109 protein-coding genes and 3 tRNA genes (1 of these 112 only partly in view) are annotated in these 109,410 nt (G+C 67.5%); 64 read left to right on the forward strand and 48 right to left on the reverse strand.

The window, feature by feature from the left end:
- Positions 1-1,113 precede the first annotated feature (1,113 nt).
- Complete coding sequence (locus ACQE3M_RS09070) at positions 1,114-1,677, forward strand: TATA-box-binding protein (protein ID WP_430505281.1); 564 nt, start codon at positions 1,114-1,116, stop codon at positions 1,675-1,677.
- A gap of 105 nt (positions 1,678-1,782) precedes the next feature.
- On the opposite strand, the gene ACQE3M_RS09075 is transcribed toward ACQE3M_RS09070, so the two are convergent.
- On the reverse strand, positions 1,783-2,985 hold the full coding sequence (locus ACQE3M_RS09075) for a Cdc6/Cdc18 family protein (protein WP_430505282.1): 1,203 nt from the start codon (positions 2,983-2,985) through the stop codon (positions 1,783-1,785).
- Positions 2,986-4,380: 1,395 nt separating this feature from the next.
- Between ACQE3M_RS09075 and ACQE3M_RS09080 the strand changes: the two genes are divergently transcribed.
- Both ACQE3M_RS09080 and ACQE3M_RS09085 read left to right on the forward strand, forming a co-directional pair.
- Entirely contained in the window at positions 4,381-5,022 is a 642-nt protein-coding gene (locus ACQE3M_RS09080) for a hypothetical protein (protein WP_430505283.1), read from the forward strand.
- Positions 5,023-5,141: 119 nt separating this feature from the next.
- The gene (locus ACQE3M_RS09085) at positions 5,142-7,169 is read left to right on the forward strand and encodes a DEAD/DEAH box helicase (RefSeq protein ID WP_430505284.1); all 2,028 of its coding nucleotides are present in this window, start codon (positions 5,142-5,144) and stop codon (positions 7,167-7,169) included.
- Positions 7,170-7,189: 20 nt separating this feature from the next.
- Here ACQE3M_RS09085 and ACQE3M_RS09090 read toward each other — a convergent pair whose 3' ends face one another.
- Positions 7,190-8,173 (reverse strand): hypothetical protein, encoded by a 984-nt coding sequence (locus ACQE3M_RS09090; RefSeq protein WP_430505285.1) that lies wholly within the window; start codon positions 8,171-8,173, stop codon positions 7,190-7,192.
- A gap of 166 nt (positions 8,174-8,339) precedes the next feature.
- Here ACQE3M_RS09090 and ACQE3M_RS09095 point away from each other — a divergent pair.
- Positions 8,340-8,413: transfer RNA gene (locus tag ACQE3M_RS09095), tRNA-Tyr, on the forward strand.
- A gap of 162 nt (positions 8,414-8,575) precedes the next feature.
- Here the strand turns inward: ACQE3M_RS09095 and ACQE3M_RS09100 are convergent.
- Together ACQE3M_RS09100 and ACQE3M_RS09105 are read right to left on the reverse strand one after the other, a co-directional pair.
- On the reverse strand, positions 8,576-9,070 hold the full coding sequence (locus ACQE3M_RS09100) for a hypothetical protein (RefSeq protein WP_430505286.1): 495 nt from the start codon (positions 9,068-9,070) through the stop codon (positions 8,576-8,578).
- 164 nt (positions 9,071-9,234) lie between these two features.
- The gene (locus ACQE3M_RS09105) at positions 9,235-9,570 is read right to left on the reverse strand and encodes a hypothetical protein (protein WP_430505287.1); all 336 of its coding nucleotides are present in this window, start codon (positions 9,568-9,570) and stop codon (positions 9,235-9,237) included.
- Positions 9,571-9,995: 425 nt separating this feature from the next.
- Between ACQE3M_RS09105 and ACQE3M_RS09110 the strand changes: the two genes are divergently transcribed.
- The 3 genes from ACQE3M_RS09110 to ACQE3M_RS09120 all read left to right on the forward strand — a co-directional run bounded on the left by ACQE3M_RS09110 (position 9,996) and on the right by ACQE3M_RS09120 (position 11,758).
- The gene (locus ACQE3M_RS09110; protein WP_430505288.1) at positions 9,996-10,835 is read left to right on the forward strand and encodes a hypothetical protein; all 840 of its coding nucleotides are present in this window, start codon (positions 9,996-9,998) and stop codon (positions 10,833-10,835) included.
- Entirely contained in the window at positions 10,832-11,344 is a 513-nt protein-coding gene (locus tag ACQE3M_RS09115) for a hypothetical protein (RefSeq protein WP_430505289.1), read from the forward strand. Before ACQE3M_RS09110 ends, ACQE3M_RS09115 begins: the two co-directional genes overlap by 4 nt.
- A gap of 228 nt (positions 11,345-11,572) precedes the next feature.
- A complete protein-coding gene (locus ACQE3M_RS09120; protein WP_430505290.1) occupies positions 11,573-11,758 on the forward strand; it encodes a hypothetical protein in 186 nt (61 codons plus the stop codon).
- A gap of 25 nt (positions 11,759-11,783) precedes the next feature.
- Here the strand turns inward: ACQE3M_RS09120 and ACQE3M_RS09125 are convergent, their stop codons facing one another.
- Both ACQE3M_RS09125 and ACQE3M_RS09130 read right to left on the reverse strand, forming a co-directional pair.
- Positions 11,784-12,062, reverse strand: a complete 279-nt coding sequence (locus ACQE3M_RS09125) for a hypothetical protein (RefSeq protein ID WP_430505291.1) — start codon at positions 12,060-12,062, stop codon at positions 11,784-11,786.
- Between the two features lie 44 nt (positions 12,063-12,106).
- Positions 12,107-12,841, reverse strand: a complete 735-nt coding sequence (locus ACQE3M_RS09130) for a hypothetical protein (RefSeq protein ID WP_430505292.1) — start codon at positions 12,839-12,841, stop codon at positions 12,107-12,109.
- A 302-nt stretch (positions 12,842-13,143) separates the two neighbouring features.
- On the opposite strand from ACQE3M_RS09130, the gene ACQE3M_RS09135 reads away from it, so the two are divergent.
- From ACQE3M_RS09135 to ACQE3M_RS09155, 5 genes are all read left to right on the forward strand, one after another.
- Positions 13,144-13,380 (forward strand): hypothetical protein, encoded by a 237-nt coding sequence (locus ACQE3M_RS09135; protein ID WP_430505293.1) that lies wholly within the window; start codon positions 13,144-13,146, stop codon positions 13,378-13,380.
- Between the two features lie 529 nt (positions 13,381-13,909).
- On the forward strand, positions 13,910-14,437 hold the full coding sequence (locus tag ACQE3M_RS09140; protein WP_430505294.1) for a 6-pyruvoyl trahydropterin synthase family protein: 528 nt from the start codon (positions 13,910-13,912) through the stop codon (positions 14,435-14,437).
- On the forward strand, positions 14,437-15,375 hold the full coding sequence (locus tag ACQE3M_RS09145) for a 7-carboxy-7-deazaguanine synthase QueE (protein WP_430505295.1): 939 nt from the start codon (positions 14,437-14,439) through the stop codon (positions 15,373-15,375). Before ACQE3M_RS09140 ends, ACQE3M_RS09145 begins: the two co-directional genes overlap by 1 nt.
- 4 nt (positions 15,376-15,379) lie before the next feature.
- Entirely contained in the window at positions 15,380-16,114 is a 735-nt protein-coding gene (queC, locus tag ACQE3M_RS09150; protein ID WP_430505296.1) for a 7-cyano-7-deazaguanine synthase QueC, read from the forward strand.
- Between the two features lie 104 nt (positions 16,115-16,218).
- Positions 16,219-17,421, forward strand: a complete 1,203-nt coding sequence (locus ACQE3M_RS09155) for a redox-regulated ATPase YchF (protein WP_430505297.1) — start codon at positions 16,219-16,221, stop codon at positions 17,419-17,421.
- A gap of 45 nt (positions 17,422-17,466) precedes the next feature.
- Here ACQE3M_RS09155 and ACQE3M_RS09160 read toward each other — a convergent pair whose 3' ends face one another.
- The 5 genes from ACQE3M_RS09160 to ACQE3M_RS09180 form a co-directional block, all read right to left on the reverse strand.
- Positions 17,467-18,678 carry an FtsZ/tubulin family protein gene (locus tag ACQE3M_RS09160; protein ID WP_430505298.1) on the reverse strand — a complete coding sequence of 404 codons (1,212 nt, stop codon included), beginning with the start codon at positions 18,676-18,678 and terminating at the stop codon, positions 17,467-17,469.
- Between the two features lie 156 nt (positions 18,679-18,834).
- The gene (locus ACQE3M_RS09165) at positions 18,835-20,538 is read right to left on the reverse strand and encodes an aldehyde ferredoxin oxidoreductase C-terminal domain-containing protein (RefSeq protein WP_430505299.1); all 1,704 of its coding nucleotides are present in this window, start codon (positions 20,536-20,538) and stop codon (positions 18,835-18,837) included.
- A gap of 74 nt (positions 20,539-20,612) precedes the next feature.
- Positions 20,613-22,217 (reverse strand): flippase, encoded by a 1,605-nt coding sequence (locus tag ACQE3M_RS09170; protein ID WP_430505300.1) that lies wholly within the window; start codon positions 22,215-22,217, stop codon positions 20,613-20,615.
- A 51-nt stretch (positions 22,218-22,268) separates the two neighbouring features.
- Positions 22,269-22,805, reverse strand: a complete 537-nt coding sequence (locus ACQE3M_RS09175) for a cupin domain-containing protein (RefSeq protein WP_430505301.1) — start codon at positions 22,803-22,805, stop codon at positions 22,269-22,271.
- 72 nt (positions 22,806-22,877) lie between these two features.
- Entirely contained in the window at positions 22,878-24,269 is a 1,392-nt protein-coding gene (locus tag ACQE3M_RS09180; protein ID WP_430505302.1) for a cobyrinic acid a,c-diamide synthase, read from the reverse strand.
- A gap of 289 nt (positions 24,270-24,558) precedes the next feature.
- Here ACQE3M_RS09180 and ACQE3M_RS09185 point away from each other — a divergent pair, with 289 nt between their 5' ends.
- Positions 24,559-25,335 (forward strand): CbiX/SirB N-terminal domain-containing protein, encoded by a 777-nt coding sequence (locus ACQE3M_RS09185; protein ID WP_430505303.1) that lies wholly within the window; start codon positions 24,559-24,561, stop codon positions 25,333-25,335.
- Positions 25,336-25,435: 100 nt separating this feature from the next.
- Here ACQE3M_RS09185 and ACQE3M_RS09190 read toward each other — a convergent pair whose 3' ends face one another.
- The 3 genes from ACQE3M_RS09190 to cobN are packed head-to-tail and all read right to left on the reverse strand — an operon-like array spanning position 25,436 to position 30,955.
- A complete protein-coding gene (locus tag ACQE3M_RS09190; RefSeq protein WP_430505304.1) occupies positions 25,436-26,260 on the reverse strand; it encodes a cobalt-precorrin-7 (C(5))-methyltransferase in 825 nt (274 codons plus the stop codon).
- On the reverse strand, positions 26,257-26,994 hold the full coding sequence (locus tag ACQE3M_RS09195; protein WP_430505305.1) for a precorrin-8X methylmutase: 738 nt from the start codon (positions 26,992-26,994) through the stop codon (positions 26,257-26,259). The genes ACQE3M_RS09190 and ACQE3M_RS09195 overlap by 4 nt, the downstream gene beginning before the upstream one ends.
- Positions 26,984-30,955, reverse strand: coding sequence for a cobaltochelatase subunit CobN (cobN, locus tag ACQE3M_RS09200; protein ID WP_430505306.1), 3,972 nt, complete (start codon positions 30,953-30,955; stop codon positions 26,984-26,986). Before cobN ends, ACQE3M_RS09195 begins: the two co-directional genes overlap by 11 nt.
- A 34-nt stretch (positions 30,956-30,989) precedes the next feature.
- Between cobN and ACQE3M_RS09205 the strand changes: the two genes are divergently transcribed.
- The 4 genes from ACQE3M_RS09205 to ACQE3M_RS09220 are packed head-to-tail and all read left to right on the forward strand — an operon-like array spanning position 30,990 to position 34,537.
- Positions 30,990-33,227 (forward strand): VWA domain-containing protein, encoded by a 2,238-nt coding sequence (locus ACQE3M_RS09205; protein WP_430505307.1) that lies wholly within the window; start codon positions 30,990-30,992, stop codon positions 33,225-33,227.
- Positions 33,228-33,285: 58 nt separating this feature from the next.
- The gene (locus tag ACQE3M_RS09210; protein WP_430505308.1) at positions 33,286-33,468 is read left to right on the forward strand and encodes a CbtB domain-containing protein; all 183 of its coding nucleotides are present in this window, start codon (positions 33,286-33,288) and stop codon (positions 33,466-33,468) included.
- Positions 33,468-34,187, forward strand: a complete 720-nt coding sequence (locus ACQE3M_RS09215) for a CbtA family protein (RefSeq protein ID WP_430505309.1) — start codon at positions 33,468-33,470, stop codon at positions 34,185-34,187. The genes ACQE3M_RS09210 and ACQE3M_RS09215 overlap by 1 nt, the downstream gene beginning before the upstream one ends.
- On the forward strand, positions 34,187-34,537 hold the full coding sequence (locus ACQE3M_RS09220; protein ID WP_430505310.1) for a (2Fe-2S) ferredoxin domain-containing protein: 351 nt from the start codon (positions 34,187-34,189) through the stop codon (positions 34,535-34,537). Before ACQE3M_RS09215 ends, ACQE3M_RS09220 begins: the two co-directional genes overlap by 1 nt.
- Positions 34,538-34,823: 286 nt before the next feature.
- Here ACQE3M_RS09220 and ACQE3M_RS09225 read toward each other — a convergent pair whose 3' ends face one another.
- From ACQE3M_RS09225 to ACQE3M_RS09275, 11 genes are all read right to left on the reverse strand, one after another.
- Positions 34,824-36,167: an outer membrane protein assembly factor BamB family protein gene (locus ACQE3M_RS09225; RefSeq protein ID WP_430505311.1), complete on the reverse strand. Its 1,344-nt coding sequence runs from the start codon at positions 36,165-36,167 to the stop codon at positions 34,824-34,826.
- Positions 36,160-36,537, reverse strand: a complete 378-nt coding sequence (locus ACQE3M_RS09230) for a DUF3209 family protein (protein ID WP_430505312.1) — start codon at positions 36,535-36,537, stop codon at positions 36,160-36,162. Before ACQE3M_RS09230 ends, ACQE3M_RS09225 begins: the two co-directional genes overlap by 8 nt.
- A 22-nt stretch (positions 36,538-36,559) precedes the next feature.
- Entirely contained in the window at positions 36,560-37,777 is a 1,218-nt protein-coding gene (locus ACQE3M_RS09235; RefSeq protein WP_430505313.1) for a CbiX/SirB N-terminal domain-containing protein, read from the reverse strand.
- Complete coding sequence (locus ACQE3M_RS09240) at positions 37,777-38,478, reverse strand: cobalamin biosynthesis protein (RefSeq protein WP_430505760.1); 702 nt, start codon at positions 38,476-38,478, stop codon at positions 37,777-37,779. Before ACQE3M_RS09240 ends, ACQE3M_RS09235 begins: the two co-directional genes overlap by 1 nt.
- A gap of 77 nt (positions 38,479-38,555) precedes the next feature.
- Complete coding sequence (locus tag ACQE3M_RS09245) at positions 38,556-38,888, reverse strand: ferredoxin (RefSeq protein WP_430505314.1); 333 nt, start codon at positions 38,886-38,888, stop codon at positions 38,556-38,558.
- A complete protein-coding gene (gene cobJ, locus ACQE3M_RS09250; RefSeq protein ID WP_430505315.1) occupies positions 38,888-39,979 on the reverse strand; it encodes a precorrin-3B C(17)-methyltransferase in 1,092 nt (363 codons plus the stop codon). The genes ACQE3M_RS09245 and cobJ overlap by 1 nt, the downstream gene beginning before the upstream one ends.
- Before the next feature lie 4 nt (positions 39,980-39,983).
- On the reverse strand, positions 39,984-40,940 hold the full coding sequence (locus ACQE3M_RS09255; protein ID WP_430505316.1) for a precorrin-3B C(17)-methyltransferase: 957 nt from the start codon (positions 40,938-40,940) through the stop codon (positions 39,984-39,986).
- Positions 40,937-41,959 carry a cobalt-precorrin 5A hydrolase gene (cbiG, locus tag ACQE3M_RS09260; protein WP_430505317.1) on the reverse strand — a complete coding sequence of 341 codons (1,023 nt, stop codon included), beginning with the start codon at positions 41,957-41,959 and terminating at the stop codon, positions 40,937-40,939. The genes ACQE3M_RS09255 and cbiG overlap by 4 nt, the downstream gene beginning before the upstream one ends.
- Entirely contained in the window at positions 41,959-42,894 is a 936-nt protein-coding gene (locus ACQE3M_RS09265) for a cobalt-precorrin-4/precorrin-4 C(11)-methyltransferase (RefSeq protein WP_430505318.1), read from the reverse strand. Before ACQE3M_RS09265 ends, cbiG begins: the two co-directional genes overlap by 1 nt.
- Positions 42,891-43,706, reverse strand: a complete 816-nt coding sequence (locus ACQE3M_RS09270) for a cobalt-factor II C(20)-methyltransferase (RefSeq protein WP_430505319.1) — start codon at positions 43,704-43,706, stop codon at positions 42,891-42,893. Before ACQE3M_RS09270 ends, ACQE3M_RS09265 begins: the two co-directional genes overlap by 4 nt.
- On the reverse strand, positions 43,703-44,344 hold the full coding sequence (locus ACQE3M_RS09275; protein ID WP_430505320.1) for an ATP-binding protein: 642 nt from the start codon (positions 44,342-44,344) through the stop codon (positions 43,703-43,705). The genes ACQE3M_RS09270 and ACQE3M_RS09275 overlap by 4 nt, the downstream gene beginning before the upstream one ends.
- A gap of 150 nt (positions 44,345-44,494) precedes the next feature.
- Here ACQE3M_RS09275 and ACQE3M_RS09280 point away from each other — a divergent pair, with 150 nt between their 5' ends.
- From ACQE3M_RS09280 to ACQE3M_RS09305, 6 genes are all read left to right on the forward strand, one after another.
- Positions 44,495-45,301 (forward strand): DUF7839 domain-containing protein, encoded by an 807-nt coding sequence (locus ACQE3M_RS09280; RefSeq protein ID WP_430505321.1) that lies wholly within the window; start codon positions 44,495-44,497, stop codon positions 45,299-45,301.
- A 388-nt stretch (positions 45,302-45,689) separates the two neighbouring features.
- On the forward strand, positions 45,690-45,932 hold the full coding sequence (locus ACQE3M_RS09285) for a DUF8028 family protein (RefSeq protein ID WP_430505322.1): 243 nt from the start codon (positions 45,690-45,692) through the stop codon (positions 45,930-45,932).
- A 19-nt stretch (positions 45,933-45,951) separates the two neighbouring features.
- Positions 45,952-46,203, forward strand: a complete 252-nt coding sequence (locus ACQE3M_RS09290) for a DUF7123 family protein (RefSeq protein ID WP_430505323.1) — start codon at positions 45,952-45,954, stop codon at positions 46,201-46,203.
- 220 nt (positions 46,204-46,423) lie between these two features.
- A complete protein-coding gene (locus ACQE3M_RS09295) occupies positions 46,424-47,158 on the forward strand; it encodes a TetR/AcrR family transcriptional regulator (RefSeq protein WP_430505324.1) in 735 nt (244 codons plus the stop codon).
- Complete coding sequence (locus ACQE3M_RS09300) at positions 47,155-48,642, forward strand: MATE family efflux transporter (RefSeq protein WP_430505325.1); 1,488 nt, start codon at positions 47,155-47,157, stop codon at positions 48,640-48,642. Before ACQE3M_RS09295 ends, ACQE3M_RS09300 begins: the two co-directional genes overlap by 4 nt.
- A gap of 2 nt (positions 48,643-48,644) precedes the next feature.
- A complete protein-coding gene (locus ACQE3M_RS09305) occupies positions 48,645-49,907 on the forward strand; it encodes an MFS transporter (protein WP_430505326.1) in 1,263 nt (420 codons plus the stop codon).
- Between the two features lie 74 nt (positions 49,908-49,981).
- On the opposite strand, the gene ACQE3M_RS09310 is transcribed toward ACQE3M_RS09305, so the two are convergent.
- Together ACQE3M_RS09310 and ACQE3M_RS09315 are read right to left on the reverse strand one after the other, a co-directional pair.
- Positions 49,982-50,254, reverse strand: a complete 273-nt coding sequence (locus ACQE3M_RS09310) for a DUF7521 family protein (protein WP_430505327.1) — start codon at positions 50,252-50,254, stop codon at positions 49,982-49,984.
- Positions 50,255-50,256: 2 nt separating this feature from the next.
- Entirely contained in the window at positions 50,257-50,634 is a 378-nt protein-coding gene (locus ACQE3M_RS09315) for a helix-turn-helix domain-containing protein (protein WP_430505328.1), read from the reverse strand.
- 185 nt (positions 50,635-50,819) lie between these two features.
- Between ACQE3M_RS09315 and ACQE3M_RS09320 the strand changes: the two genes are divergently transcribed.
- Positions 50,820-51,353, forward strand: coding sequence for a halocyanin domain-containing protein (locus tag ACQE3M_RS09320; protein WP_430505329.1), 534 nt, complete (start codon positions 50,820-50,822; stop codon positions 51,351-51,353).
- 75 nt (positions 51,354-51,428) lie between these two features.
- Here the strand turns inward: ACQE3M_RS09320 and ACQE3M_RS09325 are convergent, their stop codons facing one another.
- Positions 51,429-52,496 carry an AIR synthase-related protein gene (locus ACQE3M_RS09325; RefSeq protein WP_430505330.1) on the reverse strand — a complete coding sequence of 356 codons (1,068 nt, stop codon included), beginning with the start codon at positions 52,494-52,496 and terminating at the stop codon, positions 51,429-51,431.
- 189 nt (positions 52,497-52,685) lie between these two features.
- On the opposite strand from ACQE3M_RS09325, the gene ACQE3M_RS09330 reads away from it, so the two are divergent.
- Together ACQE3M_RS09330 and ACQE3M_RS09335 are read left to right on the forward strand one after the other, a co-directional pair.
- Positions 52,686-53,966, forward strand: a complete 1,281-nt coding sequence (locus ACQE3M_RS09330; RefSeq protein WP_430505331.1) for a DUF4013 domain-containing protein — start codon at positions 52,686-52,688, stop codon at positions 53,964-53,966.
- Positions 53,967-54,031: 65 nt separating this feature from the next.
- The gene (locus ACQE3M_RS09335; RefSeq protein ID WP_430505332.1) at positions 54,032-55,099 is read left to right on the forward strand and encodes an mRNA surveillance protein pelota; all 1,068 of its coding nucleotides are present in this window, start codon (positions 54,032-54,034) and stop codon (positions 55,097-55,099) included.
- 26 nt (positions 55,100-55,125) lie between these two features.
- On the opposite strand, the gene ACQE3M_RS09340 is transcribed toward ACQE3M_RS09335, so the two are convergent.
- The gene (locus ACQE3M_RS09340) at positions 55,126-56,124 is read right to left on the reverse strand and encodes an ornithine cyclodeaminase family protein (protein WP_430505333.1); all 999 of its coding nucleotides are present in this window, start codon (positions 56,122-56,124) and stop codon (positions 55,126-55,128) included.
- Positions 56,125-56,460: 336 nt separating this feature from the next.
- Between ACQE3M_RS09340 and ACQE3M_RS09345 the strand changes: the two genes are divergently transcribed.
- Both ACQE3M_RS09345 and ACQE3M_RS09350 read left to right on the forward strand, forming a co-directional pair.
- On the forward strand, positions 56,461-57,741 hold the full coding sequence (locus ACQE3M_RS09345; protein ID WP_430505761.1) for an MFS transporter: 1,281 nt from the start codon (positions 56,461-56,463) through the stop codon (positions 57,739-57,741).
- Between the two features lie 50 nt (positions 57,742-57,791).
- Positions 57,792-58,355 carry a response regulator gene (locus ACQE3M_RS09350; protein ID WP_430505334.1) on the forward strand — a complete coding sequence of 188 codons (564 nt, stop codon included), beginning with the start codon at positions 57,792-57,794 and terminating at the stop codon, positions 58,353-58,355.
- A gap of 74 nt (positions 58,356-58,429) precedes the next feature.
- Here ACQE3M_RS09350 and sugE read toward each other — a convergent pair whose 3' ends face one another.
- The 3 genes from sugE to ACQE3M_RS09365 form a co-directional block, all read right to left on the reverse strand.
- Positions 58,430-58,753, reverse strand: coding sequence for a quaternary ammonium compound efflux SMR transporter SugE (gene sugE / locus ACQE3M_RS09355; protein ID WP_430505335.1), 324 nt, complete (start codon positions 58,751-58,753; stop codon positions 58,430-58,432).
- A gap of 98 nt (positions 58,754-58,851) precedes the next feature.
- Positions 58,852-59,268: a DUF3054 domain-containing protein gene (locus tag ACQE3M_RS09360; protein ID WP_430505336.1), complete on the reverse strand. Its 417-nt coding sequence runs from the start codon at positions 59,266-59,268 to the stop codon at positions 58,852-58,854.
- 79 nt (positions 59,269-59,347) lie between these two features.
- A complete protein-coding gene (locus ACQE3M_RS09365) occupies positions 59,348-59,929 on the reverse strand; it encodes a class I SAM-dependent methyltransferase (protein ID WP_430505337.1) in 582 nt (193 codons plus the stop codon).
- Positions 59,930-60,466: 537 nt separating this feature from the next.
- On the opposite strand from ACQE3M_RS09365, the gene ACQE3M_RS09370 reads away from it, so the two are divergent.
- The 4 genes from ACQE3M_RS09370 (at position 60,467) to ACQE3M_RS09385 (ending at position 65,126) form a co-directional block, all read left to right on the forward strand.
- Complete coding sequence (locus ACQE3M_RS09370) at positions 60,467-61,066, forward strand: GNAT family N-acetyltransferase (RefSeq protein ID WP_430505338.1); 600 nt, start codon at positions 60,467-60,469, stop codon at positions 61,064-61,066.
- 25 nt (positions 61,067-61,091) lie between these two features.
- Positions 61,092-62,072 carry a flap endonuclease-1 gene (gene fen, locus ACQE3M_RS09375; RefSeq protein WP_430505339.1) on the forward strand — a complete coding sequence of 327 codons (981 nt, stop codon included), beginning with the start codon at positions 61,092-61,094 and terminating at the stop codon, positions 62,070-62,072.
- Positions 62,073-62,148: 76 nt separating this feature from the next.
- On the forward strand, positions 62,149-62,739 hold the full coding sequence (locus ACQE3M_RS09380; RefSeq protein ID WP_430505340.1) for a YIP1 family protein: 591 nt from the start codon (positions 62,149-62,151) through the stop codon (positions 62,737-62,739).
- A 125-nt stretch (positions 62,740-62,864) separates the two neighbouring features.
- Positions 62,865-65,126, forward strand: a complete 2,262-nt coding sequence (locus ACQE3M_RS09385; protein ID WP_430505341.1) for a DHH family phosphoesterase — start codon at positions 62,865-62,867, stop codon at positions 65,124-65,126.
- 38 nt (positions 65,127-65,164) lie between these two features.
- Here the strand turns inward: ACQE3M_RS09385 and ACQE3M_RS09390 are convergent, their stop codons facing one another.
- Positions 65,165-66,532, reverse strand: a complete 1,368-nt coding sequence (locus ACQE3M_RS09390) for an ATPase domain-containing protein (protein WP_430505342.1) — start codon at positions 66,530-66,532, stop codon at positions 65,165-65,167.
- A 134-nt stretch (positions 66,533-66,666) separates the two neighbouring features.
- Between ACQE3M_RS09390 and ACQE3M_RS09395 the strand changes: the two genes are divergently transcribed.
- From ACQE3M_RS09395 to rqcH, 5 genes are all read left to right on the forward strand, one after another.
- Positions 66,667-68,382: a tRNA uridine(34) 5-carboxymethylaminomethyl modification radical SAM/GNAT enzyme Elp3 gene (locus ACQE3M_RS09395; protein ID WP_430505343.1), complete on the forward strand. Its 1,716-nt coding sequence runs from the start codon at positions 66,667-66,669 to the stop codon at positions 68,380-68,382.
- A gap of 209 nt (positions 68,383-68,591) precedes the next feature.
- Complete coding sequence (locus ACQE3M_RS09400) at positions 68,592-69,821, forward strand: mechanosensitive ion channel family protein (protein ID WP_430505344.1); 1,230 nt, start codon at positions 68,592-68,594, stop codon at positions 69,819-69,821.
- Positions 69,822-69,899: 78 nt separating this feature from the next.
- Complete coding sequence (locus ACQE3M_RS09405) at positions 69,900-71,237, forward strand: S8 family serine peptidase (RefSeq protein ID WP_430505345.1); 1,338 nt, start codon at positions 69,900-69,902, stop codon at positions 71,235-71,237.
- A 139-nt stretch (positions 71,238-71,376) separates the two neighbouring features.
- Positions 71,377-71,853, forward strand: coding sequence for an SHOCT domain-containing protein (locus ACQE3M_RS09410; protein ID WP_430505346.1), 477 nt, complete (start codon positions 71,377-71,379; stop codon positions 71,851-71,853).
- A gap of 50 nt (positions 71,854-71,903) precedes the next feature.
- Entirely contained in the window at positions 71,904-74,006 is a 2,103-nt protein-coding gene (gene rqcH / locus ACQE3M_RS09415; protein WP_430505347.1) for a ribosome rescue protein RqcH, read from the forward strand.
- A 15-nt stretch (positions 74,007-74,021) separates the two neighbouring features.
- Here the strand turns inward: rqcH and ACQE3M_RS09420 are convergent, their stop codons facing one another.
- Together ACQE3M_RS09420 and ACQE3M_RS09425 are read right to left on the reverse strand one after the other, a co-directional pair.
- A complete protein-coding gene (locus ACQE3M_RS09420; RefSeq protein WP_430505348.1) occupies positions 74,022-74,477 on the reverse strand; it encodes a MaoC family dehydratase in 456 nt (151 codons plus the stop codon).
- Positions 74,478-74,531: 54 nt separating this feature from the next.
- Entirely contained in the window at positions 74,532-75,890 is a 1,359-nt protein-coding gene (locus tag ACQE3M_RS09425) for a serpin family protein (RefSeq protein ID WP_430505350.1), read from the reverse strand.
- A 135-nt stretch (positions 75,891-76,025) separates the two neighbouring features.
- On the opposite strand from ACQE3M_RS09425, the gene ACQE3M_RS09430 reads away from it, so the two are divergent.
- Together ACQE3M_RS09430 and ACQE3M_RS09435 are read left to right on the forward strand one after the other, a co-directional pair.
- Positions 76,026-77,192, forward strand: coding sequence for a cystathionine gamma-synthase (locus tag ACQE3M_RS09430; RefSeq protein WP_430505351.1), 1,167 nt, complete (start codon positions 76,026-76,028; stop codon positions 77,190-77,192).
- Between the two features lie 1,009 nt (positions 77,193-78,201).
- Positions 78,202-79,155: a D-2-hydroxyacid dehydrogenase gene (locus ACQE3M_RS09435; protein WP_430505352.1), complete on the forward strand. Its 954-nt coding sequence runs from the start codon at positions 78,202-78,204 to the stop codon at positions 79,153-79,155.
- 115 nt (positions 79,156-79,270) lie between these two features.
- Here the strand turns inward: ACQE3M_RS09435 and ACQE3M_RS09440 are convergent, their stop codons facing one another.
- The 3 genes from ACQE3M_RS09440 to aceB form a co-directional block, all read right to left on the reverse strand.
- A complete protein-coding gene (locus ACQE3M_RS09440) occupies positions 79,271-79,438 on the reverse strand; it encodes a hypothetical protein (RefSeq protein ID WP_430505353.1) in 168 nt (55 codons plus the stop codon).
- Between the two features lie 173 nt (positions 79,439-79,611).
- The gene (locus ACQE3M_RS09445) at positions 79,612-80,337 is read right to left on the reverse strand and encodes a fumarylacetoacetate hydrolase family protein (protein WP_430505354.1); all 726 of its coding nucleotides are present in this window, start codon (positions 80,335-80,337) and stop codon (positions 79,612-79,614) included.
- A 99-nt stretch (positions 80,338-80,436) separates the two neighbouring features.
- Positions 80,437-81,744, reverse strand: a complete 1,308-nt coding sequence (gene aceB, locus ACQE3M_RS09450; RefSeq protein WP_430505355.1) for a malate synthase AceB — start codon at positions 81,742-81,744, stop codon at positions 80,437-80,439.
- A 422-nt stretch (positions 81,745-82,166) separates the two neighbouring features.
- Here aceB and ACQE3M_RS09455 point away from each other — a divergent pair, with 422 nt between their 5' ends.
- Positions 82,167-82,595 (forward strand): universal stress protein, encoded by a 429-nt coding sequence (locus tag ACQE3M_RS09455; protein WP_430505356.1) that lies wholly within the window; start codon positions 82,167-82,169, stop codon positions 82,593-82,595.
- Positions 82,596-82,629: 34 nt separating this feature from the next.
- On the opposite strand, the gene ACQE3M_RS09460 is transcribed toward ACQE3M_RS09455, so the two are convergent.
- Entirely contained in the window at positions 82,630-82,998 is a 369-nt protein-coding gene (locus tag ACQE3M_RS09460; protein WP_430505357.1) for a VOC family protein, read from the reverse strand.
- A 166-nt stretch (positions 82,999-83,164) separates the two neighbouring features.
- On the opposite strand from ACQE3M_RS09460, the gene ACQE3M_RS09465 reads away from it, so the two are divergent.
- Positions 83,165-86,248, forward strand: a complete 3,084-nt coding sequence (locus ACQE3M_RS09465; RefSeq protein ID WP_430505358.1) for an FAD-binding and (Fe-S)-binding domain-containing protein — start codon at positions 83,165-83,167, stop codon at positions 86,246-86,248.
- 68 nt (positions 86,249-86,316) lie between these two features.
- Here the strand turns inward: ACQE3M_RS09465 and ACQE3M_RS09470 are convergent, their stop codons facing one another.
- Positions 86,317-86,784 (reverse strand): hypothetical protein, encoded by a 468-nt coding sequence (locus tag ACQE3M_RS09470; RefSeq protein WP_430505359.1) that lies wholly within the window; start codon positions 86,782-86,784, stop codon positions 86,317-86,319.
- Positions 86,785-86,969: 185 nt separating this feature from the next.
- Complete coding sequence (gene asd / locus ACQE3M_RS09475) at positions 86,970-88,010, reverse strand: aspartate-semialdehyde dehydrogenase (protein ID WP_430505360.1); 1,041 nt, start codon at positions 88,008-88,010, stop codon at positions 86,970-86,972.
- A gap of 238 nt (positions 88,011-88,248) precedes the next feature.
- Here asd and ACQE3M_RS09480 point away from each other — a divergent pair, with 238 nt between their 5' ends.
- Positions 88,249-89,967 carry a Na+/H+ antiporter NhaC family protein gene (locus ACQE3M_RS09480; RefSeq protein WP_430505361.1) on the forward strand — a complete coding sequence of 573 codons (1,719 nt, stop codon included), beginning with the start codon at positions 88,249-88,251 and terminating at the stop codon, positions 89,965-89,967.
- Positions 89,968-90,299: 332 nt separating this feature from the next.
- On the opposite strand, the gene ACQE3M_RS09485 is transcribed toward ACQE3M_RS09480, so the two are convergent.
- Genes ACQE3M_RS09485 through ACQE3M_RS09495 form a run of 3 tightly spaced genes read right to left on the reverse strand, consistent with a single transcriptional unit; the run spans position 90,300 to position 91,727 of the window.
- Positions 90,300-91,043, reverse strand: a complete 744-nt coding sequence (locus ACQE3M_RS09485) for a hypothetical protein (RefSeq protein ID WP_430505362.1) — start codon at positions 91,041-91,043, stop codon at positions 90,300-90,302.
- Positions 91,044-91,086: 43 nt separating this feature from the next.
- Entirely contained in the window at positions 91,087-91,455 is a 369-nt protein-coding gene (locus ACQE3M_RS09490; RefSeq protein ID WP_430505363.1) for a DUF5615 family PIN-like protein, read from the reverse strand.
- Positions 91,452-91,727 (reverse strand): DUF433 domain-containing protein, encoded by a 276-nt coding sequence (locus tag ACQE3M_RS09495; RefSeq protein ID WP_430505364.1) that lies wholly within the window; start codon positions 91,725-91,727, stop codon positions 91,452-91,454. The genes ACQE3M_RS09490 and ACQE3M_RS09495 overlap by 4 nt, the downstream gene beginning before the upstream one ends.
- Before the next feature lie 103 nt (positions 91,728-91,830).
- Here ACQE3M_RS09495 and ACQE3M_RS09500 point away from each other — a divergent pair, with 103 nt between their 5' ends.
- The 15 genes from ACQE3M_RS09500 to rpsB all read left to right on the forward strand — a co-directional run bounded on the left by ACQE3M_RS09500 (position 91,831) and on the right by rpsB (position 100,319).
- Positions 91,831-92,598: an MBL fold metallo-hydrolase gene (locus tag ACQE3M_RS09500; protein ID WP_430505365.1), complete on the forward strand. Its 768-nt coding sequence runs from the start codon at positions 91,831-91,833 to the stop codon at positions 92,596-92,598.
- Between the two features lie 265 nt (positions 92,599-92,863).
- Entirely contained in the window at positions 92,864-93,844 is a 981-nt protein-coding gene (gene moaA, locus ACQE3M_RS09505; protein WP_430505366.1) for a GTP 3',8-cyclase MoaA, read from the forward strand.
- A gap of 265 nt (positions 93,845-94,109) precedes the next feature.
- Positions 94,110-94,195 (forward strand) — tRNA-Ser (locus ACQE3M_RS09510).
- 43 nt (positions 94,196-94,238) lie between these two features.
- Positions 94,239-94,763: a 30S ribosomal protein S13 gene (locus tag ACQE3M_RS09515; protein WP_430505367.1), complete on the forward strand. Its 525-nt coding sequence runs from the start codon at positions 94,239-94,241 to the stop codon at positions 94,761-94,763.
- Positions 94,760-95,287, forward strand: a complete 528-nt coding sequence (locus ACQE3M_RS09520) for a 30S ribosomal protein S4 (RefSeq protein ID WP_430505368.1) — start codon at positions 94,760-94,762, stop codon at positions 95,285-95,287. The genes ACQE3M_RS09515 and ACQE3M_RS09520 overlap by 4 nt, the downstream gene beginning before the upstream one ends.
- A gap of 6 nt (positions 95,288-95,293) precedes the next feature.
- On the forward strand, positions 95,294-95,683 hold the full coding sequence (locus tag ACQE3M_RS09525) for a 30S ribosomal protein S11 (RefSeq protein WP_430505369.1): 390 nt from the start codon (positions 95,294-95,296) through the stop codon (positions 95,681-95,683).
- Between the two features lies 1 nt (position 95,684).
- Complete coding sequence (locus ACQE3M_RS09530; RefSeq protein ID WP_430505370.1) at positions 95,685-96,437, forward strand: DNA-directed RNA polymerase subunit D; 753 nt, start codon at positions 95,685-95,687, stop codon at positions 96,435-96,437.
- 218 nt (positions 96,438-96,655) lie between these two features.
- A tRNA-Leu gene (locus ACQE3M_RS09535) sits at positions 96,656-96,740 on the forward strand.
- A 39-nt stretch (positions 96,741-96,779) separates the two neighbouring features.
- Positions 96,780-97,136: a 50S ribosomal protein L18e gene (locus ACQE3M_RS09540; RefSeq protein ID WP_430505371.1), complete on the forward strand. Its 357-nt coding sequence runs from the start codon at positions 96,780-96,782 to the stop codon at positions 97,134-97,136.
- Entirely contained in the window at positions 97,133-97,582 is a 450-nt protein-coding gene (locus ACQE3M_RS09545) for a 50S ribosomal protein L13 (protein WP_430505372.1), read from the forward strand. The genes ACQE3M_RS09540 and ACQE3M_RS09545 overlap by 4 nt, the downstream gene beginning before the upstream one ends.
- The gene (locus ACQE3M_RS09550; RefSeq protein ID WP_430505373.1) at positions 97,576-97,974 is read left to right on the forward strand and encodes a 30S ribosomal protein S9; all 399 of its coding nucleotides are present in this window, start codon (positions 97,576-97,578) and stop codon (positions 97,972-97,974) included. The genes ACQE3M_RS09545 and ACQE3M_RS09550 overlap by 7 nt, the downstream gene beginning before the upstream one ends.
- A gap of 11 nt (positions 97,975-97,985) precedes the next feature.
- Complete coding sequence (locus ACQE3M_RS09555) at positions 97,986-98,180, forward strand: DNA-directed RNA polymerase subunit N (RefSeq protein WP_430505374.1); 195 nt, start codon at positions 97,986-97,988, stop codon at positions 98,178-98,180.
- Positions 98,181-98,182: 2 nt separating this feature from the next.
- A complete protein-coding gene (locus ACQE3M_RS09560) occupies positions 98,183-98,362 on the forward strand; it encodes a DNA-directed RNA polymerase subunit K (protein WP_430505375.1) in 180 nt (59 codons plus the stop codon).
- Positions 98,362-99,564 (forward strand): phosphopyruvate hydratase, encoded by a 1,203-nt coding sequence (gene eno, locus ACQE3M_RS09565; RefSeq protein WP_430505376.1) that lies wholly within the window; start codon positions 98,362-98,364, stop codon positions 99,562-99,564. Before ACQE3M_RS09560 ends, eno begins: the two co-directional genes overlap by 1 nt.
- Positions 99,561-100,319, forward strand: a complete 759-nt coding sequence (gene rpsB / locus ACQE3M_RS09570; protein ID WP_430505377.1) for a 30S ribosomal protein S2 — start codon at positions 99,561-99,563, stop codon at positions 100,317-100,319. The genes eno and rpsB overlap by 4 nt, the downstream gene beginning before the upstream one ends.
- 107 nt (positions 100,320-100,426) lie before the next feature.
- Here the strand turns inward: rpsB and ACQE3M_RS09575 are convergent, their stop codons facing one another.
- The gene (locus ACQE3M_RS09575) at positions 100,427-100,903 is read right to left on the reverse strand and encodes a hypothetical protein (protein WP_430505378.1); all 477 of its coding nucleotides are present in this window, start codon (positions 100,901-100,903) and stop codon (positions 100,427-100,429) included.
- 415 nt (positions 100,904-101,318) lie between these two features.
- On the opposite strand from ACQE3M_RS09575, the gene mvk reads away from it, so the two are divergent.
- The 5 genes from mvk (at position 101,319) to ACQE3M_RS09600 (ending at position 104,997) form a co-directional block, all read left to right on the forward strand.
- Positions 101,319-102,335: a mevalonate kinase gene (mvk, locus tag ACQE3M_RS09580; protein ID WP_430505379.1), complete on the forward strand. Its 1,017-nt coding sequence runs from the start codon at positions 101,319-101,321 to the stop codon at positions 102,333-102,335.
- The gene (locus ACQE3M_RS09585) at positions 102,335-103,117 is read left to right on the forward strand and encodes an isopentenyl phosphate kinase (protein ID WP_430505380.1); all 783 of its coding nucleotides are present in this window, start codon (positions 102,335-102,337) and stop codon (positions 103,115-103,117) included. The genes mvk and ACQE3M_RS09585 overlap by 1 nt, the downstream gene beginning before the upstream one ends.
- 84 nt (positions 103,118-103,201) lie before the next feature.
- The gene (locus tag ACQE3M_RS09590) at positions 103,202-104,242 is read left to right on the forward strand and encodes an Mrp/NBP35 family ATP-binding protein (protein ID WP_430505381.1); all 1,041 of its coding nucleotides are present in this window, start codon (positions 103,202-103,204) and stop codon (positions 104,240-104,242) included.
- A gap of 3 nt (positions 104,243-104,245) precedes the next feature.
- Positions 104,246-104,563, forward strand: a complete 318-nt coding sequence (locus ACQE3M_RS09595) for a hypothetical protein (RefSeq protein WP_430505382.1) — start codon at positions 104,246-104,248, stop codon at positions 104,561-104,563.
- A 116-nt stretch (positions 104,564-104,679) separates the two neighbouring features.
- Positions 104,680-104,997, forward strand: coding sequence for a DUF5785 family protein (locus ACQE3M_RS09600; protein WP_430505383.1), 318 nt, complete (start codon positions 104,680-104,682; stop codon positions 104,995-104,997).
- Between the two features lie 120 nt (positions 104,998-105,117).
- Here ACQE3M_RS09600 and ACQE3M_RS09605 read toward each other — a convergent pair whose 3' ends face one another.
- Positions 105,118-105,243, reverse strand: a complete 126-nt coding sequence (locus ACQE3M_RS09605) for a hypothetical protein (RefSeq protein ID WP_430505384.1) — start codon at positions 105,241-105,243, stop codon at positions 105,118-105,120.
- A 367-nt stretch (positions 105,244-105,610) separates the two neighbouring features.
- Here ACQE3M_RS09605 and ACQE3M_RS09610 point away from each other — a divergent pair, with 367 nt between their 5' ends.
- Complete coding sequence (locus ACQE3M_RS09610; RefSeq protein ID WP_430505385.1) at positions 105,611-108,184, forward strand: hypothetical protein; 2,574 nt, start codon at positions 105,611-105,613, stop codon at positions 108,182-108,184.
- Between the two features lie 21 nt (positions 108,185-108,205).
- Here the strand turns inward: ACQE3M_RS09610 and ACQE3M_RS09615 are convergent, their stop codons facing one another.
- Positions 108,206-108,580, reverse strand: coding sequence for a hypothetical protein (locus tag ACQE3M_RS09615; protein WP_430505386.1), 375 nt, complete (start codon positions 108,578-108,580; stop codon positions 108,206-108,208).
- 125 nt (positions 108,581-108,705) lie between these two features.
- On the opposite strand from ACQE3M_RS09615, the gene cmk reads away from it, so the two are divergent.
- Positions 108,706-109,320 carry a (d)CMP kinase gene (gene cmk / locus ACQE3M_RS09620; RefSeq protein ID WP_430505387.1) on the forward strand — a complete coding sequence of 205 codons (615 nt, stop codon included), beginning with the start codon at positions 108,706-108,708 and terminating at the stop codon, positions 109,318-109,320.
- 53 nt (positions 109,321-109,373) lie between these two features.
- Here the strand turns inward: cmk and ACQE3M_RS09625 are convergent, their stop codons facing one another.
- Positions 109,374-109,410: the 3' portion of an AAA family ATPase gene (locus tag ACQE3M_RS09625; protein WP_430505388.1), read on the reverse strand. It continues 440 nt past the right edge of the window; 37 of the gene's 477 nt are visible here — the last part of the coding sequence; its start codon lies beyond the right edge, outside the window — the gene reads right to left on this strand; it ends in the stop codon at positions 109,374-109,376.

The following is a 109,410-nucleotide window of genomic DNA, read 5'->3' on the forward strand; positions in this document are numbered from 1 at the left end:
CCGGCACGGAGGGGGTTTGGCGGAGATTCGATTGACGTAACGTCAATGAATCACCATTGCATGGTCCAAGTGTCCGGTGCACCCAGAACGACCGGGTGACACCGGACCATCATGGCTCACATCAGATCCCGTCTGTACGCCGGAGCGCAGGGGCGGAATCCTCATCTTCTCCGGACCCGTTAATTGGCCTCGATGGGCTATAAACCCTTCGAAGGCTGGCGAGTCCGAGCGAAGCCGGACCGAGTTGAACGGTCCGAGTTCGCGTTGCGTTCTTCGCAATACGTTCAACGACTGGCCCATGTATAAGGCCGTCGGAACGCGTATCGTGAGGCCCCGAAGGGCGTCACGTCCCCGAGTTAGCTCGGGTCTTCGCATTCATGACGAACGCCCTGTCATACTTAAGGGCGTCGTCATGGATCGGCCGTCCGCCGAAGCGGACGACCATCATCCCCTCGCGGGGACCTTCGCATTCATACGAATGGCAGGTAATTACTTAACCTCGTCGTTCTATCCGCTCCCCGTCACGCGGTTTCATAGGTGATTACACTCATGAGAAACCGTAAAAGACCGAGCAGTAATCGATCCAGAGACACAGATGTAACGCGAGCTTCGGACGCAGTGGTGCCCGCCAGGCAACAGCGACTACAAAGGCGATCGAGACCCCCGGTGTGGGAAAGACCGCGGACGCAGCGAGGATCACGAACAGCTCTATCCGCCCACGCGGAGTGACGGGAGGGACGGCCAGTCCAGGTAGTCGACACTGGCAACAGTGGGTGAACAACGGTACGAGGACAACGAGTGAGTGAACCGGTGATGGCGGTTCATATGGGAGGATGCATCGAGGGACTGAATAGTACCTCGCGTACACGCGCATGCGCTCGATTTAGTTTTTTCCGGACTCCAGGCGGCGTCGAATGGGTTTACCCGGCGAACAGCGTTGCGGGGGCTCGCTGGTCGTTTCCGACCTCTGAGGGGCCTTTGTCACCGGCGGCCACCCGCACTCCACGAGCACGAGTCGGACGATCGGAAGTATATAAGCACGAATCGAGCCGGCGAACGTTCGTTTATAACACGGGCGTTTATAAGGGAGGGGGACACATATAAAAGCGAACGATGACAGAAGACCCCGCAGAATCGATCGAGATCCAGAACGTGGTGGCATCAACGGGGATCGGTCAGGAGCTTGACCTGGAGGCGCTGGCGGAGGACCTGCCAGGCGCTGATTTCAACCCCGACAACTTCCCCGGTCTCGTGTACCGCACGCAGGAACCGAAGGCTGCAGCACTTATCTTCCGGTCCGGGAAGATCGTCTGTACTGGTGCCAAGAGCATCGACGACGTCCACGAAGCACTCGGAATCATCTTCGAGAAGCTGCGGGGCCTGAGCATTCCCGTCGAGGAGGACCCGGACATCACGGTCCAGAACATCGTCTCCAGCGCGGACCTGGGCCACAACCTGAACCTGAACGCGCTCGCTATCGGGCTCGGACTCGAGGACGTCGAGTACGAGCCGGAGCAGTTCCCCGGGCTCGTTTACCGGATGGACGACCCCGAGGTCGTCATCCTGCTGTTCGGGAGCGGAAAGATCGTCATCACTGGCGGCAAGGAAACGGACGATGCGGAGGAAGCGGTCGAGGAGATCGTCGACCGGATCGAGAGCCTCGGCCTCCTCGGCTAACGGGGCGGACCAGTCACCTCGCAGGAGCGCGGGCGATACGGTCACGTCGACGCCGGCGGATTCCGTGCGGGGCAGGTCGTCGACGTCGGGTTCGCGTCGGCGACGTCAGCTATCGCGATTTTCGGTCAGTACCTCTTTGACGACTTCGGGATCCTCGAGCAGCTGGTGTTTCGTGTAGCTTCCCTCGGCGCTCCCGCCGCTGTGCTTGGACTGCTCGATGATGTCGAGGAACGCGTGCTCCTTCAGCAGGTCGCGCACGCGACGGAGCGAGAGGCTGTCGGACCCCTCCTGTCGACAGATGTTCTCGTAGATGTCGTAGACGCGGCTGGTTCGGAAGCCGTCCTGGCGCCCGTTCGATAGCGACAGGAGCGCGAGAGCCTGCAGGACGTACCGCGAGTGTGGCGTCGACCCGCGGATGAGCTCGCGGAAGCGGTCCGTCTCCGCGCGCTCGCGGGCCTGCGTGACGAAGTCCTCCTTGACTGTCCGCTCGCCGTTCGCCTGGGCGATCTCGCCGGCGTATCGGAGGATGTCGATGGCCTTGCGGGCGTCCCCGTGCTCGCGCGCGGCGAGCGCGGCGGCCCGCGGGATCGTCGACGGTTCGAGGACACCGTCGTGGAACGCGTCCGAGCGCGCCTCCATGATGTCGCCCAGCTGCTCGGCGTCGTACGGAGGGAAGACGAACTCGCGCTCACAGAGGCTCGACTTGACGCGCTCGTCCATGCGGTCCTTGTACTGGATCTTGTTACTGATGCCGACGACGCCGAGCTTGCAGTCGGTGATCTTGCCGGCCTCGCCCGCGCGGGACAGCTGCATCAGGATGGCGTCGTCGTCGAGTTTGTCGATCTCGTCGAGGATGATGAGGACGACGTCGTAGCGCTCGTCGAGAATGCGCCAGAGTCGCTTGTAGTACGTCGACGTCGACAGGCCCTTGTCGGGGACGTTGATCCCGGTGTCCTCGGCGTCGTTGACGCTGGCCGCGATCGTCTGGACGGCCTGGGTCTCGGTCGTGTCCTGCGCGCAGTCGACGTACGCGAAGGTCGCATTGACTCCCTCGTCGCTGGCGGTGTTGACGAGTCGCTGGGAGACGTACTTCGCACAGAGCGATTTACCGGTGCCTGTCTTGCCGTAAATGAGTACGTTGCTCGGACTCTGCCCGAAGATGGCGGGGTTGACCGCGGTCGCGAGGTCGGAGATCTCGTCGTCGCGACCGACGATCCGTCCTTCTCCAGGCAGGTGACTGATCTCGAGGAGCTCCTTGTTCGCGAAGATGGGGTCCTCGCGAGTGAAGAGGTCGTCCGCTGCGTCCATACACGGGACACCACGTTTCCGGTGAAATACATTGCGTTTCGATCGGATTGAGACACACACCGTGTTTCCGGTGGAGGTGGGGGTTGGGTGGGTGTAGGGGGTTGGAAACGGGGGTTTCGTTTCACCGGAAACGTGGTGTGTAACCAGAAACGGAGCGTGCGCTGAGCGGAAGGGAAACAGCCGAAAACGACACGGACAACAGGTTGCTCCTATCGTACTCACCGTGAGATCTCACGTATTTGATACCAAGGCCCAGAAGCAAGAGACGGCAAACGGGAATCCAGAAGCAAGAGATGGTAAACAGGGATCCAGAAGAAACGGAACGTAGTCGCAGAAGGTGCGGAGGAGGTGGAGACGCAGAAGAAGCATAGACCCAGAAGAGCTGAGCGATTCGGAGAGGGATATCACCGAGGTTCGGATGATCTCGATAACTGTTGTGGCGGTAGTCGGACGTTGGAAGGCACGGAATACCGATCTCTGTCATCAGTAGCCGCAGAGCGCTTTGACGAGCAACTCGTTCCTCGCCAAGCTACCACCAAACCCCGTCGCTGAGCCGGTATCGATAAAGTCGGATTTCGACTGGAGCCAGATTGTTGCCCGGTATAGTGGATTTACTGTTGCCACTTAGTGAACTTTTACAGCGTTTATTATTTAAAATGTGGTGATATCGCTCGAAGTCCAGCGGACAGCGATGATGGCAATCCCCCAAACCATCCAACCCCAATACCCCGTTTCACCGGAAACGAGGTGTGACCGCCCATCTATTCACACCAGACAAGCGGGTGTCGGGACGCCAGGGACGTTGCGGCGCTGCCTGAACAGACCACCCCTGGGTGATCAGACCACTAGGTGATCGGACACTTCGTGACTCTCGATGAGACCTCGTAGTAAGAACTCCGAGAGAGTCCTTCGGAGGTACCTCCAGGAGATCCTCTGTCTGGGCATGGGCTTCCGCCTCGGCGAGGAAAACGTTCAGTCTGGACTACCAGCCTACGGATTGGTGGACAACTAGCCCGCTGATCGGGGGCAGACGGACACCCGTTCACCGGAAACACGGTGTCCGTCCCATCTGCGACCAGCTTTCCCTGTTGCAAGCCCGCTCCTCCTCCCTCACGGTTCAAACCCTCACAGCGTCGGCGTTTCACCGGAAACCCGGTCTCCGACACCCTGCCGATCACCCACCTGGCCGAACCGGTAACTGGCTCCCGAGATCTTTCACCGGAAACGTGGTCTGTCCATCGCTACCGAGGCAGGTCTCTCGCCCGCTACCGAGGCGGATCTCTCGCCCGCAACAGATCGTCATCCCGTAACTTCCTCCACAAACACCTCGACTGTTGGCGGAAACCCGGCCGAAGCGGCACAATACACATAATGGGGTAGTTCGTATAGACACGTGTGGCATCCCGACAGAACGGTCCGGGAGCCGGCAACACTCCTGGTCTCGGTTCGCAGGGTACTATCGACCGACCTGGTGGGAGCCCCCGCACGCCTCCCGAACCAGTCGACGACACCTCTCCCGCGAAACGGCGGAAGCCATCCGACCCGCCGGTTCGGGACCCCAGTCTGTATGCCCTCACAGACCACTTCAAAGACCGACTGGGCCAGCCCGGGCGGTACGTAACACTCCGGAGCGTCAGCGACGCCATTCGTGAGGGGCAGCTCCGCTGGAACACGTCCGACGGCTGGCGGTTCGCCCAGACGGTCGAGGGCGTCCGCGTGATCGTCGTCGTCAGCGACACGGACACGCAATCGCCCGTCGTCGTCACTTCGTGGACGGAGGTCGCGGACTGGGACACGGTGGTCTCGTCGACGCGCTGGGACGAGACGGACGCTCACACGATCCGCCTCCGGGAGGCCCTCAGCGAGGACGCGGACAGGCAGGTCCCGGACCGCATCCGCCCACGCGACGTCGACAGGCCGTTCGTCGTCGGCGACCACCGCATCCGGACCGCCCCCGGAAACGGGTACGTCGTCTGCGAGGAGTGCGGCGGGCGCTTCCGCTCGAAAACCGAGCTCTCGACGCGGTACTGCCAGTAGTTCCCCCGGTTCAGCAGCCCCAACGCCCGGAATCCGACAGGTCCGACGCCCCGGAATCCGACGGGCCCGACGCCCCGTAACCCGGCAGCCCTTTGCCGCCGAGCCTCTTCTTCCCAATAATGGACGACTCGGACGAGAACCCATCGACGGACAGGACGACGGTTGGCAACCAAGACGAGCCAGCCGAAACTCCCGAAGCCGGTGTGGACACCGTCGATGACGAGGCAATCGTCGATGGCGAGGCCGCCGGTTCAGGGGACCAAGCAGACAACGCGAAAGACGCGAGCGACGCAGGCGACGCAGACGACGCGGACGACGCAGTCCACGCGGACGACGCAGTCGAACCGATCACGCTCGAACGATTCTACGAGGCCGTCGAAGCCGAAGGCCAGTCGGTCCTTACGGCCCAGCAGGTCGCGCGTCGACTCGACACCGACCAGTCGACCGCACGCGATGGGCTGGACGAGCTCGCAGCCACCGAGGACCTCGGACGGCTCGACGTGGAAGCCGATCCCGTCGTGTTCTACCCGGGCGAAATGAACGACCTCGCCACGCAGGAGCGCGTGGTCGTGTTCCCCTCGCGCCGCGAGATCGTCGTCGACCAGCCGACGCAGTACACGCGCGCCCAGCTCGCACAGTTCGCGCACCTGGTGGACACCACGGGCTCCGACCCCGGAACCCGCGGATACCTCTACCGGATCCGGCAGGAGGACGTCTGGGTCGCGCCGTTCGAGGACCTCGAGGAGCTACTCGGGAGCATCCGCTCGGTGCTCCCGCGCCGGTACGCCCACCTCGAGGAGTGGGTGACCGACCAGTGGAAGCGTGCCCACCGGTTCCGCCTGTACACCCACGAGGACGACTACGTGGTGCTCGAAGCCGCCAACGAGAGCCTGATGGGCAACGTCGCGGACAACCACCTCGAGGACGAGTGGCTCCGCGCGCCCATCTCGGACACGGAGGCGTGGGTCGTCGAAAGTGAGATCGCCGCGATCAAGCGGGCGCTGTACGAGGCGGGCTACCCCGTCGAGGACGACCGCGACCTCGAATCCGGCGAGGAGCTCGACGTCGAGGCTACCACGGAGCTCAGGGACTATCAGCAGGAGTGGGTCGAGACGTTCCTCGAGAACCGGTCCGGCGTCTACGTCGGGCCACCGGGCTCCGGGAAGACCGTCGCCGCGGTGGGCACGATCGCGGCCGTCGGCGGCGAGACGCTTATCCTCGTCCCGTCGCGCGAACTCGCCGACCAGTGGACGGCCGAACTCCTCGCACACTCCACTCTCGACGAGGACGACGTCGGCCAGTACCACGGCGGCCAGAAGGAGATCGCCCCGGTCACCATCGCCACGTATCAGACCGCGGGGATGGACCGCCACCGGAGCCTCTTCGACTCCCGCGAGTGGGGGCTCATCGTCTACGACGAGGCCCACCACATCCCCGCGCCGGTCTTCTCGCGCTCGGCCGACCTCCAGGCCAAGCACCGGCTCGGCCTCTCCGCGACGCCGGTCCGCGAGACCGGCAGCGAGGAGGAGATCTACACTCTCATCGGCCCGCCCATCGGCGCAGACTGGGACAAGCTGTTCGCGGCCGGCTTCGTCCAGGAGCCCGAGGTCGAGATCCGCTACGTCCCCTGGCGCGACGACGCCGCCCGCGACGTTTACGTGAGCGCCACGGGACGCGAGCGTCGCCGCCTCGCCGCCGAGAACCCGGCCAAGATCGAGGAGGCCCGGTACCTGCTCTCGAAGCATCCGGACAAGAAGGCCCTCGTCTTCGTCGAGTACCTCGACCAGGGCGAGGAGCTCGCCGACGCACTCGACGCGCCGTTCATCAGCGGCGAGACGCGTCACCGCGAACGCAACCGGCGCTTCGAGCAGTTCCGCCAGGGCGAAATCGACACGCTGGTCGTCTCCCGCGTCGGCGACGAGGGGATCGACCTGCCTGACGCGGAACTCGCCATCGTCGCCTCCGGCCTCGGCGGCTCCCGCCGACAGGGGGCCCAGCGAGCCGGACGGACCATGCGCCCCGCCGGCAGCGCGGAGGTCGCCGTCCTCGCGACACGTGGCACCAGCGAGGAGGAGTTCGCCCAGCGCCAGATGCGCCACCTGGCCCAGAAGGGCGTTCGCGTCCGCGAAACCAACGTCGGCGAGTAGCGAGCGCGAGGAGAGTCGACCTACGAGAAGTCCTCCAGGGTGCCGTCCGGATCGCTACCCCCTTCGCCGTCCCCCGAAGCGTCGCCGGCGCGTCCGTCGTTGTCGTCACCGGCGCGTCCGTCGTCGCGGTCGCCGGCGCGTCCGTCGTCGCGGTCGCCGGCGCGTCCGTCGTCGCGGTCGCCGTCGCTGTCGCCGTCTGTATCTGCGTCGCCGTCGCTGTCGACGGAATCGTCACCACCGACCTCGTCGGGTTCGGTCCACGGGTCCTCCGGATCGACCGGCTCGACGGCCTGCATGAGCTCCTCCTCGGTGTACTCGCGGTCCTCGTCGAGCAGCATCGCGAGCTTCTGCCACCGGGCGCTGAGTTCGGACTCGCCCTCGGGCCCGACGCGCGCGCCGCGGGTCTTGAAGAAGCGCGTGCCGCGACCCATCCGCGATCCCTCGCCCGTGTGCTGGTCGAAGATGACGTCGTACTCGTCGCCCGGTTCGAGGTCGCCTACCGGGAAGTCGTGGGCTGGCTCCTCGCCGGCCTCGCGCGCTTCCGCGCGCAGCTCCGCGACGCGGCCGAAGTACTCGTCGGCGTTCGGGGCCTCGCGCGACGACTCCGCGCGCGCGGCCGTCAGCGCGGCGTGGATCGCGCAGATCCGGCCCTTCCACTCGGCCGGCTCCCATCGCTCCGTCGCGAGCTCCTCGTAGCGCTCGATGAGGAGCGCGGCCTCGTCGCCGGCCCTGAGGTCCTCGACGACGTAGAGGTTCAGCCGGTCCCAGAGGTTCCACGCGTAGCCCGAGCGCGCCAGCTCCCACGCGGCCCAGGCCGCGATCTCCTCGTCGGAGCGCCGCACGGCCTTCTGGAGCAGGCTCGATACGTCGAACCGGTTGTACCCGCCGTCCGTCTCGTCGGCGCCGGACTCCTCGCCGAAGTCGTTCGTCCCCGTCGCCTCCGGCGGGGTGTCCGTCTCCAGGCTCCCGTCCGTGCCGAACGTCGCCTGGCGCTCGTCGCTCATACTCCCGGACAGCGCCCGCGGCATCTTAAAAAGGACGCACCAACCGGGCAGGCTGGCGGCGAGATCGAGATGGCGAGGTCGGCGCGCGGAACCATGAGAGTCCGCGACGATGGCGGGTCCAAAAGAGAATTCTTAAGTCGGAACCAGCGATTACGTAGTAATGCGACCGGCCTTAGCTCAGCCTGGTAGAGCAGCCGACTGTAGATCGGCATGTCCCCCGTTCAATTCGGGGAGGCCGGACTGACTTTTCAGCCGAATTGTACTCGATACCGGAGAGGCCTCCCTCGCTGTCCGAAAACTACTGATTGAACCCCTCGTGAGTCTCGTAAGGGCCGCCTTCGAAGCACACGTGAGGAATTCGTATCGAACGGGCTGGTCGGTGACGGATCCCCTTCGATGCGGTTACACAACCTCGTAGTATCCGGTTAATTCGTCCGTTCGTCCGGGATCACGAATCGTTTTCCCGGCATCTTCGAACCCGTCGGGATACTCGAACTTCGTGGTAAACGTGTGGACCCCTTCGCTCTTCGGGGGCGTGGAGTATTCCCACCAGACGATCCAGTTACCGTCGTCGTTTATTTCGGGGTCGTTCCAGAATCGGTCGGGATCTTCTATCGGTTCGCCGTCGATCGAGGCGGAAAACTCGACGGCATCTAACCATCTCTCGATGTCTGTTCTTCTCGATTCACCATTGACGTCGACCCAGCCGACGTAATGAGTCACCCAGTTTCCGGCTGGGACCTCAGCGGCGTCCTCTTTCGAGGGGAATGGATTGACTCGGGTTTCCCGGACTCTCCCATTCGGAAGTTCCCCTTCGCCGCGTGCCGACGCCGTCGAGGACAGTCCCAGGGTTGCGATACCAGTACCGACAGCTTTCACGTACCGTCGACGTCGCATAGCGAGGAGATAGGTCGGACTTTTAATAAATATTGGTTAATTATTCGATCGATCTTCACCAGTAATATTTCTGGAGAAACGTTGCCAGCGGGTTCGAGGTCCACGCCGACGAGTCGGCTGGCACGAAGTCGATGAACACCCGTTCCTGACGCGGCCGCGACGCTTTAAAAGCGCGGATGCACCCACACCAGCCCGTCCCCATACGCCGCAACCCACGCGCCAGGGTCGTCCAGCTCCCGCTGCAGTAGCTCCTGCTGCCCGCGGTACACGCCGTGCTTGTCGAACTGGACGGCCACGAGCGAGCGCGACGCCAGCTCGTAGTAGATCGCGCGGGTCGCGTCGGGGCCGACGCCGACGAGGTCGCGGCCGTCCTCGAACCGGAGCAGGTTCTTCGCCATCTTGTCGCCGTGGACGCCCGAGCGATGCGCCTGGAGCTCGGCCGCGAGTTCCTGGAACACTTCGAGCCTCGTCGGGTCGGCCGCGGAGTCGGAAGTCGCCATATGAGACGGGACGGGTTTCACCGGAAAAGAGGTGAGCCAAGGGGGTGGCGTGAAAGTGAAACTGATCCGGCGGAGTGTGCCGGGAGCGCGCTCGTCGTCGGGGTGTCAGCGTTGCAGCGGCGCAGTGGGTCTCGCGTAGCGAGCGATGGGTGCAGTCAGTCGGACGCGACGTGCTGGGCGCGTGGGGCCTCGATTCGCTCACCGAGGAGCTGGGTGGCTAGCTTATATGGACTCCAAAAGGAACCAAATTCCCAGAAATCGCTTAACAGATTGTTTGAAGTGAGCTACTAGATCCGATTGATACTGATGGCTCCATGTTAGGAGGTTTGGTCGTTCCCAATATTGGTATTAGGTCTGTTCGCTCTTTATTTGACATTCCATGTAAGTGAGAACATTTATTATTAGTAGTGCTAGTTAATTTGTCAATGAAGTTCTTAGTCTATACTGTGGATATTTCGGATGACAACGCTACCCTAGGCAGTTTCGAGCCGGGCGCAGACAAAGACCTGACCCGAGTAATCAACTGGATTGAAGATATGGATCTCGAAAGGGTCCTTAATAATGATACAGTCAAGCTCTTAGTCGATAATATTGACTATGATAAGAACGCGGGCCTAGTGACAGCTGATGTGTACAAAGAACAAAGTCACAGCAAGGCGCTCCATCAGTTGGCAGAGGATGGGGATGGAATGACTATCCAAGAGATTATCTCAGAACATGAAGACGCCTTCGTGAACGGTGTATTTGGGATGACAAAGGTCGACGATGAAGTGCATATAATCCTTGAAAATAGATTTGGTTCTTATTTCGTCTCAGCGTGTAAAGATATGGATCCTGTCCCGCAGTATTCTTCCGATACAATTCATTCAATTCAGGACTCGGAAACGATTGGAAGGACGACACTAGATTTCGCAGACGACTTTGATCTGACAGCATCCTTGTTAAAGACGCCCAAGGATGAAGATGTTCGCGAGAATGAGGGGTTCGGGAAAACAGATATTACCAACACTCTCCTGTCTGCATTCTCTATCTCCCGAGCACATAGAGTGTCTCTCGACATCGAGCGAGATGAGTGGTTAAACAACGTCGAAGTTTTCGACGAGCTGGTGGAGTCGGGGATCGTGACAGCCGTTAGGATTGAAGACACAAAAAACGGTGTTGTGAGACTCGGTGAAGGGGGAGAGCGGGCAATTAGACACAGCATCGAAACAACGAGATCTGATAAGAGAGCTGTCAAAGAAGCATTCCAAAATCTCCAACAATGATTCTAAACCTTCTCCGAACCATCTCGGAACTGGGTGATTATTTAGATAAAATCCACTATCCGTGGGTTAGAATGATCGTCTATTTTGGTGTAAGTATCGTCACAGGAGTGTTATTATCTAATAGTCCAAATGCAGAAAAATTGCCAATACTAACTCTAACTGCTATATTATTTGGGTTTACGATCAACGCAGTAGTTATGTTGGGAAATTCTTCGGAACATTATCTTTCAGAAACGGGAGACCACAGAGACCAACTCAAACACTACTACAAGAAAGCTCTACATATCTCCATTCACACGCTTGGGATCGGAATAATCACGATAGTAGCCTTTGGATTGTTTCAATTGTTCCCAGGACTTAATGTTACTCTCACACAGATGACACTACTTGGGTACACGGTGGAGGTTGGGGCGGTGAGTTCAGTTGCTTACTCTCTTACCGTCTATTATCTGATGATGTTCTCGACTGTCGTTGCTTCAACAGCTGAGTTAGTCAAAATACGGATATAGCAAATCCTGAAGGACTCACTAACGCAACAGGGATAGCATCTCAGGTCTTACTTTCACTTTCGTTCTTCATGACTCAAAAATAATAGCCACCCACCGCTTCCGGAGTTTGTGGGAAAGACAAATCCGACGTACTGCGATGTGACAGCGTCGAAAGAAGACTAGTGGAGCAACTTCAACTGCATACTCCGGGCACACAAACGAGACACTTTCGAACAAGTCTTCCTGAAGATGCGGAAGAACTCCGACGCAGCCGACTATCTGAACTCGACGAACCCGCGAGTCGGGATGGATCTCTCCCTCTACGTCGAGGCGGAGCTGGAGCGGCAGGAGTTGCGTGCGAAGGTCGCCGATCTCGAGAAGGAGTTAGACCAGATGGAATCGTATTTGGCTGAACGAGAAGTATACGAAGAGTGAATCGAATGAGACTGGGCAAGCAGACTTAGTTAGAATTTATTTCTTCAGATTCTGATTTGTCAATAATACTTTCAACTTTTCCCATCGCGGCTTTCAAATCCATTTCAACATCCTCGGCAAGTGCTTCATTTTCAACAGATCTCACGTTAATGAACTCTTTTTCGTCATCAGTTTGCCTGATCACGTCGGCATCGTCAATCCCCTCATACCACGATTCGGCCTCACAGGCAGCATACGCGTCCTGATTCTTCCGCTCCTCGACGAATGCTCGAAGATCGGTCTTGAACGCCTCAAATAAATTCATATATTTATCAACTTAATCGGGACCTTGTTAGTGTAACTATTAACTCAGAAGTGATCTTGGACGTGTTCAACTAGGAAAGGAGCTCCAAATGCGGGAACAAATTCGTCGGTGAGCCAACGACGTATGTCGGTGTTCTCAACGGTTCTCCCGCCTTCGATTACGTTCTCTTTCCGAGCAATGACTTCGACAACATCCGACAGGTCCACCATCGTAATTTCTTCGAGCGTCTCGCCAGTTCTCACCTGCTTAGCCCAGAGCGTCCAACGTAACCCATCAGTTCCGATAGCAATGAGATAGCGTTTTTCTCTACTTTCGATGTACTTGGCGAACGTGTTCACCTCTATGTATTTGCGGATATCTTCCGTCGCTCTCTTTTTTGAGTGATCGAATTGCTCTTCGTTCGCAGCTTTTGCTTCCAAGATACAGACGCTCTCGGGGTCATCCGTCTCCAGTTTATAATCCGGCTGCTTGTTCTCTACTTTGTCGAAGGTCGTTGGACGCCGAACGAAGTGAGAGCCTTCCCCCTCATATTGCTCGGATATCGGGTTGATATACCTCAGGGCGTGTAGAACCGGCTCGATGAGATACTGCTCGGTGAAATCTTCCGGTGCCTGATGAACTTTTGGCCCTTTAAGTGTCTTATGTGTCTTTAATACGCTTCGGAGCTCCCCTCCCTCCCCAAGCTCTTTGAATTTGAGCGGGAACACAGTTAGCTGCTTTCGCACCCGACCGGCTATTGCTTCTTCTTTGTATGTATCCAGAGGCCGCTCCTGTGTCATTCGATTAAACTCTCGAATCACCCCCTGTTAATTGGGGTGATCACGTGCGGACGATCCCCTGAACCCGTTCCTACCTATCATTGGGGAAGTGAGGGTCGCTCCTAGAACAGTCCAGGATGCGATCACGACCGCGCCACGACGAATTCGATCCAGAAAAGTCGCCAATCCCCGGTTCCCACGCGTGACGCCTGCTAAAGCGGTTTTAACCCACCGTCAATCGCGTTAAACGGGATTAAACCACCCCGAAATCGGGTTCAGCGCTTATCCCCCTTTTACCACTCCACCCGCTACGTCGATTTGCAATGTTCGAAGCAGACCCGCTCACGATGGTAACGCTCGCACAGGACGCAGCCAACGTGGTCGCGCAGGCCGGCCCGCCGTCCGGACTGCCGGACCCGGTCCCGGACTTCGTGAGCCAGATCCTCGACACGGTCGGCTCCTCGGCCGGCGACGCGAAGGACGGCCTCGGCGAGGCCATCCGCTCGATCACTCCCGGTGGCAGTGACGCCGCCGAGGGCGCGAGCAACGCCGGGCAGTAAGCTGCAGTGATCGACCCCACCGAACCACTCGCTCGAACCGCCGACTGACCCCTTTTCTACCCCGCGTCATCCGCGTCCGTCCGCGTAGGTCCGCGTAGGTCCGCGTCCGTCCGCGTCCGCCCGACGTCCTCTCAAACCGGCCGCAGCTCCAGGACCAGCAGCAAGGTCGCGCGCCGAGGACCGCGAGGACGGGATCGATCGGATCGAAGACCGGTGTCTACCCGGACGTTGGGAGCGACTGCAACGGCACGACGATTTATAAATCGTATTTATGCTATCAAATAGTACGGTGGCGGCTCATCGCGAACGCTTCTTCGATTCCGCGCTCGTCCGGGCCGCGGGCAACGGGCTCCTGCTCGGAAAGTTCGTGGACACCACCTCGCCAGCGGCGTGAAGTACGCCGCGGGCCTGACGGGCGTGGCCCCGTGGCGTTCCTCGTGTTCGTCCGAGTCCACCCGGAGTTCCGGATCGCGTCGGACCGCCGCGCGTCATTCCTCATTTTTAAGTAGCCGAAAGATAATCCTGCAGTATGACTGAAGGAATAGGAAACGAGTCCTCAGGGCCTACCGGCCGGGCGGTGGACGAACGCGACCCCGACGCCGCCGGGTCGGCCGCCAGCGCGTCGGCGGACAGCATCGTCGACCGCGCCGGCGAGCGCGTCCTCCACATCGGCGAGGACCGCCCGATCCGCATCTCGACCGGACATCGACTCCAGCATCACGACGGCAAGTGCAGCCGCCCACACGGGCACAACTACGAGATCACGGTCACCGTCCGCGGCGAGCTCACGGCCGAGGGCTGGGTCGTCGACAAGGGCGTCGTCACCGACGTCATCGACGACTGGGACCACGTGTTCCTCCTCGAAGCGGGCGACCCCCTCGTCGACGCGTTCGCCGAGGCCGGCGACGCCGACGGCACCGTCGTCCTCGACGCGCCGCCGACGGCCGAGGTGATGGCCGCGGTGCTGGAGGAGAAGCTCGCGGACCGACTCCCGGAGACCGTCTCCGAGATCGGCGTCTCGGTCCGTGAAACGGGCGAGCTCTGCACCGCACCCTGATGCCGGTCACCAGCAACGTCGACGACGACCACGTCGCTCGCGAGGAACAGGGAGTCGCCCCCGACGAGGACGCCGACCACCCTGACGGTCCAGCACTACCGATCAACGAGCTGTTCGCCTCGCTCCAGGGCGAGGGCACCCTCGCCGGCCAGCCCTCGACGTTCGTCCGCACGTCCGGCTGTAACCTCCGCTGCTGGTTCTGTGACTCCTATCACACCTCCTGGGAGCCCACCGGCGCGTGGATGGCGCTCGACGACGTCCTCGGCTCTGTCGAGGACCGCGACCCGGACCACGTCGTCCTCACGGGCGGGGAACCCCTCGTCCACGACGAGGCCGTCGACCTCCTCCACGAACTGGACGAACGCGGCTACCATCTCACCGTCGAGACTAACGGGACCATCGTCCCGCCGGCGGACACCCCCATCGACCTCGCGAGCGTGAGCCCGAAGCTCGCCTCGTCGACGCCGTCTCCGGAGCGGCCACCCGCGGGCGTCGAACTGGCCGAGGACGCCGAGGACTCCGATACCGAATCCCCGGACGCGGACGGCGTCGACGACGCCGAGATCGAAGGCTGGGCCGAGAAGCATGAAGATGACCGTCTCGACCTCGACGCGCTGGCGACGCTCGTCGCCCGCTACGAGACCCAGCTGAAGTTCGTCGTCACCGGGCCGGACGACGTCCCCGAGATCAACGACCTCGTCGACGACGTGCGCAACCGACTCGACGAGACCGACTTCGCCGACGACCCGACCGTCGACGCGCCGGTCACGGCCACGGATCGCCTGCCCGACGACCAGGTCCTCCTGATGCCCGAGGGCCAGACGCGCGAGCGACTCGAGGAGACCCGCCGCGTCGTCGCCGACATCGCGCTCGAACAGGGCTACCGATACACCCCGCGGCTCCACGTCGACCTGTGGAACGACGCACCCGAAACCTGATACGATGACCACGAACGCAACCTCCGACAACGAAGCTACCGACTCAGCAACCAAACGCGCCGTCGTCCTCGTCTCCGGCGGCATGGACAGCGCGACGACCGCCTACGAGGCCGCCGAACGCGGCTACGAGCTCTACTTCCTGCACACCTCCTACGGCCAGAACACGGAGACGAAGGAGTACGAATGCGCCCGCGCACTCGCGGAGCGCGACGAGCTCCCCGTCCGCGACTTCTTCCACGTCGAGACCGACCACCTCCAGCAGATCGGCGCGTCGTCGCTCACGGACGACGAGTTGGCCGTCGAGGACGCCGACACCGACAGCGACGAGATCCCCTCCTCGTACGTCCCCTTCCGCAACGCGAACCTGCTCGCGATGGCGGTCTCGTACGCCGAGGCCAACGACTGCGACGCCGTCTTCGTCGGCGCGCACTCCGAGGACTACTCCGGTTACCCCGACTGCCGCCCCGAATTCTTCGAGGCGTTCGAGACCATGGTCGACGTCGGCACGAAGCCCGAGACCGACATCGCCGTCGAGGTCCCCTTCGTCCACGACGCGAAGACGGACATCGTCGAGCGCGGCCTCGAACTCGACGTTCCCCACGAGATCACATGGTCGTGCTACCGCGACGAGGAGCCGGCCTGCGGCACCTGCGACGCGTGCGCGTTCCGCTTGGAGGCGTTCGAGAACCTCGGGGAACGCGACCCGATCCCGTACGCCGAGCGTCAGGTGACGAACTGACCCGGCGAGCGCGCCGTCGCTCGGCGCGGCCGGTCCACGCCACCGTGACCCACACCACCGGCTCTCTCGCACGCCTTTTGAACGCCGGTCTCGCATACCAGGTAATGAGTTATCGTATCGGCCTCGTCGGCAAGCCCTCCGTGGGCAAGTCGACGTTTTTCAACGCCGCCACGATGAACGACGTGCCCGAGGGCGCGTACCCGTTCACGACGATCGACCCGAGCGTCGGCGAGGCGTACGTCCGCGTGGAGTGTGCCGCCCCCGAGTTCGACGAGACCTGCACGCCGAGCGTCGGCGTCTGCCGCGAGGGCACCCGGTTCGTCCCGGTCCAGCTCGTCGACGTCGCCGGGCTCGTCCCGGGCGCCCACGAGGGCCGCGGGCTGGGCAACCAGTTCCTCACCGACCTCAACGAGACGGACGTCCTCGTCCACGTCGTCGACTTCTCCGGGAAGACCGACATCGAGGGCGAGGCGACCGAGGGCCACGACCCCCGCGAGGACATCGACTTCCTCGAAGAGGAGCTCGACCAGTGGTATCTCGACGTGCTCGAGAAGGGCATCGAGAAGTTCGAGACGAAGTACCACGGCGCCGAGGCCGCCATCGAGGAGGAGCTGGCCGAGCAGATGTCCGCGTTCGGCATCGGGAAGGACCGCATGAAGCAGGTCATCCTCGCCGAGGAGATCGGTCTCGAGCCCGAGGCGTGGGACGACGACGACCGCGAGGAGCTCGCCCGCGAGATCCGCAAGCGCACGAAGCCGATGGTCGTCGCCGCCAACAAGATGGACACCGAACCGGCCCAGGAGAACTGGGAGGAGATCACGAACGATCCCGACTACGACCACCTCTCGTTCGTCCCGGCCAGCGCGCACGCCGAAAAGGCCCTTAAAAATGCCGACGAGGCGGGCGTCGTCGACTACGTCGCCGGCGACGACGAGTTCGACATCGTCGGCGACGTCTCCGGCGACCAGGAGGCCGGCCTCCGGCAGATCGAGACGTTCGTCGAGGAGTACGGCGGCACCGGCGTCCAGCAGTCCATCGAGGAGGCCGTCTTCGACGTGCTCGGCTCCATCGCCGTCTTCCCGGGCTCCGCGAACGGCTTCGACGACGAGAAGGGCGTCTTCCGCGACTGCTTCCTCCTGCCCGAGGGCGCGACGACGGAGGACTTCGCCTTCCACATCCACTCGGACATCGGCGAGGGGCTCCTCCACGGCACCGACTGCCGGACGGACCGGCAGGTGTCGAAGGGCCACGAGCTCTCCCACCGCGACGTCATCGAGCTGATCTCGACGAAGCAGGCGGCGCCCTAAAAGCCCGCACCCGGAGAGCCCGCAGTTCCTTTTAAATAACCCCGACTACACCTGTTCGCGCAGCTCCTCGATCCGCTCCACGTCCCGCACCCCCGCGAGCAGCGCGACCGCGAAGACGGCGTCGGCGTCGGCGTCCGGCACGTCGCCGCCGCGGACCGTCCGAGCCTGGGTCTCCCCCTCCAGCCACGACCGCCCGTCGGCTATCGCTCGTCGGTTGAGCCAGGCCGGCGGCCCGCCGACCGCCAGCAGCGCCCCCGTCGCCGACGAGCGGTCGCACTCCGCGGTAAGCTTGCCCCGAACTGCCTTCCGGACGACGGTCTCGACCGCGCTGACCGCCTCGCTCGTGTCGACGTCGGGCTCGTCGTCGCCGCCGATCAGCCCGAGCCCGAGCAGCGAACCGTCGTCGTCCGCCGTATCGACCTGTTGTTCCGCGTAGCCCAGGGCGGCCAGCACGGTCTCGTCGCCGAACGTGCGGTCGACGTCGCTGGCGTCGATCGTCTGCTCCGCGCTCACCTCCCCGCCCTCCGCCCGGTCGCCGAGCGAGAAGAACGTCGCCAGTCGGTAGATTAGCTCGTCGTTGACCCGTCCGCGGCCCGTGGCCAGCCCCTCGTCCGTGCGCAGGTACGCCTCGTTGTCGAACGGGACGATCGCGTCGGCGACGCCGTTCAGCCGGTCGATCGTCCGGAGCGCGTTCCGCCCCGCGAGCGGCCGGTCGAGCGTGTCCTCGCCGCTGTCCGGGCCCTGGGGAGCGGCTGGTCCATCCGCGCCCCCGCTCCGAGCGTCCTCGGACCGCTCGATCTCCCCGTTCGTCGGCAGCGTGCCGACGACGTACACCGGCGTCCCGTACAGCTCGCGGACGTCGGCCGCCAGCGCCGGGGCCGTGCCGCCGCCGGTCGCGCCGCCCAGGCCGACGACGAGGAGGAACGCTTCCGCCTTCGAGGGGCTGCCCTGGTCGATGACCCGACTCAGCTCGTCGACGTGGGCCTCGCCGACGTCGAGGCCGGCGCGGAGGTCGCCGTCGAGGCCGTCGGACGCGGTGCCGTAGCGGTGTCGGTGCGCCTCCGGGACCGCGGCGAGCTCCGCGAGCGCGTCCGGGTCGGTGTCGAACGCGAAGGTGTCGACGATAAAGGAGCCGTCCAGCCGCTGGTCGTCGGTCGTCGCCCGCCGTCCGTCCGCCTGCCCGGTGCCCGTTCGCTCGGCGAGCCGGTCGACGATCCGACAGCCGGCGCCGCCGACGCCGATGACCTCCAGATGCATACTCGGTGGTGGTCGCTCGGGGTGTTAGGTTTTGCTGCTATCGGCAGGAGACGCGGTCGGCGGTCGGCGGGGCTGCGGTCGATCGGCCGGGATCCGGCAGTCGATCGGCCGAGCTCCGGCAGTCGATCGGGCGGGCGCCGACCGGCGACGTTGCTGTCAGTCGTCCGCCGGTGCGGCGTCGCTTCCGGCGCGGTCCTCGAGATCGGTTGCGACGGTCGCGACCCGGTCGTCCGGGATCGTGCCGTCCTCACGGAGGCCGCGTTCCTCGTAGTACTCCTGGACCGCGTCCTCGAGGTCCGGGATGTCGTACGGGAGGTCGTCGTCCGTGACGTCTTTCCCGCGCTGGTTGTTGAAGTGGCGCTCGCGCTCGATCGTGCGGGCACCGATCTCCAGCAGCTCCTCGTAGGGGTGGTCGAGGAGCTGCTCGAGGCGGTCGTCCGTGACGTAGTCGCCGGCGAACGCGCAGACGACGCCGGAGTCGCGGATGACGTTGCGGTTCTCCTTCTTGACGAGTAGCTCCGACTTGCCGAGGGTGCCCTCGGGGTCGATCTCGCCCGAATATTCCGGCCCGAGCATCCCGGCGTACATGTGGTCGCCGCCGCGGTTCGCGACCGCGTAGGAGAGCCCCTGGCCGTGGAGTACGCGCCCGTCGTGGGCCGCGAACTCCATGCCCTTGACCGTGTAGTCGTCGACGCCAAGGTCGTCGTGCGCGCGGTGGACGCCCTCCGCGAGCGTGTCGCCGACGCCCTCGCGGTGGGCGATCTTCTCCGTGACCTCCTGGGCGAGCTCCGCGTTGCCGAACTCGTCCTCGCTCGCGAGGTACGCGGCGACGGTGACGCCGGCGGAGATGGTGTCCATCCCGAGAATGTCACACAGCTCGTTCGCCTTCATCACGTCGACGATGTCGCCGACGCCCTGGTTCGAGCCGAACGCGTAAACGGTCTCGAACTCGGGGCCCTCGGTCTCGACGCCCGTCTCCTCGTCCCGCGTCGGGAGCTTGCAGGCGTACGCGCAGGCCGAACAGGCACCCTTCTTGTACTTCTTCTCCTCGACGGCGTCGCCGCCGATCTGGTCGGCGTCCTCGAAGTGGTACCCCTCGAAGTAGCGCGTCGGCAGCGAGAAGTTCTCGTTGATGAACTCCGTGCCGCCGGTGGTCCCCTGCCGGCGCATCTGGTCGTCCGAGGTCGCCGCCTCGCGGTGGACGTCCATCGCCGGCGGGTCCGGGATCTCGATCTCGGGCGAGGAGTCGCCCTCGAAGGTGACCGCTTTCAGGTTCTTCGAGCCGAGGACGGCCCCGAGCCCGCCGCGCCCGAACGCGCGCGAGTCGAACGTCATCACCGACGCGAACCGGACGAGGTTCTCGCCCGCGGGGCCGATGGCGATGCAGTTCTCCGGGCCGAGCCCGCGCGTCTCCTCGACGTAGTCGGAGACCTCGGGGACCTCGGCCTGCTCCAGCTGCGGCACTTCCTCGAACTCGACGCCCTCGTCCGTCACGTGCGCGATGAGCAGCTCGTCGCTCTCACCGACGACCTCGAGGATGGAGATGCCCGCCCCGGAGAACTCCCGCGAGAGGTAGCCGCCGGCGTTCGTCGAGACCAGCCCGTCCGTGAGCGGGGAAAGGCCCGTCATCGACATCCGGCCCGTGAAGGACATGTTCGATTGCTGGAGCGGCCCCGTCGAGAGGTACGCGCGGTTCTCCGGGCCGAACGGGTCGGCGTCGAACGGAATTCGGTCGTGGGCCAGCGCCGTCGCCAGCGCTCGCCCGCCGATGAACTGCTCGAGGAGGTCGTCGATGTCGGTCCGCGTGGCCGAGCGCTCGGAGAGGTCGAGCGTCAGCAGCGGCCCTTCGGCGTGAAGCATACCCGCGAGTTGGCCCCGGGGGCAAATAGGGTTACCCCTGGACCCGGCGGTTGCCGGTTCCTGGCTCCCGAGCGTCAGTCACCGGCCATCGGCCGCCAGGAGCGGACCTTCCTCACCAGTTCCCGGTCCGCGGGCTCGACGTAGCCGAGGCCGACCATCGACCCGAAGTAGATCGCGAACAGGCCGACGAGGAACGGAAGCACGCGGACCGCGGAGTCGATCCAGTCGCCGGCGCCGACGAAGAACGCGAGCGCGGCGCCGAACGTGATCCCCATCGGCACGAGCATCGGCGCCTCGAAGGAGTGTGCCCCCGAGAACCGGTAGACGAGCCAGACGCGGATCACGTTCCGGGTGACCAGCGCCGCGGCCGTCGCGAACGCGGCGCCGACGATGCCGAACGGCGGGATGAGCCAGAGGTTGAGCCCGACGTTGCCGACGGCGGCGACGAAGTTCGCCCACATCACGGCCCGCGTCTGCCCGAGCGCGGTCAGCGTCGCCCCGTTCGGTCCCATTACGTTGCCGAGGAAGTACGCGACGGCGAGGATGCGGAGCGCGAGCCCGCCCGCACGGTACTCCGGACCGAACACGGTGCCGAGCGCGAGTTCGGGGAAGAGGAGGAAGGTCAGGGCGACGGGGTAGGTGATCGAGGCGAACCACTTCGTGAGGACGAAGTAGACCCGCTTGACGGCCTGGTTCGCCCCCTTCGCCGTGAACTCGGAGACGACGGGCGTGTACAGGAAGATCATCGACCCCCAGATGATCGAGATACCCCTGACGAGCGGGCGGACGCCGTCGTAGATCCCGACCTCGGCGGCGGTCTTGAAGTAACCGAGCATCAGGATGTCCGTCCACGACATGATCTGGATGAGCAGCGAGGCGAACAGCAGCGGGAACGAGAACGCCAGCAGCTCGTAGCCGTCGCTCGGTCGCCGGAGTGCGGAGAGGGCCGCCCCCCGGAAGGACCCGGGATCGGCGTAGACCGTGTAGGCGAGGTAGACGACGGCCGTCAGCGCCAGCGACACGGGAAACGCCAACAGCGCGGCGGTGACGCCGACCTCCCAGTAGACGACCGCCGCGAGCAACAGCGGGAACGTCGCCTTCTGGAGAAGCTCCTGGAATACGACGCGCTCCTTCGCTCGCCCGAAGCCGCGGAAGACGGCCGTGCAGATCTTCACGACCGAAAGCCCCGGAAGCGCGACCGCGGCGACGCGGAAAGCAAGCGCGTACTCCGGGTGCCCGAACAGCGTCGCCAGCGGCCCGGCGAGCGCGTACAGCACCCCCGCGACGGCGGCGCTGGCGACGGTGGCGGCGACGATGCCCCACGTCACGATGCTGGCGGGAGTCAGGTCGGAGACGACCTCGTCGGCGTCCGGGGCCTCGGCGCCGTGGAACGCCACCTGTCGCGTCACGCCGTTGCGGAGCCCCAGCGTCGCGACGACGGTGAGGATCGAGGCGACGGTGAACGCCAGCGAGAACAGCCCGTACTCGTCCGGGGTGAACGACCGCGTGAACAGCCCGCGACCGGCGAGCATGAGCGCCATGCCGGCGATCATCCCGGTGACGACCACCGCCGCGCCGCCGGTCACCTCGAACAGCGAGTCGACGACCGAGTCCGGATCTGCGGCTGCCGGGTCCTCGTGCTGCTCGTCGTCCGCCGGCGACTCGTCCGAACTCGTCACAGGTGCGGGCGAGCCCCCAGCGGGATGAAGAAGTTACGATCGCCGGCCGGGTCAGTCGACCTCGCCGGGCGTCGACCCCTCGGTCCAGTGACCCGTCGTCGTCCCGCACTCGGTACAGACCGCGATCGCCGCCTCCTCGCCCTCGTGCTCGCCCACGTCCATGTCCTCGACGTCGGCCTCGGGGCCGAGACGCTCGAGCTCGTTGTCCGTTTCGGCCCGGCAGGTCGGGCAGTACCGCAGCTTCGTCATGTCGCCGTAGTCGAGTGGGGCGCCGAGCGCGACGGCGAACACGCGCTCGTCGCCGCGGTTCCAGCCGCGCTGGAGCTCGTCGCGGTCGACCCGGAGCGCTTCACGCGGGCCGACAGTGACGGCGCCGTCCGCCGTCTCGAAGGTCGCGGTCCCCTCGAAGACGAAGAACACCTCCTCCTGCACCTCGTGGTCGTGGTAGGCGAACGCGAAGCTGTCGCCGGGGTCGAGCTCGTAGTAGTTGATGGCCAGATCCGTCGTCCCGAGCGGCTCCGTCAGCGACTTCATCACGGCCGCGGGCATGATCCGGTTTTCGAGCTCGTCCGCGTCCACGTGTTCCATACGCGCACTCCGCAGGGGACCGGTAAAACACCTATCGGAAGTCGAGGATGGCGCGAATCTCTCTCTGAGCCCTCAGCGCTCGCTGGCGGCCGCGACGAGCCGGTCGAACGCGCCGGAGGCGGCGTGCCGGTGGGCGTACGTCCCGACGGTCGCGTACTCCGTGAGCCCGTCGTGCTCGCCATCGATGCCGTCCCCGCGCTCGACGTCGAACGCGAAGCGCGCGTCGCTGGCGGCGTCGACGGCGGCCGCGTCGTGACTGGAGTAGTGGAACTCGTGGCCGCGCTGGCGTTCGCCCGCCGTCGCGGTCGGCCCGTCCTCCCGCGCGACGAGCTCGACGTGGTCGAGCGCCTGGTAGCGGTCGTGCATCTCGACGCCGCCCGGCAGGACGCCGGCCATCTCGTAGGTGTCACCCTCGGCCGTCGTCAGCGACTCCGCGAGCGCCATGAACCCGCCGCACTCGCCGAGGACCGGGAGCCCGTCCGCGGCCCGGTCCGCGAGCGTCGACAGCGCCGGACTCTCGGACAGCGCCTCGGCGTTGAGTTCCGGATAGCCGCCCGGGAGGTACACCGCGTCACACGCTGGGAGGTCGTCGCCGGCGACGGGCGCGAAGGTGACCACGTCCGCGAGGCCCCGGAGTCGCTCGCGCGTGGACGGGTAGATGAACCGGAACGCCTCGTCCTGCGCGACGGCGACTGTGGGGCGGTCGTCGCTGGCGGCGGACCGCTGCCGCTCGGCAGTCGGGGTGGAAGCAGCCGTCTCGGGAGCCGCGGGTTCGCGCGCGACCTCGAGCAGCGCCGCCACGTCGACGTACTCGGCGCCAGCGTCGATCGCGTCGTCGTCGAGGGGTGCTTCGTCGCCCATGTGGAGCCCGAGGTGCCGGTCCGGGATCTCGAGGCCGGAGGTCGGCGGGACCCGCCCGAGGAACTCGACGTCCTCGGTGAGCGCGTCGCGGATCCCCTGCTCGTGGCGACCCCCGTGCGCGCGCTGGGCGATGATGCCCGCGACGTCGACGCGAGGGTCGGCAATCGTCTCGCGCACGTCCTCGGGGAGCGCGTCGTGGGCGGCGTACTCGCGGAAGCCGAGCGCGGTCGCGCCGACGCTCTGCATCCCGGCCTTCGCGTCGACGACGAGGACGACCGGCAGGTCGAGTGCAGCCGCGGTTGCGGCGGTCGAGGTGACGCTCCCGTCGTAGAGCCCCATCATCCCCTCGACGACCATAAAATCGCCGTCGCTGGCGGCGTCCGCGGCGGTCCGCCGGACGCCGTCGACGCCCTGCATCCAGGTGTCGAGCGTTCGGGAGGGCTTCTCGAAGACGGCGGCGTGGTGGCTCGGGTCGATGAAGTCGGGGCCGGCCTTCGCCGGCACCGGTTCGTGGCCCGCGTTCTCCAGCGCGCGCATGACGGACAGCGTCGCGACCGTCTTGCCGACGCCCGAGGACGTCCCGCCGAGGACGACGCCCTTCACGCGCGACACCCCGAAGAGGACCGGTTTCGGTCGGCGCTCCTGGCCGACCGGGAGCCGTTCGTCCGCCGCGTCCCGCTGCCTTCGTGCATACCGAAGGGACGCGGGCGAGGCCGCATAAAACGCTCGCGTGGGAACGGAAGCCGATGAATCCGACCGCTGTCGGGCGCTTTGTGACTACCGAACACGGGGGCCTGTATCTCGGGTCGGCGGCGTGGACAAGTTATTTAGTGTCCGCCTTGCAAGCCAGTAGCAAGTCCCTTTGGACTAATCCAACTGCACTTTCATAACGATGACCCGGGAAACCCTCATCCTCGTCGGCCGTGAGGCCACGTCCGCGGTGCTCGAGCGACACGCGGCCCGGCTCCGGGAGCGCGACGTCGTCGACGCCGTCACGACGGCCACGTACGGCGCGGAGCCGGCGTTCGACCTGGCCGAGACGTTCCGCGATCACGAGGCCGACCGCACGTACGTCGTACCGATGTGTTTCGCCCACACCTACGAAACGACCGAGGACGTGCCCCGGGCGCTCTCGTCGCTCTCCGGCGAGGTCCGCTACTGCGACCCGGTCGGCGAGAGCCCGGCCGTCACCGAACTGCTCCGCGAGCGAGCCGCCGAAACGGGCGACGACGACGCGGACGAGGCCGATACCGACGCCCTGTTGCTCGTCGCGCTCGGGAACAGCGGCGACGACTACGGCCGTGACACGGCCGAGTACCACGCCGAGCGGCTTCGCAGCGACTTCGAGGAGGTCCGCACCGCCTACCTGCTCCAGAGCCCGGCCGTCGAGTGCGCGCGCTACACGCTGGACCACGACAGCGCCGTCGTCGTGCCCCTGTTCGTCGCCGAGTGCGAGGCGACCCGCACGGGCATCCCGGAGAAACTGGAGTTGGATCGCGGCGGCTTCGAGTACGCCGACCCGTTCGGGGCCGGCCCCCAGCTCACCGAGGCGATCCACGCGGAGGTCGAACGCGAGCGCGTACTCGCCGACGGTGACAGCGAGACCGCCGGCACCGACCTGGTCGCCGACGCGCGCCCAGTCGCGACCGACGGTCGCGGACGGGACTGAGGCCGTCAGCCCTTTACTTATAAACACCAGCCGCACCGACGAGCTTTCCGTAAAAATAGCGTCCCGAATATCGACCTCGAGGGCCTCCGTCGCGCCGCTCTCAGTTCCGCACCGCGAGCACTGACAGGTCGGAGAAGCGCGTGTCCCCCTTCCCGTCGCCGCCGGCTTCCTCCGCGAGATCGCCGAGCGTCGTTTCGGTGACGGACTCGTCGTCGTGGGTCAGCCGCTCGAGCACGAGCGCCGTCGCCTCCGGGTCGCCGCCGTGCTGGAGGAGGTCGGCCGCGACGTCGCCGGGCATCCAGTCGAACGGCCGCGGCAGGACGAGCAGGTTGCGCTCGCCGACGTCATCGCGGAGCTTCGCGAGGTCGCCGTCGAGCGAGCCGCTCTTGTGGAGCGTGACGAACGTCGTGTCCTCCATCGGCGTCCGCGCGCGGCTCGCAGCGACCTGCAGTGAGGAGATGCCGGGCTCGACGCGCACCGATGCGTCGACAGCATCGTCGCCCGCGCTCGCAACGCCCGCGTCGACCGCCTGCTGCACCTTGCCGACGAACTGGTAGCCGGAGTGGTTCGGGTCGCCCATGAGGACGGCCGTCCCGTTCTCGCCGGCCGCGACGCGCTCGCCAAAGGCCTCCAGCGCCTCGGCCTCGTCGCGGTAGCCGCAGGTGAGCGCGTCGCCGGTGATCAGGTTGTCGACGAACTCGACGACCGTCTCGAAGCCGACGACGACGTCGGCCTCGCGGATCGCGCGCTCGGCTCGCGGGACGAGGTACTCGCGGTTGCCGGGGCCGATGCCGACCGCGTGGACGACGGATTCGGGGTCGGCGGCGACCTCAGCATCGGCGCCGAGCTGTGCCGTCGGATCCGGTCCCTTGGCCGCGTAGTCCGCCGGGTCCGGGCCGCTGTCGAGGTCGTACGCGTCGCTCACAGCTCGCCCCGCTCCAGCCCCTCCAGCGTCAGCTCGTCGTTGCGCACGTCGCTGGCGACGTGGACGAACTCGTTCGTCAGCCCGGCCGCGAGGCCGGAGCCGCCCCGGCGACCGACGTTCGTCACCGCCGGGACGCCGTGCTCCTGGGCGACCTCGCGAAGCCGTTTCCGGCTCTCGGCGGCCTTGACGAAGCCGACGGGCGTTGCGACGACCGCCGCGGGGCGGGTGCCCTGCTCGATGCAGTCCGCGAGCGCGAGCGTGGCGGTCGGCGCGTTGCCGACGACGGCGATGGCGCCGTCGTAGACGCCCTCCTTGTCGAGCGTGAGGACGCTCGCCGCGGTGCGGGTCATGCCCGTCTCCGCGGCGAGGTCGGCGCCGTTGCCGATGGCCTTCCTGACCTCGCAGTTGTGGCCGCGACCGGTGATCCCCGATTTGACCATCGTGATGTCCGTCACGATCGGGGCTTCGTCGAGGACCGCTCTGGCGCCGGCCGGAACCGGGTCGTGCTCGAAGCGCATCAGGTGCTGGAACTCGGGGTCGCCGGTCGCGTGGACCGACTTCGCGCGCATGCGGTCGGCGGGCTCCTCCTGCGGGACGATCTCGTGGACCCGGTCCATGCTCGTCTCCGCGATCTCCATCGCGTTCGAGGTCGTCGCGCCGAGGTCGGCGTACTCCTCGAATTCGTCGTCGGCAGCGTCGACGTCGTCCGCTTCGGCAGCGCCCTCAGTCGTCATCGCTGCTCACCCCCGTATCGTCGCCGGCGGTTGCCAGGTCCGGCGGGTCAGCGGCGGCTCTCGCTTCGAGGTCGCCGTCGACCTCGAGGTTGAGGTCCCGCAGGCGGTCGACCGTCTCCTGGTCGGCGTCCCAGAGACCGCGGTCGACGGCCTCCAGGAGCGTGTCAGTGATCGAGTCGAGCGCCCAGGGGTTGACGTCGCGGAGCCACTCCTGGCGTTCCTCGTCGAAGGCGTACTTCTCGGCGACGTCGGCCCAGAGCGCGTCGCTGATGACGCCGGCGGTCGCGTCCCAGCCGAGCGTCACGTCGACCGTCTTCGAGAGGTCGCCGGCGCCCTTGTAGCCGTGCTCCATCATGGAGTCGAGCCAGTTCGGGTTGAGCACGCGCGAGCGCATCGCCTTCCGGACCTTCTCCTCGTTGGTGTACACCGTCACGTTGTCCGGGTCCGAGGAGTCGCCGACGTAGGAGGCCGGCTCCGAGCCGGATACCTCCGTGACGGCGGTGATGAAGCCGCCGTGGAAGGCGTACCAGTCCGAGGAGTCGAACTCGTCCTGCTCCATCGTGTCCTCGATCTTGACGGTCGCCTCGACGTTGCCGAGGCGCCGCTCGAAGCTGTCGTGCGCCTCCGAGGTCTTCCCGCGCGAGCCGAGCGCGTAGCCGCCCCACTGGACGTAGACGTCCGCGAGGTCCGAACGGTCGTCCCAGTTGCCCTCGTCGACCGCCTTGTTCGTCCCCGCGCCGTAGCCGCCGGGGCGGGTCGTGAACACGCGGTGTTTGGCGGCCTTCTCCGGGTTGTCGTGGCCCTGCTCCTCGAGTTCCGCGGCCTCCTCCTCGACGTGCTTTTTCACGTAGTTCATCTCGTGCGGCTCGTCGAGGTCGACGACGGCGTCGACGGCGTCGTGGACGACGCTCGCGGCGGCCGGGAACGCGTCCCGGAACAGCCCCGATACGCGCGTCGTCACGTCGACGCGGGGGCGATCCAGCTCGTCGAGCGGGATCGGCTCCACGTCGTCGACGCGGCCGGCGTCCGTCCAGACTGGTTCGACGCCCATCATCGCGAGCACCTGGGCGATCGTCTCGCCGCGCGTGCGGACGGTCGGGGTGCCCCAGGCGACGACGCCGACCTCCTCGGGGTATTCGCCCTGCTCGTCCTGATGCCGGGCGAGCGTGTCGGCGGCGATCTCGCGGCCGACCTCCCAGGCCGGCTTGGCGGGCACCTTCCGCGGGTCCAGCGTGTAGAAGTTGCGCCCGGTCGGGAGCAGGTCGACGCCGCCGCGGGTCGGCGCGCCGGAGCCGCCCGGCGGGACGTACTCGCCGGCAAGCGCGTCCGCCGTCTGCGGGATCTCGTTCTCGGCGCCCGCAACCCGCGGGGCGGCCTCCTCGCAGATGAACGCGAGCACCTCGCGCAGGTCGTCGTGCGCGCCGCCCTGCACGCGCGCGTCACCGAGCGGGTCGACGTCGACGACGAGCAGGTTCATGTTGACCTCCTCGTCCGGGCCGGCGTCGACGCCGGACTCCGGCACGTCGAAGTCGCGCTCGGCGAGGGTTCGGACGAGCTCCTTGCTCGTCTCGTACACCTCGTCGGCGGCCTCGCCGTAGGTCATTCCGAGCGTCTCGTCGTACTCGCCGGGCGCGTTCAGCATCTTCTCGTAGTCGACGCCGAGCACGCCCGCGACGGACTCGCGGAGGCTCGGCGAGCCGGGGTTCTCTAAGCGCGTGAGCGCGACGAGGTACTCGACGAGCCGGTCCTCGACCGGCGGCTCGCCCATCGTGTGGAGGCCGAGCCGGATCTGGGTGTTCTTCACGTCGGTCAGATAGCCGTGGACGCGCTCGACGAGCTCGTCGGTGTCGACCGCGTCGCCGTCGACGTCGCCCTCGGCGAGCTCGGTCCCGGCCTCTTCCGGCCCGCGCACGTCGACCGTCTCGTCGATGGTCCCCTCGATGCCGAGCTCGACGGCGAGGTCGAGCTCCGCGACCTTCTCGCGGAGGAGCTGTTCGAGCTTCTCGCCCTCGTCGTTGCGGACCTCGGTGCCGCCGGCCTCACGGTACTGGCGCGCGAGGTCCTCGAGCTGCGCGAGCTCGTCGTAGCTGCCCGCGCGGCCCATCACCGGCGTCAGGTAGTCGATGATCGCAGCATAGGAGCGACGCTTCGCCTGCGTCCCCTCACCGGGGTTGTTGACGATGTACGGGTAGACGTTCGGGATGTCGGAGATGAGCCCGTCCGGTGCGCTACCGGAGTCGAGCCCGACGGTCTTGCCGGGGAGCCACTCCAGCGACCCGTGCGTGCCGAGGTGGACGACGGCGTCGGCCTCGAACTGGTTCCGGAGCCAGCCGTAGAAGGCGACGTAGTCGTGTGGCGGCCAGAGGTCGGAGTCGTGGTACACCTTCGAGGGGTCCATCCCGAAGCCGCGCGGGGGCTGGACCGTCACGAGCACGTTGCCGAACTCGACGCCGGGGATCGCGAACGGGCGGTCCGGCGGGTCGCCCCACTCCTCGAGGACGCCCTCCTGGAAGCCGTCGGCCTTCCCCTCGAACCAGTCGGTGTACTGGTCCGGGGAGACGACGTCGACGCTGCGATCCCGCACGTCCTCCGGCGCGACCCAGCGGTCGTCGAGCGTGAGCTGTGAGGTGAGCGTGTCGATGAGCTGCTGGCCGTCGTCGACGGGGGCGGCGCTGGGTCCGCTGCCCGCGCCCGTCCCGAGGTCGTACCCACGCGCACCCAGTTCGTCCAGCAGGTTCACCGTCGATTCCGGCGAGTCGAGGCCGAAGGCGGTGCCGATGCCGTCGTCGCTCGGCGGGTAGTTGTGGAGCACGACGGCGACGTTCTTCTCATCGTTCGGTGTGTGGCGCAGCTCGGCCCAGTTGACCGCGAGCCGGGCCGCGTGGTCGACGCGGTCGTCGATGGGGAAGTGCTGTTTCGGCGCCGAACCGACGCCGGCGTCGTCGTCCATCCGCTCCTTGCCCGAGATGGGATGGGTGATAACGTTGCCGTCGAACTCGGGCAGCGCGACCGAGAGCGCGAGCTCGAAGCCCATCACGCCCGTCTCGCTGGATTCGTAGCGCGACCGCGAGCGCATCGTCGTCACCGTCTGGATGACGGGGACCCCCAGACGGTCGAGGAACACATCCTCGGCGTCGGCGCCCTCGTCGTCGGCGTCGCGGCCGCGCTCGCTCATCGAGAGGGAGAACATGAAGGAGGAGAGCACGCCGTCGACGACCGGGTCGCCCGCGTCGTCGGTGAAGAACTCGTCGACGGTCCACTCCGCGTCCTGCTGCTCGTCGGAGTCGGTGACGGGGTTACAGAAGACGGGGAGCGCGTTCGCGCCGAGCGACTCCAGCTTGCGGACCTGCGCGTCGACGTAGCGCGTGTTCTCGTGGGTCCAGTGGGACTCGTAGAACCAGACGCCGACGGTCGGCGTGTCGTCGTCGAAGGTCGCGATCAGGTCCTCGTAGTCGGCGGCGGGGTAGTCGGGGTGGTAGACGCCCTCGGTCGGGAGCGCGACGGGGTCGTCGACGTCGCCGCTCCAGCCGGTGTCTCCGTCCGCGTCGCCAGCGTCGTCGCCCGCGCCGTACTCGTCGGCGAGGTAGCGGGCCATGTTCGCGAGGTTGACCGTGCCGCCGCGTTCGAGGTACTCACAGACCTGCTCACGGTCGGCGGTCGGGACGCTGGTGTCTTCGACCGCGAACGCGTCGCCGGTCGCCTTCACGACGAGCGGGACGCCCGCGTCGCGGAGCTCCTCGACCGCGAACTCGTAGCCCGGCATGCTGTCCTCGGCGCCGTGGAGCCAGAACACGGCCGCGGTCGCGTCGCGGAGCTCGTCGACGAACTCGCCGACGTCAGCCTGTTCGTCGAGGTCGCCTTCGCTGCGGACCACGAGATCGATACCGTCGAGCCGGTCGGCGGCCGCCTGCACCGCCCCCAGCTCGTTTTCCGTCGCCGTGTAGAGGCCGAGCGTTGTCACAAGTTATTAAACCTCTGTTGTGGTTAAGACAAGTATGGTTGGATTGGGCGCGGACAAAAAGCTTTCCACGCCGTTGCCCGCGATCGTCGGCCAGGACCGCCTCAAACGGGCGTTACTGGCCCTCGCAGTCGAAGACGGGCTGAACGGCACGCTGATCCGCGGGGAGAAGGGCACCGCCAAGTCGACCGCCGTCCGCGCGGTCGCGGACCTCCTTCCCGAGCAGCGCGCCGTCGCCGACTGCCCCTACGGCTGCCCGCCGGAGGAAGCCGCGGACGACCCGAGCGTGCGATGCGAGTCGTGCCGCGAGCGCGACGACCCCCCGGTCGAAACTCGCCCGACGCCCGTCGTCACCCTTCCGCTCGGCGCGACGCGCGACCGCGTCGTCGGGACCCTCTCCGTCGAGGACGCGCTCGGCGGCGAGGCGGAGTTCGACCCGGGCCTCCTCGCCCGCGCGAACCGCGGGATCCTCTACGTCGACGAGGTGAACCTCCTCGACGACCACCTCGTCGACGTCATCCTCGACGCCGCCGCCGCGGGCGTCAACCGCGTCGAGCGCGACGGGGTCAGCCGGACGCATCCGGCGGACATCACCCTCGTCGGGACGATGAACCCGGAGGAGGGGGACCTTCGGCCGCAGCTCCGCGACCGCTTCGACCTCTGCGTCGACGTCGCGGGGCTGGAGGACGTCGACGACCGCGTCGCGATCATCGACCAGGTGCTCGAGAGCGACGACCTCGAAGAAACTGAAGACCTCGAGTCGGCAACGGCGCGTCGACGCGAGCAGGTCAACCGCGCCCGTGAGCTCACCCCCGAAATCGTGACCGAGTTCAAGCGAACGATCGCGGAGCTCTGCGTCGACGCCGGCGTGGACGGCCACCGCGCGGACTTCGCCATCGCGCGTGCCGCCCGGGCGCTCGCCGCCCTCGACGGCCGCGACAAGGTCCTCGAGTCCGACGTTCACGAGGCGGCCGGCTACGCGCTCGCGCATCGCATGCAGAGCCAGCCGTTCGAGGACGCGCCGGACGCCGAGGAGGTCATCGACGACCACCTCGACGGCGAGGAAGAGGCCGACGATGGCGAGGCGGACCCGGATAAAGGCGAAGACGATGGCGGTAGCGATGGCGAGACAGGGGGAAGTGAGGAGGAAGCCGGGAGAGACGATGGTGATGGCGGCGACCCCGAACCGGATTCGGACTCGACGCGCGACGGCGACTCGGACGGCGATGGAGGGCGGAGCGACAATCCGGACGGTGACGCCGACGGCAGCGAAGGCGACGACCCTGACGACGCGGAATCGGACCAGCCGTCCCCGGACGATGAAGCCGGCGACCGAACCCCCGACACCCAGTCGGCTGAACTGCCGGACGACCCAGACGGCCCAAACGACGCGGACGACCGCGAAGACGGCGACGACCCCGGCAACGACGAAAGCGGCAACGCGGACGACGATGCCGACGAGGAAGCAGCCCCGCCGCTCGTTCCCGGCGCGGCCCGGGCCGAGGTCGGCGAGGCGACGGCGCCGGACGTCGAGCCGCCGGACACCTCGCAGGCGACGACCAATGACGGGATCGGGCGGGGCGAGGCGGCGCCGTCGACCGACGGGCGCGGCGCGCGCGTCCGGACGGAATCCGTCACGAGCGACGAGCGCTCGACTGGCTCCATCGACGCCGCGTCGACCGTGCGGTCGGCGGCGCGGGAGGGGCGGTCGACGCCGACGGACGAGGACCTTAAACAGAGCGTCCGGACCGATTCGGCGCGGACGCTCACGGTCTTCGTCACGGACGCGAGCGCGTCGATGGCGCCGGCAATGCGCGCGGCGAAGGGCGTCGTCGTCGACCTCCTGCGGGACGCCTACGCCGAGCGCGACGAGGTCGCGCTGGTCGCGTTCGGCGGCGACGACGCGGAGACGCTGCTCCCGCCGACGACGAGCGTGTCGCTGGCTGCGCGTCATTTAAAAGAGCTCCCGAGCGCGGACCGGACGCCGCTGCCCGCGGGGCTCGACGCCGCCGCCGAGTTGCTGGCGACGGAGGACCCGGACGGCGCGCTCGTCGTACTCGTGACGGACGGCCGCGCGAACGTCGCGGACGGAAGCCCGACGACGGCGACCCGGGAGGCCGCTCGCCGGCTCGCCGCAGCCGACGCCGAGGTGCTCGTCGTCGACGCCGGTGAGTCGCGGGCGGGCCTCCTCGACGTGGTCTGCGAGGCGACGGACGCAACCCGGGTCCCGCTCGCCGCGCTCTCCGCCGAGACGGTGCTCGACGGCTGGGAGTAGCCGGACTACCTCCGGAAGTTTTACAATCTCACTTGTTGTTTAGACAAATTAGATTGCAATGACAGTCGATACAGTCGCGGATCGGTTCGCGTTCGCTCGATCACAGCTCTCGCCGACGGCGATGCTGCTGGCGCTCGCACTGGTTGCTGCCCTCGGCTTCACGCTCGCGTTCATGCAGGAGCCGCTCGCTCACGACGCGATGCATAACTTCCGGCACGGCGCCGGCATCACCTGCCACTGATGTTGCAGACCCTCAAGCGCGGGACCGTCGCCGGCGCGGTCGCCGGCGGGGTGTACGGACTGTTCGTCTGGCTCGTCCTGAACCCCTTCACGGCCGCGCTCGAACACGCCGGGCACGGCCACGCGCACGACCACGGCGGCGCCGAGCCCGTCGTTTCCGAGCTGACGACGGCGGTCGTGAGCGCCGGCGGCGGCGTGCTCTGGGGGATCCTGCTCGGCGCCGGCTTCGGCGTCGCGTACTTCCTCTTCGAGCCGGCGCTTCCGGGCGAGGACCTGAAGGGCTACGTCCTCGCAGGCGCCGGCTTCCTCACCGTCTCCGTCGGGCCCTGGACCGTGCTCCCGCCCGCGGTCCCCGGTGCCGAAGCGCTGCTGGCAACTGAACTCCGGATCGCCATCTACGGAGCCATGATGGCGGTCGGCGCAGTCGTCGCGGTCGCGAGCGTGCTCGCGTACGGCCGCGTCTCGTCCCGGCGCGGCCGCCCGGCGGGCCTCGTTGCCGCCGCGGTGCCGCTGGCCGCCCTCGCCGCGGTCGCCGTCCTCGCGCCGTCGTTCGTCGGCGGCGGTGAGGTCGGCGCCGAGCTGGCGGTCGCCTACCGCTGGACCGTCGTCTTCGGTCAGGCGGGTCTCTGGGCACTGATCGCGACGACGTTCGCCCGCCTCGAGGGCGGCCCGGACGCGACGATCACGACGAGCTCGACGACGGCGTACCCGGCTGACTGATGGAGGACCGCACCGAGACAATGCGCGAGCGCGGGCTCGACGCCCTCGTGCTCGTCTGCACGAACGACCGCGAGGAACACGCCTGCTGTAGCGACGTCGACGGCGAGGCGGTCGCCGACGCGGCCAAGCAGTGGCTCCGCGACCGCGACCTCTTCTGGTCGCGCGTCGCCGTCAGCGAAACGGGCTGTCTCGGCATGTGTAGCGACGAGGGCGCCGCGATCGTCGTCCAGCCCGCTAACGACTGGTACGCCGAACTGGGGCCCGCCGACGTCCCCGCAGTGCTCGCCGAGACGATCGGCGAAGAGGGCGAACATCTGCCCGAGACTGACGTGGCCGCGGCTGCGGACTGACTCCGGGGCTTCTTTTAAACCTCGCTCCGCTCCCGACAGCAACGCCGTCCTCGTCGGCGGCGCTGGCGCTATTTAAATAGAGTAGTCGGCGTCAGGATAGCTGCTGCTCAGTGTTGTAGAACGACGGTGTAGGTCAGTCAGTGAAGGCCCTCGTGGAAACCACGCGAGCTGAAAGGAACTGGCCAACCGTGCCGTCTACTAACGAAAAGCCGCTATCCACGTAAAACCCCTCCGGTACGCTGCCCCGACTCACTCGTCGGCGAGGACTCACTCGTCAACGACAGATTCACTCGTCGGCGAAGTGGAGCCGATGCGCGCCGCGTGACTCGTCCTCGGTGTGGTACGCGATCGGTTCCTCAAGGATCGCGATCCGGTCGCCTGCATCCGCGACGGCGGTCGCAACGCCCGCGACTGTCGCTTTCGTTGCCGTGCCGGCGCCGGCGTCGACGGTCAGCAGGCCGTGACTGGCCGGGTCGCGGTCGCGGAAGTGCTGCCCCACCGCGAGCAGCAGGGCCGAGGCGTCATCGGCGACGTCGACGCCGCCGAGCCAGCCGTCCACCGTCGTCGTCCAGTCGACGCTGGCCGTCCCGGCGTCCTCGTCGCCCTCGACGGCGACGAGCGTGTGCTCCCGCGGGTGGCGCGCGTCAGTATCCCGGCTGTCCCCCTCGGGGAACGTGTTCCCGGTGACGAACAGCGGCTGGCCGTCGACGACCTCGACGCGGTTCGGGTACGTGTAAACCGTGTCCTCCCCGCGGTCGACGGGCGTCCCGAGGTCGACGCGCCAGCGCTCGCGGCCGCGTCGGTCGAGCGCGTAGCCGCGGTAGTCGCCGTGGCTCGCGACGACGACGCCGTCGTCGTCGAGCGCGACGTCACCGACGCGGCGACCGCCCTCGGTGCCCGGGTCCCAGGTGAGCGTCGTCTCCCCCGTGTCGGGGTCGAGGACCACGAGGCCGCACTGGTGGTCGCCGTGACACCGGTTGTACGCGACGGCGAGCCGGTCGTCCCGGCGGTCGATCGAGATGGGTGAACCGTCGGCGTCGTACGTCCAGACGACCTCGCCGTCCGGATCGAACGCGTAGATCCGGCTCTCGAAGAGCCGATCGCCGTCCTGCCGCTCGTAGCGGCGGGCCGCGGCGTAGAACCGGCCGTCTCCTTTTAAACATCCGTCGCTCGCGAGGTCGACGGTCATCGGGTAGTAGAACAGCGTCTCCTTCGTGGCGCTCCCGAGGTCCGCCTCGAGGTCGCGTGACCAGCGCTGGGCCCCCTCGATGGCGTCGAGCAGCGCGAGCATCGCCGTCTCGCCGCGGGTACCGACGAGCACGACGGGCTCGTCGTCGACGACGGCGGCCTCGAACTGCACGACCATCCCGCCGAGGTCGACGTGCCACAGCTCGGTGCCGTCCTCGTCGAACGCGCGGACGACGCCGTGGCCGGTGCCGCAGACGACGGCCGGAACCTGGGTGTCGCTGCCCGGGTCGCTCCCGTTATAGTCGACGCTCGCGAGCGCGGAGCGCGTCCACTGCTGTCGGGTGCCGCGCGGGTTCAGGTCGGGTAACTCGACCGTTATCTCATCGTCGGCAACGTCGCGGTCTCCGACGGCCGCGGGGTCGTTCCGCGCGGTGTCACTCATCGACCGGGAACGCCTCGTGTAGCGTGTGGTGCGCGTCGCCGAGGTGGCCCAGGAACGACTCGCCGGAGTCGACGAGGCGCGCGAGCGAGCGCTCGGCGTCGCGCACGGCCACGAGGCGGCCGCGCGTGTAGTCGTATTCGGGGCTGTCCGGGTCGGCCGCGGCGACCTCCTCCTCAAGGTCGACCAGCGCGGCGTCGAGGTGGCGCTGGAGTTCCGCGAACGATTCGGCGTGCGCGAGCGCCGCGACGGGGCCGTTCCCCTCGAGGGCGTCGCCGAGTTCCTGTTCGGCGTGCTGGCGCACGCTCTCGTCTTCGGTACCGAGCACGTTCATCAGGCCGAGTCGCAGGGCTTCGATCTCGTCACAGCTCATGAGTGGAAAGTGGTGATGGTGGTCATAAGGTCTGGTGGACCAGGTCGCTGACGATGCTGTCCGCCTCGATGGACGACACGATGCGGTCCGCGTCTTCCTCGTCGCAGGCGCCGTACCAGACGCCGTCCGGGTACTGCGCGACGATGGGGCCGTCGCCGCACTGGTCGAAACACGACGAGCGCGTCACGTGTACGTCGGCGTCGGCGTCGCGCGCGGCCTGCCGGAGTGACTCCAGGACCGCCGCGGAGCCGTCGGCCGCGCAGGTCTGGTTCGTGCAGACCGCGATATGCTTCGACGGCGCGTCGTGCGCGTGCGGCTCGTCGGCGACGTCGTCGCGGTCGGCGTGCGCCTCCTGGTTGGTCAGCGCGCGCAACATCGCGCGGGCGCCACCGGTGTCCTCCTCGTAGCCGTCCAGTTCGACCTTGTACTTGCAGGTGTCACAGGACATGTCGACGGAGTCGGTCCGGGCCTCCTGCCAGCGGTCCGACAGCACGTCGAGCAGGCGCGAGTCGCTGCCGAGCGGGTCGCCTGCCCCGGCGTCGACGTAGGGGTACTCCTCGTCGAACTCCGCGGCGCCCTCGCGGATGCGCCCCGTGAGGACGCCGTCCCCGAGCATGTACGGGAGGACGACGACGGCGTCGGGGCGCGTCTTCGAGACGTCGTGGAGCGTGTCCTCGAGCAGCGGTTCGGTCACGCCGATGAACGACGCCTCCACGCGGGAGAACTCGCGACCCTCGTAGAGCAGCCGCGCGAGCTTGTGCACGTCCGCGTTCGAGTCCGGGTCGGACGAGCCGCGGGCGCAGACGACGACGGCGACGTCGTCCGCCTCGCGGTCGACGCCGAGTTCGTCCTCGACGGCCGCCGCGCGGTCGTCGAGCAGGTCGAGGATCGCCGGGTGGATCCCGAGGTGGGCGCCCGCGTGGAACTGGACGCCGGGGTGCTCGCTCCGCGCCTTCTCGACGGCCAGCGGCATGTCGTTTTTCACGTGGCTGGCGGCGAACAGCGAGAGCGGCACCATCGAGAGCCGCGAGACGCTGTGGGCGAGCGCGTCGACCGCGTCCGGGATGGCCGGTTCCGCGAGCTCGAGGAACGCGGCGTCGGTCGGCACGCCGATCCGCTCCTCGAGGTCGGCGGCGAGCTCCCGGACCTGCTCGTTCGACTTCTCGCGGCGCGAGCCGTGCCCGACCAGGATCACCGCCTCGTCGCTCCCGATCGCGGTCGCGTTGGCGGTGCGGCTCATCAGTTCCCTCCGTCGTCGGACGCCGAGGATTCCTCGTCGTCGCTATCGACGAGCGTACCGACCTCGAGGCCGGCCGCGCGCTCGACCGAGCGGAGCGTCTTCTGTCGCCGGCTAGTGGCGAAGAGGCCGGTCTCCGTCGCGCCCTCGTAGACCCACTCGCCGAACGCAGCGGTGTCCTCGTCGGCGACGCCGAACCAGTAGCCGCCCGAGGAGGACGCCTGGGGCTCGTCGGAGCCGAAGCCCTCCTGCTCGAGGAGGCTCCGGATCCGGGCGAGCAGGCGCTCGTCGTCGTGGACGAACGAGATGCCGACGGCGTTGGCTGACTCGCGGAAGCAGACGACGCCGCAGGCCTCCAGCAGGCCGCGGAGCAGCTCCCGGCGGTAGTCGCTGAACGTGTCGAAGCGGTAGCCGCCGGGGTCGTCGCCGACGGGCAGCCCGAGCGCCGCGCCCGCGTTGGCCGCGAGCGACGGGTCGATGACCTGGACGGAATACTCGTCCTCCGCGCGCGTCACCGCCGTGTCGTGGGCGAAGTCGCGCTCGGCGATGCGGTGGTCGACCTGCGCGTCGCCGGCGATGGCGGCCAGCCGGCGCGCGGCGTCTTCGTCGCTCGTCGAGAGCTCGATGCTCCCCTCCTCGGTGATTCGCCCGTCGCCGGCGACGCGGCCCCAGAAGTAGGCAGTCTCCGGGTGTCGCTCCAGCATGTTGTCCGGCGCCGTGGCGGTCGGTTCCGTCTGCGTGTCAGTCGTTTCCGTGTCGTTCGCGTCAGGTTCGTCCGTGCTCATTGGGTTTCCACGGTGATAGCGTCGAACGGGCAGGCCGCGGCCGCGGCCCGCGCGTCCTCGAGTCGGTCGTCAGTGAACGTCGCCTGCACGCTGGCCTCGCTGCGGTCCAGCGCGTCGGCCGTTTCGGGGTCGAACTCCGCGAGGCCGTCGTCGTCCTCGCGGAACCGGTCGTCCCGGACCAGGCAGGCGAAGACGCCTTCGCAGGCGTCGCGGTCGACGGTGACGGTGTAGGTGTTGGCGGCCGCGTCGTCGGCTGCGGTCTCGTCGGCGGCGACCGCTTCCCCGTCCTCAGCAGCCTCCCCGTCGCCGTCGGCGGTGTCGGCGCTCATCAGTAGTCGTACTTGCTCTCGTAGCCACGCGGCGTGACCATGCGATCGTCCCAGACGTACGTCTCCTCGTTGCCGACGAGGATCGTCGTCGTCATGTCGACGAGGTCGGTCTCGCCCAGCTCCGGCAGCTCGCCGAGCTCGACGATCTCGACCTCCTCGTCGTCGCGGCCCGCGCCGTGGACGACGCCGACCGCGGTGTCCTCGGGGCGGTGCTCCAGCAGGATCTCGCAGGCCGTCTGGAAGTTCTCGCGGCGCTTGCGGCTCCAGGGGTTATAAATAGCGATCGTGAACCCTTCGGCAGCAACGGCCTCCAGTCGGGACTTGATGTCCTCCATCGGCGTGAGGTGGTCGGACAGCGAGATGGAGACGGAGTCGTTGACCAGCGGCGCGCCGACGCGGGCCGCACAGGACTGGGCTGCTGGGACGCCGGGGACGACCTCGAAGTCGACCATCGACGCCGTCGCGCCCTTGGACTCGAGGATCTCGAGCGCGAGCCCGCCGAGCGCGTAGACGTTCGGGTCGCCGGAGCCGACGATGGCGACGTCGTTGCCGGCGAGCGCGCGGTCGATGGCCTCCTCCGTGCGCGAGACCTCGCCGCACATCGGCGTGTCGTACAGCTCGTCGGCCTCCGCGGTGATGTCGTCAGGGATGAGGTCGATGTACGTCGTGTACCCGACGATGTGTTCGGCCTCGAGCAGCGCCGCCTGGGCGCGCTGGGTCATCCCCTCCGGCTGGCCGGGGCCGAGGCCAACGGCGATGAGCCGCCCCGGTTCACCCTCGAAGTCGTCGACCGTCGAGGCGACCTTCTCCTCGGTCTTGGATTTCTTCGAGGCGCCGCATTTGGAGCTCGAGGAGCTCGACGAGTCCGACGAACTCGCGCCGCACTTCGAGCTCGAGGAGTCGCTCGACGTGCTCGCCGAAGTGTCGGTGGACGCGGAGGCGCCGCATTTCGAGCTCGAGGAGCTACTGGTGGACGTCTCCGCTTTCGTCCCGCCGTCCGTCGCCGTTCCGCCGTCAGCAGCCGTTCCCGAGTCGCTGCCGCCGCACTTGGAAGCCGATTCGTCAGTCGATCCGCAGGTGTTGTCGCTCATGGTGTCAGAAGTCGTCGACGTCTCGCCCGCCACGCGGGGTGACGAGGAACTCTCCGTGGTCGTTCTCCCAGGTCTCCGTCTCGTGGTTGCCGACGATGAGGGAGGTGCCCATCCCGCCGACCTTGTCGTCGTGTTCGGTCGCCTCTCCGAGCGTCGTCAGCGTGTACGTCTCGTCCTCGAGGTTGCGCCCGGCCTCGCCGCGGCCGGCGTCGTTGACGATGGCGACGGGCGCGTCGTCGGTCCGGTGCTCGCGCAGCACCTCGATGGCACGCTCGTAGTCACGCCAGCAGTTGTAGAGGACGACGACGAACCCGGAGATGGCGGCGGCCTGGAGCTTCTCCTCGATCTCCTCCCAGCCGCGCCACTTGTCCGACAGCGAGATCGTGCAGAAGTCGTTCGAGAGCGGCGCGCCGACCATCGCCGCGCCGCCGAGGGCGGCCGTCACGCCGGGGACGATCTCGATGGGAATGTCGTATGCCTCCTCCTCCTCGGCCATCAGGTAGACGAGGTCGGACTTGCCGTAGACGTTCGCGTCGCCGCCGGAGACGTGAACGACGTCCTGGCCGGCGCGCACGCGGGCGAACGCCTCGCGGGCGAGCTCGACCTGCTGGCCCATCGAGGACCGGACGATCTCGACCTGGTCGCCGTCCGGGTGGGTCCCCAGCTTGCCGGGCTCCCAGTCCTCGAGGTCGTCGGCTGCGGCCGCCGCGGCGACGCCGCCGTCGGAGGCGGCCTCCTCCTCGATCGACTCCGTCTTGCTCTCCGGCGGCAGCGTCCCGTCCTGGCGGAGGAACTCCTGGTAGAGGTTCGAGGCGATGACGCAGTCGGCGTACCGGATCACGTCGCGTGCGCGCTGGGTCATCGCGTGCGGGAGCCCCGGGCCGATGCCGACGACGTACAGCGTCCCCATCCCGTCGGCGGCGTCGGTCGCGTCGCCGGGGACGCCGGTCTTCCCGGTCATCGCCCTACCGCCACGGTCACTTCCTGCTCGTGGCTGATCTTCTCGAGGGCGAGCTCGTGCTCGGCGCCGCCCGCGATGGCGCTCGCCTCCGCGACGCCGGGCCAGCCGATGAGCTCCTTCGACTTCGAGGGCGTCGGCCCCTCGTGCTCGAGGAGCGTGTCCTTCTCGAAGGCGACCACGCCGAGGTCGCGCTCCGCAGCGGCCTCGAGCAGCCCGGGCTCCTCCTCCTTCCGGGTCGCGGTGGCGACGAACTCGACGTCGTCCCAGTCGCGGTCGGCCTCCTCCAGGGCCGTCTCCCAGGCCTCGAGGAACCGCTCCTTGTCGGCGCCGGAGACGGAGCCGGTCCCGAGCACGACGCCGTCGTCGAGGTTGCGCTTGAGGACGGTGACGTCGTCGTCGACGAGGACCGCTTTTGGCCCGTCGAGGCGCTCGATGGGGCCGAGCTCGTCGTCGAGGACGGCGAGGTTCGTGGCGACCGTCGAGTCGCCGTTGACGACGTGCGAGGAGAGCGCCTTCGCCTGTTTCTCGACGCCCTGCTTGTCGGCCGCCTCGGAGGCGGTCGTCATCGCGGGCACCGCGCCGAGGCTCGCGAGGTCGTCCGCGACCTGGTTCGCGCCGTGGTGGCCGCCCGTGATCGGGATGGCCCACGTCAGCTCCTCGTCGACGACGACGATGGCGGGGTCGTCCCACTTGTCGTCCAGGAGGGGGGCGGTCTTCCGCATGGCGATGCCCGAGGCCATTAGCCCGACGAAGCAGTCGTACTCGCCCCAGTACTCTTCGAAGACGTCGCCATGGTACTCGATGACGTCGATGGAGTCGTAGCGGTCGCCGATGCCGTCGACGATCTCCTCGGCGGTGTCGAGCTTGCGCTCGAAGCTGATGATGGCGATGTTCTCGGCGACCTCGCCGTCGGAGTCCGGGGTCGAACAGTGCGCCCCGGAACCGCCCGAGTCGCCGCCGGTGTCGCTGCTGCCCGCGTCTGTGCCACTCGCGTCGCTGGTGTCGTTGTCCGTGCTCATTAGTCGTCAGCCTCCGGTGTCGCTTCCGCGGCGTCGTCCGCCGCGTCGTCGCCGTCCGGTCCGCGGTTCGCCCAGCCGTCGTAGAGGTACGAGCGCTCGTAGCCCGCGCCGGTGGCCGCCTCGCCGATGAGCACCATTGCGGAGGCGCGGTAGCCCGCCTCCTCGACCGTGTCGCCGATGTCGGCGACGGTGCCGGTCATCACGTCCTCGTCCGGCCAGGAGGCGTGGTAGACGACCGCGACGGGGGTGTCGGGGTCGACGTCCTCCTCGTCCAGCAACCGGTCCATCGTCTCCGGGATGGCGTGGGTCCCGAGGTAGATGCAGGTCGTCACGTCGCCCATGCCGACGAAGTCGGCGATGTGGTCCTCCTCGGGGTCGAGCGTCTTCCCCTGCGGGCGCGTGAACGCGACGTGATTGGCGACGCCGTTGAGCGTGAGTTGCGTCCGGAGCGTCGCCGCCGACGCGAACGCCGAGGTGACGCCCGGGACGATGTACGCCGGGACGCCGGCCTGCTCGAGCGCGTCGATCTGCTCCAGGGCAGCGCCGTAGATAGCCGGGTCGCCGCTGTGGAGCCGGACGACGTTCCGGCCGTCCTCGTAGGCCTCGCGCATCAGGGGAACCAGCTCCTCGAGGTCCTTCCCGATGGAGTTGACTAACTCGGCGTCCTCACAGTACTCCTCGAGCAGTTCGCTGGAGACCAGCGAGCCGGCGTGGACGACGAGGTCGGCCGCCTCGACCATCTCCTTGCCCTTCACCGTTAGCAGCCCCGGGTCGCCCGGGCCAGCGCCGATGAAGGGGATCCCCTCCTCGTCGTCGCCGGCGGTGTACTCGTGCACGCGCGGGTCCATCCCGCCGGCCTTGTCGACGCCCTCGGCGTCGATGGCGGCCTGCGGGTCGGTCTCCTCGTTCGTCGCTTCAGTTTCGTCGTCGGTCATGTGCTGTCACCGGGGTGGTCCCCGTGTTCGACGGCCTCGGCACGTTCAGCCTGGTGCTTGCCGCCGTCCGCGATCGCGGTCTCGTCGTCGTTCCGGCTCGCTTCCTCGTCCGCGCTGCTCTCCGGGTCGACCTCGAACTGGTCCGTCGCGCTCGTGGTGTCGAGATCCTCGTGTTCCGCGTACGCGAGGGTGTAGTAGTCGCGCTCGGCGATCGTCTCCGGGTCGTCGGTGACGAGCGTCTCGCCGGCCTCCATGAACAGCCGTCGCCCGAAGCGGACGTCGTAGCCCGCCTCGCGGAGCTTCCGGCCGGTCTCGGGCGCGTCGGTCACCTTAAAAAGGATCATGCGATCCGGGCCTGTCGGCGCGGCGCCGCCGTCGGCCTCGCGGAGCGCGAGCCCCGCGCCGGCCTCGACCTCGACGTCGAGCGCCGTCGCGAAGGCGGTCATCGCGCTGACGCCCGGGACGATCTCGACGTCGACGTCCGGGTGGAACGCGTCGAGCGTCCGGCGCAGGTGACCGAACGTCGAGTAGACGTTGGGGTCGCCGAGCGTGACGAACGCGGCGTCCCCCTCGCTAGCCTTCGGCGCGATCGCCGCGGCGGCCTCCTTCCAGGCCGCGCGGAGCTTCTCCTCGTCACGCGTCATCGGGAAGTCGAGGTCGCCGATCTTGGACTCGTCGACGTACTCCGTCGCGACGGCTCGCGAGAGCCGGCCGGGAGAGTAGACCACGTCGACGGATTCGAGGAGGCGCTTCCCCCGGACCGTCAGGAGGTCGGCCTCGCCCGGCCCGAGCCCGATGCCGTAGAGGGTCATGCGGCCTCCTCCGTGGCGCCAGGCTCGGCGACGAGCATGTACACCGGGTTGTTCGCGTTGAAACTCGTCGCGCCCGCAAGGTCGTAGCCGGTGTTCACCTGGAGGCTGAGCACCTCGTCGAGCACGTCCCGGTCGCGGAACGCGCGGGCGGCCTCGCCGGCGACTTCGAGCCGGGAAACGTTCATCACGACCCGGTCGTAGTCGGCGTCGAGCGCGGCGTCGAGGTTCGCCTCGTAGTTGCGTGACCCGCCGAGGAACAGCACGTCGCCGTCGGCCGGGATCCCCGCCGGCGCCTCGGCGTTCACGAGGGCGACGTCGGCGACGCCGTCGGTCTCGCCGGCGACAGCAGCACTGGTGCCGCCGTCGGCGACGGCTTCGGCGTCGGCATCGGCACCGCCGACGCCGATGCCGTTGGCCGCGAGGTTCTCGCGGGTCGTTTCGAGGCGCTCGGGCTTGCGCTCCAGCGCCGTGACTCGGCCCGCACGGCGGGCGGCCTCGATCGTCACCGCGCCCGTGCAGGACCCGACTTCGACGAAGTGGTCGCCCGGGCCGAGCGCCAGCTTCCGCTGGAGGACGGCACGAACCTCCGGCTTCGTCGGGCCGGCCTTCGCGTCGTTCGGTAGTCGTGTCACCTGCATCGTTGAACACAACCACCGTAGGACGTAAAACAATTGTGCTTGTTTTAGCACAAGTGCGGTTTTCGAGAAGCCGGCTATCGGGCCGTTGAGTCCAACGAGAGGCGTAAAAATGCAAAGGGACTTTATCCCGGCCGTCCGGAGGGTCCGATAATGTCGGACTCCGACGACGCGTCGGTCCCCGAGCTGCTCGACAGCAAGCGCGACGCGACGCGCTATCGGGTGCTCGTCGAGATCGCGGCGCGCCAGCCGGCGGTGAGCCAGGGCGAGATCGCCGAGGCGATCGGCGTCACCTCCCAGGCCGTCAGCGACTACGTGCGCGACCTCGTGCAGGCCGGCTACGTCGAGAAGCACGGGCGCGGCCGGTACGAGGTGACGAAGGAGGGCGTCGACTGGCTCATTTCGAAGACGGATACGCTGGAGACGTACATCGACCGCGTCTCCTCGGACGTCCTCGGGAGCGTCGAAGTCGACGCCGCCGTCGCCACCGGCCGCATCGACGAGGGCCAGGAGGTCGGGCTCGTGATGCGCGACGGCCTGCTCCACGCAACGCCGGACACCGGCGCGGCGACCGCCGTCGCCGTGACGGGCGGCGACGAGGGCGACGCGATCGGCGTAACGGACTTCGAGGGCGTCGTCGACTACGACCCCGGGACGGTCACCGCGGTCTCGATCCCGAAGGTGACGGAAGGCGAACCACCGGACGCCGAGACGCTCCGGTCGTTCGCGGCCGACTACGACCTGCTCGCCGCCGCCGGCACGGAGGCGTACGCCGCCGCGATGCGCGCCGATCTCGACCCGGATATCCGCTTCGGGACCGCCGAGGCCGTCGCGCAGGCGGCGATCCGGGGGCTCGACGTCTGCCTGTTCGCCGTCACTGACACGCTCTCGCGACACACGAACCGGCTGCGCGAGGAGGGCGTCCGCTACGAGGTTCGCGACCCGACCGACGAGCGGTGACGCCACGGTCCGGGACCCGATCGGCACTTTGCTGCAGGCTGGGTTCCAGGCTGTTCGCACACTTCGCTACTCAATCGACTTCACTACTCAATCGACTTCACTACTCTATCGAGTTGTCGCGCACGACGCGGCCCTGCACGACCCCCGCCGAGCCGTGGTCTGCTCCGATCGGTTCGGCTTCGCTGCGCGTGAACTGGACATCTCGGGTTAAGCAATCAGAACGCTCGATAAAGGTTTTAGCGATTTCTGAGCGCGCGATAAAACGTCGGGCAGAGTCCTAAAAGATGGTGAAACCACGCTGAAACGCGTTAACCCAGTCGAATCCATCGTAACGCTCTCCCCCTTATATACTCCCGTCGCCCCATGGACCAGTCGAGGCAGGTGCCCAATGTCAAACTCCTCGCTCCCCTCCGGACGGCAGGCCCCACGGCAGGTGCGCCGCCTGACGGCCGGCGGTGTCCGCGCGGTGGCCTTCTGGACCGCCGTGCTGCTCCCGCTGGCCTACCTCCCGGCGCTGCACGTGGGCCTGGTCGAATCGAGCCCCGGGCTGTTCCTGGCCCTCCTGGTGACCAACGTCGCCTGCGCGGTCGTCGGTCACGAACACGAGCCCGGTCGCGACGACGAACACTGACGCCATACGGACCCAATCCATGAGCACCGACACATCCCCCGCTGACGCGACGTACGGCTCGCCGAAAGCCCGCCGCCTCGCCGAGTACCTCCGTCGGGAGGCCGCGGACGGCGAGATCTACGTGAAAGCGAAGTTCATCGCCGACGACGTCGACCTCTCCCCGAAGGAGATCGGCGCCCGCATGACACAGCTCCAGGAGTCGCTGTCGGACCTCTCCATCGAGAAGTGGTCCTACACGGGCGCGACGACCTGGCGAATCGCGACCGAGTGATCGCTGCTCGAGTCGTTGGCTTTTTCGAGAGTTTCGTTCGGTCCGGGCTCCTCGTGCGACAGAGGAGCGGCACGCGCTCGCCACGCCGTCGACGTTCGGGTACGAGACGTCGAGAACCCCCGCAGGCCCCTGTCTTTTATAAATAATTCCGCCGACAGTAGCGGCAGGCGGCTCCGCGTTCCGATACGGATAAAGGGCTGGCTGACTGACTGGTCAGTCAATGGGTGACGACGAGCCGAGTGCAGCCGACGAGATCATGGAGGGCGTCTACCAGGCGCTCTGTGAACATGGCTACGCCGGGCTGACGATGCAGGACATCGCGGACGAGTGCTCGAAGAGCAAGTCGCTTCTCCACTACCACTACGACACGAAGGAGGATCTCCTGGTCGCCTTTCTGGACCACATCATCTCCGATTTCGAGACCAAAGTCGAGGAGAGCGCGGACAAACCGGCGACCGAACGCGTCGTCGAGTTCGCCGCCTGGTTCGTCTTCGAGCCGGACGAGGTCGAGCGCGAGTCGTTCCACATCGCGCTGCTCGAGCTCCGCTCGCAGGGGCCGTTCAACGACCGCATTCGCGAGCAGCTCGAGCGGAGCGACGAGCACCTGCGCGGGACCGCCGCCGACATCATCCGCGACGGCATCGACTCCGGCCACTTCGAGCCGATCGACGTCGACGAAACCGCGGCACTGCTGGTCGCGATGCTGGACGGCGCCCGGACCCGACAGATCACGCTGGGGCGAGACGTGCTTGACGGCGATGCGTACACGCACACCGTCGCGCACGCGGCGATCGAACGCGTGATCGAGCCGATCCTGACGCCGGAAGCGACGCTGCCGGAGCTGGCGACCGTGCTGGAATCGCTCTCGGACGAGCACGGGACTGACGACGACGGAACTTCGGGGGAGAACGGGGAGGACGGACGAAGCGCACGGACCGAGACGGAAGCGGAATGAGTGGACGAGCCAGCACGGACCGCGCGGTCGACGTGACCTCCGGGAAGCTGTTCAAGCCGCTGCTCCTGCTGGCGATGCCGATCGTCGGCTCGATGGTGCTCCAGGTCGCGTACAACATCGCCGACACCTACTGGGTGGGGCGGCTCGGCAGCGACGCCGTCGCCGCGCTGTCGTACTCCTGGGCGGTCGTCTTTCTGATGGTCTCCATCGGCGGCGGCCTCACCACGGCCGGGACCGTCCTGATCGCCCAGCACAAAGGCGCCGACGAGCTGGCGAAGACGCACCACGTCGCCGGCCAGACGCTCTCGTTCGTCACGATCGTCGCGATCACCTTCGGGGCGATCGGCTACCTCCTGACGCCGTGGATGATGCGCACCATCGGCGCCGACCCCGGCGGCGCGGCCTACGCGTACGCCGTCGACTACACCAGGGTGATCTTCGTCGGCGTCGCGTTCATGTTCTGGTTCTTCATCTACGACGCCCTCTCCCGTGGGTGGGGCGACACGAAGACGCCCCTCTACCTGATGGCGATCTCGGTGGCGATCAACGTCGTTCTCGACCCGTTCCTCATCCTCGGGTTCGAGGGCAACCCGATCTTCGGCTGGGTCGGCTACGAGGCGCTCCAGGCGACGCTGTACGCCCGGACCGGCTTCGACGGGTTCGGCGTCGCCGGCGCCGCCTACGCCACCGTCTTCTCCCGGGGCGTCGCCGCCGGGATCGGCCTCTTCATGCTGTTCACCGGCCGGGTGGGGCTCAAGCCCTCGCTGGGCGACCTCGTGCTCGAGCGGGAGACGGTCCGGCGGATCCTCGACATCGGCGCACCGACGGCGGCCGAGCAGGGGTCGCGCGCGTTCGGTATCACCGTGCTGACCGCGGTCGTCGCGCTCGCCGGCGCGAACGCCGTCGCGGCCTACGGGATCGCGAGCCGCCTCTCGTCGCTGCTGTTCCTGCCGGCGCTCGGGCTCGCCCGGGGAACGGAGACGGTCGTCGGCCAGAACCTCGGTGCGAACCAGCCCGACCGGGCGACCCGTACCGCCTATCTCAGCAGCGGAATGATCGCCGTCGTGTTCGTCGCGGTGATCGCGCTGGCGTACCCCTTCGCCGAGGGCATCGCCGGCTTCTTCATCGACTCGGGGTCGCCGAACGCGACCGAGGTCATCCTGATGAGCGCGGGCTTCATCACCATCGCGGGGCCCTCCTACGTCTTCCTTGGCGTGTTCCAGGTCTTGCTCGGGACGTTCCGCGGCGCGGGCTCGACCCGAACCGCGATGATCTTCTCCATCCAGGAGCTCTGGCTGTTCCGGATCCCCGTCGCCTTCGTGCTGCTCGCCGTCCTCGGCATGGGTATCACCGGCGTCTGGTACGCGTACATCGTCTCCTACGTCGGGTCCGCCCTCACGACGATCTGGTGGTTCCGGCGCGGCGAGTGGACGAACAACGTCGTCGAGGACGACCTCCCGACCGCCAAACCGGCGGATGATTAACTATGGCCGCGATACGCTCCCTCTTCGAGATCGAACGCCCGCCGGTCGTACTGCTCGCCGTGATCGCCAGCACCTTCTTCGTCGGCTTCGGCGGCGGCGTCGTCTTCCCGATCCTGCCGAACCTCGGAAAGGTCATGGGCTTTTCCGCGTTCATGGTCGGTCTCATCCTCTCCGCCAACCGCTTCGTCCGGCTGGTGGCGAACGCCCCGGCCGGCGCGCTCATCGACCGGGTCGGCGTTCGACGGCCGTTCGTCTACGGGCTGTTCATCGAGGGCGTCGCGACGCTCGGCTACGTCGTCGCGCTGTTCGTTCCCCCGCCGGAAGCGTGGTTCCTGCTCGCCCGAGTCCTCTGGGGGCTCGGCTCCGCGGCCGTCTTCGCGACGGCGACGACCATCGCCGCCGACCTCTCCGACAGCGGCGACCGCGGCACCAACATGGGCGTCGTCCGCGGCGGGATCACGATGGGCTTCCCCGCCGGTCTGGTCCTCGGCGGCGTCATCAGCGCCCAGTACTCGAACGCCGTCGCGTTCTCCGTGGCGGCCGCCTTTGCGTTGTTCGCGAGCGTCGTCGCCTACCGGTACGTGCCGGAGACTCACGTCGAGGCCGGCGAGAAGGAGTCGGTGAAACCGTGGGACATCGACACGTCGTTGCCGGCGCTGACGGTCGGCTTCGTGAACTTCGGGTTGCTGTTCGCCTTCTTCGGCACCCTGTTCGCGACGCTCGTTTTATTCCTCGGGGCAACGGACGTCGCGATCGGCGGCATGAAGCCGCAGGCCGCATCGGGCGTGTTCATGGCCGGGACGGTGCTGTCCGCGTCGGTCTTCATGCTGGTCGGGGGGCGGATCTCCGACACTCGCGAGTCGCGACTCCCCGTCCTCGTCGTCTTCATCGGGACGTTCGTCGCCGGATTCCTCCTGCTGTCGCAGGCGACCTCCCTCCTCTCTCTCGCCGTCGCCTGCGTGTTCATCGGAGCCGGCCAGGGCGGGACGAGCGGCCCGATGATGGCACTCCTGGCCGACCTGACGCCGGACGAGCGAATGGGCCGCGCGACCGGGACGAACAACGTCTTCGGTGACGTCGGAGGCGGCGTCGGCCCGCTCATCTCGCTGCCGCTCGTCGAACAGTTCGGATTCGAGGTCGTCTATGCGACCAGCGCGCTGGTGCCGCTGCTCGCCGGTATCGTGCTACTCGTCGGCGTGAAGAAGGAAACGGGAACGATGCGACCGGGACAGACGACGACCGACGCCGGTCGCCCTGACGCCTGACACCCAGCCGCCGCAACCGCGGGACCGCCCGGACGCCGGAGCCTCGTCACTCGACGTACAGCAAGGGAGTCGCGTCACTCGACGTACAGCGAGTAGACGATCGCGCCGAAGCCGACCGCCGTCAGCCAGCTACTGGTCGCGACGCCGACGGAGAGCTCGTAGCCGAGGAACTGGTGAATGATACCGGCCACGAGCGTGCCGAGCGTCACGATCCCGAAGCCGACCGCCAGCGCACGCAACGAGGGATCGCCGGTGTTCCGATACGCCCTCGTCGCGTAGAACGTGATGCTTCCACCGAGGATCAGGACGACCGTTTGCGCGATGATGATGAGTGTATCCAGATACATGTTCAGGTTTCCTCCCTAACTCGGGACCACAGATCGGCCAACCGCTCGTCCGCGGGTCGCTCCGGACGGGACATCTCGACGACCAGTTCGTTGTCGTCGGTCACGCTGACGGTAATCTCGTCGAACGCGACCGTGTAGCGGGTCGTGTGTTGACCGTCACGACGGATCTCCGTCGATTCCTCCAAGAGGTCCACCTCCGCTAACGTGTCCAGCTTTCGGTACGTCGTCGACAGCGGGATATCACACTCCTCGGAGACCTGGCTCGCCGTCTTCGGCTCGTCCAGGGCGGCGATGATCGACGTCGCAGCGTCGTCGCTGAGGGCGTCGAGCACCTCGCTCGGCTCCGGCGTGTCGTCCCGCTGCAACGGATCCCGCTCCATACCGGCCGTATCCGCTACGGCCTCATAAATGACCGCTGTTTCGGGCGGCGCAAAAGCACCGGAAAGCGGTCAGTTGCGGGGGAAGCGAACATCTTCGGCCCGAACACGACTAAATGGCGGCCGGGTTGTCATAGCCGGGGAATCGGGTCCGCCTTTTTATTCATCGAGTCCGAACATGTCACCGTATGACTCAACTCAACCGCCGAAAGTTCCTCCAGGCGACGGGCGCCGCAACAGTCGGTGTCGGGCTCGCGGGCTGTTCCGGCGGCGGTGGCGGCGATGGCGGCGGCGAGGAGACGGAGACGGAAGCGATGGCGACCGAGACCGAAACGCCGACGGAAACGGCCACCGCGACGGAGTCAGCTAACTACGTCGAGGAGGAGCCCGACTACGGCGGCTGGATGGAGGACGCCAACAACTACGACCGGACGGTCGACGCGACCGGTTCGGACACGGTCACGGTCAAAGTTGGCGCCGGCGACGGCTTCGCCTTCGGCCCGGCTGCCGTGCAGGTGTCGAGCGGCACCACCGTCGTCTGGGAGTGGACCGGCAAGGGCGGCGACCACAACGTCGTCGCACAGGACGACGCCTTCAGTAGCTCCCTCCAGAGCTCGCAGGGCGCCACCTTCGAGTACACGTTCGAGGAGACGGGGATTCACAAGTACTTCTGTAACCCCCACAAGACGGCCGGCATGAAGGGCGCCGTCGTCGTCGAGTAGCGTCGCACGCGCCGTCCACCGGTCCTCCATTCTGCGGTTTCGTCGCACGACTCGGGAGCCGGCGGTTTCGTCATCTTACTTGGAGACGCCCGACAGTCGCTCGTACACGGGCCACGAGGCGTCGCCCTCCGGCGCCGTCGTTGCCTCGCCATCGACCACAACGGCCGGGGCGTCGGCGGTAGCCGCACGGACCTCGCCGACGACGGCGGCCGGCGTTCCCCGCTCCCGGAGCGCGTCGACGACGGGCTCGGCGTCGGCGGCGTCGACGGCCGCGACCAGCGTCCCCGCAGTCGTCGCAGTCCACGGGTCCATCTCCAGCGCCGCACAGACGTCGGTCACGCCCGGCTGCCGGGGCACGGCGTCGCTCTCGACGGCGAACTGAACCGCTGACCTGGCGTCGTCGGTCGCCGATCGCCGCTGGGCGGTCGCCGCAGCCATCTCGTGGAACGCGCCCAGCAGCCCGCCCTCGGTCGCGTCGTGCATCGCGTGGACCTCGCCGGCCTCGCGGGCGGTGAGGGCGTCGCGCACGAGGCGCACGTCGTCGAGTCGCTCCTGCGCGGTCGCGACCGTCTCGGCCGGCAGGTCCAGCTGATCCGGATAGAGCGAGGCGAACAGGCCCGTCGACTCCACGGCCGGGCCCTTCGTGACGACGAGGCGGTCGCCCGGCTGCGCGCCGTCCGGCCGAACGATCCGGGCAGGGTCGCCCACGCCGATCGCCGTGGCCGCGCCGACCCAGGGGAACGAACAGCCGGGATACCGCGCCGTATGGCCGGTCGTGACGGCGATATCGAGGGCTGCGCACTCCTCGTGAACCGCCCCCCAGAGGGTCGCGAACTCCGAATCGGCGATCTCCGGCGGCAGCGCGAACGCGATCGAGAGGTGCGACGGGGCGATCCCGGAGACGGCGACGTCGGACAGAACGATGTGCAGCGCGAACCGCGCCGCGCGGTCGAAGCCGAGCGCCGGCAGGATCGAAACCGGGTCCGTCGCGAGGACCGTCGCGTGCGACGACCCCTCCGGTCGAATCACGCCGAAATCGCAGCCGTGAGCCGGGCCGAGGGCCACGTCGTCGCGCTCGGCGCCCAGGTTCGGTGCGACGTGGGCCTCGAAGAACGACCGCGAGATCTTGCCGGACCCGGACATTAGCGACGCTCACCTCCCCGCAACTCGGGGGACGCCGTCGTCGGGATCGAGCGACGAATCGCCCTCGACTGGTCAGGATCACGAGAGTCGCCGTGCATACCGACCGATTCGCGTCCAACCCCCTGTAGCTGTCGAGACCGCCCCCGAGCCGCCACTGCCTTTTATATATGCCCCCGCGCATCAACGGACATGCTCCGCGAGGCGCTGGCGACTCCGGTCAGGGGCGGCGCGGCCGCGGCGACTGCCGTCGTCGGGAGCGCGCTGCTCGTCGCCAGCCCCGTCGCCGTCGGTCTCTGGGCCGGCGCGATGGCGGTCGATCCGCGGCTGGCCTTCCTCGTACCGCTCGCGCTCGTCCCCTCGCTGCTGCTTCGCGGGTACGGCGTCCGCGTCGTCGCGTCCGCGCTCCGGCGTGACCCCGCCGCGCCGGGATTCACTCGCCCCGGCGTCCTGCTGCGGGACGGCGTCAAATCAGCGCTTTTGAGCCTCCTGTACCTCCTCCCGCTGTGGGTCATCCTCCTCGTCGGCGGCGGGGCCGCGGGCGTCCTCCGGCTCGGCCGCGTCGACGCCGCCGGCGTCGGGGCGGCACTGAGCGCCGTCGTCGCGGGCTTCACGGCCGTCGTCGCGGTCGGCTGGCTGGCCTGCTACGCCTACCTGCGCCCGGCCGCGCTGGCCTGCTTCGCCGACGACGGGCGGCTCCGCGATGGCCTCCGTCCCGGCCGCGTGCTGCGCGTCGCGCTCGACGGCGACTACCTGAAGGGCTGGGTCCTCGGGACTCTGGTGCTGGCAACGGGCGTCCTCGTCGCGCTCCCGTTCGTGCCGCTCCTGGTCGGCATCCCGCTCCTGTTCGGCGTGACGGTCGCGACGAACTCGCTATACGGCCGCGGCGCGGCCGGCGCCTTGCGCGGAACGACGCCGAGTGCGCCCGCAGTCGAATCGGAACGTGTCGCGACGGTCGAGCCGATGCCGGAGCCCGAGGCGGCGCCGGAATCCGACCCGACGCCGGAATCCGAGACCTCCTCCACCGTCGCGCAGGACTCCCCACCGGGCACCGACGAGGTCCTGGCCGCAAGCGAGCCGGACCCGGCCGTGCAGACCGGGCGTCGCGTGCCGCTGACGGCGACGGATATCCTGTCGAAGAGCGTACGAAGCCGGGGCGATTCGGGAGGCGAGTCGGAGGCAGCCGAGGCGACCCAGGGCGACGCGTCGGATCGGGCCGCGGGCGTCGACGACAGCGGAGAACTCGTCGACGAGCCCCGCGAGCCGGAGTCACCGCAGCGCCGCGAGGAGCCGGACGAAACCGGGTTCGCGTGGGGCGCCGCCGAGTCCGGCGACGGCACGGAGGGTAGGAACGAGAGCGAGGAGGACGGCGACGACGGCAACGAGGTGGGCGAAGCGGCCGACGACGGCGACGACGGCGACGACGGCGACGACGATCTCGGACCCGACCAGCAAACGGCCGACGATCGCTGACGCGGACGCGCCGGTCCCGCGGGCGAGAAACCAAGAGTTGTTACACCGCGGATCCTACGACGGGTATGCGCATCGCAGAGCGAGGTCGCGGGGAGGAGGGCCGCGAGCGGATCACGCTCGTCCCCGAGAACGTCGACGACCTCTGGCACCTCTCGCACGTCTTAGAACCCGGCGACATCGTCGAGGGTGACACGACTCGCCGGATCCAGCGCTCGGACGACCAGATGCGGGACACTGGCGGCGAGCGCGAGCACATGCACATCTCGCTGGAGGTGCAGGACGTCGAGTTCGCGCGCTTCGCCAACCGGCTCCGCGTCGGCGGGATCATCACCCAGTGTACCCGCGAGGACCAGCTCGGGCAGCACCACACCATCAACGTTGAGGAGCGCGACGAGCTGACCGTCGAGAAGGTGTTCAAGCCGGACCAGCTCAGCCGCATCGAGGAGGCGACGGAGGCCGCCGAGAACCCCGACGTCGCGATCGCGACCGTCGAGGAGGGCGAGGCGTACGTCCACACGGTCAAGCAGTACGGCACGGACGAGTACGCCTCCTTTACCGCGCCGACCGGGAAAGGCGAGTACGCGCGGCCCCGCGAGGAGCTGTTCGAGGAGCTCGGCGGCGCCCTCGCGCACCTGGACCCCGACGCCGTCATCCTCGCGGGCCCGGGCTTCACCAAGCAGGACGCGCACGACTACATCGACGACGAGTACCCCGCGGTCGCCGAGAAGATCAGCGTCGTCGACACCTCCGCGGCGGGCGACCGCGGCGTCCACGAGGTGCTCAAGCGCGGCGCCGTCGACGAGGTCCAGAAGGAAACCCGTATCTCCCGGGAGGCCGAGCTCATCGACGAGCTCACCCAGAACATCGGCGAGGGCGCGAAGGCGACCTACGGTCCCCAGGACGTCGCGGAGGCGGCCGAGTTCGGCGCCGTCGAGACCCTCCTCGTCGTCGACGACCGGCTCCGGCAGGAGCGCCAGGAGGAGGGCGACTGGGACATCGACGTCAACGACGTCATCGAGTCCGTCGAGCAGCAGGGCGGCGACGTCGTCGTCTTCTCCTCGGAGTTCGCCCCCGGCGAGCAGCTCCACAACCTCGGCGGGATCGCGGCGATCCTCCGGTATCGGCTGGACTAGCGGTCTTCTTTTTAAATCCGGCCCCTTCAGCGACCGGTCAGCGCCTCGCTCGCGGGTGCGAACGAGATCGTCTGCCCGCGGTCGGCGTCGCGAGCGCGCTCGTAGAGCATGTAGGCGGCCGCGGTCGTCTCGATGCCCGTCCCGCCGGAGTCGAAGACGGTGATCTCCTCGTCGCTGCTGCGCCCCGGGGCCTCGCCGGCGACGACCTCGCCCAGTTCGGCGTCGACGTCGTCCTCGTCGACGAGCCCCGCCTCCAGCGCCGCGAGGAACGCCCCGGCGTCCTGCGTCGCGCGCTCCCGCAGGTCGAGGACGTACGTGGCGCGGGCGACGGTCTCCGGCGGGATCTCGTTTTTCCCCTTCGAGTACTGCCCCATCGCCGTGACGTGGGTTCCGGGTTCCAGATCGGCGTCGTCGATGACCGGGTCGCTCGCGTTCGTCGCCGTGATCACCACGTCGGCGTCCGCGAGGGCGGCGGCGCTGGAATCGACGGCTTCGACCGGGAACCCGAGGTCCGCGGTCAGCTCCTCGGCGAATTCCTCGCGGCTGGATTCGGTCGGCGAGAAGACACGCCCGATCTCGAAGTCCCGCACCGTCGCCGTCGCGCGGAGCTGGCCGCGGGCCTGGGCGCCGGACCCGATGACGGCGATCTCGGTCGCGTCCTCGCGGGCGAGGGCGTCGACGCCGACGGCGCCGGCCGCGCCGGTTTTAAAGGGGTTCATCGACGCGCCGTCCAGCAGCGCGAGCGGCTCGCCGCTCTCGGCGTCGAACAGCGGCGTCATGAACCAGGCGTCGCCGGCGCCGAAGCCGGCCGAGTACATGTAGCCGCCCATCGCGCCGGTGTCGGGCAGGACGGCCGCGTAGGTGGTCAGCATGCCCGGCGGGTCGGCGTTGGTCAGCTTCGTCCGCGGCTCAGCGGGCGCGCCCTCGCCGACCTGTCGGTAGCCTTCGCGGACGGCCTCGACGTAGTCGGCGGGGTCCGCGAGGTCGCTCACCTCGTCGCTCGTCAGGAACAGCGTGTCCGTCATGTCTCCGCCTTTGCGCGTCGCCACGTAAAGCTTCAGGCAGCGGCGCACGTGGGCAGCGAAGTGGGTCCTGCGACTGCCGTCGCCGCCGTCGCCACCGTCGCCGCCATCGCCGCCGTCGCCGCCCTTGCCGCCGTCGCCACCGTCGCCGCCATCGCCGCCGTCGCCGCCCTTGCCGCCGTCGCCGCCCTTGCCGCCATCGACACCCTCGCCGCCGTCGCCACCGTCGCCGCCGACCCTCGGACTGAGGAATCCCGGCCAACATCGAATTTTTCAAACCGTCCCATCACGCACGCGCAGATAGTGAATCGAAACGACAAGGCGATCACGGCGCTCGTCATGCTGGCCCACGGGATGGTCCACACGTACGAGCTCGCGGTCCCGATCTTCGTTGCGATCTGGCTGGTGGAGTTTTCCGTTATCGACCTCGGCATTGCGACCTTCGAGGTGACGACGGCGACGCTGGGCGTGGTCGTCACCATCGGCTACGGGCTGTTCGGGCTGGGTGCGCTCCCGGGCGGCGTCCTCGTCGACCGCGTCGGCTCCCGACGGCTCATTACGGCCTGTCTCGTCGGGATGGGCACCTCGTTCATCCTGCTGTCGCTGGCGCCGAGCGTCGTCGTCATCACGCTGGCGCTGGTCGTCTGGGGCGTCTCCGCCTCGGTGTATCACCCCGCCGGGCTCTCGCTCATCTCGAAGGGCGTCTCCGAGCGCGGCACCGGCTTCGCGTACCACGGCATCGCTGGCAACCTCGGCATCGGCCTCGGGCCGCTGCTGACGGCGACGATGCTGCTCGTGCTCGACTGGCAGACCGTCGCCGGCATCCTCTCCGTGCCCGCGCTCGCCGCGGCACTGTATGCCTCGCAGGCGAACTTCGACCCCGAGGCAGCAGTCGAGGCGGGCGAGGGCGACGGCGACGGCGGCGACTCCAAGGCCGACAGCGGCGTCGACTCCCTCGACGAGTTCCTCGCCGAGTCGCGGAAGCTGTTCGCGGGGAGCTTCGTCCTCGTCTTCCTCGTCGTGATGTGTTCCGGGCTCTACTACCGCGGCTTCCTGACGTTCCTCCCCGAACTCCTCGGTCGGCTGCCGGGCTTCGAGCCGATCCCGCTCGCGGCGCTGCTGCCCGCGCCCGTGCTCGACCTCGTCGGGATCGACCCGGCGTCGAGTGACACGCTGGCCCCGAGCGACTACTTCTACTCCGGCCTGCTCCTCATCGGCGTCGTCGGGCAGTACGCCGGCGGGAAGCTCACCGACCGCTTCCCGGTCGAGTACGGCATCGCCGGCGGCTTCGGCTCGCTCGTCGTGCTCGCCTTAGTGTTCCTCCCGGCGGCCGCATTGGGCATCGGGCCGCTGCTCGTCGTCGGCGTCCTGATGGGCATCTCGCTGTTCATCGTCCAGCCGATGTACCAGGCGACGGTCGCCGAGTACACCCCGGCGGGCACGCGCGGGCTCTCGTACGGCTACACCTACCTCGGCGTATTCGGCGTCGGCGCGCTCGGCGGCACCGTCGCCGGCGTCGTCCTGCAGTTCCTCACCGAGCCGGCGCTGTTTCTCGTGCTGGCCGGCTTCGCGACGGTCGCCTCGCTGGTCGGGCTCTATCTGGGTCGCCAGAACGCGTAGAACAGGGATCCGCGACAACCGTTTTCCCTTCTGGTCGTGTCGGCACCGACATGGGCTCGCCGGGCACGGGCAGCGACCGGGTTCTCGTCGTCGACGACCAGCCAGGGCTCGTCAACCTCTACCGGGTCTTCCTGGAGGACTCCCGCGACGTCCGCACCGCGACGAGCGGCAGCGAGGCGCTGGAGGCCGTCGACGAGACGGTCGACGTCGTCCTCCTGGATCGGCGCATGGGGGCGATAAGCGGCGACGAGGTGCTCGAGGAGCTTCGAAGCCGTGAGAACGACGTACCCGTTGCGATGGTGTCGGCCGTCCAACCCGACGTCGACGTCCTCGAGTTACCGTTCGACGACTACATCGTGAAACCGGTCGAGGAACCGTTCCTCCCGGAGCGCGTCGACACGCTGGCCAGCTACGACGGTCTCGACGAGACCGCTCGCGAGTACATCCGCTACGCGGCGAAAAAGGCCGTCCTCGACGCGGAGTACGTCGGTGACCCGACGAAGACGGACGCGTATCAGACAGTTGTTGCTCGGCTCCGGGACCTTCGCGAGCAGTTAGCCGAACCCCCGTCACACCCGTACGACGGCGTGGACGACGATCTCGACCCTGACTAATTCCCGAGGGTACGCGGATCGTGCGTACTCGTGGATTCACGGGGAAGCATCGCGGCTTTCGTCAGCGAAGCACGTCAGTGACCACCGGACGAGAGGTGCAGACCGACGATGCCGACCACGATCACGCCGATGAACAGCACCCGGGAGAGCGTCGCTGGTTCGTCGAAGAGGACGATTCCCAGCGACGCGGTTCCGACGGCCCCGATACCCGTCCAGACCGCGTAGGCCGTGCCCACCGGGAGGTCCTTGACGGCCTGCGCCAGCAGAACCATGCTGATGACGAGCGCGACGACGGTGCCGAGCGCGGGCCACGGCTTCGAGAGCCCGTCGGAGTATTCGAGGCCGACTGCCCAGCCGATCTCGAACAGTCCCGCGACCAGCAGAATGTACCACGACATCTCGTTTCGGCTCTACCCGCCTGGCGCGGATAGTCCCTGTTATCTACCGTTCCGATACAGGTTTCGGGTCGGTATCGTGCGGACGCGGTCCGCGTGCTTCAGCCCCGGACCTTGAAGTAGACGTACCGCCAGACGCCGAGCGCGACCGCGCCGGTGACGGTGATGACGACGGCGAAGGCGGGCGCGGCGCCGCCGTGGAACGCGCCGCCCCAGCGCAGCAGCAGGCCGACGACCGCCGCGGGCACCCACGAGCGAACGACCAGCGGAACGGACGACTTCGCGCTCTCCGCGGCGCCCGGCGCGTACGCCCCGATGAGCGGTGCCACGAGGATCCAGCCGATGAGGAACGGGGCGTAGATCCCGAGCAAATACGCCGGATTCTCGGTGAGAAACGCGGCCGTGTTGTGCTGCAGTGCGCCGAACGTGAGCAGTCCGAGAATGACGACGACGTCGCCGACCGCGAGGGGTGCGGCCCCCCGATCGAGCCGGGACGCGAGGAAGCTGTCCGAGTCCATGGGGCACGGTCGGTCGCCGGGGCTCTTGTTTCGTGCGGATCTGATCGACGGTCGCAGCCGTGGACCGAGCGACCGGCGGTCAGTCCGGCTTCGGAGCGACCCCAGCGACGGTGTAGCCGAACCCGGAATCGACGACCGAGGCGTCGAGGCCGGCAGCGGCGACGTCGACGGCGAGCGCGTCCGGCTCGCGGAACGACGAGCCCATCCCCATGGCCCGCTCGGCGGCGACGAGGGCGACCCCGAGTGGATGGCTCGGGTCGAAGTCGCGGACGACGAGGACCCCGCCGGGCCGAAGTACGCGAGCGGCCTCGCGGAGCGCGCCGGTCTGGTCCGGAAAGTGGTGCAGCGCGTCGACGATCACGACCGCGTCGACGGCGGCGTCCGGGACCGGGAGGCGTGCGGCGTCGCCCCACACCGCGTCGAGGCCGCGTTCCCGCGCTCGCGCCAGCATCCCCTCGGAGACGTCGACGACGACTCGGTCCTCGACCGGTACCGCCTCGGCCGCGCGGCCGGAGCCGCCGCCGACGTCGAGCACGCGGTCGACCGTGCGCTCGGCGCGCGCGAACCCGGCGCCCAGCGCGTCCGGGTCCGCGGCGGGCATGAGCCGATCGTACAGCGGCGCGATCCGGTCGAAGAAGCGGACGTCGCCGGCGCCGTGCATAGGGAATACTGCGCTTGCAGGAGTGTAAACGTGTCTCCAGACTGGCGGTCGTGGTCGTCGTTTCCGCTGTCGCTGGAAACGCGCTGTCGTTATGCAGTGTCTCTGCCGAAACCGGGAAGCCGATAATAAACAAGACAGTCAGCCAACCGTTTAATCTGTGATAGAATGTCATGTAATTAAACACTTCCAAATAATTATGTATGTGCTCTACAATGTGCTGTGTGTATTCATGGCAAAGACGCTGGGTCACTGTAAGGAGTGTGGACAGAATTTCAAAAGAGCTCGAATATCTGGCCGCCGAAAGGGATACCAGGTACTCAATAAAGGGAAGCATAGCACTCGAATACAATGCAAAGGGTGTGGCCGTAAAATAACAGTCCGAGACAGGTAGAACCTGCTGTACGTCGGTTTTTGGCACGCCAATAATCCTGACACTGTGGCTGCTTCAGCCAGTTCTGTTTAATAAGGAGTAGCGCCGTCTCCGCGCAGGCCGACTCCCTCCCGACTGTTCTTGTGTGCGGCCACGCAAGGATCAGTATGGAGTTCGCGCTGCTGGGCTGGCCCGACGAGGAGCCGACCCTCCGGCTGGACTACCGGGCGTTCAGCTACGCGGGCAAGTTCGTCACCGGCGGGACCGGCATCGCGGTACTGCGCGCGGCCGACCCGGTTTCGTTCGACCCGGACCAGCCGCTGCCGGACGGGCTCGACCCGGCCACGTTCGCGGACGACGTGGTCGCCGCCGTCGCGTTCAACGCGGACCGCACCGAGCCGGAGACGCTGTGGCTCCGGTACGTGACGGTCCACGCGGCCCTGCGCGGGGAGGGGTTCGGGCCGGAGCTCGTCGGCGAGGTCCTCGACCGCGCGACCGCCGGTGGCTACGAGAGCGCGCGCATCGCGGTCAACAACCCCTTCGCGTACGAGGCGCTGCACAAGGTCGGGTTCGCGTTCACGGGTCGGGAGACGGGGATCGCCGAACTCGTGCTGGAGCGGCCGCTCGACGCGCCCGCGACCGTCGACCGCGAGACGTACCAGGCCGGACTCGACCGCTTCCGCGACCGGGAGCGGGAGCTGTCGAGCGCGGAGGAGGCGTTCCTCGCGGACCGCGCTCGGCGCGGCCCGCCGGAATCGCACTTTTAAGAGCCGCCGGGACAACGGTCGGACAATGGGAAACGCTGACCTCCGCTCGCTCGCGTCGATCCGCGAGGTCGAGTTCGACGAACTCGAGGGGAGCGTCGTCGCCATCGACGCGCACAACTGGCTGTATCGCTACCTGACGACGACGGTGAAGTGGACCCGCGACGAGATCTACACCACCAGCGACGGCACCGAGGTCGCCAACCTCGTCGGCATCGTGCAGGGGCTCCCGAAGTTCTACGAGCACGACCTCATCCCCGTTTTCGTCTTCGACGGCGAGGTGACGGAGCTGAAGAGCGCGGAGATCGAGGAGCGCCGCGAGAAGAAGGAGGCCGCCGCGGAGCGACGGGCCGAGGCGGAGGCAGCCGGCAAGACCGAGGAGGCGGCTCGCCTGGAGGCCCGCACGCAACGGCTCACGGAGACGATCCACGAGACGACCCGGGGGCTGTTCGACCGCCTCGACGTCCCGTACGTCGAAGCGCCCGCCGAGGGGGAGGCGCAGTGCGCGCACATGAACGCCGTCGGCGACGCCGACTACGCCGGCAGCGAGGACTACGACACGCTGCTGTTCGGCGCGCCCCGCACGCTCCGCCAGCTGACGAGCAAGGGCAACCCCGAGCTGATGGACCTCGAAGCGACGCTCGCGGACCTCGACTTCTCGCGGCAGGAGCTCGTCGACGCCGCGATGCTCTGTGGCACCGACTTCAACGAGGGCGTCTCCGGTATCGGCCCGAAGACGGCCGTGAAGGCGATCCGCGAGCACGGCGACCTCTGGGGCGTCCTCGAGGCCGAGGACGCTGAAATCGCCAACGCGGAAGCCGTCCGCGAGCTGTTCTTCGACCCGCCGGTCACCGACGACTACGAGTTCGACACCGACCTCGACCCGGACGTCGAGGCCGCCCGCGCGTACGTCGTCGACGAGTGGGAGGTCGCCGCCGACGAGGTGGAGCGCGGCTTCGAGCGCATCGAGGAGTCGATGGTCCAGACCGGGCTGGACCGCTGGACGTGAGCTGGAGTCCCCGAAAGGAGCGGTCGCGACGAGGAGAACCGCAACCGGATTACGCGCGGCGACCCGAGACGGGATCGTGACCACCTGGATCGAGAACCCGGAGGGCGGACGCGCTCGCGGGCCGCGCGCGCTCGTCCGCTCGTGGACCGAGGTGCTGGTTCGACCGCGGCGCTTCTTCGTCACCGGCGTCGGGCCGGGGGATCAGGCCCCGGGCCTCACCTTCGCGATGACCGTCGCCGTCGCGTTCGCGACCGGCTGGTTCGCGACGACGCCGGGCGCGATCCCGGGCATCGTCGGCTCGCCGGTCGTCTCGGCGCTCGTCGCCCTCCTCGTCGTCGGTCTGCTCGCGGCCCCGGTCGGGCTGCACCTGACGGCCGCGCTCGCCGTGGTTTCGCTCGCGGTCGTCGTCCGGGACCGCGGCGGCGTTAGCGAGACCGTGCAGGTCGTCGCCTACGCGTCCGCGCCGTTCGCGCTCGCCGGGCCGCCGATCCCGGCCCTGCGCGTCACGTGTGGGCTCTACGCCGCCGGCCTGCTCGTGTACGGGCTCCGAACCATTCACGACACGTCCTGGCTCCGTGCGGCGGTCGCGGCGACCCCCGCCGCGCTCGTCGGCTACGGGGTCGGCTACCGGACGATCGCCGCCGCGCGAACGCTATTCGGTTTATAAGTATCCCCGAGGCGTCGGACACCCCTCGTGCGCGTTTGTACTCGGGAATTCTCGGGGGTTCCGTCGCCGACGCGCTGAGGGACTTTCGACAACCGTTTTAGGCGGGAGGCTGTCTTGACACACAAATGGGATCCTGTATCATTTGCGGCACCTCCGTGGAGGGTCGCGTTTGCGACTCCCACGAGGAGGACGTCGTATTCGATTTCCGTGGCGATAGCCCGCACCAGCTCGTCGACGACCGATTCTACCGTGGTACCGTGGACGGCTACGCCGACTTCGGCGTCTTCGTCGACCTCGCGCCCGGCGTCACCGGGCTGCTGCACCGCTCCGAGCTCGACATGCGCCTCGACTCCCTCGAGTGGGAGCCGGGCGACACCGTCTTCGTGCAGGTGAAGAACGTCCGGGACAACGGCAACGTCGACCTCGGCTGGTCGATCCGGCAGGCGGAACGCGAGTTCCGCGGCCACCTGGTCCAGGAGGGCGACGGCGCCGAGGCGGAGTTCGAACCCGAGGACGTCGAGGACACCGCCGAGGAGGCCGCCGTCGAGTCGAAGGACGCCGCCGAGAAGGCGGAGGAAGCCGCCGAGGACGCCGAGGCGGTCGCCGAGGAGGCCGAGGAGATCGAGGAGACCGCAGAGGAGCTCGAAGACGCGGCCGAGGACGTCGCGGACGCGGACGAAGACGTCGCCGAGGACGTCGAAGCTGCCGCCGAGGAGATCGAGGCAGCAGCCGAGGACGTCGAGGAGAGCGCCGAAGAAGCCGCCGAGGAGGCCGAGGCGGCCGAAGTGGCCGCGGAAGCGGCCGAGACCGCCGCGGCAGCCGTCGAGGCGGAAGCGGAGGCCCACGAGACGGACGAGACAACGGAAGCCGAGGCCGAGGAAGCCACGGAGTTCGAGCGCGTCGAGGTCGGGACCCTCGGCGACCGCGTCGACGAGGAGGTCCGCATCGAGGGCGAGGTCGTCAACGTCCGCCAGACGGGCGGCCCGACGGTCTTCGAGGTCCGCGACGAGACCGGCTCCGTCGACGGCGCGGCGTTCGTCGAGCCAGGCGTTCGCGCGTACCCCGACGTCGAGCTGGGCGACGTCGTCCGGCTGGACGGCGAGGTCGAGCTCCGCCGCAGCGAGATCCAGATCGAAACGGAAGCCCTGGCCGTGCTGGAGGGTGAGGAGGCCGAGACCGTGCAGCGCCGGCTCGCCGACGCGCTGGCCGAGAAGGCCCGCCCGGAGGACATCGAGCCGCTCGGCGGCGACGACGCGGTCGCGACGCTCTCGGACGACCTGCTCGACGCCGCGCAGGCAATCCGGCGCGCCGTCCTGCAGTCTCGACCCATCGTTGTCCGCCATCCGGCGACCGCCGACGGCTACGTCGCCGGCGCCGCACTCGAACGCGCCGCGCTCCCGCTTATCCGCGAGGAGCACGCCCAGAGCGACGCGGAGTACCACTACTTCGACCGCCGCCCGCTCGACGGCGCCGTATACGACATGGACGCGGCGACGAACGACGCGACGCGGATGTTACAGGACCGCGACCGCCACGACGAGAAGCTCCCCCTGTTCCTGCTCGTCGGCACCGGATCGACGGTCGAGTCCGCCGACGGCATCGGCCTCCTCGACGTGTACGACGCCGAGGCCGTCGTCGTCGACGCCGAGGTCGCCGACCCCGAGACGCGCGAGACGGTCGACACCCTCGTCTCGCCGGAGCTCGCCGACACCGACGACCACCTCTCGACGGGCGCGCTCGCCGCGTCGCTGTCGGCCGCGGTCAACGGCGACGTGCGCGATGACCTGACGCACCTGCCCGCGGTGAGCTACTGGGAGGAGACCCCGACGCATTACACCGAGCTCGCCCGCGACGCCGGCTACGACGCCGAGCGCGTCGCGGAGCTCCGCGAGGCCATCGCGCTGGAGGCGTACTACCAGTCCTACGAGGACAAGCGCGAACTGGTCGCCGACCTGCTGTTCGAGGACGGCGGCGACCTCGCGGCCCACGTCTCCGAGCAGTTCCGCGAGAAGCTGGAGACCGAGGTCGAGACCGCCGAGGCCAACATCGAGCGCGAGGCCGCCGACGGCGTCGAGTTCGCCGTCCTCGACACGGACGCGTACACCCACCGCTACGACTTCCCGCCGACAGGCCTCCTGCTGGACGAGCTCCACCGTCGCCACCGCGAGGGCGACTTCGTGACCCTCGGCTTCGCGACGGACGAACTGTACGTTCGCTCGACGATGGACCTCTCGGTTCGTGACGTCGCCGCGGAAGCCGCGGAGATCGCGCCCCAGGCCGACATCCACTCGGCCGGCGTCCGCGAGGGGACCATCGAGTTCCTCTCGGGCGAGCGCGACGCCGTCGAGGACGCCGTCATCGCCGCCATCGCCGAGCTGTCGAGCTAAGCTCGCGATTCAGTCGCCGTCAGTTCTCACCGTCGCCGTCACTTCCCCTCGTCGCCGTTCTCTCCGCTTCCAGCCGCATCCTCGTCGATCGTTTCGTCGCCGACGTCCCTGGCGTTCTCGTCGGTTCCCGAGTCCGAAGTGACGTCGTCGATGGTCTCGTCGCCGACGCCGGCGCTGCCGCCCGCGCCCTCCTCGCCCTCTCCCTCACCGTCTTCACCGTCGGGTTCCGTCACCTCGGCTCTGGTCGACCGTTCGACGTCGGACTTCTCCATCTCCTCCTCCGGGTCGAAGACGACCTGGCCCTTCCCGGCGGTGTACTCGTAGGTGTGCCACTCCGGGATCGTCAGCACGCCCGTCATCTTGCGGATGCGGAGCTGCTTGAGCAGCGTGTCGGGGACGACCTCTTCCGTGAACCGGAGGTCGACGATGCCGTCGACCATGTACTCCAGGTCGTGCGGGAAGGCGTTCGCGTCGCCGGCCATCGTCGCGCCCGCGAACACCGGGACGAAGCGGGCCTTGCAGACGTCCGCGCGCAGGCGCTTGAGGAAATCGTACGCCTTGACGGGCTGGACGAGCGTCCCGAGCTCCGTTAACGAGTCGATGACGACGATGCCCTCGTCGTCCATGCCGAGTTCGCCAAGACAGTCCTCCAGCCGACTCAGCACCTGGCCGAGGTCGGTCGGGTCCCGGACCGTCGTCGTGGCGTCGCGGGCGACGGACTGGAGGTGGGCGGTGAAGTCGTTGGTCCGCTCCGGCGGCGAATCCGCGCCCTCGATCCGGTGCGTGAAGCAGTCGAGGATCCGGAGCTGGCCGGCCTCCAGTAACGGCAGCACGTTCCAGTCCATGCTGACGAACTCCTGGACGACGGAGGTCGGCGTTTCGAGGAACGAGACGACGACCGCCGGCTCGCCACGCTGGAGCGCCCGCCACACCAGCTCGGCCTGCACGGACTCGTCGCGCGTGCCGGACATCCCGGAGAGCAGCACCAGCGAGTTGCGGGGCATCCCCTCCGGAAGCCCGGTGTCCATCGCGCTGACGCCGGGGCGGAACTGGCGAAAGCCATGGTAGGTCGTGAACACGCGCCCGCTCGACTCCAGCGCCTCCCGGCAGGCGTTCGAGCAGAACTCGTAGTCGACGCCGCCGTGCTCGGAGACGACGGGCGCCGCCGAGATGGGGAGCCGACAGAAGTCACATCGCGGAACGGCTTCCGCCTCGCTCGACTCATCGGTATCGGCCGTCGATCCGGATTCGGCCGTCGCGTCCGGTTCCTCGGTCGTGCCCGATGGCTCGGCGGCTGGCGGCTCGCCCGCCGTCGACGCTTCGGCGCCGCCCGCAGTCGACTCGTCGGCGTCGCCGTCCGACGCTGCCGCGGACTCCGCTCCGTCGCTCGAGTCGGAACTGTCCATGGGTAACGTTCACACGCCAGCCCATTAATCCTCCCTCGCTGTCGTTCGGGGCCCGGGAGCGCTTCGACGAGCGCGGTCCGGCACGGAGCCCCTTTGCGACACCCTTATTCACGAAACGCGTTGATCCACGGGTAATGAGTACTGACGCGCCGAGCGAGGGCGGGGAGCCCGACGCCGGGGAGCCCGAGGCGTTCGTGAACGCCTGCGAGGAGCTGGTCGACCGGATCCTCGCTGGCGACGTCGAGCGCGACGACCTCGAGTCCGCGAAGCTGTCCGTCTGCTCGGAGTTCTCGTCCCCGAAGGTGCCGAAGAACACGGATCTCCTCGACTACGCGCCCGACGAGCGGCGCGAGGAGGTCGAGGAGGTCGTCCAGCGGAAGCCCGTCCGGACCGCCTCGGGCGTCTCGCCCGTCGCGATCATGACGTCGCCGAAGATGTGCCCGCACGGGAAGTGCCTCTACTGTCCGGGCGGCCCCGCCTCGGAGTTCTCCTCCTCGCAGTCGTACACGGGCCACGAGCCGGCCGCGGCCCGCGGCCAGCAGAACGACTACGACCCGTACGGCCAGGTGACGCTCCGGCTCGAACAGCTCCGGCAGATCGGCCACCCCGTCGACAAGGTCGAACTCATCCTGATGGGCGGGACGATGACCGCGCGCTCGCACGACTACCAGGAGTGGTTCGTCAAGCGCGCGCTGCAGGCGATGAACGACTACGACCTCCACAAGGACCCCGAACCGGCCGAGGAACAGTCGTTCGCGCAGGACCCGGAGGACGTCGAGTTCGAGTACCTCGAGGACGTCATCGCGGAAAACGAGACGAACGAGATCCGCAACATCGGGACGACGTTCGAGACCAAGCCGGACTGGTGTGACCCCGAGCAGATCGACCGCATGCTCGACCTCGGCGGCACGAAGGTCGAGGTCGGCGTCCAGACGACCTACGAGCGGATCAACCGCGAGATGCACCGCGGCCACGGCAACGCGGCCTCGCGGGACGCGAACCGTCGCCTCCGCGACTCGGCGTTCAAGGTCGGCTTCCACATGATGCCGGGCCAGCCCGGGATGAGCAAGGAGATGTGCCTCGAGGACTTCCGGCAGCTCTTCGATAACCCGGACTGGCGGCCGGACTACCTGAAGATCTACCCGACCCTGGTCGTCCGCGGCACACGCGTCTATGACCAGTGGCACAACGGCGACTACGAGCCGCTCGACAACGAGACGGCGGCGGACCTCGTCGCCGAGATCATGGGCGAGATCCCGAAGTACACGCGCCTCCAGCGCGTCCAGCGCGACATCCCCGCGGACTTCATCGACGCCGGCGTCTGGAAGTCGAACCTCCGCCAGCTCGCACGCCAGCGCGCTGAGGAGCGGGGGATCGAGATCAACGACATCCGGGCCCGCGAGGTCGGCATGAACGACGCGGACCCCGACCCGGACGCCATCGAGCTCGACGTCATGACCTACGAGGTCGCCGGCGGCACCGAGCACTTCATCTCCTTCGAGGACCCCGTCCGCGACCTCCTCATCGGCTTCTGTCGCCTGCGCTTCCCCTCCTACGCCGAGGGCCAGCCCGGCACGCAGGGCACCGAGACCGACGCGGTCCGGCAGGAGCTCGAGGACGCCGCCCTGGTCCGCGAACTGCACGTCTACGGCAGCGAGGCGGCCATCGGCACCGAGGGCGACTGGCAGCACGAGGGCTACGGCCGGAAGCTGCTCCAGCACGCGGAGGAGCTGGCCCGCGACGCCGGGTACCGGAAGCTCTCGGTCATCTCCGGTATCGGCGTGCGCCAGTACTACCGCGAGAAGTTCGGCTACTACCAGGACGGCCCGTACGTGTCGACCCGGCTGTAGGCGCTCCGCCTCCTGAATCCCTCTACCCGGGTTCGTCGCCGACTCCGCCTTTCGTCGACGAACCCGCCTTTCGTCGTCGTCGACGCCCCGCCCTGTCGCTGGCGACGCCCCGCCCCGTCGCTGGCGACGCCCCGCCCCGTCGCTGGCGACGCTCTCGGCTATCAGTTTTATCCGCGATGCGTGTGTGAATAATACCAGAAGGTGTGGGGATGATGGGGCCGAAACTCGTCGAGCTAGTCGCGTCGCTGGAGGTCCGGATCGTCGTGTCGTTCCTCCTGTTGTCGGTCACCGGCGTGGTTAGCTTCGTCGTCGTCCCCTGGGCAGTCGACCAGACGGGACAGTTCATCACCGAGCGAGTGCTCCGGAGCGAGTCTATCCCTTACGAGCCGGGGTGGGTGCGCTGGTTCGTGCCGACGACGCTGGCCAGGTGGCTGTTCCAGCTCGCCATCGGCATCGCGGTTGGATTGCTACTGCTCTGGGTCTGGGGGTTCGGGTCCGTCGCCAGCACCATCGCGGACGTGCTGTACGTGGCGACGCCGTGGGTCGCGCGGTTCCTGACCACGGTAGTCCTGCTCGGGATCCTCCTCACCGGGACCGACTTCATCGAGGCCAGGGTCGAGACCTACGCGGAGGAGTCCGACCGCATCGGCGAGCACGAGGTGAGCGTCGTCACGCGGGTGCTCCAGGCGTCGATGATCATCACCGTCGGGCTCGTGACGCTGGCCGTCTGGGACTTCAACCTCCGCGGGCTCCTGTTCGGGGCCGGAGTCCTCGGCATCATCGTCGGGATGGCGGCCCGGCAGACGCTCAGCAACACGTTCGCCGGGTTCGTCCTTATGTTCTCCCGGCCCTTCGAGATCGGCGACTGGATCAGCATCGAGGACGTCGACGGCACCGTCACCGACATCACCATCGTCCACACCCGGGTCCGGACGTTCGACGGGGAGACGGTCGTGTTCCCGAACAGCAGCGTCAACGGTTCGCAGGTGAAGAACTACTCCGACCAGAACCGGCTCCGGCTCGAGTTCGAGGTCACCGTCGACTACGCCACGGACCTCGGCCGGGCCGAGGAGATCGCGCTCGACGCGCTCGAGGGGCTCGAGAGCGTCCGCGACGTGCCGAGCCCGGAGGTCGTCGCCGGCGGGTTCGCCGAGTCGGGCGTCGAGCTGGAACACCGGTTCTGGATCGAGAACCCGAGCGCACGGAAGGAGCGGCGGACGCGCTCGCAGGCTATCCGGACCGTCAAGCGGGCCTTCGACGAGAACGGCATCGAGATCCCGTACCCGCACCGGACGGTCACGACCCGCGACGTCGCCGACGGCCCAACCGACGACGCGACGACGGACGACGCGACAACCGACGATGCGACGACGGACGTCGCCGGCGACGTCGAGTACGGCGTCGGGACCGAGGAAGCGGAATCGGAGCCGCCGCGCTGAGACGTGAACAACTATTAACGAGTTCCTTCGAGTAGGAGAACACTCATATTTATAAACTTCGTGTCGGATTTATGCCGTATGCCGCAGCAGACCCGACGAACGTTTCTCAAGGTGAGTGGTGGTGTACTGGGTGGTATCGCGGCCGGAACGACGGTGGCGGCCGCGGAACGAACCGACCGGTTCATCGTCGAAACCGGCGGGAACGACGACCTCGGCGGGCTGACCGTCGTCCACGAACTCGCGGGCGTCGACTACGCGGTCGTCCGCGGCGAGGTGTCCGAGGTCGAGGCCGCGAGCGGCGTCGCCGACTACGCGCCCGACGTCGACGTCGAGCTCGACGACCCGAGTCCGAACGAGGACGCGCCGACGGTGTCCGAACCGTCCGTCGAGGACGAGCCGGGCTATCCCCTCCAGTGGGACAAGCAGGCGCTCGACGTGCCGACGGCCCACGAGACGACGAAGGGCGAGGGAACTCGCGTCACGATCATCGACACCGGCGTGGCTGCAGGCCACCCCGACCTCGACGTCAACGAGACCCTCTCCCGGAACTTCACGGGCGACGGCTTCGGCTCGGCCAACGCCGCCGGTGGGTATCACGGCACGCACGTCGGCGGCATCGTCGCTGCCAGCACGGACAACGAGGCGGGCGTCGCCGGCACGGCACCCGAAACCGATCTCGTCGACTGTCGGGTGTTCTCCCCGAGCGCACTGGCGTCGTTCGGCGACATCCTCGCCGCCGTCGTCTATAGCGCCGCCATCGACGCCGACGTCGCGAACCTCAGCCTCGGTGCGTATCCGATCCCCCGGCAGGCCGTCGGGGAGTTCTTCGGCAAGGCGCTCAACCGCATCATGACGTACGCGAACAGCCAGGGGACGCTCCTGGTCATCGCCGCCGGCAACGACAGCGCCGACCTCCAGCACGACAAGAACTTCATCAGCCTGCCCAACGAAGGGGCCCAGGGCGTCTCCGTGAGCGCGACCGGCCCGATCGGCTTCGGCTGGGGCGACGAGGGCGTCGAGGCACCGGCCGAGAGCCCGGCGTTCTACACGAACTACGGCACGAACGCGCTCGACCTCGGGGCGCCCGGCGGCGACGCCGACCTGAACGCGATCGGAACCGGGGTCCCGTGGTATTACGACCTGGTGTTCAACACGATTGCCGTCCCGCAGTACAGGACGAACGAGGAGGACGAGGTGATCGGGATCGACGGCTACGAGTACTCGTACAATTGGGTCGCCGGCACCTCGATGGCTGCGCCACAGGTCGCCGGCGCCGCCGCGCTCGTCAAGAGCGCCAATCCCGACTACAACGCGAATCAGGTCGAATCCGCGCTCGAGGCGGCCGCCGAGGTCCCCGAGGGCTACGACAAGACGTACTACGGTGCCGGGTTCCTGAACGTCGTCGACGCGCTGTAGGCGATGCTCGCTCTCCGTCTCCGCCCGACCGGTCAGCACGTCCCCGAGGCCTGCGGCGTCGGTATTCGTCGTTTCGGTTCGGTATCGAGCCCCCTATTTAAACGACTACTTATATTACCCATCGAAGATACTGCCCGACATGGCGAACGACAGTCCCGTCGAGCGCGCTCGCGAGAACCTCACAGGGATCGTCTCCGTCGTCGTCACCGCGACCTGGCTGGGGGCCCTGCTCGCGGGGCAGGACTGGTGGCTCGCATTCATGCTCGTCGGCTACGTCGCCGTGGTGCCCATCGTCGCGTTGTTGTTCGGCGACGAGGAGGACCGGGCGGAGTGGTGGAGCGAGGGGGAGTCGTCCGACTCGGAGCGGACGGCGACCGCCGAGTCCGACAGGCGGGACGCGCTCCAGACCATCCGAGACCGGTACGCCCGCGGCGAGCTCACCGAGGAGCAGTTCGAGCGGAAGCTCGAGACCCTCCTCGAAACGGAGACGCTGGAGGACGTGAAGGGGCGGGACTCGATCGCAACCGGCGATGGTGAGTCGCGACCGCCGGCGCGGGACGGAACGGATGCGGGCCGGTCGACGCAACCGGAGACCGAGCTCGAGCGCGACCCGTAACCGGCTACGGACAACGACACGCCTTTTTCCGGGGCCCCTGTGGGCAACGTATGGAACAGAAGCAGGAGCTGTCGAGCATCGACCTCCGTGCGCTCGTGACGGAGACCCGCCGGTACACGGGCGCGAAGGTCGACAAGGCCTATCTGTACGGCGACGACCTGCTCCGCCTCAAGCTTCGCGACTTCGACCGCGGCCGCGTCGAGCTCATGATCGAGGTGGGCGACGTCAAGCGCGCGCACGTCGCGGACCCCGAACACGTCGGCGCGGCGCCCGGCCGGCCCCCGAACTTCGCGAAGATGCTGCGGAACCGGCTAAGCGGGGCCGACTTCGTCGGCGTCGAGCAGTACGAGTTCGACCGCATCCTCACGTTCGACTTCGAGCGCGAGGACCAGAACACCCGCATCGTCGCGGAGCTGTTCGGTCAGGGGAACATCGCCGTCCTCGACGAGAGCGGCGAGGTCGTCCAGTCGCTGGAGACGGTCCGGCTGAAGTCCCGCACCGTCGCCCCCGGCGCCCAGTACGAGTACCCGGGGACGCGGCTCAACCCGCTCGACATCTCCTTCGACGCCTTCTGCCGCCGGATGAACGAGTCCGATACGGACGTCGTCCGGACGCTGGCGACCCAGCTCAACCTCGGCGGGCTCTATGCGGAGGAGGTCTGCTCGCGCGCCGGCGTCGAGAAGACCATCGACATCGCGGAGGCGACGGAGGAGCACTACCGCGCCCTGTACGACGCCATCGCCCGCCTCGACGAACGGCTCCACTCCGGCGACCTCGACCCCCGCGTCTACGAGGAGGACGACTCCGTCGTCGACGTCACCCCGTTCCCCCTCGTCGAGCACGAGGACCTCCACAGCGAGGGGTACGACTCTTTCACCGCCGCCGTCGACGACTACTTCTACCGACTCGAGCGGACCGAGGAGGAAGAAGTCGAGGAGGCGGGCACCTCGGAGCCGGAGTTCGAGGAGGAGATCGCCAAACAGCAGCGCATCGTCGAGCAGCAGGAGGGGGCGATCGAGGGCTTCGAGGAGCAGGCCGAGCAGGAGCGCGAGCGCGCCGAGCTGCTGTACGCGAACTACGACCTCGTCGACGAGGTCCTCACGACGATCCAGGACGCCCGCGAGGCCGGCGTCCCCTGGGACGAGATCGAGGAGACCCTCGAAGCCGGCGCGGAGGAGGGCATCGAGGCCGCGGAGGCCGTCCGCAACGTCGACGGCAGCGAGGGGACGGTCACGGTCGAGCTCGACGACACCCGGATCGAGCTGGACGCCACGGCCGGCGTCGAGGTGAACGCCGACCAGCTCTACCAGGAAGCCAAACGCGTCGAGGAGAAGAAGGAGGGCGCGAAGGAGGCCCTCGAGGAGACGCGCGCGGAGCTCGAAGCCATCAAACAGCGCCGCGAGGAGTGGGAAGCCGAAGACGAGGGCGAGGCGGAAGAAGAGGCGGAAGGCGAGTTCGAGGAGGTCGACTGGCTCTCGCGGTCGTCGATCCCGATCCGCTCGACGGACAACTGGTACGAGCGGTTCCGCTGGTTCCGGACCTCGGACGACTACCTCGTCATCGGCGGGCGCAACGCCGACCAGAACGAGGAGCTCGTAAAGAAGTACATGGACAAACACGACCGCTTCTTCCACACGGACGCCCACGGCGGCCCCGTCACCATCCTCAAGGCCGCCGGGCCCTCCGAGTCGGCCGAGGCGGTCGACTTCTCCGAGGAGACGCTCCGGGAGGCCGCCCAGTTCGCCGTCGCCTACTCCTCGGTCTGGAAGGACGGACGCGGCGCCGGCGACGCGTACATGGTCGACCCGGACCAGGTCTCGAAGACGCCCGAGAGCGGCGAGTACCTGGAGAAGGGCGGGTTCGCCATCCGCGGCGACCGCACGTACTTCGAGGACGTCCCGTGTCGGGTCACCATCGGCATCCAGTGCGAGCCGGTCACTCGGCCGATCGGGGGCCCGCCGTCGGCCATCGTCGACCGCGTGGCGACCCACGTCGAGCTGGAGCCCGGCATGTACGCCCAGAACGACATGGCGACGAAGCTCTACCGCGAGTTCAAGGAGCGGTTCGCCGACGAGTCGTTCGTCCGGAAGGTCGCGAGCGCCGACCTCATCCAGGAGTTCCTGCCGCCGGGCGGGTCGGAGATGCTCGACTGATCGAGCGGCGGACAGCTACGTGTCGTCGTCAGCGTCGCCGACGTCCATCGTGTAGCAGACCGCAGTGCCGTCGAGCACGAGGGTGTCGTCGTTCCGACACACTTGCGTCTCCAGTTCCGTGATCGGCTTGTCCTCGCGCACGTCCGTCACCTCGACGACGCCGGTGATCTCGTCGCCCGGGCGCACGGGCGCCTCGAAGTCCCAGTCGACGTTGAGGAAGACGGTCCCCGGGCCGGGGAGTTCCTGGGCGACGACTGCGTTGAGGATGGCGCTCGTGATCCCGCCCTGGACGACGATCTCGCCGAAGCCGGACGCCTCTGCGGCGGCCTCGTCGTAGTGAAGCGGGTTCCGGTCGCCGCTGATCTCCGTGAAGCGCTCGATGTCCTCCTCCTCGACGGTTCGGGTTCGTTCGGCCGTGGCGCCGACGCTCGGAGCCGGCCGCGGCCAGGCGTTCTCGTCGATGTCGGTCATGTGCCCGTACGCTACCGCCGGATCACAATCAACCTTTGTGGCCCCGCCGGATCGCTACCCCTGTGCGGCACCGACGTCGGTCACGCGTCCGAGGAACAGCACGGTGTCCGTCGGTTTGTCGCGAATGCAGAAGAGGAACGGCCGGTCGAACGTCAGGTCGAACGACTCGGGCGGCATACTCTCCAGTGTCAGGACGGCCGTCGAGGCGGCGGCTTCCGTCCCCTCCTCGTCGACGCTGACGAACGACTGGTGATACACCTCGTCGATCCAGGGACCGTCGTCGCCGGCGACCATCCCGGAGAAATCCGCGTCCGGAGTGAAGGCGTTCGGCATCCCCAGCTCGGCCAACGGTTTCGAGAGCTTGGCGTCGAAGCCGTATTCGAATCGGGGGAGCTGCAGGTCCCCCTCGGCGCGACCGAGGGCCTCGAAGATCCCGAATAGCGTGCTCGCATCGAGATCGCGCTCGAAGGCCTCGAACTCGCCCGCGTCCGGTAGTACGAGCACCATCGAAACGTCCTCGCCGGTGTAGGGCAGCTCGATGGCCTGTGCCCGCGGGAGGTCCGCGTAGTCGGTTTCGAGGCTCTGTGCCATCATCGGGACCGTCGCGGTCGACCCGTCGAGCGCCGTCACGCTCTCCTGGGTCGTGTTCTCGGGGTCGAACTGGTGGTGCCACCCGGCCATGAAGTAGATCGCGTTGGTCAGCGCGAGCACCGTGTCCGGGCCGACGGATCCCGGTGGAAGCAGCTCCTCGATCTTTCCGTTCGTCTCGTCGGCGACCCACTCGTTGATGCGCTCCCGTTCGCTCTCGGGATCCCCGGCGAAGTCGGCCTCGCGAAAGCCGCCGTCGTACTGCTCGGCGAGGAGGTCGAGGTAGGCCTCGGAGAAGGGGTAGCCCTCCTGGCCCCACACCGCGTTGGCGACGGCGAGCCGGAAGGCGTCGACTTCGGCGTCCTCCTCGTCGGCCGTCGGGTCGGTCGTGGTCTCGCGGGCGTCGAGCGCGTCGTCGATCTCGGCGAACGCGTCGTGGACGTCCTCGCCGAGCGTGTACCGGAGCGTTTCCCGCAGCTCCGTTTCCGTGTCCCCGCGAGCGCCGGCGTACGTCATCGCCAGCGCGACCGAGATGCTGTACGGCGACAGGAACGTGTTGCCACCCTGCGTGTCCGCGAGCTGGCGATGCAGGTCGAGCGCGAATCCGGCGTTGCCGGCGGCAAGCGCCGCGAGACGCTCGTCGTCCACCTGGGGTTCGCCCTGCGGGGGCTCCTCGGGAGGTTCCGCCGCTGGTGGCTCCGTTCCGGTTGGCGTGTCGGTGGCGTCGGGCGTCGAGTCCGCACGCGGCGCCATCTCGTCGGCACAGCCCGCCAGCGACGCCGCGGCGAGCGCTCCGGACAGCGCGAGGAGGTCTCGTCGGTTCATATCCGGCCCTACAGGGGGTTCGGATAAGTGTCTTCCAGAGGCACAAAGAGCCGTTTGTCGAACCCACGCGGGTCGCGCCGGACCACAGCCGGCGTAAAGGGGAAGAATCACACCCCTGCCACACAATCACCGAGTATGAGCGACGACGATCACCAGCTTCGCATCGAGACGCGCGCGATCCACGCCGGCCAGGAGCCGGACGAGGAGACGGGCGCGCTGATGACGCCCATCTACGCCAACTCCACCTACGAGCAGGAGGCGCCGGGCCAGCACACCGGCTACGAGTACTCGCGCACCGGCAACCCGACGCGGACGGACCTCGAGGAGAACCTCGCGGACCTCGAGTCCGGGAGCCACGCCCGGGCGTTCTCGTCCGGGATGGGCGCCATCAACACCGTGCTGAACCTGCTGGAGTCCGGCGACCACGTCGTCGCCGGCGACGACGTGTACGGCGGCACCCACCGCATCCTCACGCAGGTGTACGAGCAGTACGACCTCGAGACCTCCTTCGTCGACACGACGGACCACGCCGCCGTCGAGGACGCGATGCAGGAGAACACGGAACTCGTCTGGGTCGAGACGCCGACGAATCCGCTGATGAACGTCAACGACATCGAGGCGCTCGCCGACGTCGCCCACGAGCACGACGCGCTCTGTGCGGTCGACAACACCTTCGCGACGCCGTATCTCCAGCGCCCGCTCGAGCTCGGCGCCGACATCGTCTCGCAGTCGCTGACGAAGTACCTCGGCGGCCACTCGGACACCGTCGGCGGCGCGCTCATCGTCGACGAGGACGGCCTCGACGAGAAGCTCGGCTTCTACCAGAACTCCGTCGGCGCGACGCCGGGCCCCTTCGACTCCTTCCTCGTCCTTCGCGGGACGAAGACCCTGCCCGTCCGGATGGACCGCCACTGCGAGAACGCCGGCGAGCTGGCCGAGTGGCTCGACGAGCACGAGGACGTCGACCGCGTCTACTACCCCGGCCTCGAGAGCCACCCGCAGCACGAGCTCGCGGCCGAGCAGATGGACGACTTCGGCGGCATGCTCTCCTTCGAGTTCGACGGCACGCTCGAGCAGGGCTCGACCGTCGTCAGCGAGACGGAGGTCTTCACCCTCGCCGAGTCGCTCGGCGGCGTCGAGAGCCTCATCGAGCAGCCCGCGGCCATGACCCACGCCGCCATTCCGAAGGAGGAGCGCGAGGCGGCCGGGCTCTCTGACGGGCTCATCCGCGTTTCTGTGGGGGTCGAGCACATCGACGACCTGAAGGAAGACCTGCAGCAGGCGTTCGACGCCGCGAAGTAGGTCGGTTCGGCGTTTTGTCGAGTCGGGTGGTCTGTTTTCTTATAAATGGGTGTATCGGCGTAGACGCTGGTACACTGGACTGCAACGGCCGGGGAGCTCTCGGCCACTCTTTAAAAGGATATTTGAACAGGTGATACGGTCTCGCTCATAACAGCACCGCAAACACCCAGAAAGCCCTCGGCCGCTCGCGGTCGCTGAGCGACATATCCGCGCCTCTCCGCCGCGAAAGACGGTCCGGGCTGCCTGCAGTAGCGGGCTGCCGGGCTGCGACTTTCTGGCCTTCGTTCGCTCCGCTCACGAAGGCACCGCCCGGCGCGGATAGGGGTCGACTCAGCGACTCCCCTACGGCGCGAGCGGCCATCGCCCTTTCAGTCCGCCAGGACAGCCCAGCGACCGCAACAGCACCGCCCAGCAACCGCACCGCGACAGCACCGCACGGCGACCGCAAGCCTCGGCCCTCCCCAACCTCGGCCGGGGCGCGCCGGTCCCGCACCGCATCGGCGCGCTCCGCCCCCCCTCGCACGCGTTGCTCGCGCGCGCCGGCCGCCCAGCACCGTGACTGCTTAGCAGCCGCCGCGCGCGACGCCCGGCAACCACTCCTGGGCGGGACTGAAAGGGGCAGCCGCTGAGCGGGACGCCCTGCGACGCTAGCACCGCAATCAGCGAACGAGCGAAGCGAGTGAGCTGTGAGGAGCGCAGCGAGCAGCGCGACCGCTAAAGCGGCTGGGGCTTTCTGGGCATGCTGAGTGCTATCGATGGCGCCGACGCCCGGTTTTATTTATAAATGCGATCGCTCAGTTGCTGGGCCTACTACGTGTGCCAAGTGGTGTCGAAGACGACGATACCCGGCTTCATTTATAAGCGAACACCCTCAAGCCCCCCGGGAGTTCCCGCAATCTCCCCGGTAATGCCGTCGCCGTCGAACGATTCCCGGACCGGAACTCGAACGCGCACGGGTAGAGTTCGCCTTTGTAAGGAGCCTTTTCAGGAAGGTCGTTGAACGACCTGTATGACCGACGTAGACGTCGTCGTTTTGCGACAGAAGATCCACGGCATGGACGCGTCCGACTACGCCGAGATACTCCGCGAGCAGCTCCCCAACCAGGAGGTCGCGCTGGCGACCACGCCGGCCGAGGAGCGCGAGTACCTGCGCGACGCGCGCGTCGCGACCGGGTTCTCCCTCTCGGAAGAACAGCTCGAGCTCGCCGAGAACCTCGAGCTGTTCGCCTGTGTCTACGCCGGGACTGGCCACCTCGACCGCGAGTCGTTCGAGGAGCACGACGTGGCGGTGACGAACGCCTCGGGCGTCCACGCGCCGAACATCTCCGAGTACGTCGTCGGATCGATGATCGCCTTCGCGCGCCAGTTCTCCCGGGCACAGGCACAGCAGCGCGAGCGCGAGTGGCGTGCGTATCCGACCCGCGAACTCCACGGCTCGACCGCGGCCGTCGTCGGGCTCGGCTCCATCGGCACCGCGGTCGTCGACCGCCTGGACGCGTTCGGAATGGAGACGGTCGGCGTGCGCTACACGCCGGAGAAGGGCGGCCCGACCGACGAGGTGTACGGCTTCGACGAGATCCACGAGGCCGTCAAGGACGCCGAGTACGTCGTCCTCGCCTGCCCACTCTCGGACGCGACGCGGGGCCTCGTCGACGACGAGCTCTTCCGAACGATGCCGGCCGACGCCGTGCTCGTCAACGTCGCGCGCGGGCCGGTCGTCGAGACCGACGCGCTGCTCTCGGCGCTCCGGTCGAACGCTATCCGGGGCGCCGCGCTCGACGTGACCGATCCGGAACCGCTTCCGGAGGACCACCCCCTCTGGGGGATGGGCAACGTCCGGATCACGCCGCACAACTCGGGGCACACGCCGGAGTACTTCGACCGCTGTGCCGACATCCTGGCCGATAACCTCGAACGGCTGGAGACGGAGCCGGAGAGCGAGCTGGTCAATCAGGTCCTCTGAGCGACAGGATCGGAAACCAGCAACCACTGCAACTCGAAAATCCGCCGCGAACGACGCCGCCGATACTCATTGCGGAGTCCCGCAGGGAGATCCGCTGCCGGTTCTCACGGCGCGGTCACAGCGTCCGGCTGACGCTGGCGGCGCCGCATTCACGACATTCCTTCCCGTCCGAGCGCGGATCGGGGGTGTCGAACACGGCGCCACAGACGCCGCATTCGTAATGGTGACCGCTGCCGGTGAGCTCGCTCAACATCGACTTGACCGTGTCCTCGACCAGGGGCATGTGAATAATTGTGACACTCGTTAACACAAAACTTTGGGTAGAGTTCACATGGGTGCCCGATCGATCACTCCGAACGACGAACCCCAGAAAACGCGCGTTCCGGAGCGACTTTAGCCGCCTCGGGCGCGGCTCAGTGCCGTGGTTATCCTGTGCAAGAGGGCCGCGGTCGCTCGTTACGGGAAGTCGGCCTCGACGACCTCGTTCGTCAGCGTCCCGACGCCCTCGTAGGTAATCTCGACTTCTTCGCCCGGCTCGACGAGCCCGGGGTTCGCCGGGCTGCCGAAGGCGACGCAGTCGCCCGGGCGGAGCGTGAACCGCTCGGAGATGTGCGCGACCAGCTCGTCCGGGCCGAACAGCATCAGCTCGGTGTTGGCCTCCTGTCGTTTTTCGCCGCCGACGTACGTCTCCATGTCCATGTCGCTCGGGTCGACGTCCGTCTCGATCCACGGGCCCAGCGGCGCGGAGCCGTCGAACGCCTTCCGCGCGGTGCGGCCGACCTGGTCTAACGCGTCCACGTCGTTGAGGATCGTGTGGCCGCGCACGACCTCCGAGACGTCCTCGGGGTCGAGGTCCCGGCAGCGCTCGTCGATGACGGCGACGAGCTCGCCGGCGTAGGTCAGCTCGTCCGTCCAGTCCGGGTACGGGATCGGCTGGCCGTCGGCGACGAGGCTCGTCGGCGGTTTGATGAAGAAGTCCGGCTCCGCCGGGCGCTCGTACTCCATCTGGTCGAGCGTCGCGGCGTAGTTGCGGCCGACGCAGTAGAGCGCGGACGGCTCACACGGCGGGAGCAGTCGGCCGTCCGTCCCGACCTCGTAAACGCCGTCCTCGGCGTAGATCGTGCCGTCGTCGTACTCGCCGGCTACGGGGCCATCCGGGGTGAGCAAGCGTGCGCGTCGCATACGCGCCCCTCGCGGTACGCCGGCAGAAAGAGGTACCGGTGTCGTCGAAAAGCGCGGGAAAGCCGGGGGTCGACGGTCTGCTGTCCGAAACCCGACGGCCTACTGGCCGACCTGCGTCGCGCGTTCGACGAGCTCCGCACCGTAGAGCTCCTCGAGCTCCTCGTGCTGGTCCGGTCGGTTCTCGTAGACGTCCTGGAAGAGGTTGATCGGCGTCTGGGCGGCCTGGTAGGTCGCCTCGTCCCACATGCGGTCGCGGGCGACGTCGACCTCGACGCCGTCGATGCGGAGGGTGGTGGCCTGGGTCATCGCGATGGCGCCCTTGCCGGCCTCCTTCGCGGCCTCGAACTCCTCCATGGAGTCGACGATGTCCCCGAGGCTCGGAACGTACGACGCGATGTCGACGAGCGCCTCCTTGAGCTCGTCCTCGTCGGCGAGCTCGTGGGTGTCGGTGCCGACCGTCAGGCGGTAGCCGTCGCCGGTCTCCTCGAGCGAGACGCGGTCACCCTCGTACACCTGGACGCCGTCGTCGTCCTCGAGGTCGATCTCGCGGTCGTCGACCTCGAAGAACCAGTGGCCCGACTCGGGCGGGAGCGGGTTCGTGTTGGCGACCTCGACCTGGCCGGGCGTGAGCGCCCAGATGCCGATCTGGCCCTTCGCACGGTTCTCGACCATCCGGTCCTTGTACCCCTCGACGTCGCGGATGTCGTCGTAGGGGCCGTCGACCGCGATGAGGTCGGCGGCGCTGGCGCCACGGGAGGTGTTGTGGCGGAGCTCGGGCCACGGCGGGAGCTCGCCGGTGGGCGTCATCCCGCGCATGGCCTTCGTGTAGTCGACCTCGCCGTCGACCAGCATGAAGAGGCGCTGGTCGAGGTTGTTGGAGGGCTTGCCGACCTCCTCGCGGAGGCGCGAGGTGGCGATCTCCGACTCGCCGCTCTCGACGATGACGGACATGGCGATGCTTCCCTCCTCGAGGCCGTACTCGTTCTCGACGATGGTGATGAACTCGTCGGCCTTCTTCCAGTCGTCGACGTCGCCGACCTCGGGGACGACGAACCCGTCGATGTGCTCGATGGCGCCGCCCTCGGGGTCGGCGATGGTGAGCATGTGCTGGAGCCCTCGGTATCGGGTCGCCGGGTCGTTTCGGTGCCAGACGATACGGGGGTGAATCTCGCCGGGGAACTCCGCTCCGTTCTCGGAGACGACCTCGACGATGTTCTCGGCTCCCTCGTCTCGCATGTTCGGGGCCGTGGCGTCCTCGTTGTCCGGCACCCACACGTCCGGGGCCTGCATCCCGCGGAGCTGTGAGGCCTTCCTGGCCATCTCGGCCGTGTCCTCGCCGTCGACGGCCGCGGGCGACGTGAAGAAGGTCCGAACGAACTCGCGATTACGCTGCTTCGTTACGGTCATAACAATCGGATAGGTATTGACGGCGGTGTGAGTAAAAGGATAGGGGTAGCCACAATCTCTCGGACCAGTATAAAAGGGTGCGGGTCCCGACATCGACAGTGCTCCGGGGAGCGATGGCCGGTCGTCAGGCCGGCGCGGGCGGGACTGAACCCTCGCACCCGACGTTCACGAGTGGTACCGACTTCCCGTAACCCCCGGAAATCGAAGCCTGCTGGTTCCAATGCAGGGACCTGGAAGAGGTCGGAGGACCGTCGGATGGACCGGGCGGACCGTCGGATAGACCGAGCGGACCGCAGCCAGTTGCTGGAGTCGGTATCGGGGCCCTTCGGTGTCTCCCAGTTACCGTGTGATCACTCCCCCGACCTGAACGCTCCCGACGGCTCCGCCGGCAACTATATCATGCGCGACGAACGTGTTACCGTATGGCACACCACATCCTGGTCCCGATGGACGAGTCGGACCCGTCCTGGGAGGCGCTGGAGTTCGCGCTGTCGACGTTTCCCGACGCGGAGATCTCGGCGTTGCACGTGATCGTGCCACTGGAGCGGCGGGAGTTCGGGCAGGGATACGCCTGGCTCAACTCGCCCGAGCTCCTCGAGGAGGCCCAGAAGGAGGGGGAGGAGTTCCTCGCGGACGTGCAGTCACAGGTCGCGGAGCGCGGTCGGGAGATCCACACGCACGTGGAGACTGGCAAGCCCGCGTCGACGATCCTCGACCACGCCGAGGAGGCCGGCGTCGACCAGATCATCATGGGGAGCCACGGCCGGACGGGAGTGTCCCGGGTGCTCCTCGGGAGCGTCGCCGAGCGCGTGATGCGTCGCTCGCCGATCCCGGTGACCGTCGTTCGGTAACGCGACGCTTAAAAAGCGGATCGGCGAGGCGGCCCTACAGCGGCTCGATGAGCTCGACGTGGTGGCCGTCGGGATCCTTGATAAAGGCCGTTCGGGCGCCCGCGGCCGGCTGGTCGCCCGGCTCCTCCACGACGCCGAAGTGGTCGATCGCCTCGAACGCGGCGTCGACGTCGTCGACCTTCAGCGCGACGTGGTCGTACTGGTCGCCCTGCTCGCTGGGCGTGTGGCCGTCCGTGTCCGACAGCTGGAACTCGACACCGTTCTCGTCGGCGACGTAGACGTTGCGGGTCTCGCCGTCCGGCGTCGTGAACTCCCAGGAGCGCTCGAAGTCGAGCTCTTCGACGTACCAGTCGGCGGCCCGCTCCGCGTCCGCGACGTTGAGGCAGGTGTGGAGTATTGCCATACCGTACCCAGCCGAAGCGCCCTTATAAAACCGTTCGCCCCCGCAAAGTTTCACCTCGGGTTCGAATGGGAATTCCTCGCACGGAACGGGCGCTATCGGGGAAAGTGGCGCGTATGTTTGTGTCTAACAATGGGTTTATACTCATGATCAACTATGCCATTCGTACATGGCAGTCGACGACACGCCAGGGCTCGAGACGTCGTCAGCGGCGCTCGGCCACGACCGGCCGGACGTTCCGGAGTACCAGGCGCTCGCGTCGGATCTCCGCGAGCGAGTCGCCGGTGACGTACAGTTCGACGAATACGCACAGGTGCTCTACGCGACGGACGGGAGCATCTACCAGGCCAAACCCGCCGGCGTCGTCCTTCCGAAGACCGTCGAGGACGTGAAGGCGGCGGTCGCGACGGCGAAGAACCACGGTGTGCCGGTCCTGCCGCGAGGCACGGGCTCCTCGCTGGCGGGCCAGACGGTCGGTCCCGGCTGTGTCGTCATCGACTTCACGAAGTACATGGACGAGATCGTGGACGTCCGCCCCGACGACCAGCGGGCGGTCGTCCAGCCCGGCGTCGTCCAGGACGACCTCGACGACCGGCTCGCAGAACACGGGCTGAAGTTCGCGCCCGACCCGGCCTCCTCCGGGCGCGCGACCGTCTGTGGTGGCATCGGCAACAACTCCACGGGTGCACACTCCGTCCGCTACGGGATCACCGACGCGTACACCGAGGAGCTGAAGGTCGTCCTCGCGAACGGCGAGCTGATCCACACGCGCGAGATAGTCCTCGACTCCGAGGAGTACGACGAGATCGTCGAGGGGGACACGCGCGAGGCCGAGCTGTACGAGACCACGCGCAAGCTCGTCGAGGAGAACGAGGCAGAGATCGAGGAGAAGTACCCGAACCTCAAGCGGTCGGTCTCGGGCTACAACCTCCACAAGGTCATCTACGAGAACGACGACGGCGAGGAGGTCATCAACCTCTCGAAGCTGCTCGTCGGCGCGGAGGGGACCCTCGGCACCATCGTCGAGGCCGAGGTCTCGCTCGTCTCCAAGCCGGAGTCGACGGCGCTCGCGCTCTACTGCTTCGAGGACCTCGTCGACGCGATGGAGGCGGTCCCGCAGGCGCTCGACTTCCCGGTGAGCGCCGTCGAGCTGATGGACGAGGACGTCTTCGACCTCGCGGCCAGCTCCGAGGAGTTCGCCCAGTACGCGGAGCCCATCCCGGACGGGGCCAAGGCGGCGCTCATGCTGGAATGGGACTCCGAGCTCGTCGACGACTTCGAGGACGCCGTCGCCGACACGAACGAGTATTTCGTTGACAACGGGAAGGCGTTCGACGTGCTGGAGGCCTACACCGAGGAGGCCCAGGAGGACCTCTGGAAGCTACGGAAGGCCGCGATTCCGCTGCTGATGGGGATGCAGGGCGACCCCAAGCCGTACCCGTTCATCGAGGACGCGACGGTGCCGCCCGAGGAGCTGGCCGAGTACGTGATGGAGTTCGAGGAGGTGCTCCACGACCACGACACCTCCGCAGCGTACTTCGCGCACGCCGGCTCCGGCACGCTCCACATCCGGCCCATTCTCAACCTCAAGGAGAACGAGGGCATCGAGAAGATGCACTCGATCACGGACGACGTGACCGACCTCGTCTTAGACCACTACGGGGCCTTCTCCGGCGAACACGGCGACGGCCTCGCCCGCACTGAGTTCAACCCGAAGATGTACGGCGAGCAGCTCTGGGGGGCGTTCCAGGAGCTCAAGTCCGCCTTCGACCCCGACTGGCGGATGAACCCCGGGAAGGTCGTCTACGTCGACGACGAGACGGCCGCGGAGAAGGGCTACCCCGACTCCGCGGCGTCGACGGACATGCGCGAGAACCTGCGGTACGGCGCCGACTACCAGTCGCTGGAGCCCCAGACCGAGCTCGACTTCGAGGACGAGGGTGGGTTCTCGCACCTCGTCGAGCTGTGTAACGGCTGTGGCACCTGTCGCGAGACGGACTCCGGGACGATGTGCCCAACCTACCGCGCCTCGGAGGAGGAGATCCAGGCCACCCGCGGCCGGGCGAACATGCTCCGCGCGGCGATCAGCGGCGAGCTCGACGAGGACGAGATCCACTCCGACCGGTTCCAGGACGAGGTGCTCGACCTCTGTGTCGGCTGTAAGGGCTGCAAGAGCGACTGTCCGACCGGCGTCGACCTCGCGAAGCTGAAGGCCGAGGTGAAACACCAGCACCACGAGAAAGAGGGCTCCGGCCTGCGCGAGAAGATGTTCCGCGACATCGACGCGCTCTCGGCGCTGGGCAGCAAGCTCGCGCCGATCTCGAACGCCGCCTCGAAGCTACCGGGCGCGCGCACGGTGATGGAGAAGGTCGTCGGCGTCGCGGCCGACCGCGAGCTGCCGCCCTTCCGTCGCGAGAGCCTCGAGGACTGGTTCGAGGCCCGCGGCGGCCCGCAGGTGTCCGCGAGCGAGGCGAACGACACGGTCCTGCTGTTCCCGGACACGTACACGAACTACAGCTACCCGAGCGCGGGCAAGGCTGCGGTCGAGGTCCTGGAGGCGGCGGACGTCCGCGTCGAGCTGGCCGACGACGTCGCGCCGTCCGGGCGCGCCGCGTTCTCGACCGGGTTCCTCGACGACGCCCGCGAGCGCGCGGAAACGAACGTCGAGCAGCTCGCCCCGAAGGTCGAGGAAGGCTACTCGGTCCTCTTCGTCGAGCCGTCCGACGCCGTGATGTTCCAGGACGAGTACCTGGACCTGCTCGACGGCGACGAGGTCCAGCAGGTGTCGGCGGCCGCCTACGGCGTCTTAGAGTACATGAACGCCGCCCGCGTCGACGACCACCTCGCGTTCGACGCGCCGGGGGAGACGCTCACCTACCACGGCCACTGCAACCAGAAGGCGACGAACAAGGACCACCACGCCGTCGGCGTGCTGCGCCGGTCCGGCTACGGCGTCGACCCGCTCGACTCCGGCTGCTGTGGCATGGCGGGCTCGTTCGGCTACGAGGCGGAACACTACGACATCTCGAAGGCGATCGGCCGGATCCTCTTCGACAAGGTCGAGGAGAGCCCGGGCGACGTCGTCACCGCCCCCGGCGGCTCCTGCCGCTCGCAACTCGGCGACCGCGACGGCGCGGAGAACCCGCCGCACCCCATCGAGAAGGTGCACGAGGCCGTCGTCGGTCCGTCCGAGACCGGTGCCGTCGCGGGCGACGCGACGGGGTCCGGCACCGCCGCTGCCGGCGACGACTGAGGCGGCTTCCTTTATAAGCACCTGTCGACCCGTTTCAGGCGTCGGCCCTTTCCAGTCGCCGGTCCGTTTCAGTCGCCGGTGACGGTCACGGTGGACTCGCGTTCGACGTCGTCTCGGTCGGTCCCACACAGCGTCGCGGCGACCGAATACGTGTACTCACCCGCCTCCGCGTCGTCGGCGACGGTGAGTGAAACCACGGCCTCGGCGTCGACACACTGGTCCCACTGCCACTTCGGCGGATACGAATCCAGCTGTCGGTCCGGCGTCGGGCTCACGTCGGCGCCGCTGATCGAGAACTCGACCGCGTCCTCGTCGATCGGCACGCCGAGGTGCAGACCCGTCACCTGGGTTGCCGACACTCGGACCTGGGTGTACTCGCCGGGCGCGAGCGTCGGCTCCTCGCCGGTCACCCGGGAGCGCTCCGGGTCCGTTCCGGTCGGCGTCGCGGTCGACGGCCCGCCGCCGTCCGCCGTACACCCCGCGGCCGCCGTTGTGAGTCCGACAGCGCCCAACTTGAGGTAGCGGCGGCGTTGCATGGAGGCTGCTACCGCGGGTCCTTATAAACAGCTACCGGGGACACAAGGAGTCGTTTGTCCTAACGTCGCTCGAACGTGGCGTGGAACGACGTTCGACCGGACCGTGGAACGGCGTTCGACCGGACCGTGGAACCGCGTTCGATCGGACCGTGGAACCGCGTTCGACCGGGCCGTAGCCACCCTGCTTAGACGTAGCCTTCCTCGACGAGCAGCTCGCCGTTCAGCAGCGAGGCGCCCGCGGCGCCGCGGATCGTGTTGTGCGAGAGGCAGTTGTACTTCACGCCGTCGCTCGTGGACTGGACGCCGCCGGCACAGATGCCCATGCCGTCCGCGTACGTGCGGTCGAGGCGGGGCTGGGGGCGCTCGGGGTCGGCCTCGCCGTACACCTTGATCAGCTGGTCGGGCGCGCTCGGGAGGTCGACGCCCTCGAACTCGCGCATCGCGGTGCGGACCTCGGCCGGGCTCGGGTCGTCCGCGAGCTTCGCGAAGACGTTCTCGAGGTGGCCGTCGATGGTCGGGATGCGGTTACAGGAGGCGGCGACGTCGGCCTCGTGGTGGTGGACCTCCGCGCCGTCGAAGTCGCCGAGGAGCTTCCGGGATTCCGTCTCCATCTTGGTCTCCTCGCCGCCGATGTGCGGGATGGCGTTGTCGATGATCTCCATCGAGGTGACGCCGGAGTACCCCGCGCCGGAGACGGCCTGGAGCGTGGAGACGTTGATCTCCTCGATGCCGAACTGGTCGATCGCCGCGAGCGTCGGCACCATCGTGATCGTCGAGCAGTTCGGGTTCTTCACCAGGGCGCCGTCCCAGCCGCGCTCGTCGCGCTGGACCTCGATGAGGTCGAGGTGCCCCGGGTTGATCTCCGGGATCGTGAGCGGGACGTCGTCGGCCAGGCGGTCGTTCGAGGAGTTCGAGGAGACGACGTACCCCTCCTCGAGGAACGCGGGCTCGACGTCGGCGGCAACACCCGAGGGGAGCGAGGAGAACAGCAGGTCGACGTCGTCGGCGACGGCGTCGGGTTCGGTCGCCCGGACCTCCATCTCGGCGACGTCGTCCGGGATCGGTGCGTCGACGCGCCACTTGGCTGCCTCGCGATACGTCTTGCCCGCGCTCGACTCGCTCGCGGTGACGGTCGCGAGCTCGAACGTCGGATGGTCGTCGAGCAGCTGGATGAATCGCTGGCCCACGGCACCGGTTGCACCGAGGATACCGACTCGTACAGTCATTGTTGGCCGTGGGGCAGGGTAACGTAAGTGCGTTCGGATCGTGGCGGAAACGGCCGCTCGCGACGCCTCGTCGGCAGATTCGTCATTTCGGCAAAGATCCTTCATCCAGCCCTCCCGCCCGCGTACGACTCGTCGCTCAGACCCGGCTTTGGCATACGGTCCCAACCCGTTCGATCGACCCTGAACGTTCCAGACCTCGGTAAACGCGCTTAAGCCGCGTCGGCAATTCTCACCGGGTATGGCGCCAGAAACGTTCGGTGCCCTGTCGCTGCTCCCACCGTTGCTAGCGATCGGGCTCGCGATCCTGACGCGGAAAGCGGTACTGTCCCTGTTCCTCGGAATCTGGTCCGGAGGCATCATCAAGGCGGGCGGTCCAACTCCGCTCGCGGACCCCGTCGGCTGGCTGGGCGGCGTCGTCGACGCCGGCTTCGGCCTGTTCCCGGCGTTCGACTGGATCGTCTCGGCTATCGCGACCGAGTTCCACGCGACGATCATCGTGTTCACGCTCCTGCTCGGCTCGGGCGTCGCGATGGTGTGGAACCTCGGCGGGTCCCACGCGGTCCGCGACTGGGCGATCGAGCACCTCGACACCCAGCGGAAGGCCGGAGCCATCGCGTGGCTGCTCGGCCTCCTGATGTTCTTCGACGACTACGCGAACACGGCCATCGTCGGCTCCGCGATGAAGGACGTCTCGGACCGGCTCCGGATCTCCCGCGAGAAGCTCTCCTACATCGTCGACTCGACGGCCGCCCCCGTCTCCACGCTCGCGATCTCCTCGTGGGTCGCGTTCCAGCTCGGGCTGATCGAGGACGCCTACGCCTCCATCGGCCTGGAGAACGCCCCCTCCGCCTTCGAGATCTTCGTCCAGTCGATCCCGTTCAACATGTACTCCATCCTCGCCATCGCGATGGTCGCCATCGTCGTCGGCACCGGTCGCGACTACGGCGAGATGCTCGACGCGGAGCACCGCTCGGGCCGCACCGGGGAGGTCACGCGCGCCGACGCGACGCCGATGCAGGACGTCGCCGAGGAGCTCGGCGCGCCGAACGCCCGCAACCCCCGGCTCGTCAACTTCTTCGCGCCGGTCGCGGTCCTCATCGTCGTGACGCTCGGCGCCGCGCTCTGGACCGGCGGCTTCGCGTTCGGGGCCTTCCTCGACGCACCCACCGACACGCTCTGGAACGCGGTGACGAACGCTGACTACGGCAAGGCGCTCGTCTACGGCTCCTTCGCGATGGTGGTCTCCGGGTTCCTGCTCGGGAAGGCGTACGACGTCTTCAGCTTCGGCGAGGCGACCGACAACGTCATCGACGGCTTCGGCATCATGCTCACCGCGGTCACGATCCTCTCGCTCGCGTGGGGGATCGGCAACGTCGTCAGCGCGCTGGGCACGGGCGAGTACGTCGCCGCGTACGCGGAGGCGATGCTCGACCCGACCATCCTCCCCGTCGTCGTCCTGCTGACCGGCGCCTTCGTCGCCTTCTCGACGGGGACCTCGTGGGGGACGATGGCGATCCTGACGCCGATCCTCATCCCCGTCGCCTGGCAGCTCACGGGCGACCACACCATGGTCGCCGCCGTCGTCGGCACGATCTTCTCCGGCGCCATCTTCGGGGACCACACGTCGCCGATCTCGGACACGACCGTGCTGTCGGCGACGTTCACCGGTGCCGACCTCATCGACCACGTCCGGACGCAGATCTACTACGCGATCACGGTCGGGCTCGTCGCCATCGCGCTCCTGCTCGTCTGGGGTGTAACGCGGGTCTCGCCGCTGATCCTGCTGCCGGTCGGCGTCGTCGCGCTCGTCGCGCTCGTCTACGGCCTCTCCGAGTTCGACGCCCGCCGGAAGGGGATCTCCCCGGTGTCGGCGAGCGTCCCGTACGAGGGCGACGGCGAGGGGTCCGTCGCGAGCGACGTTGCGGACGACAGCGACGAGGCCGTCCGCGACGACTGACGCGCCACTCGTCTCACCGCCGTTTTCACGACGCTTGCCTCACCTCCGTTTCCACACCGTTCGCCCCGCGCCTTTTAACCACCCAGGGCGCATACCGCCACGTACGCGCCTTTAGTCCCCGCCCGAGTATTCCCGGATGGGAGCGATGACAGAGCGGCGAACCCGGGCGCGGTACATGTCGTCGCGAGAGCGACCGTCACCGTCGCGTGAGACGGCCAGCCCGCCACGAGGGTTTCCCGGTTGACACGGCACGCAGCCCAGGGATGAGACCGGCCGTTAGTGTTGCGGGCTACATTTTCGGACTAATACAATCAGTGATAGGGCCGTTTGAATCAGCTCTTGAAGTCAACTGGTCGGGGCTTGGGAGCTGACGGTGGGAACGCAGTATCGTTCTGAATCGACATTTGTTCCCGCATCTCTTCGTCTTCTTGAGTGCGACTGGCCTTAAACGAATCCTGCTCGTCACCGAGCAATTTTCGCATTTCGTCGGAGTCCCCAGATACTGCCTCCATTCCAGTCTCCTCAGCGATTGTTCTCAAGAGATATCCCGCTTCTGTCGGTTCAGACCGACCGAGTTCATCCCAGTCTCCGCCTGGTCCTTCTCTCATCTCCAATAACGCAATTGATTCAGTTAATTTCCCGTCGCTCTCCTCATCTTCCGAGATACCGATCCGATAGTAAACCTCTTCCGTCGTATACACCGCGATCGGGAGCTGTAGTTCGTCCTCAACGACGATACCTCCATTGCCAAGCCCCTCAACTTCAATTGTCTCAGCAGTCTGTGATGAGTCGGCTATCGCCAGCGGATTCACGGCCTCACCATTCAGACGGAATCCGAACGCCTGCCGATCAGCGAGGGTTGCAACTGCGGATGTCGGAGAATTGTACCTGCCGTCCTCCCAGAAATTCACTCCCAATTCTTCACGTCGTTCAGTTAGCCAATCGCCTGTGTCGGATCGGCGAGCTTTGGTGAGTTCTCCCTCTTTGTGTTTCAGAACGACCTCTCTGGGCATCTTTGCTGGATTGTAAAGCACCGACCCCGCGTCGAGTGTAAGTAGCGTAACTACTCGCGACATGCGTTGCTATCAGTCACCCCCTCTCAAAAACATTGGCTAGCGGTCACTCGTGGAGCCAGGCGTACCACTCGTCGAGGTCGACGAGGTGGTCTTCGACGCCTTCGGTCCCGTACTGACTGAAGACCTCGTCTATCGTCCGGGCGAGGCCTTCCGGATCGCTATCTGGAAGTTCCTGGTCGTAGTACAGGAGAATTCCAGCGTGATCGTAATGCTGCTGGAGCGCCTCGAAGTCTTTCGCATTGTTCGTCAAGAGGACGACAGCCTCGTCGGCGCACCACCGGAGGAGTTCAGCGTCCTTCGTTCGTTCGCCGAACTGATCTTTTGCCTGAACGGCGTCGAACCCGCGCTCACGGAGCAGTTTCTCCAGGATACGTCCTACGTGTTCGTCGAGGAGGATTCGAGGGCCACTCACTGGACGGTCTCTTTCGGCTTCAGCGACGCCTCGCGGACGCGTTCGAACGCATCCTCGTTCTCCCGTTCGATGTCCCGCATCTCCTCCACATGATCGTAGTAGTACGAGAGTGCCTCATAAACCGACGCGAGTGAGAGATCGAGCTGGTCGGCGACGTACGCAGGCGATTGACCGGCGTCTACCACTCGCGCGGCGACGTGACGCACCCCGACCCTCGTCTCGTCGATACGGGGCTCCCCGCCCAGCACGTCGTCATCGTGAGTGATCGTCATGGCTTCTATAGGGTCGCCTTTGTTTATACTTCTTTGCGTCGCTCGTCATCTCGTCGGAACTGGAGTCCGGATATATAAGATGGCGGCCGCCCTTTCTCTCAGCATGCACGTCACGTTTCTCGGTACCGGCAGCGCGATGCCGGTGCCCGAGCGGGCCCAGACCGGGCTCCTGCTCGAGCACGACGACCGGACGCTCCTCGTCGACTGCGGCTCGGGCATCCTGCGCCGACTCACGAACACCGAGGTCGGCTACGAGGGCGTCGGGACGGTCCTCCTGACGCATCACCACCTCGACCACGTCGCCGACCTGCTCCCCCTCATCAAGGCGCGCTGGCTCGCCGGCGAGGAGTTCCTCCAGATCATCGGGCCGACTGGCACGAAGGAGTTGATCGACGGTCTGCTCGACGTCCACGAGTACCTCGACGGGCGCTGCGAGCTCGCGATCCGGGAGGTCTCGGCCGGCGAGACGTTCTCGGCCGGCGGCTTCGACGTCGTCGGTCGCGAGACGCGCCACTCCAAGCCCTGCCTCGCCTACCGCTTCGCGCCGGAGGACAGCGACGTCGACGCCGCGGACGGCCCGTTCACGTTCTCGGGCGACTCGGAGGCGTTCCGCGGCCTCGCGAGTTTCGCCGACGGCTCCCGCGTGCTCGCGCACGACTGCTCGTTCCCGGACGGCGTCGACGTCTCCAACCACCCGAACCCGACACAGCTCGGCGAGGCTCTCGCCGGGACTGACGTCGACCACCTCTACCTGACACACCTCTACCCGATCACCGGCGGCAAGGAGGAGGAGATGGTCGAGTCGGTGACGAACGCGGGCTTCGAGGGCGACGTCGGCGTGGCCCAGGACGGGCTCCGGTTCGAGCTGTAGGGGGCCGCAAGCCTCAGGCAGGGAACAGCCGCAGTGCCGGCGTGAACGTAGCTGGTTTCATTCCAGTAGCGATCCGTCACAGCCGACCGGTCGTGCGAACCCAGTACCAGACCGTCTCACGGGAACCCATAGTCACCGGAAAATATCCGGATACAACCCTGAATCCGCCGGCCTGGCGCTGGCGCCGGGACCGAAACCAGTTCCAGTTACGTATCGGCGAGACCGACCCCGCTCTTTATATCTTCGTGGACGAACCTATTCGGTAATGAGTGGGCCACTCGCGGACGACTTCGGGCGAGAGGTCACCGGGGTCCGCATCTCCCTGACCGACCGCTGTAACTTCGACTGTGTCTACTGTCACAACGAGGGGTTAGGCGACACGCGGGGGCCGATGGACCCCCAGGACGACGAGATGGACACGGACGACGTCGTGCGGTTCCTCGAGGTCGTCGCGGAGTACGGCGTCGAGAAGGTGAAGTTCACCGGCGGCGAGCCGATGCTCCGCGACGACCTCGAGGAGATCATCCGCCGCACGCCCGACCACATGGAGGTGTCGATGACGACGAACGGCACCTTCCTCCCCGGGCGCGCGGAGGACCTGAAGGAAGCTGGGCTCGACCGCGTCAACGTCTCGCAGGACGCGCTCGACCCCGACGAGTTCGCGGAGATCACGAAGTCCGGCGCCTACGACGAGGTGCTGAAGGGCGTCGAGGCCGCGGTCGACGCGGGCCTCGACCCGGTGAAGCTCAACATGGTCGTGTTCAAGCACACGGCGGGCTACGTCGACGAGATGGTCGACCACGTCGCCGGCGACAACGGGCTCCAGCTCCAGCTCATCCAGTACATGCCGGAGCTCACCGGTCGCCCCGAGTGGAACATCGACATCCAGCGCGTCCACGACTGGCTCGCGGAGGAGGCCGACCGCGTCGAGACCCGCGAGATGCACGACCGAAAGCGCTACTGGGTCGACGGCGGCATGGTCGAGATCGTTGACCCCGTCGAGAACGAGGAGTTCTGCGCCAACTGCGGCCGCGTGCGCGTCACGCACGAAGGCTACCTCAAGGGCTGTCTCAACCGCAACGACGACCTGCAGTCGATGGGCGAGATGACTCGCGAGGAGATCGCGGAGACCTTCGAGGACGTCGTCGCGAACCGCGTCCCGTACTACGGCGAGTACATGGTCGAGAACGACGACGGCGAGTACGAGATCAACGAGAAGTACCTCGGGACGCCGACCGCGGACTGATCTGCCCCCGCTTTTCAGTGGCCCCACCGTCGGATTCTTTTATAAATCGCGCTCGCGACGGCGAGCCCTGGCGACGACCGCGGCCGCAGGCGGCGACGGACCGGACACGGTATAAAAATACGCGGACGAATCCGTCGCCCGTCACACATCCCCATGCCTTTCAGTCTATCGTGACCCTTAAGTGTAGTAGCGGTGTTTTACTGAATGCACGTACTGCAGGGGCGCAGTCCCCCGAGTCCGAGAGGGCGATGATACAAATCCGCGGGTTGCGGTAGCCAAGTTTGGCCCAAGGCGCAGGGTTGCTAACTCTGTGGCGGTCACGCCTCCGGGGTTCGAATCCCCGCCGCAACGCTCGAACAGCTGGAGCCCGGATAGGGCTCAGACTCACCACAACATGAGTGCAGAAGAACCACAGGAAGGCTCGCCGGAGGAGGAAGATGAAGACCTCCAGTACTTCGTCCGGATCGGTCGAGAAGACCTCGACGGAACGAAGACGGTCGAGCGAAGCCTGACAGACCTGAACGGTATCGGCACGCGGACGGCGCGTATCGTCACCGAGGAAGTCGGCGTGGATCGCGATGCCACGTTCGGCCGCCTCGAAGATGACGATATCGACGCCGTCGTCGACGTCGTCGAAAACCTCGAAGAGCACGTCCCCGAGTGGATGGTCAACCGGCAGAACGATTTCTTCACCGGCGAGTCCACCCACGAGATCGGCGGCGAGCTCGACGAGAAGCGACGTCACGACATCAACCGCATGAAGACTATCAGCTCCTACAAGGGTGTCCGCCACAAGCGCGGCCAGAAGGTGCGCGGTCAGCGTACCAAGTCCACGGGTCGGTCCGAGGGCACCATCGGCGTCAACGTGGAGGAGATCCGCGAGGAGATGGAAGACGAGGAAGGCGGTGAGGAAGAATGACGACCGGTAAGAACACGAAGGGGTACGAGACCCCGAACCACCCGTACCAGGGCGAGCGTATCGCCGAGGAGTCCGACCTCATCTCCCGCTACGGCCTCCAGAACAAAGAGGAGTTCTGGCGCGCCCAGTCCGAGCTGCGCAACATGCGTCGCGAAGCGCGACGCCTGCTCGGCGAGGCACAGGGTGACGTCGAGGCGGCCCAGGAGGCCGGCTCGGAGTTCGTCGCCCGCCTCCGGAAGCTCGGCATCCTCAGTAGCAACGACGACATTTCGGCGGTCCTGTCGCTGGACGTGACGGACCTTCTCGAACGACGCCTGCAGACGGTCGTCTACCGGGAAGGCCTCGCGTCCTCGACGCAGCAGGCCCGCCAGTTCATCGTCCACGGTCACGTGACCGTCGGCGACGCCCGCGTGACGCGCCCGTCGAAGAAGGTCGAGACGTCCGAGGAGGACATCATCGCCTTCGACGAAACGAGCCCGCTCGCGGACGAACTGCATCCCGAACGCGCGGAGGCGCAGGAGTAACTACCAATGAGCGAATCAGCAGATGACAAGTGGGGCATCGCCCACGTGTACGCGTCGTACAACAACACGCTCATCACGATCACCGACGAGACCGGCGCGGAGACGATCGCCAAGTCGTCCGGCGGGACCGTGGTGAAGCAGAACCGAGACGAGGCGTCCCCGTACGCGGCCATGCAGATGGCCGAGGTCGTCGCCGAGAAGATCCAGGCGGCGGGCCTCGAGGGCGTGCACGTTCGCGTGCGCGGCCCGGGCGGGAACCTCAACAAGTCCACCGGTCCCGGTGCGCAGGCGACGATCCGTGCGCTGGCTCGCGCCGGCGTCGAGATCGGCCGCATCGAGGACGTGACGCCTATCCCGCACGACGGGACGAAGGCACCGAAGAACCAGCGAGTCTAACATGAGTGACGCCGACTTCGATGTGGAGTTCATCGAGCGCGACGATCGCAGCGCGCGGGTGCTGATCCGCGGGCTGACGCCGGCCTTCGCCAACGGCATCCGCCGGGCGATGATCGCCGACGTGCCGACGTTCTCGATCGACACCGTTCGATTCGTCGAAAACTCGTCCGTGCTGTTCGACGAGATGGTCGGGCTCCGCCTGGGGCTCGTCCCGCTCACGACGCCGCTGGACGAGTTCGAAATCGGCGACGAAGTCACCCTCGCGCTCGACGTCGAGGGCCCCGACAACGCCTACTCCGGCGACATCGAGACGTCGGACCCGATGGTCGAGCCGGCCGAGGACAACGTTCCGGTCATCGAGCTCAACGAGGGCCAGCGCATCGAGCTGGAAGCCGATGCCGTGCTCGACACGGGCAAGGAACACGCCAAGCATCAGGGCGGCGTCTCCGTCGGCTACCGTCACCTCCAGAAGGTGACCGTCGAGGGCGACCTCGGCGAGTTCGACGAGGACGAGGCCCGCATCCTCCGCGGTGTCATCGAGACCGAGGATGGCGAGGTCATCCCGACCAACGAGTTCGGCAACGACCTCTCCGAGAAGTTCCCCGGGAAGGACGTGTCCGTCGAGGACGTCCCGGAGGCGTTCGTCTTCCACATCGAGACGGACGGCTCGTTCAGCGTCGAGGAACTGCTGCTCCGCGCGATCGACTCCATCGAGGAGCGCGCGGACGAACTGCAAACCAAAGTCGCAGTCTAACGTAATGACGACCCTTCGAACCCACCGACGAACGCACTCGCCCTCGCCGGCAGTCGCGACCACCGCGGTCGCGGCGGCGGCCAATACGGCCGCGAACACCACGCGAGGACGGCGCGACGCCTCCCTGGGCGTCGCGAGCGACGCCGCGCGCCAGCGCGTCGCATGCGGCCGTCGGACCGAAAGTGGTTTGAAGGGCACCGCATTACCGTGGAGTGCACGCAGGGATAGCCAAGTCAGGCCAACGGCGCAGCGTTCAGGGCGCTGTCCTGTAGAGGTCCGCAGGTTCAAATCCTGCTCCCTGCACTCCACTTCTTTCACCCCTTCGAACGAGGAGGGACATCAATGAGTAGCAACAAGACGAACCCGACACTACAGAACCTCATCGCCGAGCTGAAGTCGGTCTCTCGCGAGTCAGGCGCCAACGTCTGGCAGGACGTCGCGGATCGACTGGAAAAGCCCCGGCGCACGCACGCTGAGGTCAACCTGGGCACCATCGAACGGTACGCGCAGGAAGACGAGACGGTCGTCGTCCCCGGCAAGGTGCTGGGCAGCGGTGTGCTGGAGAAGAACGTCACGGTCGCCGCGGTCGATTTCTCTGGGACGGCCCAGCAGAAGATCGACCAGGCCGGCGAAGCCGTGTCACTGGAACAGTTTGTTGAACAGAACCCGGACGGTACCGACGTGAGGGTCATCCGATGAGTCTCGCACACTTCGACGCGGACGTCGTCGTCGACGCCCGTGACTGTATCCTCGGCCGTGTCGCCTCCAACGTCGCGCAGCATGCGCTCGACGGCGACAAGGTCGCCGTGGTGAACGCGGAGGACGCGGTCATCACCGGCAACGAGGACGCGACCATGGACACCTACCGGACGCGCGCGAACCTCGGCTCGGACAGCGGGCCGTACTTCCCGAAGCGCCCGGACGGCATCTTCAAGCGGACCATCCGCGGCATGGTGCCGTACAAGGAGGACCGCGGTCGCGAAGCGTTCGACAACGTGCGCGTCTACGTCGGCAACCCATACGAGGACGACGACGAGTACGAAGCGGTCGTGCTCGACGGCACCTCGCTGGACCGACTGTCGAACATCAAGTTCACGACGCTCGGAACGATTTCCGAGAAACTCGGAGCTAACGTTACATGGTAACGAACACCTCAGGCAAGAAGAAGACGGCCATCGCCCGCGCCACCGTGCGCGACGGCGACGGTCGCATCCGCATCGACTCCAAGCCCGTCGAGCTGGTCGAGCCGGAGCAGGCCCGGCTGAAGATGCTGGAGCCGTTCCGCATCGCCAGCGACGACCTCCGCGAGGGGGTCGACATCGACGTCACCGTCAACGGTGGCGGCTTCAGCGGCCAGGCGGACGCCATCCGCACGGCCATCGCACGCGCGCTTGTGCAACACTACAGTGACGCGGAGCTCCGCGACGCGTACCTCAACTTCGACCGCTCGCTGCTGGTCAACGACGTGCGCCAGTCCGAACCCAAGAAGTGGGGCGGCCCGGGCGCCCGTGCTCGCTACCAGAAGTCCTACCGCTAGGTGATCCATCCATGATGATTCCCGTCCGGTGTTTCACGTGTGGTAACGTCATCGGTGAACACTGGGAGGAGTTCAAGGCTCGCGCCCGCGAAGGCGACGAGGACCCCGGTGAGGTCCTCGACGAGCTCGGCGTCGAGCGGCATTGCTGTCGCCGCATGATGGTAAGCCACAAGGACCTGGTCGACGTCGTCTCGCCGTACCAGTAACTATGTCGAGCCAACACTTCAACCGCTACGAGAAAGCCCGCATCCTCGGCGCGCGCGCGCTGCAGGTGTCGTACGGAGCTCCCGTGCTCATCGACACCGACGAGCAGGAGCCGATCCTGGTCGCGGCCGAGGAGTACGACGCCGGCGTCCTGCCGTTCACGGTTCGACGGGAGGAACAGTAATGACACGGATCACCTCGGTGTCGTTGCGCCGCGTGCTCGACTCCCGCGGCAACGCGACGGTCGAGGCGGACGTGCTCACTGAATCCGGCGGCTTCGGCCGCGCGGCGGCGCCCTCCGGGGCGTCGACCGGCGAGTACGAAGCGGTCGAGCGCCCGCCCGGCGAGGCGATCGCCGCCGCCCGCGAACACGCCGTTCCCCGACTGGAGGGCGTGTATGCAGGCGACCAGCGGTCTGTCGACGCGGCGCTTCGCGCAGCCGACGGCACCGAGGACTTCTCGGAGATCGGGGCCAACAGCGCCGTCGCCATCTCGATGGCGGCCGCCAAGGCCGCGGCCGACGTGCTCGGTGCGCCGCTGTACCAGCACCTCGGCGGTGCCTTCCGCGGCGACAACTTCCCCATTCCGCTCGGCAACGTCGTCGGCGGCGGGGAACACGCCGCGGACGCGACCCACATCCAGGAGTTCCTCGCGGCCCCGGTCGGCGCCCCGAGCGTCTCCGAGGCCGTCTTCGCGAACGCCGCGGTCCACGCGGCCGTCGCGGAGATCCTCGAGGAGCGCGGCGTCCCGGCAGCCAAGGGCGACGAGGGCGCATGGGCGCCCGCCGTCTCGGACGCGGAAGCGTTCGAGATCGTCGACGAGGCCACCGACCGTGTCGAAGACGAGGTCGGGTTCGACGTGCAGTTCGGGCTCGACGTCGCCGCCGCGGAGCTGTACGACGCCGAGCGCGACGCGTACGTCTACGGCGACGAGGAGCGCTCGCCCGACGAGCAGGTCGACTACGTGGCCGACCTGGTCGACGAGTACGACCTCGCGTACGTCGAGGACCCGCTCGACGAGAACGACTACGAGCGGTTCGCGGAGCTGACCGAGCGCGTGGGCGACCGCACGCTCATCTGTGGCGACGACCTCTTCGTGACGAACGTCGACCGCCTGCAGGAGGGCATCGACGTCGGCGCGGCCAACAGCATCCTGATCAAGCCGAACCAGATCGGGACGCTGTCGGACGCGTTCGACGCCGTCGAGCTCGCCGAGCGGAACGGCTACGGCTCGGTCATCTCGCACCGCTCCGGTGAGACGGAGGACACGACCATCGCACACCTCGCCGTCGCGACCGACGCCCCGTTCATCAAGACGGGCACCGTCGGCGGCGAGCGCACTGCCAAGCTGAACGAACTGATCCGCATCGCGGACGACGCTGTATGACAGAGGACAACGACGCGGTCGAACTCGACGAGGACGACGCGGCCGAGGAGGCCGCCGAGCCCGCCGAGGACGAGACCGCCACGACGGACGAAACGCCCGCCGAGGAGGCCGACGAGGCCACCGAGGAGGAAGAAGCAACGCCCTTCGACGAGGACGTCATGCCGGACGAAGAGGAGGCCGACCTCCTCATTCCCGTCGAGGACTACCTGGGTGCCGGTGTCCACATCGGTACGCAGCAGAAGACGAAGGACATGGAGCGGTTCATCCACCGCGTGCGTGACGACGGGCTCTACGTGCTCGACGTCTCCCGGACCGACAGCCGCATCCGTACGGCTGCGGACTTCCTGGAGAACTACGACCCCGAGCAGATCCTGGTCACGTCCTCGCGACAGTACGGCCGGTTCCCGGCCGAGAAGTTCGCGGACGCCATCGGCGCCCGCGCCCGCACCGGTCGCTTCATCCCGGGCACACTGACGAACCCGGACTACGCCGGCTACATCGAGCCGGACGTCCTCGTGGTGACTGACCCCATCGGTGACGCGCAGGCCGTCAAGGAGGCCATCACCGTCGGGATCCCGGTCATCGCGATGTGCGACTCCAACAACCAGCTGGGGAACGTCGACCTCGTCATCCCCACGAACAACAAGGGTCGCCGCGCCCTCTCGGTCGTCTACTGGCTGCTCGCCAACGAGACGCTCGACCGCCGCGGCAGCGACACGGTCTACAGCCTCGAGGACTTCGAGGCCGAGATCTAAGCGGTTTTTCGTCGGACGCGACGTCTTTCGTTTCTTCCGCGACTACCCGGATAGCGGTGACTCTCGTCAGAAACGGTGGGCCTGTTTCCTGTGTGGATCCGACTCTCTCAAACCGAAACCACGAACCACCAGTCGTACTCAGTTCCGTCGCCTTCCGGATCGACTTCGTATCGTTGGGAGAACCGATATTTTCCCGACGGCCAGCACGCGGCCGTTTCCATGCCGTTCACCAGCGCATAGGTTGCCGATACCGTCTCATCGGGTGACAGCGTTTTCGTATCGATCCTGGGCGACGTCTTTGGATAGTCACGCCAGCAATCGTCGCGATATTCAGCATCGCCATCGGTAGAGAGTACCAGTTTTTCGTCGCCGTCGATGGCTTTTCCAGCACGAGCAGGAAACGGAAGGCCCCAATTGTTCGTCTGGATGGTGTGGTCGCCGTCACCGACGTTCGTCACCGAGACGCGGAGCTGGGCGGGACGCTCCTCAGTCGGCTGTGCGAGAAATCCGAGGGTGTGTTTGAACGGGCTCTCGTCGGGGGGCGCTGCGAACTCGACTTTCTCGACCGGGCCGCTTTCGTCCACTTCCTCGGTCGAAGCCGATGCTCCGTTCGTCGTGCGGGGCGGAACAGTGTCGTTGGACCCTTCGGCGGGTTCGGAGTTTCTACTGTCCAGACACCCAGTAACCGAAGCAACTGCGCTCGCGCCGAGTACTGTTACGAGTTGACGACGGTCAGGGTTTCCCCTCATATTTCACCCACTCGGCAGCTGCATGAATACTTTGAGGATAATAGAGGCGTTAGTTGACCAACCCGGCCCAGAATTTCTGACCGTGGTCTCCAGGAGTGACCACGACCATAACTGTATATTGAATTTTTATACGAAAACGAATGAGAGTGGTCCAGAGCCAACGTCCGGAGCCCGTTAAACATCTGCAACATGCGCCAAAGTCGTCGATAAAAACACAACGCCTGTTATCCCCCACCGCGACAGACCGAACATGACCGTTTGCAGCGCGCCGGGGAAGGTGTACCTGTTCGGCGAACACGCCGTCGTCTACGGCGAGCCGGCCATCCCCTGCGCCATCGAGCAGCGCGCGTCCGTCTCCGTGGAACCGCGCGAGGACGACCACGTGCGGGTGACCGCCGAGGACCTCTCGCTGGACGGGTTCACCGTCGAGTACGCCGGCGACGGCGAGGAGCGCCCGGACGTCGACGTCCCCGCGAACCTCGTCGAGGCCGCGATGGGGTACATCGACCACGCCGTCGAGCAGGCCCGCGACGCGGCCGACGCGCCCGACGCCGGCTTCGACATCACCGTCGAGAGCGAGATCCCGCTCGGTGCGGGGCTCGGCTCATCCGCCGCCGTCGTCGTCGCCGGCATCGACGCCGCGACGCGCGCGCTCGGCGTGGAGCTGGACCGCCGCGAGATCGCCGACCGCGCGTACCAGGCCGAGTACGAGGTGCAGGACGGCGAGGCTTCCCGCGCGGACACCTTCTGCTCCGCGATGGGCGGGGCCGTCCGCGTCGAGGGCGACGACTGCGAGCCCATCGACGCCCCGAACCTCCCGTTCGTCGTCGGCTTCGACGGCGGCGCCGGCGACACCGGGAAGCTCGTCGCGGGCGTGCGCGAACTCCGCGAGGAGTACGACTTCGCCGCCGACACGGTCGAGACCATCGGCGACGTCGTCCGCGAGGGCGAGGAACTACTCGCCGACGCGGAGCCCGGCAGCGAACCATCACCGGAACTCCTCGCCGAACTCGGCGAGCTGATGGACTTCGACCACGGCCTGCTCTCGGCGCTCGGCGTCTCCGCCCGCTCGCTGGACTCGATGGTCTGGGGCGCACGCGAGGCTGGCGCCCACGGCGCAAAGCTCACCGGCGCCGGCGGCGGGGGCTGCATCGTCGCACTCGACCCCGCGGACGCGACGGAGACCGCGCTCTCGTACACACGCGAGTGCGAGGAGGCGTTCCGCGCCGAGCTGGCGACCGAGGGCGTTCGCGTGGAGGAAGCCTGATGGCTGCACCCGAGGCAGCGGTCGACGGCGACACGGTCGTCCTCAAACTCGGCGGCAGCCTGATCACGAGGAAGGACGAGCCCGAGACCATCGACGACCCGGCGCTCGACGCCGCCTGCGACGCCGTCGCGGGCGCGCTCGCGGACGGGCACGTCGACTCGCTCGTCGTCGTCCACGGCGGCGGGAGCTACGGCCACCATCACGCCAGCGCCCACGGCGTCTCCACGACCGAGGGAACCCACGACGTCGAGGCCGTGATGGACGTCCACGGCGCGATGCGCACGCTGAACGAGCACGTGCTCGACCGCCTGCAGGCCCGCGGCGTGCCCGCCGTGCCGGTCCATCCGCTCTCGCTGACCGCTCGGCCGCAAGGCGCCGAGGGCGACCTCGACCTCCCGCTCGGCTCGACGGCGACGCTGCTCGCGGAGGGGTTCGTCCCCGTGCTGCACGGCGACGGCGTCGCGACCGCGGACGAGGGCGTCACCGTGGTCTCGGGCGACGAGCTCGTCGTCGACCTCGCGACCGGGCTCGGTGCGACCCGCGTGGGCCTCTGTTCGACGGTCCCGGGCGTGCTCGACGCCGACGACGAGGTGGTCCCCGAGGTCACGAACTTCGACGACGTCGCCGACGTCCTCGGCGCGAGCGACGCGACCGACGTCTCCGGCGGGATGGCCGCCAAGGTTCGCGAGCTGCTCGCGCTGGACCCGCCGGCGTACGTCTTCGGCCCCGCTGCGCTCGACGACTTTCTCCGGGGCGAGGCGGCCGGGACGCGGATCGAGTAGGGAGCGCATCCCCGGTGTGGGCCGGTCCAGGGCCGCCAACCCGGGTACACAACCCTTATTCGGCCGACTCCCCTCTCACCGCTTATGAACGAACCCGCCGTCCGCGACCTGCTCCGGGAGGTCGAGGACCCCGATCTCGCCGACGACATCGTCTCGCTCGGCCTCGTCAACGACCTCGAGGTCGATGGCGACACCGTCCGGCTCTCGCTGGCGCTCGGGGCGCCGTACGCGCCGCACGAAACCGAAATCGCCGAGCGCGTCCGCGAGGTGCTGACCGCCGAGGGGCTCGAACCGGAGCTCTCCGCGAAGATCCCGGAGAAGCTCTCGCCCTCGGACCAGGTCATGCCGGACGTGAAGAACGTCATCGCCGTCGCCTCCGGAAAAGGCGGCGTCGGGAAGTCGACGATGGCCGTCAACATCGCCGCCGGGCTCTCCCAGCTCGGCGCGAAGGTCGGCCTCTTCGACGCCGACATCTACGGGCCGAACGTCCCGCGGATGGTCGACGCCGACGAGCGCCCGCGCACGACCGACGGCGACGTCATCGTCCCGCCGGAGCAGTACGGCATGCGCCTGATGAGCATGGACTTCCTCACGGGCGAGGACGACCCCGTCATCTGGCGTGGCCCGATGGTCCACAAGATCATCACCCAGCTCGTCGAGGACGTCGAATGGGGCGAGCTCGACTACCTCATCATGGACCTCCCGCCGGGCACCGGTGACACGCAGCTCACCATCCTCCAGACGCTGCCGCTCACGGGCGCCGTCATCGTGACGACGCCACAGGAGGTCGCGCTCGACGACGCGACGAAGGGGCTCCGCATGTTCGGGAAACACGACACCAACGTCCTCGGCATCGCCGAGAACATGTCCGGGTTCAAGTGTCCCGACTGCGGCGAGTTCCACGAGATCTTCGGCGCCGGCGGCGGCAAGGGAATGGCCGACGAGCAGGACCTGCCGTTCCTCGGCGGCGTCCCGCTGGACCCCGACGTGCGGACGGGCGGCGACGGCGGCCGGCCGATCGTCTTGGAGGACAACGAGACCTCCGACGCGTTCAAGGTCATCACGGAAAACGTCGCAAACAACGCCGGCGTCGTGCGACGCCGCGAAGTGAGCCGGCGTTCGTAAGCCATGACAGGGGACGTCGACGACACGGATACTGCAGCGGAGCCCGAGACGGATCCCGACGCGGAGGACGCCGCCGACGTCGACTGGCAGATGGCACCCGACTCGGACGCGGAGTTCGAGACCGACGCGGAGCTCCGGGAGACGCTCCGGGAAGTCGCCGAGGACGTCCGCGGCGAGAGTTCCGAGAGCAAGCAGGTCGCGGCGATGCTCTACCGCGTCTCCGACCTGTACGACCCCGACGAGGACACCTCCCCGGAGGAGATCTACCTCAACATGCGCCACATCATGAACATCAAGGCGCAGGGCGGCATCGAGCGCTGAGCACGAGCGGCATCGAGCGCTGAGCGCGGTCGATGTCGGGCGCTGAGCGCAGCCGGATTCCACGTGAACGCCTCTCGAACGTAACGACTATCCGGGGGCCTTCCAAAGCGAGGAGTATGGACTGGCCACACGACCCTGACGGCGAGCAGGGCAGCGAGGGCATGCGGCAGTACGGACACGCAATTCTCGCGAAGAAGATCAACGAGGAGACGGACTTCCCGCTCTCGAAGTCCGAGTACGTCGAGGAGTACGGCGACCACCCCGTCCGGATCGACTACGAGACGGTCGTGTCCGTCGCCGACATCATGGACAACGTCGACGCGGAGGAGTTCGAGGACTTCGTCGAGTTCCACCAGGCCACGGGCGCCGCGATGCGCGACGCCGGCTACTGGTTCTACGAGGGCGCGGAGGAGTTCACCCGCTCTCGGGCCTGACCGACGGGGTACCAGCTTCGTTTCGCGGCTTCGTTTCGCAGCTCCGTTCTTCGGCTCCGTTGCTCCGGCACCTGCGGTGTTCCGCGTAGCCCGCGGGTTGTGCCCTCCCCGACGCGGGAACTACACCAGCGTCAGGCCGATCCGGTAGAGGAACGCGAGCCCGAACAGCCCGAGGAGGAGGATGGTCGCGACGACGACCACCGGCGAGAGTCGCTCCTCGTCGTCCGCCGTAATGTATTGGTCCATGCGACCGGGTTGACTGCGGGATGGCTTACTCCTTTCGCACTGCCAGCACCTCCGGACCCCCCGTCACGGCCCGGCCCATATTACTAAGACCGTCGCGCCAGCAACGTCGAACAATGTCGGAGCCAATCGTCACCTGTTCGGGCTGTGGATTCGAAGCACCAGCGAGCGACGACTCCTGGAACCGGGTCTCGCATCCACCGCTCGGCTCGGTCACGCGGTGTCCGGAGTGCGGAAGCACGGACACGCATACGGCCTAGCTGACGAGTGGTCGCGGATCGAATAAGCGGCCTATCGAACGCGCGTCGCCGGCCCTACTCGCCGAAATCGGCCACTCGATTTTTTATTTGGGCCGGAGCAGTGTTTCCTGATGACCGAACACCACGTCCCCAAAGGCGTCAGTCTGGAGACGCTCAAGGAGGTCCTCGCCGGCTGGGCCGCCGTCGGCGCCGCATCGGAACCCCAGTACACGTCGGAGGTAGAGTCGGTGACGGAGCTCTCCGACACCGTCGGGCGCCAGACCCGCTTCCTGGAGGACGTCGGAGTCCTCGCGGCCGAGGGCCAGAAACACCGGCTCACCGAAGCCGGCGACGAACTCGCCAGCGCGCTGGCCGTGGACGAGGAGGAGCGCGCGAAGGAAGCCGCCCGTGACCTGCTCGCCTCGTGGGACGTGACGAGGAAGGTCCGCGGACTGGTCCGTGGGAACCCGATGACGGAGAACGACCTCGTCGACCACGTCATCACCGTCGTCGGCGAGGACCACGACTCCGGGCGCGTCCGGTCCGGCGTGAGCACGCTCCTCGAGTTCATGGAGTGGGCCGAGCTGCTCACCCGCGACCTCGACGACCGGTACCGACTCCCGGGCGACGCGACGACCGTGGAGGGGACCGGCGTCGCCGCCGTCGAGGACGCCGCCGACGAGATACAGGCGGCCGCCGGTGACGTCAGCACGGCCGCCGACGAGGTGGAGAGCGCCAGCGACGAGCTGGATAACGTCACCGAGGAGGCCGAAAGCGTGGCCGAGGAGGTCGAGAGCACGACGGCGGACCTGACCGAGGCGGCCGATGCCGTCGAGGCCGTCGTCGACCGCGCGGAGTCCGCCGCGGAAGCAAACGAGCTCACCGCCGCGGAGGCGGAACGGGCCGCCGACGAGGCCGAAGCGGCAGCGACTGAGGTCGAAAGCACCGTCGCCGACGTCGAGGACGCCCTGCGCGACGTCGACGAGACGGTTTCGTCTATCGACGAGGCCGTCGAACTCCCCGCCGAGGGTGTCGACGTGGCCGAACTGGCCGACGCGGTCCAGGCCGCGACCGAGGCCGCGGCCGCCGGCGAGGAGACCGAAGGGGCAGAGGAGACGACTGCGGAGGGGACCGCGGAGCAAGCCGAACGTGCGGAACGGGCGACCGAGGAACAGCCGATCGAAGAGGTGGAAGCGCCGGTCGAAACCGCGATGGCGGAAGCCGAGACGGAAGCCGAGGCCGCCGAGGAGAAAGCCGAGGCTGTCGGGGAAGAGGCGGAAGAGTCGGAAGAGTCGGAAGAGTCGGTAGAGGCGGAAGCGGTCGAAGAGGAAGCCGCGGAGCGACTACCCGAGGAGCCGGAGGTCGTCGAGGAGGCGCTCACCGAGCCGGAAGAGGTCGCGGAGACGACCGAGGAAGCGGTCGAGGCGGGCGCGGAGGCTGTCCACGAGGCCGCCGAGCCGATCGAGGAGACCGTCGAGGCTGGCGCGCCGGCCGAGGACGGTACCGAGGCCGAAGAGCCCGCTGAAGCAGCACCGGAACCCGAGGCGGGCGGCGAGGGGGCCGAGGCAGCGACCGAGCCGGTCAGTGTCACGCTCGACGACGACGGCGGACTGACGGCCGAAGTCGGCGGCGAGGAGGGCGTCGAAATCGGGATCACCGACGACGGCATCGAAATCGCCGTCAACGGCGACGTCCTCGTCGAGGGCGTGGACCTCCCGGCGGACGTTGACGCCGAGGAACTCACAGGCGTCGACCTCCAGACGGACACGGAATCGACCGAGGACGACCAGCTGGAAACCGACGGCGGCACTCCCGGATCCGCCCCCGACGACGCGGACGACGACCGCTTGCTAACGGACGGTGACGGGACCGTCGAACTCGCCGCCGGCGACGACACCGTCCGGATCCAGGTCGACGCTGGTGAGGGCGTCACCATCTCGCTGAGCCCGGAGGCCGCAGTCGAAGCCGGCGGCGAAGCGGCCGAGGAAGCCCTCGGAGAAGCCGAAGGGGTGACTGAGGAGACCGAAGCAGTTGAAGAATCGACTGAAGAGGCGGAAGAAGCGGGAGAGGAGGCGGAAGAAGCCGGAGAGGGTGCCGAAGCGGAAGCAGCGGAAACGGTGGAAGAAGCTGCCGAGGAAGCTGAGGAAGTGGCCGAGGAAGCTGTAGCGGGGGCTGAAGAAGCAGCCGAGGGGGCTGAAGAAGCAGCCGAGGGGGCTGAAGAAGCAGCCGAGGAGGTTGAAGAGGAAGCAGCGGAGACGGTGGAAGAAGTTGCGGAGGATGCCGAAGAGTCAGTTGAGGAAGCTGAGGAGACAGCAGGGGAGGCCGAGGCAGCAGGCGAGGAGACGACCGAGGAGGTCGAGGCTGCCGTGGCGAGCGCGCTCGAGGACGTCCCGGACGAGACGGCCGAGATACTCACGGAGGTACTAACCGAGGTCGAGTCGGCGGCCGAAGAGGCGCGGGAGGCGGCCGAGGAGGCACGCGAGGCGGCCGAGGAAGCCCGAAGAGCGGGCGACGGAAACGGAGCTGCCGCGGCGAACGGAAACGCGGCCGGTGCCGCCGACGGCGACGGCGATGGCGACGGCGACGGTGACGCCGCTGACGACCACGCGTTGTCCCTCGAAATCGACGTCGATGCCGATTCGGACGACCTCGAGGCCGTCATCCGCGGAGTCAGACGCGGCGTAATGGAAGCCGCTGGAGAGTAGCGGTTTAAAAACGGAGTCGAACTATTCCTCGTCGGCCGCGGGGCTGAACTCGAGGATCTCGATGGCGCCGAGGGTCAGCGCCTCGGGCTGGAAGGTTCCTCGCGGGCCGAACGCGCCGGTCGGTTCCAGCGTTGCCTTCACCAGCACCTGGTTGGCACCGCTGTCGGGGATCGGTCCCGAGAGGTCCTCGGAGCCGTGGTCGTGGCAGTAGAACGACTCGGTCCCCCACTGCTCGCTGTCGTGTTCCCGCAGCACGGCGACGACCCGGTCCGCGGCGGTGAGCGCGCTCGCACACCGCGCACAGCGGACGGTGCCCGTGGTCTCGTCGGTCGCGACCCCGAACCCGCCCGCGACCACGCCCATGAGTTCCTGCGAAAGCTGGCGTTCATCCGGCATACTACCGGCTCGGCGCCCGCGACAGTTAAGCGCGTTCCTGAGCGGCCGCAGCGACGGGCTCGCGTACCGACGAACACTGTGTCGACCCTCGAATTTAACCGGCCTCGCCTCGATTTTCCGGCAAGATGTCCAGCCAGGACACGCCGGTCGACCGGCGGATCGACAGCAATCTGTTTCTCACCGTCTCCGGCCCGCCGGGCTGTGGCGCGACCACGCTCGCCGAGGGACTCGCGGACGCACTCGACTGCGCGTACGTCTCGGGCGGCGAGATCTTCCGCGAGATCGCCGAGGAACGTGACGAAACCCTCTCACAGCTGATCGCCGAGGCGGGCGAGTCCGACGAGCTCGACCGGGAGCTCGACCGTCGCCTCCAGCGGATCGCCGAGAAGTGGGGCGCCGCGAACAAGCCGTTCGTCCTCGAATCGCGGCTCGCGGGCTGGATCGCCGGCAACCGCGCGGACCTCCGGATTCGACTCAACGCGCCGGAGGAGGTCCGGATCGAGCGCACGGGCGACCGGGAGGAGATGGCCTCGGAGATGCAGGTCCGGGAGGTGATCGAGGCCCAGCGCTACGAATCCTACTACGGCATCGACATCGACGACCAGTCCTTCTACGACCTCACCATCAACACCGCCCGCTGGGGGCAGGACGGCACGCTCGACATCGCGTTGACCGCCGTCGAGCAGTACGACGCCGCGGTCGACGAGGGGGCCGTGCCGACGCCGGACCTCGACGTGTAAGGGAGGGGTGACGCCAGCGATCGACCTGGCGGCCGCGACCCCCCGATGACGGACTACTCGTCGTCGCCGTCGCCCTCGTCGCCGTCGTCC

The sequence above is a fragment of the Halosubterraneus shenae genome (genome assembly GCF_050510935.1).
Taxonomy (GTDB): domain Archaea; phylum Halobacteriota; class Halobacteria; order Halobacteriales; family Haloferacaceae; genus JBDGPU01.

Excerpts from the sequence above, each read along its gene's own strand:
- ACQE3M_RS09480 (WP_430505361.1), top strand. The coding sequence starts at position 88,249 with ATGGCGCCAGAAACGTTCGGTGCCCTGTCGCTGCTCCCACCGTTGCTA.
- ACQE3M_RS09605 (WP_430505384.1), bottom strand. The coding sequence starts at position 105,243 with ATGGACCAATACATTACGGCGGACGACGAGGAGCGACTCTCGCCGGTG.
- ACQE3M_RS09555 (WP_430505374.1), top strand. The coding sequence starts at position 97,986 with ATGATGATTCCCGTCCGGTGTTTCACGTGTGGTAACGTCATCGGTGAA.
- rqcH (WP_430505347.1), top strand. The coding sequence starts at position 71,904 with ATGGAACAGAAGCAGGAGCTGTCGAGCATCGACCTCCGTGCGCTCGTG.
- ACQE3M_RS09165 (WP_430505299.1), bottom strand. The coding sequence starts at position 20,538 with ATGCTTCACGCCGAAGGGCCGCTGCTGACGCTCGACCTCTCCGAGCGC.
- mvk (WP_430505379.1), top strand. The coding sequence starts at position 101,319 with ATGACCGTTTGCAGCGCGCCGGGGAAGGTGTACCTGTTCGGCGAACAC.
- ACQE3M_RS09485 (WP_430505362.1), bottom strand. The coding sequence starts at position 91,043 with ATGTCGCGAGTAGTTACGCTACTTACACTCGACGCGGGGTCGGTGCTT.
- ACQE3M_RS09075 (WP_430505282.1), bottom strand. The coding sequence starts at position 2,985 with ATGGACGCAGCGGACGACCTCTTCACTCGCGAGGACCCCATCTTCGCG.
- ACQE3M_RS09285 (WP_430505322.1), top strand. The coding sequence starts at position 45,690 with ATGTCAAACTCCTCGCTCCCCTCCGGACGGCAGGCCCCACGGCAGGTG.
- ACQE3M_RS09455 (WP_430505356.1), top strand. The coding sequence starts at position 82,167 with ATGGCACACCACATCCTGGTCCCGATGGACGAGTCGGACCCGTCCTGG.
- cmk (WP_430505387.1), top strand. The coding sequence starts at position 108,706 with ATGTCCAGCCAGGACACGCCGGTCGACCGGCGGATCGACAGCAATCTG.
- ACQE3M_RS09330 (WP_430505331.1), top strand. The coding sequence starts at position 52,686 with ATGCTCCGCGAGGCGCTGGCGACTCCGGTCAGGGGCGGCGCGGCCGCG.
- ACQE3M_RS09300 (WP_430505325.1), top strand. The coding sequence starts at position 47,155 with ATGAGTGGACGAGCCAGCACGGACCGCGCGGTCGACGTGACCTCCGGG.
- ACQE3M_RS09120 (WP_430505290.1), top strand. The coding sequence starts at position 11,573 with ATGCGGAAGAACTCCGACGCAGCCGACTATCTGAACTCGACGAACCCG.
- ACQE3M_RS09160 (WP_430505298.1), bottom strand. The coding sequence starts at position 18,678 with ATGCATCTGGAGGTCATCGGCGTCGGCGGCGCCGGCTGTCGGATCGTC.
- ACQE3M_RS09320 (WP_430505329.1), top strand. The coding sequence starts at position 50,820 with ATGACTCAACTCAACCGCCGAAAGTTCCTCCAGGCGACGGGCGCCGCA.
- ACQE3M_RS09275 (WP_430505320.1), bottom strand. The coding sequence starts at position 44,344 with ATGCAGGTGACACGACTACCGAACGACGCGAAGGCCGGCCCGACGAAG.
- ACQE3M_RS09335 (WP_430505332.1), top strand. The coding sequence starts at position 54,032 with ATGCGCATCGCAGAGCGAGGTCGCGGGGAGGAGGGCCGCGAGCGGATC.
- ACQE3M_RS09210 (WP_430505308.1), top strand. The coding sequence starts at position 33,286 with ATGACAGTCGATACAGTCGCGGATCGGTTCGCGTTCGCTCGATCACAG.
- ACQE3M_RS09495 (WP_430505364.1), bottom strand. The coding sequence starts at position 91,727 with ATGACGATCACTCACGATGACGACGTGCTGGGCGGGGAGCCCCGTATC.
- ACQE3M_RS09125 (WP_430505291.1), bottom strand. The coding sequence starts at position 12,062 with ATGAATTTATTTGAGGCGTTCAAGACCGATCTTCGAGCATTCGTCGAG.
- ACQE3M_RS09280 (WP_430505321.1), top strand. The coding sequence starts at position 44,495 with ATGTCGGACTCCGACGACGCGTCGGTCCCCGAGCTGCTCGACAGCAAG.
- ACQE3M_RS09585 (WP_430505380.1), top strand. The coding sequence starts at position 102,335 with ATGGCTGCACCCGAGGCAGCGGTCGACGGCGACACGGTCGTCCTCAAA.
- ACQE3M_RS09220 (WP_430505310.1), top strand. The coding sequence starts at position 34,187 with ATGGAGGACCGCACCGAGACAATGCGCGAGCGCGGGCTCGACGCCCTC.
- ACQE3M_RS09090 (WP_430505285.1), bottom strand. The coding sequence starts at position 8,173 with ATGAGCGACGAGCGCCAGGCGACGTTCGGCACGGACGGGAGCCTGGAG.
- ACQE3M_RS09560 (WP_430505375.1), top strand. The coding sequence starts at position 98,183 with ATGTCGAGCCAACACTTCAACCGCTACGAGAAAGCCCGCATCCTCGGC.
- ACQE3M_RS09500 (WP_430505365.1), top strand. The coding sequence starts at position 91,831 with ATGCACGTCACGTTTCTCGGTACCGGCAGCGCGATGCCGGTGCCCGAG.
- ACQE3M_RS09100 (WP_430505286.1), bottom strand. The coding sequence starts at position 9,070 with ATGCGACGTCGACGGTACGTGAAAGCTGTCGGTACTGGTATCGCAACC.
- ACQE3M_RS09105 (WP_430505287.1), bottom strand. The coding sequence starts at position 9,570 with ATGGCGACTTCCGACTCCGCGGCCGACCCGACGAGGCTCGAAGTGTTC.
- ACQE3M_RS09270 (WP_430505319.1), bottom strand. The coding sequence starts at position 43,706 with ATGACCCTCTACGGCATCGGGCTCGGGCCGGGCGAGGCCGACCTCCTG.
- ACQE3M_RS09365 (WP_430505337.1), bottom strand. The coding sequence starts at position 59,929 with ATGCACGGCGCCGGCGACGTCCGCTTCTTCGACCGGATCGCGCCGCTG.
- ACQE3M_RS09550 (WP_430505373.1), top strand. The coding sequence starts at position 97,576 with ATGGTAACGAACACCTCAGGCAAGAAGAAGACGGCCATCGCCCGCGCC.
- ACQE3M_RS09470 (WP_430505359.1), bottom strand. The coding sequence starts at position 86,784 with ATGCAACGCCGCCGCTACCTCAAGTTGGGCGCTGTCGGACTCACAACG.
- ACQE3M_RS09265 (WP_430505318.1), bottom strand. The coding sequence starts at position 42,894 with ATGACCGACGACGAAACTGAAGCGACGAACGAGGAGACCGACCCGCAG.
- ACQE3M_RS09410 (WP_430505346.1), top strand. The coding sequence starts at position 71,377 with ATGGCGAACGACAGTCCCGTCGAGCGCGCTCGCGAGAACCTCACAGGG.
- moaA (WP_430505366.1), top strand. The coding sequence starts at position 92,864 with ATGAGTGGGCCACTCGCGGACGACTTCGGGCGAGAGGTCACCGGGGTC.
- ACQE3M_RS09460 (WP_430505357.1), bottom strand. The coding sequence starts at position 82,998 with ATGGCAATACTCCACACCTGCCTCAACGTCGCGGACGCGGAGCGGGCC.
- ACQE3M_RS09145 (WP_430505295.1), top strand. The coding sequence starts at position 14,437 with ATGCCGGTCACCAGCAACGTCGACGACGACCACGTCGCTCGCGAGGAA.
- ACQE3M_RS09400 (WP_430505344.1), top strand. The coding sequence starts at position 68,592 with ATGATGGGGCCGAAACTCGTCGAGCTAGTCGCGTCGCTGGAGGTCCGG.
- ACQE3M_RS09245 (WP_430505314.1), bottom strand. The coding sequence starts at position 38,888 with ATGAGCGCCGACACCGCCGACGGCGACGGGGAGGCTGCTGAGGACGGG.
- ACQE3M_RS09255 (WP_430505316.1), bottom strand. The coding sequence starts at position 40,940 with ATGACCGGGAAGACCGGCGTCCCCGGCGACGCGACCGACGCCGCCGAC.
- ACQE3M_RS09185 (WP_430505303.1), top strand. The coding sequence starts at position 24,559 with ATGACCCGGGAAACCCTCATCCTCGTCGGCCGTGAGGCCACGTCCGCG.
- ACQE3M_RS09240 (WP_430505760.1), bottom strand. The coding sequence starts at position 38,478 with ATGCTGGAGCGACACCCGGAGACTGCCTACTTCTGGGGCCGCGTCGCC.
- ACQE3M_RS09235 (WP_430505313.1), bottom strand. The coding sequence starts at position 37,777 with ATGAGCCGCACCGCCAACGCGACCGCGATCGGGAGCGACGAGGCGGTG.
- rpsB (WP_430505377.1), top strand. The coding sequence starts at position 99,561 with ATGACAGAGGACAACGACGCGGTCGAACTCGACGAGGACGACGCGGCC.
- aceB (WP_430505355.1), bottom strand. The coding sequence starts at position 81,744 with ATGACCGTAACGAAGCAGCGTAATCGCGAGTTCGTTCGGACCTTCTTC.
- ACQE3M_RS09305 (WP_430505326.1), top strand. The coding sequence starts at position 48,645 with ATGGCCGCGATACGCTCCCTCTTCGAGATCGAACGCCCGCCGGTCGTA.
- ACQE3M_RS09465 (WP_430505358.1), top strand. The coding sequence starts at position 83,165 with ATGGCAGTCGACGACACGCCAGGGCTCGAGACGTCGTCAGCGGCGCTC.
- ACQE3M_RS09430 (WP_430505351.1), top strand. The coding sequence starts at position 76,026 with ATGAGCGACGACGATCACCAGCTTCGCATCGAGACGCGCGCGATCCAC.
- ACQE3M_RS09315 (WP_430505328.1), bottom strand. The coding sequence starts at position 50,634 with ATGGAGCGGGATCCGTTGCAGCGGGACGACACGCCGGAGCCGAGCGAG.
- ACQE3M_RS09175 (WP_430505301.1), bottom strand. The coding sequence starts at position 22,805 with ATGGAACACGTGGACGCGGACGAGCTCGAAAACCGGATCATGCCCGCG.
- ACQE3M_RS09520 (WP_430505368.1), top strand. The coding sequence starts at position 94,760 with ATGACGACCGGTAAGAACACGAAGGGGTACGAGACCCCGAACCACCCG.
- asd (WP_430505360.1), bottom strand. The coding sequence starts at position 88,010 with ATGACTGTACGAGTCGGTATCCTCGGTGCAACCGGTGCCGTGGGCCAG.
- ACQE3M_RS09590 (WP_430505381.1), top strand. The coding sequence starts at position 103,202 with ATGAACGAACCCGCCGTCCGCGACCTGCTCCGGGAGGTCGAGGACCCC.
- ACQE3M_RS09435 (WP_430505352.1), top strand. The coding sequence starts at position 78,202 with ATGACCGACGTAGACGTCGTCGTTTTGCGACAGAAGATCCACGGCATG.
- ACQE3M_RS09085 (WP_430505284.1), top strand. The coding sequence starts at position 5,142 with ATGGACGACTCGGACGAGAACCCATCGACGGACAGGACGACGGTTGGC.
- ACQE3M_RS09290 (WP_430505323.1), top strand. The coding sequence starts at position 45,952 with ATGAGCACCGACACATCCCCCGCTGACGCGACGTACGGCTCGCCGAAA.
- ACQE3M_RS09340 (WP_430505333.1), bottom strand. The coding sequence starts at position 56,124 with ATGACGGACACGCTGTTCCTGACGAGCGACGAGGTGAGCGACCTCGCG.
- ACQE3M_RS09440 (WP_430505353.1), bottom strand. The coding sequence starts at position 79,438 with ATGCCCCTGGTCGAGGACACGGTCAAGTCGATGTTGAGCGAGCTCACC.
- ACQE3M_RS09445 (WP_430505354.1), bottom strand. The coding sequence starts at position 80,337 with ATGCGACGCGCACGCTTGCTCACCCCGGATGGCCCCGTAGCCGGCGAG.
- sugE (WP_430505335.1), bottom strand. The coding sequence starts at position 58,753 with ATGTCGTGGTACATTCTGCTGGTCGCGGGACTGTTCGAGATCGGCTGG.
- ACQE3M_RS09395 (WP_430505343.1), top strand. The coding sequence starts at position 66,667 with ATGAGTACTGACGCGCCGAGCGAGGGCGGGGAGCCCGACGCCGGGGAG.
- ACQE3M_RS09325 (WP_430505330.1), bottom strand. The coding sequence starts at position 52,496 with ATGTCCGGGTCCGGCAAGATCTCGCGGTCGTTCTTCGAGGCCCACGTC.
- ACQE3M_RS09070 (WP_430505281.1), top strand. The coding sequence starts at position 1,114 with ATGACAGAAGACCCCGCAGAATCGATCGAGATCCAGAACGTGGTGGCA.
- ACQE3M_RS09360 (WP_430505336.1), bottom strand. The coding sequence starts at position 59,268 with ATGGACTCGGACAGCTTCCTCGCGTCCCGGCTCGATCGGGGGGCCGCA.
- ACQE3M_RS09600 (WP_430505383.1), top strand. The coding sequence starts at position 104,680 with ATGGACTGGCCACACGACCCTGACGGCGAGCAGGGCAGCGAGGGCATG.
- ACQE3M_RS09110 (WP_430505288.1), top strand. The coding sequence starts at position 9,996 with ATGAAGTTCTTAGTCTATACTGTGGATATTTCGGATGACAACGCTACC.
- ACQE3M_RS09370 (WP_430505338.1), top strand. The coding sequence starts at position 60,467 with ATGGAGTTCGCGCTGCTGGGCTGGCCCGACGAGGAGCCGACCCTCCGG.
- ACQE3M_RS09540 (WP_430505371.1), top strand. The coding sequence starts at position 96,780 with ATGAGTAGCAACAAGACGAACCCGACACTACAGAACCTCATCGCCGAG.
- ACQE3M_RS09595 (WP_430505382.1), top strand. The coding sequence starts at position 104,246 with ATGACAGGGGACGTCGACGACACGGATACTGCAGCGGAGCCCGAGACG.
- ACQE3M_RS09195 (WP_430505305.1), bottom strand. The coding sequence starts at position 26,994 with ATGACGACTGAGGGCGCTGCCGAAGCGGACGACGTCGACGCTGCCGAC.
- ACQE3M_RS09530 (WP_430505370.1), top strand. The coding sequence starts at position 95,685 with ATGAGTGACGCCGACTTCGATGTGGAGTTCATCGAGCGCGACGATCGC.
- ACQE3M_RS09215 (WP_430505309.1), top strand. The coding sequence starts at position 33,468 with ATGTTGCAGACCCTCAAGCGCGGGACCGTCGCCGGCGCGGTCGCCGGC.
- ACQE3M_RS09310 (WP_430505327.1), bottom strand. The coding sequence starts at position 50,254 with ATGTATCTGGATACACTCATCATCATCGCGCAAACGGTCGTCCTGATC.
- ACQE3M_RS09345 (WP_430505761.1), top strand. The coding sequence starts at position 56,461 with ATGCTGGCCCACGGGATGGTCCACACGTACGAGCTCGCGGTCCCGATC.
- ACQE3M_RS09205 (WP_430505307.1), top strand. The coding sequence starts at position 30,990 with ATGGTTGGATTGGGCGCGGACAAAAAGCTTTCCACGCCGTTGCCCGCG.
- ACQE3M_RS09130 (WP_430505292.1), bottom strand. The coding sequence starts at position 12,841 with ATGACACAGGAGCGGCCTCTGGATACATACAAAGAAGAAGCAATAGCC.
- ACQE3M_RS09140 (WP_430505294.1), top strand. The coding sequence starts at position 13,910 with ATGACTGAAGGAATAGGAAACGAGTCCTCAGGGCCTACCGGCCGGGCG.
- ACQE3M_RS09405 (WP_430505345.1), top strand. The coding sequence starts at position 69,900 with ATGCCGCAGCAGACCCGACGAACGTTTCTCAAGGTGAGTGGTGGTGTA.
- ACQE3M_RS09425 (WP_430505350.1), bottom strand. The coding sequence starts at position 75,890 with ATGAACCGACGAGACCTCCTCGCGCTGTCCGGAGCGCTCGCCGCGGCG.
- queC (WP_430505296.1), top strand. The coding sequence starts at position 15,380 with ATGACCACGAACGCAACCTCCGACAACGAAGCTACCGACTCAGCAACC.
- ACQE3M_RS09525 (WP_430505369.1), top strand. The coding sequence starts at position 95,294 with ATGAGCGAATCAGCAGATGACAAGTGGGGCATCGCCCACGTGTACGCG.
- fen (WP_430505339.1), top strand. The coding sequence starts at position 61,092 with ATGGGAAACGCTGACCTCCGCTCGCTCGCGTCGATCCGCGAGGTCGAG.
- ACQE3M_RS09295 (WP_430505324.1), top strand. The coding sequence starts at position 46,424 with ATGGGTGACGACGAGCCGAGTGCAGCCGACGAGATCATGGAGGGCGTC.
- ACQE3M_RS09390 (WP_430505342.1), bottom strand. The coding sequence starts at position 66,532 with ATGGACAGTTCCGACTCGAGCGACGGAGCGGAGTCCGCGGCAGCGTCG.
- cbiG (WP_430505317.1), bottom strand. The coding sequence starts at position 41,959 with ATGAGCACGGACAACGACACCAGCGACGCGAGTGGCACAGACGCGGGC.
- ACQE3M_RS09545 (WP_430505372.1), top strand. The coding sequence starts at position 97,133 with ATGAGTCTCGCACACTTCGACGCGGACGTCGTCGTCGACGCCCGTGAC.
- cobJ (WP_430505315.1), bottom strand. The coding sequence starts at position 39,979 with ATGAGCGACAACACCTGCGGATCGACTGACGAATCGGCTTCCAAGTGC.
- ACQE3M_RS09515 (WP_430505367.1), top strand. The coding sequence starts at position 94,239 with ATGAGTGCAGAAGAACCACAGGAAGGCTCGCCGGAGGAGGAAGATGAA.
- ACQE3M_RS09385 (WP_430505341.1), top strand. The coding sequence starts at position 62,865 with ATGGGATCCTGTATCATTTGCGGCACCTCCGTGGAGGGTCGCGTTTGC.
- ACQE3M_RS09115 (WP_430505289.1), top strand. The coding sequence starts at position 10,832 with ATGATTCTAAACCTTCTCCGAACCATCTCGGAACTGGGTGATTATTTA.
- eno (WP_430505376.1), top strand. The coding sequence starts at position 98,362 with ATGACACGGATCACCTCGGTGTCGTTGCGCCGCGTGCTCGACTCCCGC.
- ACQE3M_RS09610 (WP_430505385.1), top strand. The coding sequence starts at position 105,611 with ATGACCGAACACCACGTCCCCAAAGGCGTCAGTCTGGAGACGCTCAAG.
- ACQE3M_RS09155 (WP_430505297.1), top strand. The coding sequence starts at position 16,219 with ATGAGTTATCGTATCGGCCTCGTCGGCAAGCCCTCCGTGGGCAAGTCG.
- ACQE3M_RS09350 (WP_430505334.1), top strand. The coding sequence starts at position 57,792 with ATGGGCTCGCCGGGCACGGGCAGCGACCGGGTTCTCGTCGTCGACGAC.
- ACQE3M_RS09230 (WP_430505312.1), bottom strand. The coding sequence starts at position 36,537 with ATGAGCTGTGACGAGATCGAAGCCCTGCGACTCGGCCTGATGAACGTG.
- ACQE3M_RS09225 (WP_430505311.1), bottom strand. The coding sequence starts at position 36,167 with ATGAGTGACACCGCGCGGAACGACCCCGCGGCCGTCGGAGACCGCGAC.
- ACQE3M_RS09135 (WP_430505293.1), top strand. The coding sequence starts at position 13,144 with ATGTTCGAAGCAGACCCGCTCACGATGGTAACGCTCGCACAGGACGCA.
- ACQE3M_RS09420 (WP_430505348.1), bottom strand. The coding sequence starts at position 74,477 with ATGACCGACATCGACGAGAACGCCTGGCCGCGGCCGGCTCCGAGCGTC.
- ACQE3M_RS09615 (WP_430505386.1), bottom strand. The coding sequence starts at position 108,580 with ATGCCGGATGAACGCCAGCTTTCGCAGGAACTCATGGGCGTGGTCGCG.